Origin of the sequence: Bradyrhizobium tunisiense (assembly GCF_042263385.1) — a bacterium.
GTDB classification, from domain to species: domain Bacteria; phylum Pseudomonadota; class Alphaproteobacteria; order Rhizobiales; family Xanthobacteraceae; genus Bradyrhizobium; species Bradyrhizobium tunisiense.
The window spans coordinates 1-107896 of the sequence record NZ_JBHLEV010000010.1 but is presented as its reverse complement, the minus strand read 5'-3'; the positions used below and the strand labels follow the sequence as shown (position 1 = coordinate 107896).

Genomic DNA, 107896 nt, shown 5'->3' with positions numbered 1-107896 from the left:
CAGCTCACCGCCGCGATCCACAGCCAGAGCCGCGTGTCTCCGTGGGACAGACCGCCAGCAATCCACAGCACTGCGGAGACCGAGAACCAGGCCAGGATACGGACCGCGTTGTGCCGCACTGCAGACCGGTGATGCGGGGTCGCAAACATCCAGAACGCGGTCCGTCCGACCTGCAGGGCCACGTAGGCGATCGCGAACCACAGGCCCCGCCCCTCGAACGCGGTCGGGATCGTGGTCGACAGCACGAGGCCGCCCAGCATCATCGCAAAAAGCAGGATGCGGACCGGCGTCAGTTCGGGGTTGAGCCAGTTCGTCACCCAGGCGGTGAAGACCCACGCCCACCACACCGCCAGAAAGAGCACCACGACGTGCACCGCGCCGAGCGCCGTGAAATGGTGCAGCAGCGTGTGCGAGATCTGCGTGACCGCGAAGACGAAGACGAGATCGAAGAACAGCTCGACATAAGTGACGCGGCTGTGGTGGTTCGGCGTGATGACGCGAAACATCGCGCCGCGAGGATTGTCCGCAGCCATCATCGTCCCCCTGGCGCTGGTCAGGTCAGCTGCAGTCTCGTCAAGTCCCTGGTACGCCGGTTTGCAGCGCCAGCGCATGCAGCACGCCGCCCATCTGGCCGCGCAGGGACTGATAGACGATCTGATGTTGCTGGACGCGGGACTTGCCGCGGAAGGATTCAGAGATCACGGTCGCGGCATAATGGTCGCCATCGCCGGCGAGGTCTCGGATGGTCACCTCGGCATCGGGGATTGCTGCCTTGATCATCGCCTCGATATCGTGGGCGTCCATGGGCATTCGGGTCTCGCTCCTTGTCTCGGCTGCTAATCAGCCTCGTCGTCGAATCGCTGCCGGGCTCCCCGGCCCGGCAGGGCCAAACTTAGCGTGAACGGCCTTCACCGTCACGTCCTCAGGCACTATATCCCTGATCGCATCAGGATAAAGGCACGACAAAGTGCCGCGCGTGACAGGTTGATCGAAAAGGCGTGACATCATGAAGCTTCCAGGGCCGGACCACCCCATCACCATCACCCCGAACCCCCGGCGCGTCCGCGTCACGGCGGGCGGCGTCGTGATCGCCGAGACCGGCAGGGCGCTGACCTTGAAGGAGGCCAAGTATCCGGCGGTGCAGTATGTGCCACGGGAGGACACCAACATGGCCCTCCTCGAGCGCACCGACCGGGTCACCCACTGCCCATACAAGGGGGATGCGAGCTATTTCAGCGTCAAGGCCGACGGCGAGACGCTGAACAACGCGATCTGGACCTACGAGACGCCCTTCCCGGCGATGGCCGAGATTTCCGGCCATCTGGCGTTCTATCCGGACAAGGTGAAGATCGAGGAAGTGGGGTAAGCGCCGCAACCCACCGTCGTCATGGCCGCGTCAAGCCTGGCCAGGACGACGAAGGGGACCCGAATCGGGTCACGTCCTGAAGATCGTGAGCCCCAGGATCAGCAGCACCAGGAAGATCACGACGAAGACGTAGAACAGGAATCGGGCGATGTCGGCCGAGGCGGCCGAGATGCCGGTGAAGCCGAGCACGCCGGCCACGATCGAGACAAGTAGGAAGATCAGCGCCCATTTCAGGATCGTCATCGCCTGCTCCGAACTGCCGCAACTCATGGCCTAGACCGTTTTCGGCAAACGCTAACATTGCTGCGAGAAACTGGTTCCTAGAGGTAGTCGGGGGCGACCTGCGAACAAGCCGCCCTTGCTGAATCAAGTTCCCGGCGGCAGAATCCGGCCGGGATCAAGATCGGGGCGGCCACGATGACGATGTCACATTCAGCGACGATCGGCGCAGAGGTGCATGCCGCGCCGCAGACCAAGGTGCGCAATTTGGCGATCGATCGCGCCCGCACCTTCCTGACCCTGGTGGTGCTGCTGCATCACGCGGTGATCCCCTATACTTATTTCGGTCATACCGATCCGAGTTATTTTTTCGGCTTCGATATGATCGTGCTCGCCACCGACAGTTTCTTCATGGCGATGTTCTTCTTCCTGTCGGGACTGTTCGCCTGGTCCGGCATCGCCCGGAAGGGAGCGCGGAGCTACATGGCAGATCGCCTGCTTCGGCTTGGCCTACCCTTCGTGATCTGCGCCTTTACGGTCATTCCGCTCGCCTATTACGCGATCTCCCTGCGGCATCATCCGGACATCGGCTTTTCGGAATTCTGGTGGAATATGGTCACGAAGGGCCCATGGCCGAGCGGGCCGATCTGGTTCCTATGGGTCTTGTTCGCCTTCGACCTGGTGGCCTGCCTGCTGCACCGGCTGTCACCCAATCTGCTCGATCCGATCAATCGCCTCTCGCTGCATGGTCGCCGCCGGCCCGCCGTGTTCTTCGCAGTCATGCTGGCCGTCACCGCGGCGTTCTACATTCCCGGGCTGGTTCACTACGGACACAGCAGCTGGTTCGAGTTCGGGCCGTTCTCGGTCCAGCACGGGCGCGTGATGCTCTACGCGACCTATTTCTTTTTCGGTGCCGGCATCGGCGTTGCGCAAATGGATCGTGGGCTGCTCTCTGTCGACGGCCGCATGGCCAAGGTCAGCTGGGACTGGATGGTGCTGGCGATCGTGCCGTATTGCCTCTTGTGGACGCTGATCTTCATCAAGCGCGAAATACTGGGCAACCCGGCGCCTTTGCCGGATTGGTATGAAGCGCTCTATGCGATCTGCTTCACTGTCTTCAGCGTGGCCATCATGTTTCTGATCCTGGCCATTTTCCAGAGATTCAAGCAATCAGGCTCAGCCCGGCTGCTCGATCCGATGCAGGGCGACGCGTTCGGCATGTTCCTGGTGCACTATCCGATCGCATTGTGGCTGCAATACTGGCTGTTCGACTACGACCTGCCGGCCATCGTCAAGGCCACGATCGGGTTTGTGCTGACGGTCGCGGCGAGCTGGGCTCTGACGCGAGCATTGCGGCAGATCCCGGGCGCATCGCGCATATTGTGAGGCATGGCCTCTCCACTCGTCATTGCGAGCGCAGCGAAGCAATCCAGAATCCCTCCGCGGAGGTAGTCCGGATTGCTTCGTCGCTTTGCTCCTCGCAACGACGAAGTGTGTGGCAGCGCCTTATGCCGCCTTGCCGCTCATATATTCCGGCAGCCAGCGCTCGAACGATTTGCGCAAGCTGTCGATCGTTACCGGCGCCTCGCCGGCGACCGCGATGGCATCGCCCCCGGTGGTGCCGATGCGCACGCAGGGCACCTCGCAGCCGCGCATCTTGGCGAGCACGCGGCCCGCTTCCGTTTCAGGCACGGTCACGAGATAGCGCGCCTGATCCTCGCCGAACCAATAGGCCTGCGGCACCAGCGCAGTCGGCGCCGCGAGCAGTTTTGCGCCGATGCCGCTCGCCATCGCCATCTCGGCAAGCGCGATCAAGAGGCCGCCGTCGGAGAGATCGTGCACGGCGGTCGCCGTGCCGCCATGGATCATGCCGCGCACGCAATCGCCATTGCGTTTCTCGGCGGCGAGATCGACCGGCGGAGGCGCGCCCTCCTCGCGACCGCAGATGTCGCGCAGGTACACCGACTGGCCGAGCCAGCCGTGCGTCTCGCCGATCAGGAGAATCGCCTCGCCCTCTGCCTTGAAGGCCAGCGAGGCTGATTTGGTGAAGTCGTCGAGCAGGCCGACACCGCCGATCGAGGGCGTCGGCAGGATCGCGCGGCCGTTGGTCTCGTTGTAGAGCGAGACGTTGCCGGAGACGACGGGGAAGTCCAGCGTGCGGCAGGCTTCCGAGATACCCTTCAGGCAGCCCACGAACTGGCCCATGATCTCGGGCCGCTCAGGATTGCCGAAATTGAGATTGTCGGTGATCGCGAGCGGCTTGCCGCCGACCGCCGTGATGTTGCGCCAGGCCTCCGCCACCGCCTGCTTGCCGCCCTCGAACGGATCGGCCTCGCAATAGCGCGGCGTCACGTCGACGGTCAGCGCCAGGCCCTTCGGCCCATCCTCGACACGCACCACGGCGGCATCGCCGCCCGGGCGCTGCATGGTGTTGCCGAGGATGACGTGGTCGTACTGCTCCCAGACCCAGCGCTTGCTGCACATGTCAGGCGTGCCGATCAGCTTCTCCAGCGCAGGCCCAAGGCTCATCGGCGCCGGCACGTCGCGCGCATGCACGACGGGCAACGCGGCGGAGGGAACGTGCGGGCGATCATAGAGCGGCGCCTCGTCCCCGAGTTCCTTGATCGGCAAATCGGCCATGACGTCGCCGCCATGCTTGACCACGAAGCGCTTGCTCGGCGTGGTGTAGCCGACGACGGCGAAATCCAGTCCCCACTTCTTGAAGATCGCCTCGGCTTCCTTCTCCTTCTCGGGCTTGAGCACCATGAGCATGCGCTCCTGGCTTTCCGAGAGCATCATCTCGTAGGCGCTCATGCCGGTTTCACGGGTCGGCACCGCGTCGAGATCGAGATCGACGCCGAGATCGCCCTTGGCACCCATCTCCACCGCCGAGCAGGTCAAGCCCGCCGCGCCCATGTCCTGGATCGCGATGACACAGCCCTTCTCCATGATCTCGAGACAGGCCTCCAGCAGCAGCTTCTCGGCGAAGGGATCGCCGACCTGCACGGTCGGGCGCTTCTCCTCGGACTTGTCGTCGAACTCGGCCGAGGCCATCGAAGCGCCGTGGATGCCGTCGCGCCCCGTCTTGGAGCCCAAATAGACGATCGGCATGTTCACGCCGGAGGCGGCTGCATAGAAGATCTTGTCGGCATCGGCGAGGCCCACCGCCATCGCGTTGACGAGGATGTTGCCGTCGTAGCGGGTGTGAAAGCGCACTTGCCCGCCCACCGTCGGCACGCCGAAGGAATTACCGTAGCCGCCGACGCCGGCGACGACGCCGGCGACGAGATGCCGGGTCTTGGCGTGCTCGGGCGCACCGAAGCTCAGCGCGTTCAGGCAGGCGATCGGGCGCGCGCCCATGGTGAAGACGTCGCGCAAGATGCCGCCGACGCCGGTGGTCGCGCCCTGATAGGGCTCGATATAGCTCGGGTGGTTGTGGCTCTCCATCTTGAAGACCACGGCCTGGCCGTCGCCGATGTCGATCACGCCGGCATTCTCGCCCGGGCCCTGGATCACCCAGGGTGCTTTCGTCGGCAGCCCCTTGAGGTGGATGCGCGAGGATTTGTACGAACAGTGCTCGTTCCACATCGCCGAGAAGATGCCGAGCTCGGTGAAGCTCGGCTCCCGCCCGATCAGCTTCAGGATGCGCTCGTATTCGTCGGGCTTGAGCCCGTGGGCGGCAACCAGTTCGGGGGTGATCTTCGGTTCATTCTTCATGGATTCGGGGCTTTCGGGCGGCGGTTTGGCCGTTCTTAGGAACATCCGGGGCTCGCGAAAAGCCCTTTATGGCGCATTTTCCCGCTGTCCCACATTTTGCGGCAGGCCGCCCTTCGGGAACAGGAATTGCACGGCGCGGACAGATCGGATTTAAGGGCTGAAGACCCGCAATTGAAGGCCCATCTCCTTGCACGAATTGACCAAAGCACCCCCGCCCCGCCGCCCCGACCTCCACGTCGCTACTGAGGGCGAATTTCTGGGCTGGCGGACCTGGATTCGCGACAGTTTTGAGGCCCATGTCGGCCCCTTCTGGCACCGGATCGAGGCAGACGGCAGCGTCCGCAGCGCCTTCCGGGTGGAGAAGAAGCACCTCAACGGCTCGGGCAACGTCCATGGCGGCTGCTACATGGCCTTTGCCGACTACTCCCTGTTTGCGATCGCCACCCATGTCCTGGACAGCCGGGCCGTGACCACCAATTTTTCCTGCGAATTCCTCGACGCGGCACGGGAGGGCGACCTGATCGAATGCACCGGCGAAGTGAGCCGGGCCGGCGGTTCGCTCATCTTCCTGCGCGGCCAGATGATGTCCGGCGAACGGCTGCTGCTCACCTTTTCCGGAACGATCAAGCGGATGAAGCGGAAGGCGCTCCCTCAGCCAAACGCATAGCTCGACGCCTTCCTTTTTCGCGCGCCCTCGCCCAGACTTCGCGGCAAGCGCTACCGCGCCGGGGAGCAAGAACAAGGTGCCGCAGAGCACATCGGAGGCGAGGCGCGCGACAGCCGCCGCACCACTGTCGCCCATCGCCGCAACCGGCGCGCGCAACTGGCGCGACTATGCGTTGCTGCTGGCGCTCGCCTGCTGCTGGAGCTCGACCTATCCGCTGACCAAGCTCGCGCTTCCCACGATCCCGCCCATCACCTTCATTTCGGCGCGCTCACTGATCGCGGCCGCCTTCCTGTTCGCGATCCTGTGGATGCGCGGCATCAGGATTCCCACCGACGCGAGGGCCTGGAAGCTGTTCGCCACCCAGCAATTGATCAACTCGACCTTTCCATTCCTGATCATCACCTGGTCGCAGCAATATGTGCCGGCGTCGAACACGGTTGTGCTGGCCTCGACGACGCCGATCTTCGCCTTCCTGATCACCTCGCTGATCACGCGGCACGAGCCGGCGACGCTGCTCAAGCTCGCCGGTGCGATTTTGGGACTCGCCGGCACCGTCGCCATCGTCGGGCTCGACGCGCTGCGCGGCTTCGGCAGCGAGATCGTCGCGGAGATTGCGATCCTGCTCGCCACGATCTCCTTTGCCTGCGCGACGATCTTCGGTCTTCGCCTGTCGGAATACGACCCGATGGTGGTGGCGGCCGGCTCGCTGCTGTTCGGCGGCATCATCCTGCTGCCGCCCTCGCTGCTCATCGACCAGCCCTGGACGCTGCATCCGACGCCGACGGCGATCGTCGCCACCATCGTCATGGGCATCGTCTCGAGCGCGCTGGGCCTGATGCTGTTCTACGTCTGCCTCGGCCGGCTCGGCACGCTGACCACCAACGCGCAAGGATACTTGCGCATTCCGATCGGCGTGGGTCTATCGGTGCTGCTGCTCGGCGAGAGCGTGCCGTCGAACCTCGCGCTGGGGCTGTTGCTGGTGATGGCCGGCGTTGCCGCGATGACGGTACCGGCGGAGCGGCTGAAGCGGCGCTAGCCCATGGCGATGGTCAGTCCGCCGGAATGAAGCGGAGGGTGCCTGCGCGGCGCGTCGGTTTGCCGGTGTCGTTGGTATGATTGACGCCGTCCGTGACAGGAACCTCAAGAAAATCGAACGGACTTATCCCGTCGAAGCAAGCCACGTTGACCGCATACGAGTTCTGGTCCGATCGACGTTGATGATGCGTGTAGATGCCGCAGCGGGAACAGAAAAAATGCTGTGCTGATCCGGTATGAAAGCGGTAGCTCGTCAGTGCATCCTCGCCCTTCAGGAACTTGATGCCGCCCATCTCCACCATGACGATGACCGCGCCGCGCATTCGGCAGTAAGAGCAGGTGCAGCGGCGGATCGAATTGAAACCGTCTCTGAGCGTCGCCTCGAAACGCACCGCGCCGCAATGGCACTGACCGGCCCGGACGTTTGTGTCGCTCATCATGTTGTCTTGTTTCCCTGTGTTGGTGCGAGGACGAGACCGTCTCGGCGACGTCAACGGACAGAGAAATATCCCTCAAATGCAAGCCGGACAATCATTAAAAGAATTGCAGCGGCATGCCGTAGCGGACCTGAGAGGCGCTTCGGAGTGCTTTGCATCACGCGCAGTCAGATCTTCTTGCGTAGCAATCCACTCGCCAACTCTCGGAACGCGTCGACAGCCTTGTTCAGCACGCTTTTCGGTTCGTCGGCTGCCGCAACCCATAAGGCGGCGCTGAGCGCGGCGCCGTTCAGCAATCGCCCCGCCGCTTCGACATCGACCGGCTTCACCACGCCTTGTTCGATCAGCGAGGCGATCGCTCCCATCGTGATATCGAGACAGGCGTTCTCGCCGGGCCATTTGGAGGGATCACCGAGCACGGCGGGTCCGTCCAGCAGCATGATGCGCTGGATCTCTGGATCGAGCGCCATTTCGATATAGGCGCTGCCCTCTGCGAGAAGACCCTCCCATAAAGTGGGCGCCTGCTCGCGGGCCACGCGGAGCCGCACCGCCATTTCGCCGTCGATCTGCGCGACGACGGCCCAGAGCAGCCCCTTCTTGTCTTCGAAATTGTGATACAGCGCGCCCCGCGTCAGACCGACGGCGGCCGTGAGCTCGTCCATCGAGGCCTCTGCATAACCCTGCGTGGCAAATGCCTCGCGCGCGGCGCGGATGAGCTTGGCCCGATTTTCCGCCATCGCCGCGGCACGCTTTCCCTTTTCCATGCCGCTCAATTTCCTGTTGACATACGCCTCGTATGCGAGCGATATCCCACATACGCGCCGTATATGAAATACCTCAATGCCACGGGCGGCACCGTCACGCAATCTGGTTCGGTGCCCTTCCATCGCCCATCGAAAGGCTCAAACATGCTCCAGCGTCAGGCCATTTTCCCTGCCAACCGCCATGCGTTGTACCAAGCGCATCGCTATTCCGCCGCGATCCGATCCGGCGACCTCCTGTTCGTCTCAGGGCAGGTCGGCAGTCGCGAGGACGGCTCGCCCGAGCCTGTGTTCGAGGACCAGGTGCGACGCGCGTTTGCCAATCTGCGCGCCGTGCTCGCGGCGGCCGGATGCACATTGGACGATGTGGTGGACGTCACCACCTTCCACACCGATCCTGCGAACCAGATCGAGACGGTGATGGCGGTCCGCACAGCCGAGATCGGTGAAGCTCCCTATCCGAACTGGACCGCAGTCGGCGTGAACTGGCTGGCGGGCTTCGACTTCGAGATCAAGGTCATCGCCCGCGTCCCTTCGGCAACTCAATAGATCTCGCCGAGCGCAGGAGATGTGCCGACTACTTGGCGTCGTCCGCCAACATCTTCCGGTACTTCTCGACGTCGCGCGTCACGAGTTGCTGCAGCAGCTCCGGCGCATGCTCGCCTGCATCGGGCGCGACGGTCGAAAGGTCGGCAAAGCGCTTCTTCACCGGGTCGGTCTCGACGGCGGTGCGCGCGGCGGCGTTGAGCTTGGCGATCGCCGCCGGCGGCGTGCCCTTGGGCGCGAACAAGCCGTTCCAGCCCTGTGCCTCGAACTCAGGCAGGCCGGCCTCCGCGGAGGTCGGCAGATCCGGCAGTGTGGCGAGGCGCACGGTCGACCCGACCACGAGCCCCTTCACCAGCTTGTCGTTGATCGACTGCGAGACGGATGCGGCCGCATCGCAGACGCCGTCGATCTGGCCGCCGACCGCATCGGTCAGCGCGGGCGCTGCGCCGCGATAGCCGACCAGCGTCGCGTCGATCCCGGCTGACGTGACGAAGCTCTTGCAGATCAAATAGTTCGAGGAGCCGACGCCAGCATGGCCGAGATTGATCTTGCCGGGATTGGCCTTGGCGTAGGCGATGAACTCTCTCAGGTCCTTCGCCGGAAAATCCTTGCGCACGGCGATGATGCCGAACGTCTTCGCCACCATGGCGATCGGCACGAAGGACTCCGGCGTGAACGGCAGCTTTGGATAGATCGTGTAGGTCGCAGCATTGGTGCCGGCATTGCCGATCGCGATGGTGTAGCCGTCGGGTTCGGCGCGGGAGGCGCGCGCCAGCGCGGTCGATCCGCCGGCCCCCGCAACGTTCTCGATCACGATGGTCTGGCCGAGCGCGATGCCCATCTGCTCGGCCACCGCGCGCGCGATCACGTCCGAGGTGCCGCCGGCCGCGAACGGCACGATCATGGTGATCGGACGCTTGGGGTAATCCTGCGCGAGAGCGCTGGTTGCGAGCAAAAATGACGCAAGCGTCAGCGCCGCGATCGCCGCGAGCGCCCGCTTCGCCACGAACGAGATCACGCCGCCTTTTCCAGATGCGCCGTGAGGCCCGCGAACAGGCCGCGGCCGTCGGTGCAGCCCATGATGTCTTCGACGTGGTTTTCCGGATGCGGCATCATGCCGAGCACGTTGCCCTTGTCGTTGACGATGCCGGCGATCGAATGTGCCGCCCCGTTGATGTTGTGGGCTTCGTCCACCACACCCTCGGCCGAGCAATAGCGATAGAGCACCCGCCCCTCGCCTTCGAGCCGCTTGATGGTCTCTTCATCCGCCTCGTAATTGCCCTCGCCATGAGCGACCGGCACGCGGATCACCTGGCCGGCATTGTAGCCGCGGGTGAACGGCGTGTCGGAACGCTCGACGCGCAGATGCACGTCGTGGCAGATGAATTTCAGCCGCGCGTTGCGCATCAAGACGCCCGGCAGAAGGCCGGACTCGCAGAGGATCTGAAAACCGTTGCAGACGCCGAGCACGAGGCCGCCCTTGGCCGCATAGTCGCGCACCGCATCCATCACCGGCGCGCGGGCCGCGATGGCACCGCAGCGCAAATAGTCCCCATAGGAGAAGCCGCCCGGCACCACCACGAGATCCGTGCCCGCAGGCAGCGCCGTCTCGGCATGCCAGACCATCGCCGGCTCGCTGCCGGAAATCAGCCTCAAGGCACGCGCCATGTCGCGCTCGCGGTTGATTCCGGGAAAGACGAGGATGGCGGCTTTCATGGCTGAGGTTCCGATGGAGCGGGAATCGAGGCTGGCCAAGCGGCCAATTCACGAAGAGACATAACCATTTGACGGGGATTTTACCAGTGCTAGCCTCGGCACAGGGCCTTGTGCACAGGTGATAATTGCACGCCGCGCGGCCGCTCGATTTGCCGGGATTTGAAGCCATGAACGTCCCGTCGCTGCCCACATCCCCGTCCGAACCGGTGCCTACCGATGGTGTCGTCGCCGCCGGTGCCTATGTCGACGGCCGGCGCGTCGCCAACATCGCCATCAGCGAGGCCTCGAGCTGGCGGACCAAGCCCGGCCACGTGGTCTGGATCGGCCTGCACGAGCCGGACATGGCTCTGCTCGGCGCGGTGCAGAAGCAGTTCGACCTGCACGATCTCGCGATCGAGGACGCCAACCACGCCCATCAGCGGCCGAAGATCGAGCAATATGGCGAGGCCCTGTTCATCGTCGCGCGGACCGCGCAACTGATCGAGGGCCGGATCGCCTTCGGCGAGACGCATATTTTCGTCGGCGAAGGTTATCTGGTCTCGGTGCGCCACGGCGCCTCGACGTCCTACACGCCGGTGCGCGAACGCTGCGAAAGCTGCCCGCGGGCGCTCGCGCGCGGCGAGGACTACATCCTCTACGCCATCCTCGATTTCATCGTCGACAATTACTCGCCCGTGCTCGAAAGCATTCACGACGAGATCGAGGGCATCGAGGACGACGTGCTTTCCAAGCCGATCAGCAAGGCGCAGATCGAGCGGCTCTACATGCTGCGCCGCGACCTGTTGCGGCTCAGGACCGCGATCGGTCCGCTGGTGGAGGTCTGCCGCCGGCTGGAGCATGACGAGCTGTCGATGGTGCGGAAGGCCATGCAGCCGCTGTTTCGCGACGTCACCGACCACGTCCGCAACATCCAGGAGCGCATCGATTCCATGCGCGAGGTGCTGGCCTTCGCCTTCGAGGCAAGCCTGCTGGTCGGCCAGGCGCAGGAGACGGCGGTGTCGAAGAAGCTCGCGTCCTGGCTCGCCATCATCGCGGTCCCGACCGCGCTCGCAGGCATCTACGGCATGAACTTCAAGCACATGCCGGAGCTGGAATGGGAGTACGGCTATTTCATGCTGCTCGGCGTGATGCTGACGGCGTGCGGCTCGCTGTATTGGCGTTTTCGGCGGGTGGGATGGCTGTGAACGCCGCGCACGGCACTCAGCCCTTGGCTGGCGCCAGCACCATCATCACCCCGATGGCAAATTGCGCGTAATTGTCGGAGCTGGCCTTCTCGGTGGCCGCCGAACTGATCAGGCTGGCCGTACCTCGATCGCCAAACAGATAGCCGCTGACCTGATATTCCTTCGTGCCATCAGGCTTCACCATCAGTCGCCGCGCTTTGAACAGGCGCGGCACCTTGGTGCCACTGTCGCCATCAATTCCGAGAATCGAGATCTTCTGCCCCGGCGTCCGCTGCTCCAGCATCTTGACGATCTGCGTCTGCTCTTCGCGAAATTGCTCCAGCGTCATCGTGTTGCCCGGAGGATAGGCCCCAGGCGCGTAGAAACGATAGCTCACCCTGGACTGCGCACCGCAGGCGGACCGCTCGCAGAGGAACATGTGGACGTCGTTGGGCCTCAGCTCATAGCGAAATCCGCCGACCGAGAATGGCGGACCGCGCTCCGCTTCGGATTTAGGAGCCTCGGCGAAAGCAGCCCCGCTCGCGAGCATCAGTGCAACGAGCAGCGGCAACAAGCGAACGTAGAACCACATGCCAGCCTTCATTTCACTACCGCGCCGGAGGCGCGAAATCCTCGATTTCCATCACTCCGACAAAATCGCTGCTGTTGCGGCGGGCGACCTCGACGGCGAGCGAGGTAGAAATGACATCGATCATGGTATTGCCAGCGAATACCATGTCGCGGACGAGGTAGACTGGCTTGTCGTTAGGACCGGTCGCCCTGTACTCCCAGTGAACAGCCGGGAATTCCTTCATCTTCGCGACGCGCGAGGACATCAACGCCAGGTCTCTCAGGCGTCCGACCGCTTCGGTCGACGCCTGCTCGGTCTGGGCCATCTGACGCTGCGCATCCGCCTCGGCAAATTTCTGCAGGGCCACGGGATCGGGGCTGCGGGTCGGACTGGCTGCGGTGCGGATGGTGACGACCGAATTCTCCGGACAAGCAAGCGGCTTGCAGCGGAAGATCGAGCGTCTTTCGCCATACAGGCGGGTGCCGGTCCATTTTTCCGGATCGGGCGATTTGAAGGTCACCTTGGTTCCTGGATGCTCCGGGCCGACGGCCCTCGTAACACAGCCCGTTAGTGACAACGCGGCTGCGGCAATGACCGCACGCCGGAAAACGTCCGAAATAGTCCCCATGACCCCCCGCCCCGAACTCACCCGTCCGGAGTGTAGACAACCTGTGGTTTTGGATAAAGGGGTTCGTCGACAGCTTCGATACTACTGCTTAACGCGGGACGGGTGTGTCCGTCACGTCCATCGCCTTGATGAACAGATCGCGGTTGCGTCGCGCAAGCTCTTGCGAGGGCGACAAGGAGGATATGCTGACCAGCGCCGATTTGACGAACATGGTCGCCTTGCTGAGATAGGTTGGGCCTTTCTCGCCAACGACCCGCAATTCCTGCACGATCGCCGGATAGCCGCGCAACGTCGTCGTGCCGCTGGAGACCCGCTCAAGCTTCCGGCCGGCGGCAGCATTATCCTGATTGGCGCGCGCGACCGATTCAGGAATCTGGCTGGCCAGCTTTGCCAGCGCCTGGGGATCGGGACTGCGGGTCGGGCTGCCCGAAATGGTTGCCGTGACCTTGGCCGGGTCTGAGCAGGCCAACGGACGGCAGACGAATTCGCCGGTGCTTTTGCCGAAGAGATTGCTGCGTCCGGCCCATTTGGCCGGATCTGGATTTCGAATCGTGACACTGGTCGTGCCGGGGGCCTGCGCGGCTGCGAATTGAACACCAAAGACCGGCAGCAGAGTCGCCAAACCGACGACCCAAGCGACCGTTCGCATCACCCGAGCAGCTCGACCCGATAATTCTCGATCACGGTGTTCGCCAAGAGCTTGTCGGCGGCGTCCTTCAACGCCGCTTCCGCCTTGGCCTTATCGGCGCCCGCGAGCTCGATGTCGAATACCTTGCCCTGGCGGACGCTGGCGACGCCATCGACGCCGAGCGACTTCAGTGCGCCTTCGATGGCCTTGCCTTGGGGATCGAGGATGCCCGTCTTCAAGGTAACGGTAACACGTGCCTTCACGTCAAATCCCCTCAGCTCTTCACCAGCACCGGGCCTGAGCCCTGCGGACGCTCGTTCTCCATGAGGATGCCGAGGCGTTTTGCAACTTCAGTATAGGCCTCGAGCAGGCCGCCGAGATCCCTGCGGAAGCGGTCCTTGTCGAGCTTCTCGTTGGACTTGATGTCCCACAGACGGCAGCTATCCGGCGAGATCTCGTCGGCGACGATGATGCGCATCATCTCGTTCTCGAACAGGCGACCGCACTCCATCTTGAAGTCGACGAGGCGGATGCCGATGCCGAGGAAGAGGCCGGTGAGGAAGTCGTTGACACGGATGGCGAGCGCCATGATGTCGTCGATCTCCTGGGGCGTCGCCCAGCCGAAGGCGGTGATGTGCTCTTCCGAAACCATGGGGTCGTTGAGCTGGTCGTTCTTGTAGTAGAATTCGATGATTGAACGGGGCAGCTGCGTGCCCTCCTCGATGCCGAGGCGCTGCGACAGCGAGCCGGCGGCGACGTTCCGCACCACCACCTCCAGCGGCACGATCTCGACCTCGCGAATCAGCTGCTCGCGCATGTTGAGGCGGCGAATGAAGTGGGTCGGCACCCCGATGTCGTTGAGGTGCTGAAACAGGTACTCCGAGATCCGGTTGTTGAGGACACCCTTGCCCTCGATCACCTGATGCTTCTTCGCATTGAACGCGGTGGCGTCGTCCTTGAAGTGCTGGATCAGGGTACCGGGCTCCGGGCCTTCATAGAGAACCTTTGCCTTGCCTTCATAAATGCGACGCCGACGGCTCATTGGGATGTACCGTGTTTTGTTGAAATCCATGAATTTGGTGTGCTCCGGTTACGAGGACTGCGACCCACAGCGGAGCTGCCGTGAACGGCTGGGAACCCGTCTCGAATCCTTGGAAACAGAACGGGAACCAAGCCTTCAGGCAACCTATCCGATTGGCTGACCGAGCACAATCGATCCGGCCCTCCGGCACCAACTTATACCGTCTCGCCTGCGGCTTAACGGCCCGTTGTTTTGCCGATATGTGCTATCTATGTAGGCATGCAGCCGGGCGGTCGCAACGGAAGGCCCCCGCTCCATTCAGAGGGATTTGGAACAAGGCATGAGCGAGTTCGACAAGCGCCAGGAAGGTTTCGAGAAGAAGTATGCCCTCGACGAGGAGCAGAAATTCAAGGCGGAAGCCCGCCGCAACCGGCTGCTCGGGCTGTGGGCGGCCGAAAAGCTCGGCATGTCAGGCGATGCCGCCACCGCCTATGCCAAGGAGGTGGTCGCGGCCGATTTCGAGGAGGCCGGCGATGCCGACGTCCTGCGTAAGCTCACGGCCGATTTTGCCGCCAAGAACGTCGCCGTCACCGAACAGGCGATTCGCGCCAAGATGAGCGAGCTGCTCGCGGTGGCAGCCGCCGAGGTGAAGGCGGGAAAATAATCCATTCAGACGAGCCGCCGGCGCGCAACAACCTTGCGCGCCGGCGATCTTTTTCTGGCGTCCTTTGAGACCGAGACATCCCGCCCGGCATAGTTGCGGCGGATGGTGTCGAGCAGGCGCTCGGCGGCAGCGCTCAGAAAGCCGTCGCGACGGGTCACGAGGACGGTGTCCTGATCCGCGGCAAGATCGCCGACGATGATCGTCGCGATCGATGCCGCGCGCAACTCCTCTGCCACATGGCTTCTCGCCAATAGCGCGAGACCGAAGCCGGCCTCCACGAGGCGCTTCTGCGCGGTGAGGCTGTCGACTGCCGTCCATTCGACCTCGCCGAGCCCTTGCGTGAGAAACAGAGCGAACACATGGGCTGCGGCGATCTCGCGGCGGCCGCGCGTTTCCGGGAATGCGATCCAGCGTTCACCGCGAAGCTCGGCGAGCCGCTTCACCCGCTTGCCGGCCAGCGGATGTTCGGGCGCACAAACGACCTGTAACGCCTCGGTCAGCACCAGCTCGCAGGCGAGATCGCCGGCGCGGTCGACGTTGTAGCGCAGGCCGATCGTGGCCTCGCCGCGCCGGATGAGATCGCTGACCTCCGCGCTGGTCGCCGTCCGCAAGGTTAGCGTGACGGCGGGATTTTCCCTGGCAAACCGCTTCATGATGGTCGACAGCCGGCCATCGGCGAGCGTGCCGGTCACCGCCAACGAAACCGGCCCCGCATTCTGCTTGGTCAAAGCGCGTATGGCCTGTTCGGCGTCCTGCGCCGCGGCGACCGCCCGCTCGGCATAGGGGATCAGCACGCGCCCGGCATCGCTGAGCCGGGTGCGGCCCGCCGCCCGCTCGAACAGGGGCACGCCAAGCTCCTGCTCAAGCAGCGCAATGCGGCGCGAAATCGCCGGCTGCGAGCGGTGCAGGAATTTCGCGGCATTCGAGATCCCGCCCCTGCGATGAACCGTCAGGAAGGTGTTGAGGGCATCACTGTCCATCGCGGCCTCATGCAAAAAACTGATCTCCTTTGCAAGAATAACAAATTTGTCGGATGGCGAAAATGCTCCTAAGGCTGCATCGACGGACAACACGGAGACGAGCCATGACGAGCCAATTGGACAAGGCGGCGGCGTTCCGCGCGCTGCACGATCGGCCTGGCGCCTTCGTCATTCCCAATCCATGGGATGCCGGTACGGCCAAGCTGCTCGCAGCAATGGGATTCGAGGCCCTCGCGACGACGAGCCTCGGAGTTGCCAACATGCTCGGCAGCAGCGCCGTCAGTCTCGATGTCATCCTCGCCAACGCGCGCGAGATCGTCGATGCTACCAACCTTCCGGTGAGCGTCGATCTCGAAAATTGCGGGGCCGATGAGCCGAAACGTGCGGCCGAAGCCATCCGGCGTGCCGCGGAAGCTGGCGCCGTCGGCGGCTCGATCGAGGATTTCAGCGGCGACCGCGATCGCCCCATCTACGACTTTTCCCTCGCCGTCGAGCGGGTCCAGGCCGCTGTGGAAGTGGCGCGCGCGCTGCCAATTCCGTTCACGCTGACGGCTCGGGCCGAGAACTTCCTGCACGGCCGCAAGGACATCGACGACACGGTTCGCCGCCTGCAGGCCTTCGAGGCCGCGGGCGCCGACGTCCTGTATGCGCCCGGCCTGTACGATCTCGCCACGATCCGGACCGTCGTCTCCTCGATCAGTAAGCCGTTCAACCACGTGATGGGCTTTGCCGACCCGACGCTGACAACGGCGCAATTGTCCGCCGCCGGCGTCAAGCGCATCAGCGTCGGCGGGGCCATGTCGCGCTACGCGCTCGCGGCGTTCCTGAACTGCGCGCGTGAGATGAAGGACAAGGGCTCCTTCACCTATGTTCGCGAGATGGCTCCGGTCGGCGCGCTGCGCGAGGCCTTCGCCGCGGTCACTCCTCCCTGAAGCCGTATTCCGGCACGTTGCCGCTGGCGCCGTAATATTTGTAGGGCAGGAATTTGCCGCTCATGGTGATCTTGACGCGATCGCCCTTCGGGTTGGCGACGCGCTCGATTCCCATGTCGAAGTCGATCGCCGACATGATGCCGTCGCCGAACTCCTCCTCGATCAGCGCCTTCCAGGCCGGACCGTTCACCATCACCATCTCGTAGAAGCGGTAGATCAGGGGATCGGTCGGCGGCATCGGCGTGCCGGTGCCGCGCATCGGCACCTCGTTGAGCATCGCGACTTCCGCCTTCGACAGGCCGAACAACTCGCCGGCATTGGCGGCCTGCGGCTTCGTCAGCTTCATCTGGCCCATGATCGCACCGACGATCAGCACCTCGGAATAGCCGCCGATCTTCTCGCAGACGTGCTTCCAGCTCCATCCCTTCTCACGCTTGATGTCGAGCAGCTTTTCGGTGAGGTCTTCGCGTTTCATGTCAGGGTCTCCGTTTCAGGCAGTCAGTCCGGGACTGGTCCCGGGAATCCAGGTCTGGCGTTGCTCGTCACCACCCGAGGCAACCGTCAGTCCGGGCTTGCCGATATGCACCAGCGGCACATTGCGCGGATCGTGACCGGGTGTCTCGGCGGTAAACGTCTTGCTGCGCGTCACCAGAAAATCGATGATGTGGTTGCGCAGCGCGTAGTAGAGCGGATGGCGGTGCAGATCGGTGCGGCCGCGATCCCGCGGCAGCGGGTTCTCGACCACCTCTGCGAGCACCGCGCCGGGCCCATTGGTCATCAGAAAGATCTTGTCGGCGAGATAGATCGCCTCGTCGACGTCGTGGGTGATCATGAATGCGGTCTGCCCGGTCTCCAGGCAAATGCGCCGGACCTCGTCCTGCAGCGTGCCGCGCGTCAATGCATCCAGCGCCGAGAACGGCTCGTCCATCAGCATCATCTTCGGCGTGATCGACAGCGCCCGCGCGATGCCGACGCGCTGCTTCATGCCGCCCGACAGCTCCGAAGGGCGCTTGTGCTCGGAGCCGGTCAGCCCGACGAGATCGATGAAGGTTTGGGCATGCGCCCTCACTTTGGCACGGTCCCAGCTCCGCCATTTCGAGCTCACGGCATAGCCGACGTTGCCGAGCACGGTGCGCCAGGGCAGCAGGGCGTGGCTCTGGAAGATCACGGCGCGGTCGAGGCTGGTGCCCGAGATCGCCTGCCCGTCGACGATCACGGCGCCCTCGCTCGGCGCGTCGAGGCCGGCAAGAATGTTGAGCACCGTGGTCTTGCCGCAGCCGGAATGGCCAATCACGCAAGCGAACTCGCCGCGGGCCATCGACAGCCACAGATTCTCGAAGATGGTGGTCGTGGCACCTCCGGCGCCGGGATAGCGCTTCGCGATGGCTTCGATGGAGATGAACTTGTCGGTCATGCCCCTACTCCGGAAACGTGACCATGCGCGTGAATCGCGCCAGGATCTGATCGAGCAGCATGCCGACGACCCCGATCAGCAGGATCGCGATGATGACATTGGTGATCGACAAATTATTCCACTCGTTCCAGACGAAGTAGCCGATGCCGGTGCCGCCGACGAGCATCTCGGCGGCGACAATGACGAGCCAGGCGATGCCGATCGAGATGCGCATACCGGTCAGGATCGTCGGCGCCGCAGCGGGGAGGATCACGGTGAAGGCGCGCCTGACGGTGCTGACCTCGAGCGTCCGCGCGACGTTGATCCATTCCTTGCGCACGCTGGCAACGCCGAACACGGTGTTGAGCAGCATCGGCCAGATCGAGCAGATGAAGATGACGAAGATCGCCGAGATCGAGGAATCCTTGATGGTGTAGAGCGCAAGCGGCATCCAGGCCAGCGGCGAGATGGGCTTGAGCACCTGGATGAAGGGATCGAGCGCCTTGCTGAGCAGCGGCGACATGCCGATCAGGAAACCGAGCGGGATCGCGACCAGCACCGCGAGCAGATAGCCGGTGCCGACGCGTGCGATGGAATAGGCGAGCTGGATGCCGAGCCCCTTGTCGTTCGGCCCGTTGTCGTAGAACGGCCGCTTCAGGTGCTCCCAGAGCTTGGCGCCGACATCGAGCGGCCCGGGCATCGCTGATTTCCCCTGCGTGGCCGTCAGCCCCATCAGCTTGGCGTATTCCGGGCTCATCGTTGTCGTTGCGCCGGTCGAGCGCGTGGCGAGGTGCCAGATGCCGAGAAACGCGGCGAGCAATGCGATCGAGACGAGACCGGCGCGGAGGCGGAGGGAGGAGGTCATCGCGGTCTCCGTGTCCCGGGCGCGGCGCAGCGCAAAGCGGTGCGACGCAGAACCGGGACCCATGCGGCCACACTGGGTCCCGGCTCAGCGATGCACCACTGCGTGCTGCATCGCGTCCGGGACACGAGAGAGCTCACCATCACGACGACTTCCTGATCTTGAAGCTCGCGACATAATCCTCCGGCTTGGCCGGATCGAAAGTCTTGCCCATCACCGCAAACGATTTGTAGCTGCTCGCCGGCGGCGACAGGCCCATGTCGGTCATCAGCTTCTTGGTGTCGGTGGCCAGATACACCTGCTCGGCGACGGCCTTGTAGTCGACGTCGCCCTTGATCTGGCCCCAGCGCTTCATTTGCGTCAGCATCCACACCGCAAATGACTGCCAGGGGAACGGATCGAAATCGACGCGCTTGGCGTCCGTCTTCACTCCGCCGAGGCCATCGGCGTAAGTGCCTGTCAGGACTTGCTCCAGCACCGTGACCGGCGCGTTGATGTAATTGGCCGGCGCGATCGCTTCCGCAATCTGCTTGCGGTTCTCCGCCTTGGAGGCGTAGGCGGTGGCATCGACGATGGCGCGCGTCAGCGCGGCAAAGCTGTTCGGCGCCGTCGTGATGAACTCGCGGCTGGCGGCGAAGCTGCAACAGGGGTGGCCGTCCCAGATCTCCTTCGACAACAGGTGCATGAAGCCGACGCCGTCATAGATCGCGCGCTGGCAGATGTTGTCGGGCGCGAGGAAGCCGTCGATGTTGTCGGCGCGCAAATTCGCGACCATCTCCGGCGGCGGCACCGAGCGCAGCTGCACGTCGGTATCGGGGTCGAGACCGTGCTCGGCGAGATAATAGCGCAGCAGGTAATTGTGCATGGAATAGTCGAAGGGAATCGCGAACTTCATTCCCTTCCAGTCCTTGGGATCGCGCTTGTCCTTGTGCTTGGCCGCCAGCACGATGCCCTGCCCGTTGATGTTCTCGATCGCAGGCACCGCAAACGGAATCGCGTTGGCGCCGAGCCCGAGCGAGATCGCGATCGGCATCGGCGCCAGCATGTGCGCCGCGTCGTATTCCTTGTTGATGGTCTTGTCGCGGATCACGGCCCAGCCGGCGGTCTTGACCACTTCGACGTTGAGACCGTGCTTCGAATAGAAACCCATCGGCGCCGCCATGATGATCGGCGTGGCGCAGGTGATCGGGATGAATCCGACCTTGAGGTCCTTCTTCTCGGGCGCGCCTCCTTGCGCAAAGATTTCGGTCGCCGTCTTCAGCGGGAAGAACTGCGAGAGCGCCGCAAGCGCGGTGGAGGCGCCAACCGATTTCAGGAAGGTGCGCCGCGCCACGTCGTGCGGAAACATCGCGCGCATGACGGCGGATGCAACGACGCCCTCGTAACGTTTTTCCTCGCTCTCGGCCGGCTCGCAGCGAAGCGCCGTGGTCGCCTGCTCGTGCTCGGCTGCCGAGCGATGCTGGCCACAGGCGCAGCCATCACGGAGGTTGCGGTTGGGATCGAACGGATTGTCGAACGTGGACATCGGACCTCCTGCGCGTCGTTGCAGGAGGAATTACGCAAGGAGCATGCCACGGCGGCTCTGCCGTCCACAGCATTGATGACGCAACGCTTTCAGTGAAGCTTGGTCGCTACGAAAAATCGTGATATACGAAAATTCGTAGCTGAATTACGAGATTTCGCAATGGCAACGACGCCAATGCCTGGCCACGACGACGCGGCCCGGACCATCGACCCACGAATTGCAGCCTTCGAGTCCTCGGTCGAGGCAACGCTGCTGGTCGACCCCTACGGCGACCAGATCATCGATGCCAATCCGGCCGCATGCTCCCTGCTCGGCTACGACCGCGCCCTGTTGCGGCAGACCAAGGCCAGCACGCTTCACAACGGCCAGCTTCCCGCACTCACCGTGTTCACCCAGGCCGTGCTGCACAAGGGCGCCTACTGGACCACGGCGCTGGCCCCTCGGCACGCCACTGGCCAGGAGCTCCGGCTCGAAACGTCAGGTTGCCTCGTCAGCCACGGCGACCGTACCCTGGTGCTGCTCGTCCTCACCGATCTCGAGGCGCGCCGCCGCCGCAATGTCGATGCCGCCGCCGAGGACCACATGCGCGGTGGGATCGCGACCTGGCAGCGGGTCGAGCGCGTCTTCCAGGACATCGAACGCGAGAACCAGCTGATCCTGCGCGCCGCCGGTGAAGGCATCTATGGCGTCAATGCCGAAGGCAAGACCACCTTCGTGAATCCCGCGGCCGAACGCATGCTGGGCTGGACCGCCGAGGAGCTGGTCGGCAAGGAAATCCATCCGATCGTGCACCACACTCACCACGACGGCCGGCACTATCACAACCATGATTGCCCGATCTATGCGGCGTTCCGCGACGGCGCCGTGCACCAGGTCGACGGCGAAGTATTCTGGCGAAAGGACGGCTCTCCGGCGTGGGTCGAATACACGTCCACGCCGATCCGCGACCGCGGCGTCGTCGTCGGCGCCGTCGTCGTGTTTCGCGATGTCAGCCAGCGGCGCGAGGCCGACGAGAAGCTGCATGCCGCGCTTGCCGAGGTCGACCGCCTGCGCGAGCGACTCGAGCTCGAGAACGCCTATCTCCAGGAGGAAATCCGCATCGAGACCAATCCGCGCGGCATCATCGGTGGAAGCGAGGCGATCCAGAAGACGCTGCGCCAGGTCAAGCTGGTGGCGCCGACCACGGCGGCGGTGATGATCACCGGCGAATCCGGTACCGGCAAAGAGCTGATCGCCCGCGCCATCCACGAGGATTCCACCCGCAGCGACCGGCCGCTGATCCGCGTCAACTGCGCGGCGATCCCGCGGGAACTGTTCGAGAGCGAGTTCTTCGGCCATGTCCGCGGCGCCTTCACCGGCGCAACGCGCGACCGCATCGGCCGGTTCGAGCTCGCCGACGGCGGCACGCTGTTCCTCGACGAGGTCGGCGAGATTCCGCTCGAATTACAGGGCAAGCTGCTGCGCGTGCTGCAGGAGGGCAATTTCGAACGCGTCGGCCAGGAGCGCACGCGCGCCGTCGACGTCCGCGTCATCGCCGCGACCAACCGCGACCTCAAGCAGGAGGTGCAGCGCGGTCGCTTTCGCGAGGACCTCTATTTCCGCCTCAACGTATTCCCGATCGAGACGGTACCTCTGCGCGAACGGCGCGAGGACATTCCCCTGCTCGCCCAGCATTTTTTGACGCGCGAGAGCAAGGCATTGAAATCCAACCTGCGTCTGTCGGAAGGCGATGCGCGGCGGCTCACCCGCTACGACTGGCCCGGCAATGTCCGCGAACTGCAGAACGTGATCGAGCGCGCCGCGATCCTGTCGCAGAACGGCCGTTTGCGGATCGACCTGCCGGACTCCTCCGGCGCGCAGCCCACGATCGGCACGGCACGCCAGAAGGCCGATGCGCGGCCGACGGTCATGACCTCGTCCGAGATGCGCGACTACGAGCGCGCCAACATCCTCGCCGCACTCGAAGCCTGCACAGGGAAGGTGTTCGGTCCCGGCGGCGCGGCGGAGATGCTGGACATCAAGCCGACCACGCTGGCCTCGCGGATCAAGGCGCTTGGGATCGCGCCTCGTCCGCGGGCCATGTGATCGCGGCGTGTTCAGGCCGCCTTGGTCGTCACATCTGATGCAATCGGCAGCCCCTGCTCGATCGGCAGCGACGGATCGCGCGACCATTCGTTCCAGGAGCCGAAATACATCCGCACGTCCTTCACGCCTGCGTTCTTCAGTGCCAGGAACGTGTTCGAGGCGCGCGCGCCCTTGAAGCAGTAGAGGTAGACCGGCGTCGTCGGCGAGATGCCGACGGTGGCGCATTCCGCCAGAATCTCGTCCTTGGATTTGAAGCGCGGGCCTTCGGCTGTAGGCTTCATCATGCGATACCATTCCAGCCACACGGCGCCCGGAATCCGGCCCTTGCGCGGGCAGAAATCCTTGCCGTACGGGGACGAGCTGTCGCCGATCCACTCGTCGACGTCGCGGACGTCGAGGATCGCGATGCCGGGCTTGCCGACGGCGGCGAGCATGGTCTTGGCGTCGATCAGGATCTCGCCGGCTTCGGGCACGATCGCGAACGACGCCTTCGCCGGCATCGGCACCTCCTTGGTTACCGGGAAGCCCGCACCCGACCAGGCGTCGAAGCCGCCATGCAGCACCTTCACCTTGGGATAGCCGAGCATGGTGAGCAGGTAATAGCCGCGGCAGGACTGGCCGAAGCCGGAGTTCATCGACTGCTCGTAGACCACCGCCGTCTCCTTGCCCGAAAGGCCGGCAGCGCCGAACGCATCGGCGAATTTCGTCTTGAGCTCGGCCATGCCTTCCGGCGTCGAGGTCGCGAGGAACGTAAAGATCTCGTGCACGTTCACGGCGCCCGGCAGGTGCCCGGCGGCGTAAGCATCGGGATTGCGGGTGTCGATGACGACACACGGCTCGGTCTTCAAGAGATCGGCGAGTTCGACGGCAGTGATCAGAACGTCAGTCATGGCAGCCTCTCCGTTGAGGTTGGTGGGTCTTCGGGTGGACTCGTAGAGCTCTAAGGTTTGGAACTCAGAAATCGGCGAGCATCTTGCGCAGCTGCTTGGTGGCCGGCGTGACGATCGCGACGAAATAGGCCTCGCGCAGGCGCCGCTGCGCGCGGTGGCTCTTCAAGTAGCCGCGCGCGCCACAATGCAGCATCGCCGCATGCGCCGCCGCGACGCTGGCCTCGCCCGCGCGAAGCCGCAGCGCGATCACCTTGCGCCAGTAGGTCTCCTCCTCGTTGTAGGGATCGCGTGCCAGCGCCATGGTCTCGGCCTCGAGCTCGGCGGCGAGCTCGCGGAAATGCACCGGCTGCTGCGGCAGATAGCGGTTGATGTGGCCGAGCGAACCGTCGACCTCGTCCATGATGTTGATGCAGTCCTTGATGAGGCCGAGCGCCATGCCGGCCTGCAGCAGGATGAAGCCGGCGCGGATCTTCTTCACGAAGGGGCCGGCGGGATCGGCGAGGATCAGCTCGTCCGGCACGAAGGCGTCGCGGAACTGCACGCCATAGGTGCCGGTGCCGTCCATCGCCATGAATGGCTTGCACGGCGTCAGCGTGATCGCGGGGTCCGAGCAGTCGGCGAGGAACATGACGGTGCCCTCGTCGTCCTCGCGCTCGAAGATGGTGCCGAAATAATGGTCGGGACCGAGGTTGGAGACCCAGGGCAGCGCGCCACGCACGACGTAGCCGCCCTCGACCTTGCGCCCCTTCAGCTTGAGCTTCTCAATGCCGAAAAAGCTCTTCATCGGATTCGAGAGACCGGTGCCACCGAGCACGCGCCCCGTCGAGAATGCATCGCCAAAACGCTTGGCCAGCTTCACGTTGGTGGAATTCGCCGCGTACCAGACCAGCGTGTTCTGGCACCAGGCCATGAAGGCCGTGGCGCCGCAGACCTCCCCGATCGCCGCCATCGCCTGTATCGCGCAGCGCAGATCGGCGGGACCTTCGTGCGGCACGTGACTGCCCCAGGCGCCGACCGCGCCGAACGCACGCAGCACCTCGGCCGGATAGACCGAACCGTCGTCGATGCCGACCGCGAGCGGCGCGAGTTGCTCCCGCGCGATCCGCGCCACCTCGCCTGCAATGGACGGTGCGGGCTGATCCAGAACGTCGACCCGCGATAAAGCCAGTGAACCCATGATCGTCTCCCGCACCGTGTCCTGATTGCTCTCGGCTAGATGCCGACCTCGAGATTGACCGGCCGGGTGAAGGTGTTGGCGACCGGCGACCATTTCTTCACGTGGGCGACCAGCGCGTTGATCTCGTCCTGCGCGATGCCCTCGCATTCCATGTCGACCTTGACGCGCACATCGGTGAAGCCGACCGGCTTGTCCGAAGTATCGCCGGTGCCCCAGACCGCGGTGATGTTGAGATCGCCTTCGAGCTCGAGCTCGAGCTTGTTGACGATCCAGCCGCGGTGCACGGCGTTGGCGTGCAGGCCGACCGCGAGGCATGAGCCGAGCGCGGCGAGCGAGGCTTCGGACGGATTGGGCGCGGTATCGTCGCCCAGCAGCCCCGGCGGTTCGTCGACGATGTAGGGCGGCAGATTGCGGATGTAGTTGGCGTGGCGGAATTTACCCTCCGCAACCGTCTTGCATTTCAAGGTCTTGACGACCTTCGGATTGGCCTTGCCGCTCGCGATCAGTTGCTCGAGGCCGTTCTTGTCGATGGGCGCGAGGCACCCCGTCAGCACTGTCTTTTGAACGACGGCAGTCATCTTCTTCTCCCTGGCAGAAGTGGAAATCGGTAGGATACCGAACGGTCTGTTTCCTTGCATAGGGCGTGCCAAAGCGCGCCGAAAAGGAAATGCGAGGGATTGGAGCCGCTTAAGCGGCACTGCCTGCAGACTGATCAGTCGGGCTCTGCTCAAAGGCGATGCAGATGGGTTCGCCGATGCGAATCTTTTCGGCGCGAAAGAGATGCGGCTTGATGATGCCGCGCGGCTGCGAGTAAGTTGCAGCCTATGGCAAAGACGTCATCGAAGAAGAAATCCAATTCGCCGCACGCCGGTGCCGGCGACGACGAATCCGCGCGCGGGCGCCTGCTCAATGCCGCCACGCACCTCTTCTGCAAGAACGGCATCAACGCCACTGGCATCGATGCCATCATCGAGGAGGCCGGCACCGCCAAGACCACGCTCTATAAATTGTTCGGCTCCAAGACCAATCTCGTCAACGCCGTGCTCGAGAGCGAAGGCAAGCAATGGCGCGAATGGTTCATCGGCGCCATGGAAGAAGGCGGCGGCGACGCGCAGGCGAAACTGACGCGCATCTTCCCGGCGCTGAAGAGCTGGTTCGCGGAAGAGCGCTTCTACGGCTGCCCCTTCATCAATGCGGTGGGCGAGCACGACAAGGACGCAAAACAGTTCCGCAACATCGCGCTGAAGCACAAGAAGATCGTGCTCGGCCACATCGAGAAGCTCGCCAGTGAATTGGGATCGGCCGAGCCCGCAGTGCTCGCGCACCAGCTCGGCCTCATCATCGATGGCGCGATCGTCGCCGCCATGATCTCGCGCGATCCGGCCGTCGCCGATACGGCGGCACTCACGGCAGGCCCGCTGCTCGGGCAGTCCAAGGCGAAGAAGAAGCGGGCGGCGGATCAGCTCGAGGCGGTGTGATCGCGCTTGTCTTGTAGCCCGCATGCAGCGAAGCGGAATGCGGGGACAACGTCCCGGATTACGCTCCGCTCCATCCGGGCTACGAAGATTTTGTAGGGCCCTAGGTGCTCGTCACCTGCCGGACCGGGGGCGGCTTCCAGGTCCCGTTGATGATCGAAGGCGACTTCTCGTTGGGCCAGTACATCCGCAACATCAGCACGAACTTGCCCGCGGGCGCAGGAAGCCAGTTGCTCTCCTTGTCGGAGCCGGGATTGTCCTTCTGGATGTAGAGGTCGACCGAACCGTCCGGATTGACTTTGAGGTTCTGGCGGGCGCTGATCGACTGGCGGTTGATCGGATTGGCGACGAAGAAATAGTGCTCGTCATACATCGTCAGCGACCAGAAGCCGCCGACCGGAGGAAGCTGCCCCTTCGGAAAGCGCATGACGTACTTGTTGCTGCCGACATACTCTTTCCCGTCGGCGTCCTTCTGCGATGTCGGATAGCACGCATCCTGAATTCGGTTGGCGCCAAGGCCGATGGCCGTGACCAGGGCGCGGTTGAAGTAATTGGTGCCGTAGACGCCGGCTTCAGCGTCGAAGGCCCAACCGTTGACATTCCTGATCGCCTTGTTGACCTTGAACTGGAGCATGATGCGGTCGAATGCCACCTGCGGGACCCGCTTGGCGAAGGCAGCATCGAATTTGCTCGCGTCGAAATCCTTGCCGGGGACAAGACCGATCTTCGCGAATTTGGCGACCTCAGGCGCATCCGCGGCGGCCGGCGGATTGCGCTTCATCAATTGCGCCAGAAGAGTGAAATAGGCGGCGGCGTCCATGCGGTTGACCTGATCGCGAACGGCCGTCTTCATGTCGATCGACGCATCGGCCTTGCCTGCCGGCGACGTATAGGACTTGCCGGACGCGCTGAGAGGGAAGAGCTTGAACTCGTCCTGTGCCGCATGCACGGCCGCGTAGTCTTCCGGCGTGCCGGTGCAATAAATTCGGCCCAGAATCCACACCATGCTCGTGGGCGATTTGTATTCCTTGACACCGGCGGGAAGCGTTCCCTTCCAGCCAGGGCCGGTGATCGCGTAGGTCTGCGCCTTGGTGCCGGTGGTGCGCTTGCCCGGGACCTGGAAGACGTTGGTCCAGCCGTCCAGCATCGGAAACAGGAAATAACGGTCCTTCATATCGGGCATGCTCAGGACCCAGGGCTCGTCTCCGACGTCGATCCAGGCGGTCGTGTAGAGGGTATCTGCGTTGGGTGCGGTGACGTCCTTGAAGCTGGCATCAGGGTATTTGCGCAGCTTGACGAATTGCCCCATCGGCGCGCGCGTGCCCTGCGGCGTCGCGACGTTGGTCATCACGCGGCGGGTCATTTCCATCGTGACAAGCGGATAGCCATAGATATAGGCGTCCTGGGCGAGCCAGAAATCTTCGCCGCCCTCCAGTGCCCTGACGACAGGACCGTCAAACTCGGCACGTGCCGCGCGGGACATCACAAGCGATGATGCGGCGGCGCTGAACACGGCCAGCGCTTGGCGACGGTCAATTGACATATCGAACCCTCCCTGCTGCCCCAAAGCGTAGCGAGGGGGGTTCCATGTTCCTTGACATGTATCAATGGGACGGATGGCCTTTGGACCGCGCTCAAGTGCCGTTCGCCAGGCACAACTCAACACGTCTGCATCAACTGGCGGTACAAATAGTGGGTTGCGACGGGCGCGAACTCCTTGCCCTACGGAATGTCTGAGTTTTCCGCCATCATCCTCTGCAGCCGCACCAGCTCCGCCTCAAGATCCCGCTCCACATCCGCAGCGCGAATGTCGAGCACCCGATAATCCCGCGCCTCCAGCCATGCCCGCCGCCCCGAGCGGTCGGCTGCGATCGCCTCCCCCTCGCCCGGGTTGACCAGCTCGATCGCGATTCGGTGCGGGAACGAGACGAAATCCGGAATGTGCCGCCCCACCGGGGTCTGGCGCTTGAACTGGCCTGCAAAGCGGCGGTCGCGGGTTAGCGCCTGCCACAGCAGGCGCTCGGCATCGGTCGGGTTGCGGCGAAGCAGCCGGGCAAGGCCGCGCACGGTCGAGCCACTGTCGGGCACACCGCCGCCCTGGCCGTGCTCGGCCAGCAGCGCGCGCAGGCGCGTGGCCTGCTCGCCGTCGAGCACGCCGCCCTTGGCCGGGCCCTTGCGCCCCTCGGCGATCGCCATGACGACTCCATGGAGGGTGTGCATGTCCTGCTTGGTCGGCTCCATCCGGCTGAAGATGTTGCGCAGGTTCACCAGCATGGTGTCGCGCTTCTCGGCAGGTCGCAGAAACTCCACCTTGTCGAGTTCGCGGATGAGATTGTCGAAGAAGGCCTGCATCTGGTGCTGCGAGGCACGCTCGGAGCGCTCCGGCATGGCGTGCGGCAGCTCGCCTGACGTGGCCCGCTTGAACCATTCATAGCCGACCAGCAGCACCGCCTGGGCGAGGTTGAGCGAGGCGAAGCCTGGATTGACCGGGAACGTGATGATGCGGTTGGAGAGCCCGACCTCCTCGTTGGTCAGCCCCCAGCGCTCGCGGCCGAACAGGATGCCGCACCTGCCGCCGGTCGCGACGTGCCCGGCGATCTCGCTCGCCGCGGCCTCCGGCCCGACCACGGGCTTGGCCTGGTCGTGGGGGCGCGCCGTGGTGGCGAACAGCAGGTCGAGGTCGGCGACGGCCTGCTGAACCGTGTCGAACAGTTCGACCCTTTCCAGGATATGGTCGGCGCCGGCCGCGGCGCGCTGGGCGGCGATGTTGGGCCAGCCATCCCGGGGGTTGACGATGCGCAAGGCGCCTAGCGCAAAATTGCCCATGGCGCGCGCGGCCATGCCGATGTTCTCACCGAGCTGCGGCTCGACCAGGATGACGATGGGACCGTCGAGGGACAAACCCGCCTTGCTCTTGTCAGTCCCCGACATCTGATTTCGCTTTCACTCTACGTCTCAAGGCCTTGGCAAGGCCGCCTTGGGAATTGATTCAAGCCGCCGCTTGCCGACGGCCTCGTCCCGCTCGCCTGTCGTTTGCCTGTCCTGACAAAATTCTCAAGGGAAATAACGGGGTTAGATTCGGTTTTTGAAATCGCAGGGAACGTGTCCCGGCGGCCGGGCGACAGCCGCCGCTCGCCCCCCATCCCGGCAAGCTGGATGAGCTAAAAGTGCATAATCCCTTGGCTTTCGCCCGCCGCCCGGCGGTGCTAAGAGGCGGCGGATATTCCCGTGGCGCGCCGAAAGCGCCGTTCCCAAGAGGCTTCCCCGATCATGGCAAAAATCAAGGTATCCAATCCCGTCGTCGAGCTCGATGGCGACGAGATGACCCGGATCATCTGGCAGTACATCAAGGACAAGCTGATCAACCCGTACCTCGATGTCGAGCTGCTCTACTTCGACCTGGGCATGGAATACCGCGACCACACCAACGATCAGGTCACCATCGACGCCGCCGAAGCCATCAAGAAGGTCGGCGTCGGCGTCAAGTGCGCCACCATCACCCCTGATGAAGCCCGGGTGAAGGAATTCAACCTCAAGCAGATGTGGAAGTCGCCGAACGGCACCATCCGCAACATCCTCGGCGGCGTGATCTTCCGCGAGCCGATCATCTGCAAGAACGTGCCGCGTCTGGTTCCCGGCTGGACCAAGCCGATCATCATCGGCCGCCACGCCTATGGCGACCAGTACCGCGCCACCGACTTCAAGTTCCCCGGCAAGGGCACCCTCACGATGAAGTTCGTCGGCGAGGACGGCACCGTGATCGAGAAGGAAGTGTTCAAGGCTCCGGGCGCCGGCGTCGCCATGGAGATGTACAATCTCGACGACTCCATCATCGACTTCGCCCGCGCCTCGCTGAACTACGGCCTGCTGCGCAATTACCCGGTCTATCTCTCGACCAAGAACACGATCCTGAAGGTCTATGACGGCCGCTTCAAGGACATCTTCCAGGACATCTACGACCGCGAGTTCAAGAAGGAATTCGAGGCCAAGGGCCTGACCTACGAGCACCGCCTGATCGACGACATGGTGGCCTCGGCGCTGAAATGGTCCGGCGGCTATGTCTGGGCTTGCAAGAACTACGACGGCGACGTGCAGTCCGACACGGTCGCGCAGGGCTACGGCTCGCTCGGCCTGATGACCTCGGTCCTGCTCACTCCCGACGGCAAGACCGTGGAAGCCGAAGCCGCCCACGGCACGGTGACCCGCCACTACCGCGAGCACCAGAAGGGCAAGGAGACCTCGACCAACTCGATCGCCTCGATCTTCGCCTGGACCCGTGGCCTCGCCCACCGCGCCAAGCTCGACAACAATGCCGAGCTCGCCAAGTTCGCGAACACGCTGGAGAAGGTCTGCGTCGACACCGTCGAGGCCGGCTACATGACCAAGGATCTCGCGCTGCTGGTCGGCGCCGACCAGCGCTGGCTCTCGACCACCGGCTTCCTCGACAAGGTCGCCGAGAACCTGACCAAGGAGCTGGCGGCTTAAGCCGTCCGCAATTCCGCCCGACTGGGCCGGACATCATCACGGGCCGCGCGACAGCGCGGCCCGTTTGCTTTTTCGGACCGCTTCAGCGGCCTCCCTCGTCCCCCTGCGCCAGTTCCGCCAGCGCGAGATCGCCGGTGTCGGCAAGCCTTGCCTTGGCGGTGGTGTGAACGTGGTCGGCGAGCGTCGGCATGCGTTCGATCAGGGCGTGAAAGTCCTGGGCGTCGAGCACCAGGAGCCGGGTCTTTCGCATCGCCGTCACCGTGCCGCTGCGCTTTGTCTTGTGCAGCAGCGCGATCTCGCCGAAGAAAGTGCCGTCGGTGAGCCGCACATGCTGGCTCGGCAGCGCGATCTCGACCTCGCCGGCGGTGATGAAATACATCGACGAGGCCACATCGCCCCGCCGCACCAGGATCTCGCCTTGCTCGATGGTGCGCGCGCGGAGCAGCCGCATGATGTCGGCGATCTCCGCCGCCGACAGATGCGAGAACAGCGGCACCCGCGCCAGCATGCCCCAGGTGACGACGAAATCACGCCGCTTCACCTCTTCGGCGAACGCGGTCGAGATGATCGCGACCGGCAGCGCGATCATGGCGAAGCCGGCGATGATGGCGAAGGTGGAGACGAGCTTGCCGAGCGGCGTCACCGGCACGACGTCGCCATAGCCGACGGTGCCGAGCGTCACGATGGCCCACCACATCGCCTGCGGGATGGTGCCGAGCTTGTCCGGCTGCACGTCGCGCTCGATGGCGTAGAGCAGCGAGGCGAAGGTCAGGACCGCGCCGATCAGGATGACGATGCAGCCGATCAACGCCCGCCGCTCGGCATGCACGGCGGCAAGCAGCGAGCGCATCGCCGGGGAGTACCGTATCAGCTTGAAGAACGGCAGCACGCCGAGGGCCGCCAGCGTCGCATGCCCGCCGGTGGCGAGCACGATCGCGGCCGGCAGAAACGCCATGAGATCGATGATGCCGAGCGCCGAGAAGGCGTAGCCGAGCCGGTCGGACAGCGCGGACGCCTTGCGCTGGGTGTGGCCCGCCACGGTCCACAGCCGCGCGGCATATTCCAGCGCGAACACGATCACGGACAGGATGGTGATGGCCGCGAACAGCGTGCCGAACTGAGCGTCCAGTTCCGGCACCGAGGCGAGGATCATCGCGACCACATTGAGCACGATGACGCCGATGATGATCTGGATGAAGCGCGACCCGACTGAATAGGCCAGCGGATCGTGCTCCAGCAATTCATAGAGGCGATCCCTCATATTGGGATCGGGAAGCCCATGTCCGCGCGGACTGGGGCGCATGATCCTTAAGCGCCGGCCATGGCTTTTTCGATCGCAGCTAACGCCTCGGTCGCCTTGGCCCCGTCGGGGCCGCCGGCCTGCGCCATGTCGGGCCGGCCGCCGCCGCCCTTGCCCCCGAGCGCTTCGGAGGCGATGCGCACCAGGTTCACGGCGTTGAAGCGCGCGGCGAGATCGGCGGTGACGCCGACCACCACACCGGCCTTGCCGTCCTCGGTGACGCCGACGATGGCGACCACGCCGGATCCGATCTGCTTCTTGGCCTCGTCGGCCAGGCTCTTGAGATCTTTCATCTCGATGCCCTCGACCGCACGCGCCATCAGCTTGACGTCGCCGACCTCGCGCACGCCCGCGGCTGCGCCGTTGCTCGCGGATGCACCTCCGCCCATCGCCAGCTTCTTGCGGGCGTCGGAGAGCTCGCGCTCGAGCTTCTTGCGCTCCTCCATCAGCGCGGTGATGCGCGCCGGCACGTCGTCGAGCGAGGTGCGCAGCTCGTTTGCCGCGGTCTTCGCCAGCGCCATGGTCTCGTTGGCGTGTTTTCGCGCGTAGTTGCCGGTGAGCGCCTCGATGCGGCGCACGCCGGAGGCAACCGCGCTCTCGCCGGTCAGCGTGATCAGGCCGATGTCGCCGGTGCGCCGCACATGGGTGCCGCCGCAGAGCTCGACCGACCAGCCGAGCGCGTTGGCGCCACGCTCGCGCGCGGTCCGGCCCATCGAGACGACGCGGACCTCGTCGCCGTATTTTTCACCGAACAAAGCGCGCGCGCCGGCCTCGCGGGCCTCGTCGACGCCCATCACGCGGGTGGTGACCTCGTCATTTTCCAGCACCACGTCGTTGGCGATGTCCTCGATGCGCGCAAGCTCTTCCGCCGTGATCGGCTTCGGGTGCACGAAGTCGAAGCGCAAACGATCGGGCGCGACCATCGAGCCGCGCTGGGCGATGTGGTCGCCGAGCACTTGGCGCAGCGCCTCGTGGATGAGATGCGTCGCCGAGTGATGCGCGCGGATCGAGGAGCGCCTGGAATGATCGACCTCGAGCTGCAGCGCGGTGCCGAGCTTCAGCTCGCCGCTTTCGACGGTGCCGACATGCACGAAGAAATCGCCGAGCTTCTTCTGGGTGTCGGTGACGCGGAACTTGATGCCGCCCTCGCCCGTGAGGACGCCGGTGTCGCCGACCTGGCCGCCGGACTCCGCGTAGAATGGCGTCTGGTTCAGCACGATCGCGCCCGTGTCACCGGTCTTGAGGCTCGTCACCTCGGCGCCGTCCTTCACCAGCGCGGACACCACGCCCTCGGCGCTCTCGGTCTCGTAGCCCAGGAATTCAGTGGCACCGAGCTTCTCGCGCAGCGGAAACCAGATCGCCTCGGAAGCCGCCTCGCCAGAACCCTTCCAGGACTCGCGCGCCTTGGCCTTCTGGCGCTCCATCGCGTCGGTGAACGCGGCCTGGTCGACGCCGATGCCGCGCGACTTCAGCGCGTCCTGCGTCAGGTCCAGCGGGAAGCCGTAGGTGTCGTAGAGCGTGAAGGCGACGTCGCCGTCGAACATGTCGCCCTTCTTCAGGGACGCGCTCCTCTCGTCGAGGATGGCAAGGCCGCGCACCAGCGTCTTGCGGAAGCGGGTCTCTTCCAGCCGCAGCGTTTCCTCGATCAGATTCTCCGCGCGCATCAAATCGGGATAGGCCTGGCCCATCTCGCGCACCAGCGCCCAGACCAGCCGATGCATCAGCGGCTCTTTCGCACCTAGCAGCTGCGCATGGCGCATCGCGCGGCGCATGATCCGCCGCAGCACGTAACCGCGGCCCTCGTTCGAGGGCAGCACACCGTCCGCGACCAGGAAGGCCGAGGAACGCAGATGGTCCGCGATGACGCGGAACGAGGCCACGGTCTGCTCGTTCGGCCCGCTGCCGAGCGCGGACGACGTCGCATCGACCAAATGGCGGAACAGATCGGTTTCGAACACGCTCTCGACGCCCTGCAGAATGCAGGCCATGCGCTCCAGACCCATGCCGGTGTCGATCGAGGGACGCGGCAGAGGCACGCGCTCCTCCTTCGTCACCTGCTCGTACTGCATGAACACGAGGTTCCAGAATTCGAGGAAGCGGTCGCCGTCCTCTTCCGGCGAGCCCGGAGGCCCGCCCCAGATGTGCTCGCCGCGGTCGATGAAGATCTCCGAGCACGGGCCGCACGGACCGGTGTCGCCCATCGCCCAGAAATTGTCCGAGGTCGGAATGCGGATGATGCGGTCGTCGGAGAAGCCCGCGATCTTCTTCCACAGGCCGGCCGCCTCGTCGTCGGTGTGGTAGACGGTGACCAGCAGCTTGTCCTTCTTGAGCCCGAACTCCCTGGTGATCAGCGTCCAGGCGAGCTCGATCGCCCGCTCCTTGAAATAGTCGCCGAACGAGAAATTGCCGAGCATCTCGAAGAAGGTGAGATGGCGCGCGGTGTAGCCGACATTGTCGAGGTCGTTGTGCTTGCCGCCGGCACGCACGCATTTCTGCGAGGTGGTGGCGCGCTGATAGGGCCGCTTCTCGACGCCGGTGAAGACGTTCTTGAACTGCACCATGCCTGCATTGGTGAACATCAATGTCGGGTCGTTGCGCGGCACCAATGGCGAGGACGACACGATCTCGTGGCCGTTCTCGGCAAAGAAGTTCAGAAAGGTCGACCTGATCTCGTTGACGCCGCTCATGTTCATCCAATCGGGTGTGCTTGGACCCGCTTCTCGCCATCAAAACCGTAACGTTAAGGCTGATATCTGCGGGCCAAAGCGCTTTTAGACAAGGCCAGCTTCGCTGTCCAGAAACTGTGCAAGGAGATCATAGGGTTGCCACATCAGCGCAATCCGGTTGAAAGGCACGGAAGTCGCGTTGACAGGCTTGGCCGCCCTGTGGTCTGTACCCATCTGTATCGTACGGCCACGTCGGGAGAGACCGGCTTTAGGCAGCCGGCGCCGAAGGAGCAACCGCCCCGGAAACTCTCAGGCAAAAGGACCGCGTGGCTTTGACAGCATCTGGAAAGAGGCGCCGACGGGTCTAGACCCGGACTGCGTCCGCCGACGGGATAATACTCTCAGGCACAGCGACAGATGGGGCTTCGACTGGTGTCCGTCGGGGAATCGTCCCCGGGGAACCGCCGAGGGCCCTCCAAGATGCTAGCGCACGACCAAGACTCCCTGAAACGTACGCCCCTTCACGGGCTTCATGTCTCCCTGGGTGGCAAGATGGTGCCGTTCGCGGGCTATGACATGCCCGTGCAATACCCCGCGGGCGTGCTGAAGGAGCACCTCCATACCCGAGCCTCCGCCGGCCTGTTCGACGTCTCCCATATGGGCCAGCTCGCGCTCCGGCCGAAGTCCGGCAAGGTTGAGGACGCCGCCCGCGCCCTGGAACGGCTGGTGCCGCAGGATATCGTGGCGATCGCGCCGGGGCGGCAGCGCTACGCCCAGTTCACGAATGAAGACGGCGGCATTCTCGACGATCTCATGGTCGCCAATTTCGGCGACCACCTGTTCCTGGTCGTCAACGCCGCCTGCAAGGCCGAAGACGAGGCGCATCTGCGCGCGAATCTCTCGGACGATTGCGTCATCGATTCTCTTGGCGACCGCGCGCTGATCGCGCTGCAGGGCCCGAAGGCGGAGACGGCGCTGGCGAAATTATGTGCAGAGGCGCCGTCCATGACATTCATGGATGCCGGTCCGCGCATGGTTGCCGATATTGCCTGCTTCGTCTCGCGCTCCGGCTATACCGGCGAGGACGGTTTCGAGATTTCCGTCCCCGCTGCGGATGCCGAGCGCCTCGCCAAGATGCTGCTGGAAAATCCGGACGTGCTGCCGATCGGCCTCGGCGCGCGCGACAGCCTGCGGCTGGAAGCCGGGCTCTGCCTCTACGGCCACGACATCGACACCACCACGACGCCGGTCGAAGCGGCGCTGGAATGGTCGGTGCAAAAGAGTCGCCGCACCGGCGGCGCGCGCGCCGGCGGCTTTCCGGGTGCGGACAAGATCCTGGCCCATTTCAATCGTGGTGCATCCCGCCGCCGCATCGGCCTGCTCGCCCTCGGCCGCGCCCCGGTGCGCGAGGGCGCGCTGCTGTTTGCCGACGAGACGGCAGGCGAGCCGATCGGACAAGTCACGTCGGGCGGTTTCGGCCCGAGCCTGAATGCGCCGGTCGCGATGGGCTACGTGCCCACGAACCTGAGCGCGCTCGGCACCAAACTGTTCGCCGAGGTGCGCGGCCAGCGACTGCCGCTCGCAGTCGCCGCCATGCCCTTCGTGAAAAACACCTACAAACGCTGAGGACGAGACAATGACCACGACGCTGTACACCTCCGACCATGAATGGCTCGCCATCGACGGCGATGTCGCCACTATCGGCATCACCGACTATGCCCAGCAGCAGCTCGGCGACGTCGTGTTCGTCGAGTTGCCCAAGGTCGGCCGCGCGCTGAAGAAGGCGGAAGCCGCCGCCGTCGTGGAATCGGTGAAGGCCGCCTCCGACGTCTACGCGCCCGTGGCCGGCGAGGTGCTCGAGGCCAATGCCGAGCTCGCCGCCGAGCCGGCGCTGGTGAACTCGGACGCGCAGGGCAAGGCCTGGTTCTTCAAGATCAGGATTGCCGACAAGAGCGAGCTCGGCGGTCTCATGGATGAAGCCGCCTACAAGGCACATACGGCTTAAGGACGATGGAGCAAGCGATGACCGCGCACCGCAAGACCAACGGCGACACCGCCGCAAGTTTCGTTCGCCGCCATATCGGCCCCTCGGCGCGCGACGTCACCGCAATGCTCGAAACCGTCAGCGCAAAGAGCGTCGATGCCTTGATGGCGGAGACGCTGCCGGCCTCGATCCGGCAGGCCGCCCCCCTCGACCTCGGCAAGCCGCTCAGCGAGACCGAGGCGATCGCGCATATGACCGAGCTCGCAAGCCAGAACCAGGTCTTCACCTCGCTGATCGGCCAGGGCTATTCAGGCACCATCCTGCCCGCGGTGATCCAGCGCAACATCCTCGAAAATCCGGCCTGGTACACCGCCTACACGCCCTACCAGCCCGAGATCAGCCAGGGCCGGCTGGAAGCGCTGCTCAACTTCCAGACCATGATCTGCGATCTCACCGGGCTCGACGTCGCCAACGCCTCGCTGCTCGATGAGGCCACCGCTGCCGCCGAAGCCATGGCGCTGGCCGAGCGGCACTCGCAGGTGAAGGCAAAGGCTTTCTTCGTCGACAAGGACGTGCACCCGCAGACGCTCGCCGTGATGCGCACCCGCGCCGAGCCGCTGGGCTGGAGTTTGGTCGTCGGCGATCCCCTCACCGATCTCGACAAGGCCGATGTACTCGGCGCGTTGCTGCAGTATCCGGGTTCGTCAGGCGCAGTGCGCGACCTCAGGCCCGCAATCGCCGCACTGAAGGCCAAGGGCGCGCTCGCGATCGTCGCCGCCGACCTGCTGGCGCTGACGCTGCTCGCCTCGCCCGGCGAGCTGGGTGCCGACATCGCGATCGGTTCCGCGCAGCGTTTTGGCGTGCCGATGGGCTATGGCGGACCGCACGCGGCCTATATGGCGGTGCGCGATGCGCTGAAGCGCTCGCTGCCCGGCCGCATCGTCGGCCTCTCCGTGGACTCCCGTGGAATGCCGGCCTATCGCCTCGCGCTGCAGACCCGCGAGCAGCATATCCGCCGCGAGAAGGCGACCTCCAACATCTGCACCGCGCAGGTGCTGCTCGCCGTGATCGCCTCGATGTATGCGGTCTATCACGGCCCCGAGGGCCTGACGCAGATCGCGCGCAACGTGCATCGCCGCGCGGCCGTGCTCGCGGCCGGCTTGCGCAAGCTCGGCTTTGCGCCTGATAGCGACACCTTCTTCGACACGCTGAGCGTCGATGCCGGCGCCAAGCGCGCCGAGATCGTCGCGCGCGCGGCCGCCGAGAAGATCAATCTCGGCGTCGGCGACCCCGCCTTGCGCATCGCGCTCGACGAGACCACCACGCCTGCGACGGTCGAAGCGGTCTGGCGCGCCTTCGGCGGCAAGCTCGCCTATGCCGAGATCGATGCCGAGACGCGCGAAACGCTGCCGGACGAGTTGAAGCGCACCACCGCTTTCCTCACCCATCCCGTGTTCCACGCGCATCGCTCGGAGACCGAGATGCTGCGCTATATGCGCAAGCTGAGTGACCGCGATCTCGCGCTCGACCGCGCGATGATCCCGCTGGGCTCCTGCACCATGAAGCTGAACGCGACCACCGAGATGATGCCGCTGACCTGGCCGGAGTTCGGGAGCTTGCATCCGTTCGTTCCGCGCGAGCAGGCCAAGGGCTATCACGCGCTGTTCGCCCGGCTGGAAAAATGGCTCTGCGACATCACCGGCTATGACGCGATCTCGCTGCAGCCGAACTCCGGCGCGCAGGGCGAATATGCCGGGCTGCTCGCGATCCGCGGCTATCATGCCTCGCGCGGCGAAAGCCATCGCAAGATCTGCCTGATCCCCTCCTCCGCCCACGGCACCAATCCGGCCTCGGCCGCGATGGTCGGCATGGACGTGGTGGTGGTCGCCTGCGAAAAAAACGGCGACGTCGACGTCAATGATCTCCGCGCCAAGGCCGAGAAGCATTCGAACGATCTCGCCGCGGTCATGATCACCTATCCCTCGACCCATGGCGTGTTCGAGGAGCACATCCGCGAGATCTGCGACATCGTCCACGGCCATGGCGGCCAGGTGTATCTCGACGGCGCCAACCTCAACGCGCAGGTCGGCCTCTCCAGGCCAGGCGATTACGGCGCCGACGTCAGCCATCTCAATCTGCACAAGACCTTCTGCATCCCGCATGGCGGCGGCGGCCCCGGCATGGGCCCGATCGGCGTCAAGGCGCATCTCGCGCCGTTCCTGCCCGGTCATCCAGCGACGCAAGGCGATGCGCCTGTCGGCCCGGTCTCGGCCGCGCCTTTCGGCTCGGCCTCGATCCTGACCATCTCCTACATCTATATCCTGATGATGGGCGGCGAAGGCCTGAAGCGCGCCACCGAGATCGCGATCCTCAACGCCAATTACATCGCGGCGCGCCTCGATCCGCACTTCCCGGTGCTCTACAAGAATGTCAGGGGCCGCGTCGCGCATGAATGCATCGTCGACCCGCGTGCGTTGAAGACGACCAGCGGCGTCACCGTGGACGACATCGCAAAGCGCCTGATCGATTACGGCTTCCACGCGCCGACCATGAGCTTCCCGGTGCCGGGCACGCTGATGATCGAGCCGACCGAATCGGAATCGAAGGCCGAGCTGGATCGTTTTTGCGACGCCATGATCGCGATCCGGAAAGAGATCGGCGAGGTCGAAGCCGGCCGCTTCAAGATCGAAGCCTCGCCGTTGCGCCACGCCCCGCACACCGTGCACGACATCGCGGACGACGATTGGAATCGCCCCTACACCCGCGCCGAGGGCTGCTTCCCCGCGGGCAGCTCGCGCACCGATAAATACTGGAGCCCGGTGGGCCGCGTCGACAACGTCTATGGCGACCGTAACCTCGTGTGCTCCTGCCCGCCGGTGAGCGATTACGCGCAAGCCGCGGAGTAGGACACGACGGAGGTTTCGTAGGGTGGGCAAAGCGCAAGCGTGCCCACCACCTCCATATGCGGTGAAAGATCGTGGGCACGGCGCTTGCTCGCCTTTGCCCACCCTACGATCCTACGGTCCCGACCTAAGGCGCAACCAACACTCGCCTTTGCCCATCCCAACGCCAGAGCCGTTCATTGGTGAGGAGCGTGCCGCCCCACCAGCGCCGAATCGGGTTGTGGCGGCGGAAATCCTCCCGGCCCTCCAGAACCGCTTTGCCGAATTCGGTCAGCGACAGGCGGCTCCGGCGATAGGCGGCGTTGCGACTGCGCGCGTTGTCCGGATCGAGTGTCGCCAGCTTGGCGTCCAGACCCGCGATCGCTGGCGCAGGGCCGAATGCAAGTCCTTCGAGCAGCGCGCCCAACTCCCATCGATCGAACATCCCCGTCCCCAGAGCACCCGGCCGAAATAGTTCATCGGTACGATTGTGCCCTGTTGCGATGAGTTCGATAAGCCGCGTCTCGGTCGCCCCCAGTCCCGTCGTTGAAGGCAACTCTGCGAGCAGGTCTTCCATGGCAGGCTTCAGAAAACGCAAACTGCCGAGCTGTCTGCCGAGCAGCCCGGCGCAAAGCTCTGGCGTCGGCGCACGGTAAGCCTCCCAGGCCATGCTGGCGATCGCAAAATCGCTTTCTGCCAGATCGAACTCCTGCACGTCGCGCAGACGAAGCGCGGCTGGGTCGGCTCCGCGCAGGTCGAAATCGACATGTCGCAACCGCAGCTTCTCAGTGGCGGATGGTGGTTTGGAACGCAGGTAATCGAGGATCCAGACCAGCTGCAATTGACTGTTTGGTTCGGAGTCGAACCACAGTTCGATGACATCGACCCCGTAATTCTCGCAGACCCAGAGCAACGCGCCAGCTCGATCCTGTCGCCTGAGAAGGAGCGAATAGCGGACGGGAACGCAATCCGACCAGTGCATCTCATCGTACCATGTCCTGGACTCGCGCCAGGCGAGATAACCGTTGAGATGGCCAGCTGACGGAAGTGGCCCCGAAACGAAGCGATAGATGAAGGGAATGACCAAGTCAGCACGATCCGCGAGCGCGAGGCTGACGCCGGACGAACTCGTCAGGATCACGCGCTTCATGGTCGGCAGGCCCCTCTCATGCAAAACGAAACGGGCGCTGACGACGTCGGCAACTCAACGTCTTCAGCGCCCGCTCCTCGCGAAAAACCTTCGCGTTAAGACTTACTCGTCCGCCGGCTCCTCGCCGTCGGCGTCGCGCTCCGGCGTGCCGGCCAGGATCTGCTCGGCGATCAGGCCGGAGTTCTGGCGGATCGAGGTCTCGATCTTGGCGGTGATGTCGGGGTTGGCCTTCAGGAACGCTTTCGAGTTCTCGCGGCCCTGGCCGAGGCGCTGGCTGTCATAGGAGAACCAGGCGCCTGACTTCTCGACGATGCCGGCCTTGACGCCGAGATCGAGGATCTCGCCCATCTTGGACACGCCCTCGCCGTACATGATGTCGAACTCGACCTGCTTGAAGGGCGGCGCCAGCTTGTTCTTCACCACCTTGACACGGGTGGTGTTGCCGACCACCTCGTCGCGCTCCTTGATCGCGCCGATGCGGCGGATGTCGAGGCGGACGGAGGCGTAGAATTTCAGCGCGTTGCCGCCGGTGGTGGTCTCGGGCGAGCCGTACATCACACCGATCTTCATGCGGATCTGGTTGATGAAGATCACCATGGTGTTGGACTTGTTGATCGAGGCCGTCAGCTTGCGCAGCGCCTGGCTCATCAACCGCGCTTGCAGGCCCGGCAGCGCATCGCCCATCTCGCCCTCGAGTTCGGCTTTCGGCACCAGGGCCGCGACCGAATCCACCACCAGAACGTCGACCGCACCCGAGCGCACCAGCGTGTCGCAGATTTCCAGCGCCTGCTCACCGGTGTCAGGCTGCGAGATCAGGAGTTCGTCGATGTTGACGCCCAGCTTTCTGGCATAGACCGGGTCGAGCGCGTGCTCGGCGTCGATGAAGGCGCAGATGCCGCCCTTCTTCTGCGCTTCCGCCACCGTGTGCAGCGCCAAGGTCGTCTTGCCTGAGGATTCCGGCCCGTAGATTTCCACGACACGCCCCTTGGGCAGGCCGCCGATGCCGAGCGCGATATCGAGCCCGAGGGACCCGGACGAGACCGCCTCGACATCCATCGAGCGATCGTTCTTGCCGAGCTTCATCACCGAGCCCTTGCCGAACTGGCGCTCGATCTGAGAGAGCGCGGCGGCCAGAGCTTTACTCTTGTCCATGGAAGATCCTTCGACGATACGCAGGGCAGTGGCGGACATTGGGTCGTGCTCCTTATGGCGAGGATTCGCGTGAGGGACAAACGGTTGCGAGGCGGCTCGTCGACAAAAGCAATGTACCCTATTTGTTCTAGGTTCGCAATATGTTCTTTTGGGCTTTCGTTTTGTGCCCGACCCTTGGGTGGATCAAGGAATTTGGACCCAACGGAACACGTTGCGGGCGGGAATATGGATCGTCAGTGTGAGCAATTTTGCTCAGACCACATGATGAGGATGTGCAATTCCTAACACACCGGGGTTTTGCAAACCCACCCGGGGCTGGGAAGCCGCTGCCCGCGACACAGATTAGGCGGGTGGCGTTTTTCCGTGAAGCAAGGCCGCCTCGGTTGGCGGCTTCTTTCATTTTGAATTGCCTTCGCGATCCCGCTGATTTGTGTCCGCAACGTCGTCATCACGGGCCGTGACGATGAAAACGACCACGTGTAGGTCGCCTCATTGTCCCTCCTCATTGCGCCCTAATCCCACTCTGCGGGTGTCGGAATCGAAAGGGGCCACCTGTGCGGTAGCCCCTTGCCGGTTGCAATGAATGTTCGTGCTGAAATGCCAGCCCCGGCGGGACCGAAAGTAGATTCGGCCCTGCCTTAGAATCAAGTGAAATTGCCACTTTTTCCTTAATGGGAGGAGTGTCCCATTTCCCCTCTGCGGGTGTCCTAATCAGGACGGCACCGGGCCTTTCAACCTCGGAGCGTCCTGTGCGCACAATTGAACAGACGCCGTTCCTTTTATGGATCCTAATCCATCATCACCGCACGGACCCCGGCTGCTCCCGGTGACGAGAAGCCGATGGCGCTCCCGCCGTGCTCGCGCGGACAGGGGCGTGCCATGATCAAGCGACGACGTTTCAAGCAGCAACTGACCCTTCAAGACCGGCTCTCCGCATGGGTGAAACAGGTCAAGCAGGACGCCCTCCCGGCTTCCGCCCGGCCCTGAAAGGGACGCCCTGCTCAAGAAGGCGCGCGAAGCCGAGATGGCAAATCATCTGCACGACTGGGTCAAATCCCCCGGACTGCAACCGCCGAAATAGCCGCGCAGCCGCGACGTCCTTTCGGACCGAGGCTGACGCGCATCAAGGGCGAGCTGCCTTGCGCCGTCATAATTCCGCAATCCTCTGGCACCGAACTTTTCGCGGTCTCCGGCCTTCTCCAGGGTGAGACCGCAACTCTGGGGACTTCAGTCATGACCGAAGACAAGCACCGCGAAACGATCAGGCGCAATCCGCTGCTGGAGGCGGCGCATGAGGAGCTGATCAAGTTCGAGCGCAAGGAAAACGAGTTTCGCAAGAGGGATCGCGAAGAGCGCGCCAGCGAGCTCCATCTCCCCCTCAACGACATCAAGATCCACTAAAGTCCGGCCGCAGAAGCGATCGCTCGCTTCCGGCAAGGCGAGAATCGCCCCGTCGCAAGACGCGTCAGGCTCGCGGGGCGAACGCAACGGTATCCAAACACTACCGCTAAGCTACTGAAGGATCAGCGAAACTCCCATGCCCCCGACTGTGCATGGGGTTGTTTTCCCAATTTTCGAGAATGGCCGCAGGCCCCGCCCGATCGTCGCGGGGCCCGGCCGCCGTCCGCGTGCCCTACAGCAGCGCCAGCAGCACGAGGCCGATCACCAGCACCACGAAGCCAGCCGCTGTCGCGGCGGCAAATGACCGCTCTACGTTATCCATGATGCCACCCCGTTGCCGGCGTGCCACGTTTCCCCCATGGCTGCGCCGAACGGTTTGAAATCTTGCCGACCTGTGTGTCTGCAGTTGTGCGAACGGATGTCGAAATTGGGACGGGCGCGGGGCCAGTCTGCGGCCTCGGAATCGGGCCCGGGGAAATTTGGCGCACCGTCAGGCTGCCGTAAGCGGAGCCCTCTAGGATGATGCGGCTCTGGTGTTGCAAGCCCAGCACCTCGGCCTCCAATAACTCTCTGCCCCGCCCGGCACGCCCCAGGCGGGGCTTTTTTTCATGCCTGGCTGCCGGCGCGCGGTTCGCTGTCCTCCCGCGTCAGACGCAGCGCGAAGGCGCGGATCGCGGGCGCCGCCATGAGCACGATCGGCAACATCGCGGCCCAGGCGATCAGCCACGACACCATCCAGTGCCCGATGAAGATCATCGCGCTGCCCGCTGGAAAGCTGGCGATTCCCGCCGCGATCAGCGAGGTCAGTCCGGACTGGATGATTCCGAAGACGAAGTGACTGTAGCGGCGGGGAATGCCGAGCATGACGGGCCCATGTTGCTTGCCGCCATCAGGCCAAGCAAGGCACATGCCGCAGCTCGTAGGGCACGGGACCCGGCGGGAACCGCCGGGCGGGGTCTCGATGTGCACGAACGCAACCGGGACGCAGCCCAGGAACTCTGTTCATGGTCGGAGAACCACGGGGATCCGACAGTTCCCCTGACGGAATTTGCTTGTCCGGGAATATTATGACGACCAGCATGTTTCCAATCGTGGACGTGAATCGTGGAGGGTCACCATGAATCACAGGGGCATCGAGTTCACCGTCGCCAAGACAACGATTCCCGGAATCTGGCAGTGGCAGTTCCGCATCGGCGAGCAGATCAAGACCGGCAGGACCGAGACGAAAATCGACCTGCTCGCGATCCGGCGCGTGCAGCTGCATCGATCGGGAGCTGAAGCGATCGGCCGAAACGTCGCCTGAACCGGCCGGATGAAATCGCTGCGGCGGCCTGATCCGTAGCCGCCCGGAATTGATCTGACGCGGGTTTCGGATTGGACTACCCGCGCCCATGGCCCTGGGGACGAGGCCATCACGCGCGCTATCGGTGCCCGCCATGCCACTCTATTTCTTTCGAATCCGGAATGGCCGTTATTCCGGCTGCGCCGACCAGGCGACGGAATTTGCCGATCGCGATTCGGCCTGGAAAGAAATGACCAATGTCTGCGCCGACATGACCGCCGGCCTTGCCCGCAAGCTCCAGGAAAATTCCGAATGGCACATGGAGCTGCTGGACGAGGCCAAGGAACCCGTGTTCCGGATCCGCATCGTTGCCGAAACCCTCGACTAGCACCGCGTTCGGGTCGAGCCGGCTTTAGTCCGCGCTGGGCAGCCGCCGCATGGTGAATTCGATGTCGCCGCCGGGCAGTTCACGCCAGGTCTCGACCGCGCTCATATAGCCGGCCTTGGGATAGCGGGCGAAGAAGGCCTGCGCCTGTTCCCGCGCCGCCGCGCGCGGCAGCGTGAAGGTCTCGCGCAGATAGCCGTCGCCGACTGTTTGGCCGGGCTTGCCGGCCAGCTTGCGCCGGCGCGCCATCCGCTCGGCGAGGTCCCGCGGACGATCGGCCATGTCGTGCCCTTCCTCTACGCAATACGCTCGGCCAAATGTAGGGAGCGGATGGGATGAAGAGGAGTCCCAATCGGAGGCGCCATTGCGGCCCCAGATCGGGCCATGCAATCAGTTGGCGGCCGTGCCGGACTTCTTCTTCGGCGCGCTGGTCGCAGCCGAGGCCTTCGGCGCCGCCGGCTGTTTCGGCGGATCGGAGCGCATGCCGCCCCAGGGATCGTTGGACGCCTTGGTATCCGGAATCTTCTTCAGCGTTTCCTTGTAGGCCCTGTCACGCTCGGCTTCCGCCGCCTTCTCCTCGGGGGACTTGCTCGGAGCGTCCTGCATCAGATTGATATTGGGCAACTGCGCATAGGCAGGTCCCGCGACCACGGCCAGCACCGCGGCCAAACGGAAAAGCTTCATCGTCCACTCCTTGATCATCCTTGAGGCACGGATCGCCCGCGCCTGGTCATCCTTGCGCGGCCGCCAGGGCCGCCCGGGGTCCGCTAGTGCCGATCCGACCGGCACGATTTGGGCCCATGCAGCCAATCGTCCCAGATCGGACCGCACTTGGTGCACCCGCTCAGCGAGAGGCCGAGCGCGACCATAGAGAAGACCAGGACACACCGGCGCAACATCATCCATCCCCTACCCGAGCGGGGCATCATATCGGCCCAAGTCAGGCATTTTCAAGCCGACGGGACCGGGTGACTTTGCAGCGTCGATGCGCGCACAATGGGCCGAAACATCAGGCAATACAGGAGAGTGCGACAGCAATGCAAATGCAGCCAGACGCCGAATTCGGCCTGTCCGACGCCAAACGCATCCTCGGCGAGGTTTTTGCGCCCTGGGTCCAGGATCTCAACCTCACGGTCGAGCGCATCGAGCATACACAGCCGGCGGATCTGCCGGACTGGCAGCCGGGTGCGGTCCTGCGCATGCCGTTTTCGGAGCGGCTGTGCCGAAACGGCGGCGTGGTCTGCGGCCAGGCCCTGATGGCGCTTGCCGACACCGCGATGGTGATCGCGATCCTCGCTGCCAATCGCGGCTATCGCCCGATGACCACGGTCGACCAGACCACGCATTTCATGCGCGCGGCGTCCTCGATGGACGTGCTGGCGGACGCGCGCGTGGTGCGGCTCGGGCGCACCATGAGCTTTGGCCGCGTCACGCTGCTCTCGGCTGGCGACAACAAGCCTGTGGCCATGGTGTCGAGCGCGTTCGCGATGCTGCCGGGCTGAGCATCAGCATAAAAAAGCGAGCCGCGTGAGCGCAAGGCGCAGCGCGGCTCTCCATCACCATCGTGTCGAAGCAAGAAACAAGAACGCGATTGCGTCCGCAAATTTCAAAGGTTACTTGCCGAGCACTTCGTCGGCCGCGGTGACGATGCTGGCGGTTGGATTCTTTCCGCAATAGGCACCGAATTTCTTCGCGTTCTCGATGAACACGTCGGTGTCGATGATCGCGTTGTCCTCGTCACCCTTGTACCACCCGTCCATCCAGGTCAGCACGACCTGAATGTTGTCTTCGCCGCTTTCGAGGAATTGCTTGCAGCTCATGGTCGACAGGTCCCACTTGACGGCGTGGGCGGACATCGACGACAGCGAGAACGCGGCGGCGAGCAAGATCGAAAGCGTGGTCTTCATCGGAATCTCCATCGGCGCGTAACGCCATAAAAGAAAGACTTGGTCCTAAAGTCGGCGGGAAGTGACTGGCCGCTCCAACGTCGTAAACAAAGTCTGAAGCGACGTGCAAGTAGCGCCGGTATTGAGTTTAGTTCAACGTAATTTCCATGCACTATTTTCACAATCATCGTAATGGATCGACGCCGATGATCGAGAAGCGTGCTGCACAGCGTCACCGTGTTTTCAAGGGTGGAACGATCACCTTTAAAAACAGCGGCATTCGTTGCACCGTGCGAAACATGTCGGCGGGCGGCGCGGCCATCGACCTCGACGCCCCCCTCACGTTGCCGCAATCGTTCACGCTCTCGATCGCGTGCGACGATTTCGTGCGGAATTGTCGCACAGTTTGGCGCAGTGACAAGCGCGTCGGCCTCGCCTTCGTGCAATAACGCGCACGATGTGAACGAACGTTCGTATCGCATCCACAACACGATGATGATCACGCCAACGACAACGGCGACGCCGTGCAAGCACGCCGATCGCGGGCACCTCGTCGCTTCTCGAATAAGCCGTCGCAGGCGCGACGATGGGCGGGAATCGAAACGTCCGAACCAGCTCTACTTCGGCTTCTTGGCAGGTTCGTTCGGACGGGCTCCGCCCCACGGGTCGTACTTGTCCTTGGGTTCGGGAATGCGCTCGAGCGCGGCCTTGTAGGCGTTCTCGTCGACCTTGGGCTTGTTGTCCGCCGGCTTGGCCGGTTCAGGCGGATGCCGCCGGCCCTGCGCCTGCACCGAGGCGGCCGTCAGTGCCAGCATGGCGGTCGCTATGACCAAAATCCTCATCGGTGCAATCCCCTTCGTGTGGGGTACAAACTAGCCGGCAATCGCGGAATAGCAATGCCGCCGGTTCCAAGGCTTCAGCAAATTTTGATCGGCAGGGACTTCGCCGGATCGCATTCGTGTCTATCTGTTGGCCCGCAGGGGATCTTCACGGATGTTGCGGATTATTGCTCATGCGGCGCTGTTCGCCGGATCGCTCGCGCTCGGTGCTTGCGGCGTTGCCGATAGCCGCGCGCCGGTGCCCGAGTTCATGCGTATGAAGGAGGCCGAGCAGCCGCCTCCCGAAGCGCCTCCCGACGTCAAGCGCGTGGTACGCGAGCAGATCGATGTCGTCTTCTTGAGCACCTCCTATCCGCGCGAGGTGCACGTCGCCCCACCTCATCGTGAGGTGCGCGGACCGGGCTGGACCTCCTGCGTCCGCGCGCAACTCACTTCCGCGACTGGCACTTCGCTAGGTGCCCAGACCTACATCGTCACGATCACAGGCGGAAAGGTCGTCGACCGCCGGCGAGCGGAAGCCGACGACATCTGCGGGAGCGAGACTTACGAGCCGATCTAGGAACCGCCGCAAAAACGGCCAGTTCCGGGAAAAACCAGCATCGCGGCGGGGAACGATCGCCGCCTCCCCTTCTTGTTACCGCCGAGGGCAGTTTCGAGGAGGACAGGATGAAGACATTCACGATTGCGCTTTTGGCGGGCGTCGGCGCTCTGGCAGCCACGTCGAGTGCGAAGGCGTCCGATATTTACACGAGCAGCGAGTACGCCAATCCGGATCTGGTCCAGCAGGTACGGCTTGTCTGCGACGACGACGGCCGCTGCTATCGCACACGCGGCGGTTCGCGCGTGATCGTGCGCGATTCCTACAATTACATGCCGCGCGATCGCTATTACGAGCGCCGGACCTATCATCGCCATTATGACGATGGCCCGCGCGCCGGCGTCGGCATTCGCGCGCCTGGCGTCAGCGTCGGCGTGGGTGTCGGCGACCGCTACTGGTAGTGACCAAGAGGTAAGGCAAGGGGACCGGACGATCGTCGTCCGGTCCTCTTCACGTCGGACATCCGCGCGCAGCTCAATCGGAAGCGGCTTGCTGCTGGAACTGCTCGTACGCCCCGATCGCATCGGCTGCATACATCAGCGACGGCCCGCCGCCCATATACACGGCCATGCCGAGCGTCTCCTCGATCTCTTCGCGCGTTGCACCGAGCTTGACGAGCGCCTCGGTATGAAAGCCGATGCAGCCGTCGCAATGCGCGGCGACGCCGAGTGCCAGCGCGATCAGTTCCTTGGTCTTCTTGTCCAGCGCCCCGTCACGCGTGGCGGCCTGGGCGAGTGCGGCAAATCCCTTCATCGTATCGGGAATGTCGCTCCGCAGCTTTTTCAGGTTGGCCGAGATATTCCTGGTGATTTCGACGAAGTTCTTGTCCATCGGAGCCTCGCTAGCTGGATCTGGCAGTGGTCGAAGCGGCCTCGCGTGGCGCGCGCAAGGCGATATAGATCGCGGGGATCACCAGCACTGTGAGCAGCGTCGATGACGCAAGCCCGAACAGGAGCGAGATCGCCAATCCCTGAAAGATCGGATCGAGCAGGATGGTCGCAGCCCCGATCATGGCCGCGAGCGCGGTGAGCAGGATCGGCTTGAAGCGGACTGCTCCGGCCTCCAGCACCACCTCGCGAAGCGACTTCCCATCCCCACCGCTGTGCCTGATGAAATCGACCAGCAGGATCGAGTTGCGCACGATGATGCCGGCCAGCGCGATGAAGCCGATCATCGAGGTCGCGGTGAACGGCGCACCCAGCAGCCAGTGCCCGACCAGGATGCCAATCAACGTGAGCGGAATAGGCGTCAGGATGACGAGCGGCAGACGGAAGCTCCTGAACTGGGCCACGACCAGCACGTAGATGCCGAGAATGGCGGCGCCGAACGCTGCGCCCATGTCGCGGAAGGTGACCCAGGTGATCTCCCATTCGCCGTCCCACAGCAGCGTTGGACGCGACTCGTCCGACGGCTGGCCATGCAGGCTGATCGCCGGCTTCGGCAGCTTGCCCCAGTCATGGGCATCCACACGATCGGCAACCGCGAGCATGCCGTAAAGCGGCGCCTCGAAGCGCCCGGCGAGCTCGGCCATCACCATGTCGGCGAAGCGCCCGTCGCGGCGGAAGATCGTCGGCGAGCCCTCCTCTATGGTCGCCTTCACGACCTGACCGAGTTCGACGACCGTCTTGCTGCCGGGCAAGGTATTGGCCGGCACCGGCGTGGAGGCCAGAGCCTCGTCCCAGACCAGATCGCGCTTTCCAAGATGCACCGCGATCTCGATCGGGTTGCGGTCCTCACCGCGATGCGAGTAGCCGACCGAGATGCCGCCGAACAGTGCCTGGATGGTGTCGTAGACGTCGCGCTGCTCGACGCCGAAGAATTCGAGCCGGTCCTGGTCGATCGAGAGCCGCAGCCGTGGCCGTTTCTCGCCGACGGAATCGTCGATGTCGACGATGAACGGGACTTCTGCGAAGACTTTCTTGAGCTCGGCCGTGACCGCTCGGCGCGTGGTCGCGTCGGGACCGTAGACCTCGGCGAGCAGCGTCGAAAGCACCGGCGGCCCGGGCGGCACCTCGACCACCTTGACGCTGGTGCCCGCGGGCGGATCGAGCGCCTTCAGCTTCTCACGCAGCTCGAGCGCGATCTCATGACTGGCGCGCCTGCGCTCGCCACGCGCGGCCAGGTTGACCTGCACTTCGCCGAGCTCGGGCCTCTGGCGCAAATAGTAATGCCGCACCAGACCGTTGAAATTGAAGGGGGCCGGCGTGCCGGCATAGGATTGCAGCGAGGTGACCTCCGGCAATTGCCGGGCGATCTCGGCCGCGCCGAACAGCGTGCGCTCGGTCGCCTCCAGGCTCGCCCCTTCCGGCAGGTCCACGACGACGGCGATCTCGGACTTGTTGTCGAACGGCAAAAGCTTGACCGTCACCGACTTGGTCGCAAACAGTGTCATCGACAGCAGCGTTGCGATGCCGACGCCGAGCAGGAATATCCAGGCCGACCGCTTGCTCCGCACGATCGGCGAGGCGAAGCGCCGGTAGAGCCGGCCGAGCCGTCCTTCATCGTGCCCCGCATGCGCCGAGGCGACCTCGCCTTTTGGGGCGAGCTTGAGCATCAGCCAGGGCGCGACCACCATCGCGACGAAGAACGAGAACAGCATGGCCGCCGACGCGTTGGCCGGGATCGGCGCCATATAGGGGCCCATCAGGCCCGACACGAACAGCATCGGCAGCAGCGCGGCGACCACGGTCAACGTCGCGACGATGGTGGGGTTTCCGACCTCCGCCACCGCCTCGATGGTCGCCTGCAGGCGCGGCCGGCCGTCGCGCATGGCCCAGTGCCGCGCGATGTTCTCGACGACGACGATGGCGTCGTCGACGAGAATGCCGATCGAGAAGATCAACGCGAACAGGCTGACGCGGTTGATCGTGTAGCCCATCAGATTGGCAGCGAACATCGTGAGCAGGATCGTCGTGGGAATCACGACGAAGGTCACCAGCGCCTCGCGCCAGCCGATCGCGATCGCGATCAGCACCACGATCGAGATCGTCGCGAGCCCGAGGTGGAACAGCAACTCGTTGGCCTTCTCGTTGGCGGTCTCGCCGTAGTCGCGCGTCACCGTCACCTGGATGTCTTCGGGAAGAAGGCGCGACTTCAACGCCGCGAGGCGTTCAGCGATGTTCTCGGACACGACGACTGCGTTGGCGCCCGCCCGCTTGGCCAGCGCCAGGCTGACGCCGGGCGTACGCGCCCACTGTCCGGCCGCATCGCGTGCTTCCGTCCAGACGCGATGCTCGACGGTGCTCGGGCCGACGACGACGGAGGCGACGTCCTTGACATAGACCGGCCGGCCGTCGCGGCTCGTGATCAGCAACAGCCCGATATCGGGAATGCCGGACAACGTCTGTCCCGCCGCGACGCTCCGCACGATGCCGGCATCGCGGACCTGCCCGGCCAGAAACGAGCGGTTGGCGTCCTTTACCTTGGCCACGAGCTGCTGCAGCGTGACGCCGAACAGCGACAGCTTCTCCGGATCGGGCTCGACCCGGATCTGTTGCGCGGTGCCGCCGGAAATGTAGGTTAGGCCGATGTCGTCGACCTTCATCAGCTCCGCGCGCAGCTTGTCGGCGAGCTCATAGAGGTCCTTGTCGGTCCAGCGGCTGGCCGCTTCCGGCTTCGGCGACAGCGTCAGCACCGTCACCGCGACGTCATTGATGCCCCGCCCTACGATCAGCGGCTCGGGAATGCCAACGGGAATGCGGTCAAGATTGGCGCGTATCTTCTCGTGCACCCGCAGGATGGCATCCTCGAACTTGGTGCCGACCAGGAAGCGCGCGGTCACCATGACACGGTCGTCTTCAGTCTGGCTATAGACGTGCTCGACGCCGTCGATGCCCTTGACGATCGATTCCAGCGGTTTGCTCACCAGTTCCACAGCGTCCGGCCCGCGCAGGCCATCGGCATTGACGCGGATATCCACCATGGGGACGCTGATCTGCGGCTCCTCCTCGCGTGGGATTACCACGACCGCGATCAGCCCCACGACGAGCGCCCCGAGCAGGAACAACGGCGTCAGCGGCGATGCAATGGTCGACCGGGTCAACCGTCCTGACAGTCCGAGATTCACGGCCGCACCAATTGGTCGCCGGCCCGGATGCCGGACAGGATTTCGAGGCCGTCGGGAAGCGACGGCGTTCGCATGTCGCGGCCGCGCTGCACCGGTGCGTCGATCGTCCCATCCCCTTTCCGGAGCTGGACGTAGTCGATGCCGAAACGGGTCGTCACATAGCTCGAGGGAATGACGAAGGCAGTTCGCGCGCCGCCGGCGATCCAGACCCGCAGGCGGTCGCCGACGAAATACTCGCCGAGCCCTTCGACGGTCGCGTCCGCGATGACGCGTCCCTCCTCGATTTGCGGATAGACGAGCTCGATCACGCCCCATTTCGAGGCCTCGCCCGCCAGCTCCGCGCCGTCGACACGGACCTTGTCGCCGGCCTTCAAGGAGCGGGCGTGATGCTCCGGCACCCGCAGCCGCAGCTTGAAATTCTGCTCGGCGACCGTCACGATCGGGTCTCCGGCAAGCACCACCGATCCCACGGTGATCAGCCTCTTCAGCACACGCCCGTCAGCCGGCGCGAGCACCTGCCCCTGGTTGAGCTGCTCGTTGATGACGGCGCGCTCGGCGGTCCTGGCGCGCAAGCCGTTGTCGGCGACGTTGAGCGCGGTGCGTTGCTCGTCGAGCTTGACGCGCGGCAGGATGCCCCGCTCGACCAGACCTTCGGTCCGGGTGAAGTCGAGCTGCGCCTGCTTGGCCTGTGCCTGCAGCGCCTCGATCTGCGCATCGAGCGATTTCATCTGGAGGACGAGCTTCTCGTCGCCGATCGCCGCGATGACTTGGCCTGCGGTAACGCGATCCCCTTCCCACACCTTGAGCTGAACCACGGTCCCGCCGATGCGGCTTCGGGCGGGAACCACACTGATGCTCTCGACCGTCGCGAAGACGGCTTTCTCGTCGATGACCTGCTGCTGCGCCACGGTGAGCGTTGCGGCGGCCGCAGCCGACCCCGCCGGAATTCCGATCGTCGCCCAGGCGGCCAGAAGCCACAGGCATGCCGGATATTGCAAGGGACGCATCCGTGTCCTCATCTACTTCACCACACCGCGCCGCGGCGGTCCTCTCATTTCATCGACATCGGGCGACGGCGCGTTGATCTCGCGCAAGGCGCGTCCGTCCGCACTTGAGTAGCCTTCACTTCGTCCTTGCGGACTTCGGCGCGCAGAACACCTGATAAAGCGTCTTCAGGACTTCGCGGGCCGGCTCGCTGGCGATCGAATAGAAGATCGTCTGCGCATCGCGCCTGGATGCGACCAGGCCATCCTTGCGAAGGAGCGCAAGATGCTGGGAGACCGTGGAATCGCGCAGTCCAAGGAACTCGGCCAGTTCGCCGACCGACCGCTCGCCGTCGATCAACTGGCAGATGATGAGAAGGCGATGGCGATTGGAGAGCGCCTTCAGCAACTCGCTCGCCTGATCCGCCGCCCGCTCCATGATGTCGGCATTTATTTTCATAGTTGCGTATATACGCAAATATGAATATATCGTCAAGCGTCGCATGACAGCCGGAACTGAACCGGCGGAGCAACTTGGTCCAACGGAGGTACCCATGGCGGAGATTGTCGTAATCGGAGCCGGTCTGAGCGGAACGCTGATGGCCTATGAATTGCTACCCCAGTTGCGAAAGGAGGACCGCCTCAGCGTCATCTCGCAAGGCGCGGTCTATCATTTCGTGCCTTCGAATCCCTGGGTGGCAGTCGGCTGGCGCAAGCGCGAAGAGATCGAGATCGATCTCGCGGACATCATGAAACGCAAGGGGGTGCGGCTGCTGACGCAGGGCGCAAAGCGCGTCCACCCGACCGAGAACCGTGTCGAACTCGGCGACGGGACGTCGATCGACTACGATTATCTGGTCGTCGCGACCGGTCCCGAACTCGCATTCGACGAAGTCCCCGGCCTCGGCCCGCAAGGCCACACCCAATCGATCTGTCACGTCGATCACGCCACGCATGCGAGAGACGCGTTCGAGAAGCTCGCGGCCAATCCCGGCCCGGTCGTGATCGGCGCCGTCCAGGGCGCTTCCTGCTTCGGGCCGGCTTACGAGTTTCTCTTCATCCTCGAAACGGAGCTGCGCCGACGGAAGCTACGCGACCGGGTGCCGATGACGTTCGTCACCTCGGAGCCGTATATCGGACATCTCGGTCTCGACGGCGTCGGGGACACCAAGGGCCTTCTGGAAAGCGAGATGCGGGAGAAGCACATCAAGTGGATCACCAACGCCCGCATCGACAACGTCGCCCCAGGCTTGATGACGGTGGAGGAGTTCTCCGACAACGGCACGACCCGCAAGGCTCATGAGCTGCCCTTCGTTTATTCGATGATGTTGCCGGCCTTTCGCGGCGTGGAGGCGGTGCGCGGCATCGAGAAGCTGACCAATCCGCGCGGCTTTGTCATCGTCGACAAGCATCAGCAGAATCCGACCTTCCCCAATGTGTTTGCAGTCGGCGTCTGTGTCGCGATCGCCCCGGTCGGCGCGACGCCGGTGCCGGTCGGCGTCCCCAAGACCGGCTTCATGATCGAATCCATGGTGACGGCGACCGCGATCAACATCGGCGACCTGCTGCGCGGCAAGGCGCCCACGGCACAGCCGACCTGGAACGCGATCTGCCTCGCCGATTTCGGCGATTCCGGCGTCGCCTTCCTGGCGCAGCCGCAGATTCCCCCGCGCAACGTCAATTGGTCCTCGAAGGGCGAATGGGTGCACCTCGCCAAGGTCGCCTTCGAGAAATACTTCCTGCGCAAGATGCGACGCGGCGAGAGCGAGCCGTTCTACGAGCGCTTCCTGCTCGACAGGCTGAACATCTCCAAGATCAAGGAGGTCCGAACCGGCACATGAGCACGACACGCCAGATCGTCTGCGGACATTGCCGGCGCATCAATCGCCTGCCCGCCGATCGCACGCCGCAAGGCGCGCGCTGCGGCGCCTGTCATCAGCCGATGTTCACGGGCCGGCCGATCGACGTGGACGAGACCGGTTTCGATCGCCATGTCGCCGGCAGCGACATTCCCGTGCTGATCGACGTCTGGGCGCCATGGTGCGGTCCCTGCCGCGCCATGGCCCCGATGTTCGAGCGCGCGGCGCAACAGCTCGAACCCGGCGTGCGTCTTCTGAAGCTGAATTCGGACGACACACCCGCTCTATCCTCGCGCCTCAACATCAGCGGAATTCCGACGCTGCTGCTGATGCGCGGTGGCCGTGAGATCGCCCGCCAATCCGGCGCGATGGATGCGCGCAGCATCGTCGCCTGGACCGAAGCCAACCTGAACCGTTCGTAAGCAAAAGGAGCCTGCCATGAATGTCGATAAAGCCGTCCTCGCCTTTGCGGGATGCGTCGTCCTGCTCGGTCTCGCACTGGGCACCTACGTGAATGCATATTGGTACCTGCTGACGGCCTTCGCCGGTTTGAACATGTTGCAGGCCTCGATCACCGGCTTCTGCCCGGCGGCGATCGTGTTCAGGAAGCTGGGCCTGAGCAGCGGCTGCGCGTTCTCCTGAACGCGCCGACGCAGTTGTGATGCGGGGGAATTTGCCATGACCGACGACACCTTCATCGAGGGACCTCTCTACGAGAAGCGCAGAAAGGTCTATCCCCAGTCGGTCCACGGGCCGTTCCGCCGCATTAAATGGGCGATCCTCTGTGTCACGCTGGGGGTCTATTATCTCCTGCCGTTCGTACGCTGGAACCGCGGCCCCGGCCTGCCCGACCAGGCCGTGTTGATCGACCTGCCGCATCGCCGCTTCTATTTCTTCTTCATCGAGCTGTGGCCGCAGGAGGTCTATTACTTCACCGGCCTGCTCATTCTCGCGGCGATGGCTCTGTTTCTGATGAACGCGGTCGCGGGACGGCTGTGGTGCGGCTATCTCTGCCCGCAGACGGTGTGGACCGACCTGTTCTATGCCGTGGAGCGTTGGGTCGAGGGCGACCGCCGCGAGCGCATGCAGGGCGACAAGCACTATTGGACGTTCGACCATATCCGGAAGGTTGCGCTGAAGCATTTCCTCTGGATCATGATCGCGTGGTGGACCGGCGGAGCCTGGGTGCTTTATTTCGCCGACGCGCCGACGCTGGTGAAGGAGCTCGCCACCTTCGAGGCCCCGTTCATCGCCTATCTCTGGATCGGCATCCTGACCGCAACGACCTATGTCTTTGCCGGCCACGCGCGCGAGCAGATGTGCATCTACATGTGCCCATGGCCGCGCATCCAGGCGGCTCTGACCGACGAATGGGCGCTCAACGTCACCTATCGACGCGACCGCGGCGAGCCGCGCATGTCGGTGAAGAAGGCGGACGCCGCGCGCGCGCAGGGCGATCTCGCCGGCGATTGCGTCGACTGCCACCAGTGCATCAATGTCTGCCCGACCGGCGTCGACATCCGCCACGGCATCCAGCTCGGCTGCATCCAGTGCGGCCTGTGCATCGACGCCTGCGACAACGTGATGAGCGAGATCGGCCGGCCCAAGGGGCTGATCGGCTACGACACCGACATCAACATGCAGCGCCGGCGCGACGGCAAGCCGCCGATCTATCGCATCGTCCGCCCGCGCACCGTGATCTACGCCGCGGCCATCACCCTCGTGGGCAGCATCATGCTCTATACGCTCGCCACCCGCGCGACGATGGAGGTCAACGTGCTGCACGAGCGCAATCCCCTCTTCGTCCAGCTCTCGGACGGCGGCGTGCGCAACGACTATACCGTGCGCATCCTCAACAAGGGCGCGCAGCGATCGTTTACGCTCGAGATTTCCGGCCTGCCCGGCGCGACCATTCGCGTCGCCGGTATCGAATCCGGCTCGGACGGCAAGCCGATCGTCGAGGTTGGCCAGGACCAGACCCGCGAGGTCAGGCTGTCGGTCCAGGTCGGTCCCAGCGACCTGCCCAAGACCTCGCGCGACGTCGACATCGCCATCACCGACACCGCCAGCGGCGGACGGGCAACCGCCCGCGACCATTTCTTGCCGGGCGATCAATGACGTCCGCAATCCACTGCGCATCCAGCGGCCTGCCGCCACATGCTCAACGAAACGTTAATACTACCGCTCGAATTGAAGCGGCGTCCCAACGGTATTTTCCATTCTTTGCGCTAAGGATGAGCAGCGTAACACGGGCTCAGCCCGCGTGATTGGGGACGACGGGACGTGGCCGACATCGCGCAGCAGGCGGCGATCAAGCCGGCATCGGCAAGGCATGCCGACGCCGCGAGTGCGTGCGTTCCGCTCGCGACGATCGACCCAGGCCAATGGCGCGCACTCGCGCAACGCGCCGTCGAGCCGAACGGATATTACCTGCCTGCCTGGGAACTCGCCGTCAGCGCAACCGCGCGCGGCCGCACCAAAGCCTCGGCACTGCCCGCATTCGACAGTTCTTCGGCGCGGCTGATCGGGCTGATGCCGGTGATCTCGCTGTGGCGGGCCCTAAAGATCCCCCTGCCCGCGCTGGTGAGCGCGCATCCCTACGGCACGCTGTGCAGTCCGCTGATCGACCGCGACGCGCCGATCGAGGCGGCCGCGGCTCTGTTGCAGCAGGCGCGCGCGGTCGGCGCGCATGCGCTCGTGCTGAACGACGTCGCGCTCGACGGTGCTGCGATGAATGCACTCAGGCAGGTCCTGAGCCGCGATGGCCTGAAGCCGCGCGTGCTTTCCTCCTACATTCGCGCCTGCCTCGACGCGGCGCAGGATGCTGAAACGCTACTGCGCGATGCACTCGGCGCCAAGAAGCTCAAGGAGCTGCGGCGCCTGCGCCATCGCCTCGAACAGCGCGGCCCTGTTACGTTCGACGTCGCACGCCGGCCTGACGAGATCGGGTCCGCGCTCGAAACATTCCTGCGGCTCGAAGCCAGCGGCTGGAAGGGCGAGCGCGGCACCGCACTGGTCCGGCATGCGGGCGATGCGACCTTCATTCGCCGCGCCGTCCCGGCGCTGGCAGAGACCGCGCAGTGCGAGATCATCACGCTTCGCGCCGGCACGACGCCGATTGCCGCCGGCATCGTGCTGCGCCATCAGGATCGCGCGTTCTTCTTCAAGCTCGGCATCGACGAGCGCTTTGCCAGATATTCACCGGGCGTGCAGCTCACGCTCGACCTCACCCGCCATCTCTGCGCCGATACCGCCATCGCCAGCGCGGATTCCACCGCGAGCGCCGACCACCCCATGATCAACCCGATCTGGCGCGGGCGTTTTGCGGTCGGCGACGTGCTGATCCCGCTGCGGCGGCACGATCCGGTGGTCGCGCTCGTCCATGGAGCGCTGGTCGGCATCAACGCCGCGCATGAGGCTGCACGACGTATGGTTCGCCGGCTCCGCAAATCAGCGAAAGCTACTCCGCCGCCTGTGCGTTGATCTCTGCCGAGACCTCGCGGATCGCGCGGGCGAGCAGGTTCGGATCCTGCGCGCCGGAGACGGCGTATTTCTGCGCGAAGACGTAAGTGGGCACGCCGGAGATGCCCTTCTCGGCGGCTTCCTGTGCGTCGGCCGAGACGCGCGCGACGTCGTCGTCGGTGGCTAGGCGCTTGCGCACGTCGTCGGCATCGAGGCCGACATCGGCGGCCGCCTGCACCAGCACGTTCACATCGGTGAGATCGCCGCCGTCGCGGAAATACAGCTCCATCAGGCGCTGCTTCATCTCGGGCGCCTTGCCGATCGCCTCGGCCCACAGGATCAGGCGATGGCAATCGGTCGTGTTGGGCTGGCGTGCCACCAGCTCGGGCTTGTAGACGAGCCCCTCCTCGCCCGCGGCCGCGACCACGCGTCCGGCAATGCCCTTGTAGGCCTCGACCGAGCCGAACTTCTGGGTGAGGTAGGCCTCGCGGCTGATGCCCTCGCGCGGCACCCAGGGATTGAGGAAGAACGGGCGGAAATTGAGCTTGACCGGAACGTCCGGAACGAGCGCCAGCGCGCTCTCGATCCGGTGCTTGCCGATATAGCACCAGGGGCACACCACGTCGGAGACGACGTCGATCTGGAGCGGTTTGAGCGTGCTCATGTCAGGCGCCTCCTTCGGGCAATACGGGTTCGCCGGAAGATAAGCCGAACCGGACACGACGCAAGGCACCGGTCCTGCATGGCTCACGACTTCACCTCTGCGGTTATTGCGACAGGTCCCGCCGGCCCGGATACTCGCGGCCACGATGCAGCCGAGGAGACACCGCAATGAGCGCCATTTTCAGGCCGGAAGGCCATCAGTTCCGGGCCACGGAGCACGCCGGCGGTCCGTGGTCGCCGGACATGTTGCAGGGAAGCGCCACCACTGCGCTCATGACCCGCGAGGTCGAGCGTCTCGCCGCCGAATCCGGCTTCGCGGTGCGGCGCCTGACCTTCGATCTGTGGCGGCCGGCAGGCCTGCGCGCCTTCAGGACCATCAGCGAATTGCTGCGCGACGGCCGCAAGGCCAAGACCTTGCAGGTGCGGCTGATGGACGGCGAGACCGAGATCGGCCGCTGCACCGCGCTGCTGACGGCGCCGAGCGCAGGCTCGCCCGTCGATCCCTTTGCGAGGCAAGCGGCGGCCGACAAGGCGCCAGAGGCGGGCGTCCCGCCGCCGGCCTTCGCGCAGAAATGGAGCCGCTATTTCCAAAACGTGTCGGTGCGGCTGATCGAGGGCGCGCTGGAAAAGCCGGGCCCGGCGGCCGCCTGGATGCGGCTCGACTCGCCGCTGGTCGAGGGCGAGCCGAACACGCCGCTGTTGCAGGCGGTGCAGGCCGCGGACTTTTCCAGCGGCGTCGCGCAGATCGTCGACATGCGCGAATGGACCTTCATCAACCCGGAGATCAGCCTCTATTTTTTTCGTCCGCCGGAGAGCGAATGGATCCTGATCCGTGCCGCCACACGCGTCGGTGCCAACGGCGCGGGCCTCACCACGGCAACACTGAGCGACCTCAAGGGGCCGTTCGCGGAGGTGATGCAGGCCATGAGCTTTGAACGACGCGACGCCATGCAAGCTCAGGCGTCCTGAGCCGAGAGCGCGATCAGGGCGGCCTCGGATACGGCATCAACAGGCATGAACATCTCGACACGAAGCTCCTGCAGCGTCACGTCCTGCGGCGTGCCGAGCGTCAGCACCGCGCCAATCAGGCCGATGCCGACCTCGCCCTTGCGCAGGCGCACCTCGCAGAGCGGTCCCGGCACGGCGTTGTCCTCGATCCCAAGCATGGGAAGCTCCGGCAAGCGCATCAATTCGCGCCAGGTCGATTGCAGGGCCTCATCGAGCGGCGCGGCCATCGCTTCATGGCGCGCCCGCGCAAGCAGCGCTGCCGCAACAGTCGGCCAGTTCTCGACGAAAGGCTTGAGCTCGTTCGGCGCGAGAAACATGCGCATGTGATTGAGCGGCCGCTGCATGCGCTCAGAACCGAGCAGCATGGTCATCAGGCGCGAGGCGGCGCGATTGGCCTGCTTTACGTTCCAGCGCCGGTCGGTCACGATCGCGGGGAACGGCTCGTGCCGTCGCAGCAGAAGATCGACGGCGCGCCGCGCATCGGCAAGCTCGGGCGCGGCGAGATCGCGCTCGCCATATTGCCGGGCGAAGCCGCCGGACTCGAGCAGCGCGTTGCGGTCGCGCAGGGATAAATCCAGAGCGGATGCGAGTTGCAACAGGATGTCTCGGCTCGCCGCGGCCTTGCCGGTCTCGACATGGCTCAGATGCTTGACCGAGATGCCGGCCTCGAACGCCAGCTCCGCCTGACTTAGCGCGCGGCGCATGCGCCAGGCGCGCAGGAGATCGCCGACCGGGTTAGCCGGCCGCAAGGACCGGGAGGAGCGTGTGTCCATCGGCAGATTATGCGGGGGGCGCTCCCGCCTGTAAACGCCGCTATGGCAAACCGGCCGCCATCTGCTTCAGCCGTTCGGCGGTGCGCTCGTCCGCCGGAAAGAAGGTCTCCAGTGCCAGCTCCGACAGCGTGATGTCGACGGGCGTGCCGAACACCATGGTGGTGGAGAAGAAGCTGAGGATCTCGCCCTGATGCCGCAGCTTGAACGGGATCGCGACATTGTCGCTCGACAGCGGCGCCGAGCGCGCGGGAATGGGATAGCTCTTCAGGTCGTTGTAGAGCTTGATCAGCTCGGGATCGGCGGTCGCCTCGCATTGCCGGTGCAGCCGCTCCAACAGGTGCCCGCACCATTCCGCGAGATTGACGGTGCGAGATGCCAGCGCCTCCGGATGGAAGGCGAGCCGCAGCACGTTGAGCGGCTGGCCGAGCAGACGCTGCGGGATGCCCTCGAGCAGCGGCGCCACCATGCGATTGGCGGAGATCAGGTTCCAGTGCCTGTCCACGGCCAGCGCGGGATTGGGCTCGTGCGCCCTGAGGACGAGGTCGATCGCCTGGCGGGCTGATTTCAAGGCCGGATCCTCCAGCTGGCGCTGCGGGAATGCCGGCGCGTAGCCGGCGGCGACCAGCAGCACGTTGCGTTCGCGCAGGGGCACGTCGAGACGCTCGGCGAGCCTAAGCACCATGTCGCGCGAGGGCGCGGCGCGGCCGGTCTCGACGAAGCTTAGGTGACGTGCCGAGATCTCGGCCTCACCGGCCAGATCGAGCTGGCTCATGCGGCGGCGCTGCCGCCATTCGCGCAAATGATCGCCGATATGGATCGACTGGCTGCGTTCGGCCTGGGCCCTGGATGCGTGTGCGTTCATGACCCAAAACCTATCATGCGGATTTCAGCCCTTCCATTACCCGCGAGGTAATCGAATTGGCCCGCGGGTCGGCGCATCTTCGGTTGCAACAGGAGATGACCATGATTGCGCTGCTGCTCTACCGGACCGTCGCAGACCACGTCGTGCCCTGGGCCATGGCATTCGCAACCCGGATGCTGGCGCGTAGTCTCAACATGCCCGAGCCGCTCGTGCATTCGACCGGCGATTATGTCGTCGCGCGGGTCATCGCCTTCGAGCACGGCGTCGGCAGGGGCCTCTGTCCGTACCGCCTCGCCCGCCTCGTCCGCGCCTGGTGGCGCGGATTGCGCTGACGTCCCTTCCCCATCCTCAACCAAGGAGAACCACGATGATCGAAGCATCCACCTTCCTGCGCCGCGCCCTGCTCGCCGATGCCGTCTTCAGCGGCGTCGCCGCGCTCGGATTCACTTTTGGCGCAGGCGCCTTCGCGGCGCTGTTCAGCCTACCCGAGGCGCTGTTGCGCGAGACCGGCTTGTTCCTGATCGCCTATACGGCGCTCGTCGGCTGGCTCGCCTCGCGCGCCGCGGTGCCGAAGCCGCTCCTGCTCCTCGTCATCATCGGCAACGCCGCATGGACGGTCGGCAGCATCGGCCTGCTGCTGTCCGGCGCGGTGTCGCCGAACCTTGCAGGCGAGCTGATGGTCGTGGCGCAGGCCATCGCCACCGGCGTGTTCGCCGAGCTGCAATATGTGGGATGGCGCAAGAGCGGGACTGCGGTCGCGGCGTGATGGCTCTCGTGTCCCGGACGCGCTGCAACGCTTTTGGCGTTGCGGCGCAGGGCCGGGACCCAGATTGCACGAATCCCTGCGGGCGATGGGCCCCGGCTCTGCAGCGCACCGCCGAAGGGGCGCTGCGCTGCGTCCGGGGCACGATAGCGTAGGCTATGCGCGCGCGCCGTTCTTCTTGCCAACGGCGTGACCGTTGAGCTTCTTCTTTTTGACAGCCTTTTGCTTGACGCCCTTCGCGCCCGCCTTCTGCGCCTTGCGCTCGGCCCGCGCCTTTACCTTGGCGGCTTCCGCCCGCGCTTCGGCGCGCAGCTTCTTGCGCTTCTTCTCGCAGGAGTCGCACTTGCAGCCGATCGGCTTCAGATAGGCTTTGAAATAGTCGGTGCCGTAATCGTAGTTGATCTCATCGCCCGGCTCGATGTTCTTGATCGCGCGGATGAAAACCTTGCGCTCGCGCGGGCGGACGTCGGATTCCGCATTGGGACGGCAGGAATGGTTGATGTAGCGGGCGAGGTTCTTGCGCACCGAGCCGTCGATGGTCCAGCGCCCGTTGAGCTCGAACAGATATTTGTTCTCGATCTCGTCGTGGGCGGGAATCCGCGAATCCAGGATCGGTCCGTAATAACGGATGATCCGGGTGCCCTTCTTGATCGGCTTGGTGGCGAAGAGGCCGAGTCCGGTCTTGGAGCGGCCGACGCGATAGGGTTTGTTCGACGATGTGGCTGGCATGATCAAATAAAGGAGGACGCGAACGAGGCTGGAAGGCCCAAAGCGAAGCCGCTCTTCTAGAACGATTCCGCGCCGCTGTCAGGTATATCCCGCCCCTGTTTGAACCTTGCCCACAATGAAGACGTCTGATGGTACGAAGTTCCAGTCCCGTCAAAGCCCTCCTGATGAACCACGTCACCCGCACAGGCCTCGCTGCCTTGATGATTTGTATCGGGCTCAACAGCGCCAGCGCCCAATCCATGGGCAGCACCTACACCTCGACGGCGCCAAAGAACTGCCGCCAGGTTGGCAAGCCCAGCGAGCTCGACGGCAGCACGACGCGCATCTGTCCGGGCAAGGACGGTCTCATGGTGCTGATCGCCGAGGACGATCTTCGCGAAATCGTCTCCGTCGGGCGCAACCGCAAGAAAGCGGCGGAGGAACCTGCGGCCCAGGTCTGGTTCGGCCCGTTCAATTCTTCCGAGACGACCATCGAATGGCGCGCCATGGACGCAAAGCCGTTCGCGATCATCCAGCGCTGGCATATCGCCGACAGCAGCGATCCCGACAAGCAGGGGCGGCCGAACACCAGGGCCATGCTGGTCGTGACCCGACTGCCGCCGGGCGCGGTCTGCCATGTCGCCTATGTCGATGCGGCCGCCAATCCCACCGCCAATGAGCTCGCACGCAAGGCCGCCGACGATCTCGCCCGCGGCTTCACCTGCGGCAAGGACGAGGTGAAGATCATCGGCACGCGCGGCCGCGCCGTCGAGCTCGCGACGATGCGCTAGCCTCTCGCCTTGGCGCGCCGATAGCGCGCCAGCAGCCGTTCTCCCTTGGCCGCGATGCGCCGCGCCGCCGCCACCGTTTTCGGAACCGGTTCGCCCCAGGCATGCGCCGACAATGCGTGGCGGGTCGGCTGCCCCTCCGCATCGACCAGCGGCGGCAGTTTCGTGCGGCCATAGAAGCGCACGGCCCAGCTGCCTTTCCGCCGCATCTCCTGCGGAGTCATATCTGATTCCTTCTTGGTGACGCCGGGCCGCAATTGGGCGCCCTGCTTGCGCGCAAACGCCTTGCGGCCCGCCGCGGTCAGGCCGCCGCGTGGATCCCTTTCGCGCGCGGATGCGCTGCGCTTGCGGGTCTTGGCTTTCTTCGTGGTGCGCTTGCGGGTCTTCTTCGCAGACGTCTTCGACTTTGCTTTTGACGTTTTCGACCTTGAAGTTTTCTTGGAGCTCTTGGTCTTGGAGGATTTCGTCTTCGCTGCCATGCGCATGTTGTCCACGAGGTTGGGATAAGAGCGACCAGCGCGGCGGGCGCGCGCTTTTGCCGCCGATTTCTGCGCGGGACTGAGATGCTTTGAGGACTTGCCGGCCCGCTTGCGGGGATTCGAGCGTTTCCAGGGAGCACAAGCTGTTTTTGCCATGCGGCGTCAACGCCTGATCACGGCAAGAGTTGCGCAGGTCCGTCGATCAGCAGCTCGGCAGCTTCGCCGTAACGGGCGCGGTCAGCATCGCCTCCAGGAGCCGCTCGGCCGTGGTTCCTTCCGGCAGCCGCTCCAGAATATCCTTCAGTCGGCCGTCGAGCAGAAGCGTGGTGAAGCCGTGGACCATGGACCAGGCCCGTGCGATCGCGGCGCCCTGGTTCAGCGTCAGCGCGTCGCCGCTGATCTGCTCCTGCCGCATCATGCCGACCGCATTCGCAAGTCCGGCGAAGGAGGCTTCGGCCGCCTCGTGCAGCGAGGGCCTGGAATAATCGAGCCGCTCGGTGCGGAACATGATGCCGTACATGCCGGGATGAGCCTGCGCGTAGGCAACATAGGCTTTCGGGCGCGCCAGCGCATGCTCGAGCGGCGTGGAGGCGGCATTGGACGAGGCAGCCATCGCGTCGTTGAACTGGCGGAAGCCGATCGCCGCAAGCTCGCTCAGCAGCCCGGTGAGGTCGCCGAAGTGATGGGTGGGGGCGGCATGCGAGACGCCCGCCTCGCGCGCCACGGCGCGCAATGTGAGACCGGCGAGCCCATCGCGTTCCAGCACCCGTTCGGCGGCCTCGAGCAGCCCCTCGCGCAGGGCGCCGTGATGGTACGGCGTCTCGGTCTTCGCGCTTCCCGCGCGGCGTGGTGCACGCGGTGCCGCGATCGAGGCCGCTCTTCTGGGGGCGCGCGAGCTTCGCGCGGTGTCGCTCTTGGTGTCGGTCTTGCTCATTTGCAAGCTATATGACGCAATATTGACAGTGTAAAGATTTCGCTTGACTGATGCGGCAATCGGCGCTATCTCATCTTTACGATGTAAAGATAGGGAGGATATGCCGTGCAGCACGACTCCGTCACCGAGCGCCGCAACAATATCGCGCCGATCCCGTTCGAAGCGGACGCGCCCTTTCTGAAGATCATCGGCGAATTGCCGCGCGAGCTGAACGGCGTGCTCTATCGCAACGGCCCCAATCCGCAGTTCGAATCTCCCGGCGCGCATTGGTTCGTCGGCGACGGCATGCTGCACGCCTTCCATCTCGAGAACGGCCGCGCCAGCTATCGCAATCGCTGGGTCCGCACGCCGAAATGGCTCGCCGAGCACGATGCCGGCCGCGCCCTGTTCGGCGGCTTCGGCCGCAAGCTGCCGGATGCTCCCGCCGATCTCACCGATGGCGGCGTTGCCAACACCAGCATCATCTTCCATGCCGGCAAGCTGCTGGCGCTTGAAGAAGCGCATCTGCCGACCGAGATCGAGCCGGGCACGCTGGCAACCCGCGGCTATCACGATTACCAGGGCCGCGTCGCCGGCAGTTTCACGGCGCATCCGAAGATCGACCCCGCGACCGGTGAGCTGGTGTTCTTCGGCTACAACGCGGCGGGTCCGCTGACGCCCGCCCTCTCCTACGGCTCGATCGATGCCTCCGGCAAGGCGACGCGCTTCGAGCGGTTCGAGGCGCCCTATGCCAGCATGGTGCACGACTTCATCGTCACCGCAAACCACGTGCTGTTTCCGATCCTCCCGATTACCGGCAGCATGGAGCGCGCAATGAGCGGACGGCCGCCCTATGCCTGGGAGCCCGACAAGGGCGCCTATGTCGGCGTGATGAAGCGCAACGGCACGGCCAAGGAGATCGTCTGGTTTCGAGCTGAGGCCTGCTACGTCTTCCACGTCATGAATGCGTGGGAGGACGGCAACCGCATCGTCGCCGACGTCATGCAGTTCGAGGAGGCGCCGCTGTTTCCCCATCCCGACGGCCGTCCAACCGATCCGGAGAAGTCGCGCGCCCGGCATTGCCGCTGGACCTTCGACCTCTCAGGCAATACCGACCGCTTCCAGCAGACCTATCTGGACGATCTCACCGGCGAATTCCCGCGCATCGACGACCGCCGCGCCGGGCTGAGAAACCGTCACGGCTGGTACGCCTGCGCCAACCCGCGGCTGGCGATGTTCGGCGCGCTCTCCGGGGTCGTCCATGTCGACGGCTACGGCCGGCGGCTCGGCCATTATCTGCTGCCGGCCGGCGACACCATCTCCGAGCCGGTGTTCGTCGAACGATCGAAGGATGCGACTGAGGGCGATGGCTGGCTGCTGGCGGTGATCTGGCGCGCGCGGGAGAACCGCAGCGACCTCGCCGTGTTCAGCGCCACCGACGTCGAGGCGGGCCCCGTCGCGCTGGTGCAGCTCGGCCACCGCGTGCCCGATGGTTTTCACGGCAATTGGGTGGGAGCGGCATAGGAGCTGTCATTCCGGGGCGCGACGAAGTCGCGAGCCCGGAATCCATTGGCAGCATTACGCGTAGCGAAATGGATTCTCAGGTGCGCAATTGCGCACCGTAGCTCGACGCTTCGCCTCGCCCGGAATGACGGAAGAGTTTCACATGCCCTCGATCACTGCAGATTGCCTCGCCGTCCTCGTCCTGACCTGCGCCGCGCTCACGCCGCAGATGGTGCGGCGGCCACCGGGCGGACAGCCCATCTTCAACGGCGGCATCTTGCTCGTCGCCGGCATCCTGATCGCCGGCACGCTGCCGCTTCTCTCTCGTCTGCCCTGGGCTGCCATCGCCGAGGAGGCATCCGAGCAAGCGCTCGCTGCGATTGAACTCTTGCAGGCTGCCTACATCATTTTGACATTGTAAAGATTGCACTTGACCGGCCGCATCGGTGTTGGCGGGTACCGTCCCGGGCTGGGGTCTCGCGGCCGTTTTCGCCATCCGCAATAGGGCCATCTATTCACAAAGTGATATCCCGAGTATCGCTGGACCAAGTATGGTAGATCCACCCGCGCATTGCCCAACGCCCCGCTGAACAGGATCACGATGAAAGACGTCTTTGCCCGTCTCGGCTCCGATCTTTTCTCCGCCATCCTCTTCCTGGCCGTCTACCTCATCACCGACAATATCGTCCTGGCGACGGCGGTGGCGATCGCCGGCGCGTTCGCGCAAGTGATCTATGCCCGCGTCAAGGGGCAGCAGCTCAACTACATGACCTATGCGAGCCTTGCGCTCGTCGTTGGACTGGGCGCGATCACGTTGCTCACCAACGATGCCCGCTTCATGCTGGCAAAGCCCGCGATCGCGCATTTCGCGATCGGCCTCATCATGCTCAAGCGCGGCTGGATGCTGCGCTACATGCCGCCGATCGTCGTCGAGACGGTTCCGGAATATGTGACCGCCGCGGGCTATGCCTGGGCGGCGCTGATGTTCGTGATCGGCGCCGGCATGATCGTGGTCGCGTCCACGGGCGATCTGAAGCTGTGGGCGTTCTATCTCACGGTCGTCGCGGGCGGTGGCAAGATCCTGGCCTTTGCCCTCCAATACGTCGTTCTGCGCCTCATCGTCAGCAGCCGCCGGCGTGCCGCTGCCCGCGCTTAAATGCCTCCAATGCAGGGTTAGGCAGCCGCGCCGAGTTGGGTTATAGGCTCGCCTCAGGACTGGCCGCGGATCGTCGCGGTCCGCCGGGATTTGTTCGGGAGACGGGAATGGCCGTGGACGGCAACTGGAATCTGACCATGACGACGCCGATGGGCGAGCGCCAGGCGACGTTGAGCCTGAAGGCTGCGGGCGGCACGCTCACGGGCACGCAAGGTGCGGAAGGTAATACCGCCGAGATCTTCGACGGCACCGTCTCCGGCGACAACGTCTCCTGGAAGGTCTCGATCACCAACCCGATGCCGCTCACGCTCGAATTCACCGGTACCGTCTCGGGCGACAACATCAGCGGCGAGATGGACATCGGCCCCATGGGCAGCTTCCCGTTCACGGGCGCGCGGGCGTAACGCCCGCGCGCTGCATGAGCATGCATTGGCTTCGCCTCGTCGCGGCAACGATCCTCTCTGTCGCGACACAAGCGGCGATTGCGGACGACAACGAACCGGCGTGGCGCGCAAGCGCGCTCGCCTTCGTTCCCGCTGGTTATGTTGGAGGCACGGCTTATCGAACAGAAGGCACGACGGGTTACCTCGCCGTCTATCCCGCAACCTCGAACGATCCGAAGACTCCGGCCAGCGTATTCGCTGTGCGTCAGAGTCTCGTCGTCACGCTGACCCCGGATGCAACCCGCGCGGTCTCAGCCGAATTGAAGTCGCGCTCCGAGCCGGCCCCTGACGGCGACGAGACAGATTTCGCTAAACTGCACGCCGAGCTCGCGGCAAAGCGCAAAACCCTGCCCGACGGCACCGAGCCCTGCGCTCTTGGCGCGTGGTCCATCGATAAGGATCCGAACGGCCTCAACGTGCGCGCGGAGCCTTCGGTGAAAGCGCACGTGCTCGGCATTCTGCCCCCGCCGTACCGGCTGAAGCTCGGCGGAGCCGAGAACACGCCCGAGGGCGGCTGGCTGACGGAATTCCGCATCATCGGCTTCCGGGATGGCTGGTTCCTGATCGAAGGCGCCAAGCCGCCGGGCAAGGACTACGAGGACGAGAAAAGATATCCGCGCAACGCGCCAAAGCCCTATGCCGGGCGCGGTTGGGTCGCGGCAAACAAGGTCGGCGCCAGCTATGCCAATGGCTCCGCACGTGCGGGTGGGCTGTTTCAGGCGCCCTTCGTCGACGCCAAATGGACGCCCGCCCAGCGCGAGCTCGGCGGCCCGATCGACAGCGACGGCGGGCCAAAGCGGCTTCTCGCCTGCAGCGGATATTGGGGACTCGTCGAGAGCCATGACGGCGTCCGCGGCTGGTGGCGCGCGTTGTGCTCGAACCAGGTCACGAATTGCAGCTAAGCATCCGATTACCTCGCTCCGCAGCGGCAGAGCGGTCTGCAGGTACGCGTGGCGAGGGCTGAGCAAGCGCCTCGTCCTTCGAGACGACCGCTTCGCGGTCTCCTCAGGATGAGGCTGAGCTGCGTCAGTGTTCTTGGCCGCGACCGCGTACTCCGCCCTCATCCTGAGGGCCCGCCAACGGCGGGCGTCTCGAAGGATGCGCCGCAGGCAAGCTGCGCCCAAGCCGGTCGTCCCGCCCCAAGCATGGGCGAGCGAAGCGCTAACCCAAATTCAACTCCTTGAAGAAGTCGTTGCCCTTGTCGTCGACGATGATGAAGGCCGGGAAGTCGACGACTTCGATGCGCCAGATCGCTTCCATGCCGAGCTCGGGATATTCGAGCACCTCGACCTTCTTGATGCAGTGCTCGGCAAGGTTCGCCGCGGCGCCGCCGATCGAACCGAGATAGAAGCCGCCATATTTCTTGCAAGCCTCGCGCACGGCCGGAGCGCGATTGCCTTTGGCCACCATCACCATCGAGCCGCCGGCAGCCTGGAACTGGTCGACGAAAGAGTCCATGCGGCCGGCCGTGGTCGGGCCGAACGCACCGGAGGCGTAGCCTTCGGGCGTCTTGGCGGGGCCGGCATAGTAGACCGGATGGTTCTTGAAATAATCCGGCAGCGGCTCGCCCCTCTCCAGCCGTTCGCGCAGCTTGGCATGGGCGGAATCGCGCGCCACGATCATGGTGCCCGTCATCGAGACCCGCGTCTTGATCGGATGCTTCGAGAACGTCGCCAGGATGTCCTTCATCGGCTGATTGAGGTCGATCTTGACGACCTCGCCGCCGAGCGCCTGTTCGACCTCAGGCAGGTACTGTGCCGGGTTGTGCTCGAGCTCCTCGAGATAGACGCCGTCTTTGGTGATCTTGCCGAGCACCTGACGGTCGGCCGAGCAGGACACGCCAAGCCCGATCGGCAGCGATGCGCCGTGACGTGGCATGCGGATCACGCGCACGTCGTGGCAGAAATATTTACCGCCGAACTGCGCGCCGACGCCGAGGCTTTGCGTCATCTTGTGGATTTCCTTCTCCATCTCGACGTCGCGGAAGGCGTTGCCGTCGGGCGAGCCGTGTGTCGGCAGCGCGTCGAGATAGCGCGCGGAAGCGAGCTTCACCGTCTTCATGCACAGCTCGGCCGAGGTGCCGCCGATGACGATGGCGAGGTGATAGGGTGGGCATGCAGCGGTGCCCAGTGTCAGGATCTTCTCCTTCAGGAACGCGAGCAGTCGGTCCTTGGTCAGCACCGAGGGCGTCGCCTGGAACAGGAAGCTCTTGTTGGCGGAGCCGCCGCCCTTTGCCATGAACATGAACTTGTAGGCGTCATCGCCTTCTGCGTAGATCTCGCACTGCGCCGGCATGTTGTTGGCGGTGTTTTTCTCCTCGTACATCGAGAGCGGCGCGACCTGCGAATAGCGCAGATTGCGGCGCAGGTAAGCATCGCGCGCGCCTTCCGACAGCGCAGCCTCGTCGTCCCCGTCGGTGATGACGTTGCAGCCCTTCTTGCCCATGATGATCGCAGTGCCGGTGTCCTGGCACATCGGCAGCACGCCGCCGGCGGCGATATTGGCGTTCTTCAAAAAGTCCAGCGCGACGAACTTGTCGTTCGGGCTCGCCTCGCCATCCTCCAGGATGGCGCGGAGCTGCTTCAGATGGCCGGGCCGCAGGTAATGATTGATGTCGCCGAAGGCCGCCTCCGACAGCGCCCGCAGCGCCTCGCGCGACACCACCAGCATGTCCCTGCCCAGGACCTTCTCGACCCGGACGCCCTCGGCCGTGATCTTCTTGTAGGGCGTCTCGTCTTTGCCCAGCGGGAACAGCGGGGTGTGCTTGTAGGGCGGAACCGGCTTGGACTGGTCGGGGAAGGCGGTCGGAGCGTTCATGGGGCGAATCTCGGGGTTTTGGAGCCCTGGCGGGGCCTCGGCGTAGAAGCGTTCTAAGCCCATTTTGAACGGAAAGGGAAGGGAACGGCGCGCATAGGGGAGATCGGCTCGGGCTCAGGAAGGCGTTGGTACAGCACGTGGAAAGGCCCGCGCCCGCCCTTGCACTCCGGACGCGACGACGGTTGAATGCGCGCGCTAAGGGGCTTTTCATCATGACATTGAAACTGAACGTCCGCGGCGCGATCCTGGTCGCCGCCGCAATCACCGGCCTTGTGACCCTCGCCTCGCCCGCGCGCGCCGACCGCTGCGATGACAGCGTCAAGGAGCTGGCGGCCCAGATCGATCGCCTCAAGGTGAACTTTCGCGCCGCCAACGTGGTCTATCTGACGCACCCGGCGGCCAAGGAGCTGTCGGTCGGCTGTCGCGGCGACAAATATTCCATCGAGCTCTATGCCAAGGGCGATCGCAAACCCGCGCCGGAGTTCTATGCGCTGGTCGGGTCGATGGCGGCGATCGTCTTCACCGTGACCAAGGACGACACCACGACGGGCGCGACACGCTGCCTGAAGCGGATGGGGCTGCTGCGCGGCGACAAGGTCAGCATGCGTTATCGGCGGCTCAACATGGAATGCACCCGCACCAAGAAGGACGCGTCGATCGCCATCACGCGCGGCAAGGACGAATAGGCGGGTTCTTTTCCTCCACACTTGCTGCCGACACGGTGCACGTGTGGCGCGACGCTGCCTGCCACATGCACCGTCATTGCGAGCGAAGCGAAGCAATCCAGTTGTCTCCGCGGAGGGACTGGATTGCTTCGTCGCATCCGCGCAATGACGAGGAGCGATGTCGTCGTGTCTCGCGTGAACGGCACGTGCGGGAGATGACCCGTCTTGCCGCGCCAAATCCCTCGCATTTTAGCGATTGCCTTGAAGGAATTTTCGCTCCTCACGGCGCAGGCTGAATTGTTTCCATGTGTGAGGATTTGCGGATGAAGGTTTCTACCGTAGCGCCGCCGCCGATCGCGATCGTGGTTCCGAACTACGACACGACCAGGCAGCAGGACGATCAGACCAAGGTCAAGGACGAGAATCCGACCTTCAAGCCGCAGCCGCCTGCGCCGCTGCCGCCGGGTCAGGGCACGCGGATCGATCAGCTCGCCTGATCAGGCCTGCCGAAGCTGAAGCGCCCGATCCGGTCGATCGGGCCGTTCGCGCGTCCGCACATGGTATGCCGGAACGCTGCACCGACCTTCGGCTAACCATCCAGCTCGCGATAGCGGCGGAAGATGCCCTGCTCGTTGAAGGGAATGCGGCGTCGGCTTTCGAGATAGGCCTTGATGTTCGGCCGCGCGGCGACCCGATCGTGCAGGCTGACGAGGCCCGGAATGTCCGCCTCGAACGCCGTCATGCGCTTGGGGAAGGCATAGCGCAGCCCCGCGACGATCTGGAACAGAGACAGATCGACATAGGTCAGCCTGCGGCCGGTGACATAGGCGCCGCCATTCTCGTCGAGAAGCTGCTCGAAATAGCCGAGATATTTCGGCACGCGCTCGCTCCAGAAATCGGCGGTGCGCTTCTTCGCCGGCGGCTTCTGGTCTTCGTAATAGAGCGAGGGCCCGAGCGGATGATGCGTGTCGTGGATCTCGACCACGAGGTCGCTGATGGTGAGCTGAAGCTGGTGCACCCAGAGCCGGCCGGCTTCCGTCTTGGGCGCAAGCCCGTGGCGAGCGCCGAGATAGAGCAGGACATTGGCGGTCTGGCCTATGACGAGCTTGCCCGCTTTCAGGAACGGCGGCGCAAAGGGGGGCGTACCCTTCGCGTCCATCATCTTCATCATCGCAGCCGTGCCGCGCGGTCCGCGCGCGACGTCGACGTAAGCGGTCCCCGCTTCCTCCAGCGCCAGCCGCACATATTCACCGCGGCCCTGGATCTCGGGCCAATAGTAGAGCTCGTATTTCATGAGAGAGGTCCGTGAACGTGAACGCGTACGGACCAATGTAGCATGCGGCTCGGGGTTCCGTCAGAGTGAGACGGAGCGTTCGCGCAACCCGCTCGTCATTGCGAGCGCAAGCGAAGCAATCCAGACTGCCTCTGGGGAAAGACTCTGGATTGCTTCGTCGCTTCGCACGAGCGGAAAGAGCTTCGCGCCTTTATTCAATTCGCGGCAAAACAATAGAGCAGCCCGTCGCCGCCGGTGCTCTTCAGATCGGCCTGCGAGCAGCCGCCCTCGGGACCGCGCGAGGGATGCGAGCTGTTCCAGGACTTCGACGGTTCGTCGTCGCGCAGACCTCGCCGATCGGCATGGCCGACGACCGCGGCGCCTTGCGTGCTCGACGTCCAGTTCTTGCAGGTCTTGTCGTCACCGGCGGCGAACGCGGTGCCGTCGGGTTGCGTTCCCGTCAGAATGTCGTGCCGGTTCGGCGTATCGCCGGCGCCGTTGATGACCTCTCCCTTCTCGCTGAGCGCCGTCTGCTTGGTGAGGTTGTTGGCCGCGCCGTGCAGTTCGGCAACGTCCTTGGCGATCACCGTGCCCTTGGCGTTCTGCCACGGTCCCTTGCCGATGCGGTCCTTGGCATTGACGGCCGGCTTGCCGTCGGCGGCCTGCGTCGAGAGATAGGCGCGCCAGGTCTTCGATCCGGCGCCGCCGGCCTGGGCAAGCTTCTGGCATTGCGCGTCGGCTCCCTCGAGGCCGCCGAGATCGGCGCCCTTGCCCGGGCCGCTGGAGGTCACGAAGAACGTCATGTCGGCCGACTGCGCCTGCGCGGATGGCGCCGCCAGCAAGGCGGTTACAAATACGGCCTTGGCCAGCGCAAGGCCCGAAATCGTCACGGTTCTGTCGATGCGGATCATGTTGTCCTCCCGTTGTGTTTTGTCGTTGGCCGCTTCATGTCAACCCGAGGCGGGCCTGCTTATTCCCGATGCGGCAATACAAGAGGCCCCAAAGAAAAAGGCGCCGTGCGGAAGCACGGCGCCTTGGTTTCTCATTCCGAGAGCGATCAGTTGGTCTGCTGGATCGCCGACAATTCCCAGCCGCTGCCGGGCCGCCGGGCAAACGTCCAGACCTCGGTGACTTCGCCCGGCTGCTCGCTGCCGGCGACGACCGTGCCGCTGTTGCGGTCCAGCGTCTTGTCGGTGAGCGCAAAGCGCAGCGCCACCGTGGCGTAGTCGGTCTCGCCTTCGCGCCAGGCTTCGGCGAGGTCGCCCTGCAGAAGCTTGACGTCGGTCACCTTGTTGACGACGTTGCGCGTGCGGTTCTGGGCGAGGTCCTGCTCGAAATAGGAGACCATCTCCGGCGTCGCGAGCGTGTGCAACTTGGCCACGTCCTCGTTCGACCAGGCGGCCTGGATCTCGCCGAGCAGACGCTCGAACGACTCGTAATCGTCAGGCTTGATCTCGAGCGGCGCGTTATTGGCATTGGCGCCGAAGCCGAAGCCGCCGAGGCCGCTGCGCTGGTTCGGCTGCGGTCCGGGAGCTGCACCGGCGTCGGCATTGGCGTAAGCCGGCTGCGGCGTGTGACGGCGCTGCCACCAGGACATTGCCAGCCGCACCACCAGCACCACGAGCACGATCTGGATGATCAGGCCCAGGATCGAGGACAGGCCGCCGAGGCCGCCGAACAGGCCGCCGCCGAACAGCATGCCGAGCAGGCCGGCACCCAGGAAGCCGGCCGCAAGGCCGCCCATGAAGCCGCCAGCCTTGCCGAACATGCCGCCACGCGCGGGCGCGGCAGCAGCCGAGTTCATCCCTGCGCCCGGCTGGGTGTAGGTGCGATTGAATTGCGAGGCCGAGCCGGGCGCCGTCGTGGTCGGGGGCGGAGCCGAATAGGTGCGCGAGCCGCGTGAACCCGACGAGCCGCCTCCGCCGACGCGCGCATCGGCGGACGAGATCGCCAGCGCAGTCGGCAGCGCAAGCGCCAGCACGACGGCCATCGTCTTGAAGAGATTGCGGGAGCGTAGCGAGAGCTTCATGTGCGTTTCCCAAATCCCCGGCATGGGGACGTGCTCCTAAGATGGGCAGACTTCCCGAAAAGTGAAGCCGGTTTCGGGACCTATGGCTGCGGCCCTCAGTCGCGGGGATGTGGCAAAAGCCCATATTTGGCGGGGGTTTGGCCGGATGCGCGAGGGAACCGTGGCCACCGGTTACCGGCGGTTTTTCCGCTCTTTCCCCGTCATTGCGAGCATAGCAAAGCAATCCAGACTGCCTCCACGGAGACAGCCTGGATTGCTTCGTCGCAAGCGCTCCTCGCAATGACGGAGAACGGGGCGAGAGCGCTCCCTCACCCCTGCTTCGTCATCGTCTCCTTCACCGCCGCCACGAGCTGGCTGAGCGTGAACGGTTTCGGCAGGAAATCGAACTGCTGGCCTTCGGGCAGGCTCTTCTCGAAGGCATCCTCTGCATAGCCGGAGACGAAGATGAACTTGATGTCGGGATTCTTCTCCCGCATCGCCTTCAAGAGCGTCGGGCCATCCATCTCGGGCATGACGACGTCGGAGACGACGAGATCGATTCCGCCGCTCTGCTCCTCCAGCACTTCCATGGCCTCGACGCCGTTCTCGGCTTCGACCACGGTGTAGCCGCGCGAGCGCAGGCCGCGTGCGTTCAGCGCGCGCAGACCCTCTTCGTCCTCGACCAGCAGGATGGTGCCCTGCCCCGTCAGATCGGTCCGCGGCTTGGCCTCGACGGAAGCGGCTTCCTTCGCAACACCGTTGGTCGCGCCGGCCGCAGCCGCCGGCTGCTCGACCTGCACGTCGGGCTCGGCATGGTGGCGCGGCAGGAAGATCTGGAACGAAGTGCCCTGCCCCGGCTCGGAGTCCACGTAGATGAAACCGCCGGTCTGCTTGACAATGCCGTAGACCGTCGAAAGGCCAAGGCCGGTGCCTTTGCCCACTTCCTTGGTCGAGAAGAACGGCTCGAAGATCTTGTCGCGGATATCGGCGGGAATCCCGGTGCCGGTGTCGGAGACCTCGATGCGCACATAATCCGCGGCCGGCATGCCCTTGTAGGCGAGCTTGGCCGCTTCCTCGGTGGTGACGTTGGCGGTGCGGATGATCAGCTTGCCGCCGTCGGGCATGGCGTCGCGGGCGTTGACCGCGAGATTGACGATCACCTGCTCGAACTGGGAGACGTCGACCTTGACCGGCCAGAGATCGCGGCCGTGGATGGTCTCGTGCTTGACCTTCTCGCCGATCAGGCGGCGCAGCAGCATGGCTAGATCGCTCAAGGCATCGCCGAGATCGAGCACCTGCGGCCGCAACGTCTGGCGCCGCGAGAACGCCAGCAGCTGCCGGACCAGCGTCGCAGCGCGCGTCGCGTTCTGCTTGATCTGCATGATGTCCTGGAACGACGGGTCGGTCGGCTTGTGGGCGTTCAGCAGGAAGTCGTTCGCCATCATGATGGCGGACAGCACGTTGTTGAAGTCGTGGGCGATACCGCCGGCGAGCTGGCCGACGGTCTCCATCTTCTGCGACTGGTTGATCTGGTTCTCCAGCGCGCGCCGCTCGGTGGTCTCAAGCATGTGCACGATGGCGGCTTCGGCCTCGTTCTCGGCCGCGTCGACCGGCGTGACGAAGAACTGGCCCCAGCGCTCCTTGGTCCCCTCCAGCGCCACCTCGACGGGAGCAATGTCGGCCCGGCCTTCGGCGGCCTGGTTGATGGCCGCGATCAGCAGGTGCCGGTCGCGAGAATTGACCGCGCGGAAGATCGACTTGGAAGCGCTGTCGAGTCCGAGGGCCTGTCCGAGCTTGGCATAGCGAGCGTTGGCGCGCACCACGTTGCCGCCGCGATCGACGGTCGCGATCGCCATCGGCGTGTGGTCGAAGAAGCGCATGAAGCGCACTTCGGCGGCGCGGTCGGGATCGCTGCGCTCGTCGCGGGCGCGGCTGATCACGAGCGTGCGCGAGGGGCCGGGCGCGCCGTCGGCGCCGAAGGCGAGCTTGTGATAGAGCCGCACGGGCATGGTCTTGCCGCTGCGGATGCGCAGATCGATGTCGAAGACCTCGGTCTTCACCTCGCCCGGCACCGCCACGATCGAGGTCAGCAGCGAGGCGCCGTCGCCGGAAACGATGTCGGTCAGCTTCAGGCCGCCGGAGCCGATCTCGGCGAGATCGTAGTCGAGCCAGTTCGCCAGCGTCGCGTTGACATAAGCGAGCTCGCCGGCCGGATTGACCGAGAAGAAGCCGCACGGCGCGTGATCGAGATATTCGATCGCATGCTGGAGCTCCTGGAACACATCCTCCTGACGCTCGCGGTCGCGGGTGATGTCGGCGATCGACCACACCGCGTATTTCGACTCGCGCCTGCCCGTCCCGAGCGGGCGCACCCGCATGCGCAGCCAGCGGCCCTGGCTGCCGTCCTGGCCGGAGATGCGCACCTCTTCCTGCTGACGCTTGCCTTCGCGCGCGGCTTTCAGCAGCCGGAACACGGCTTCGGAGACATCGGGGTTGCCGATGAAGACGCGTTCCACCGGGCGCACGTCCTGCGGGCCGGAGGCGCCGGTCAAGGTCAGGTAGGCTGCATTGGAATAGACCACGTGGCCGCGGGCATCGGTGACCGCGAGCCCGTCGAATCCATGATCGGCGATCCGCCCCACGACGGGATCATCGAGACTGCGGTCGGCGAAGCGGATGATGCCGGCGGCGAAGGCGAACAGGTTGAACAGGCCGACCATGGCCAGCACGGCGAGGATGCCGAGAATATAGGGCTGCGCCTGCGCGCGCCCCAGCGTCATCAGCCCGACGGCGACGGCGACGAGGCCGGCGGCCACTAGCAGCACCAGCGCAATGCTGCCCGAGCGCGGCGACGGCTCGTGCGCCGCAACGGGCTCGCGTGGGAGGTCGTGGTCGGTCTCGGCTGTCATCTCAAGCTGGCGCGGCCTGTCGGCAGAGAATCAACGCGCCACGGGGCGCGTGGGGTCCTCCCTGCCTGAATCGGACCCTGAGGTGCAAGGGCAGCAGAGGCGAAACGTACGCTGATTCCCAGATTACGGCCATTTCCGGTATTTTTCTGGTGTTTTATCCCCGCCCCGCGCTGAATCCGCGCTTCAGCCGCATGACGTAGCCGATCACCTCGGCGACCGCATGATAGTGCTCGGTCGGGATTTCCTGGTCGATCTCGACGGTGGCGTAGAGCGCGCGGGCGAGCGGCACGTTCTCCACGATCGGGATGTCGTGCTCGCGCGCGATCTCCCGGATCTTGAAGGCGAGGTTGTCGACGCCCTTGGCGACGCAGATCGGAGCCGTCATGCCCCGCTCGTAGGACAGCGCCACCGAGTAGTGGGTCGGGTTGGTGATGATCACCGAGGCCTTGGGAACCGCCGCCATCATGCGCTTCTTGGCGCGCTGCTGCCGGAGTTGCCTGATCTTGCCCTTGATGTGCGGGTCGCCTTCGGACTGCTTGTACTCTTCCTTGATCTCCTGCAGCGACATCTTCTGGCGCTGGAACCAGCTGCGGTACTGGAAGAAATAGTCGGCGATGGCAACGATCGCGAGCGCCGCGACCACGGCGCCGAGCAGATGGATGGTCATGCTGGTGGTGGCGCCCAGCATGGCGGACGGATCGAGCCTGACCATCGCCTCCATGCGGTGCCGCTCCGGCCACAGGATCATGGTCATGACCACGGCGAGCAGAACCAGCTTGCCGACGCCCTTGAGGAAATTGGCCGCTGCCTGCTTGCCGAAGATGCGCTTGAAGCCGGCGCCGGGCGATATCTTGTTGAATTTCGGTTTCAGGGATTCGGCCGACCACACCAGGCGGTGCTGGAGCATGTTGCCGGCGACGGCCGCCAGCATCAGCATCAAGAGAGGCACGCCGATCGCCGCGAGAATGGCGATTTCGATCTGCTGCATCAGTGCAAGCAGGGCCTTGCCGTCCGTCTTGATCATCCAGGAATTGGCGAGCAAATTGCGCATCGGCGTCAGCAGCCCGCTGCCGACCGAGCCGGCGAAGGTCGAGACGACGAGCGTGCCGCCTGCCATCATGAACCAGGTGTTGATCTCCTGGCTCTTGGCGACGTCGCCGCGTTCGAGAGCGTCATCGAGACGCTTTTGTGTGGGGTCTTCTGTTTGACTTTCGGGATCGTTGTCTTCAGCCACCGATGATCCCCGTCACTTGAGCGGCATCAATTGGTGCATGACACCGATGAAGTAATCCAGATACGTGCCCATCATCGCCGTGAGCACTACGGCGAGCACCAGGAAGCCAGCAAAGATCGAGAGCGGCACGCCGACGAAATACACCTGCATCTGCGGCATCAGCCGCGCCAGGATGCCTAGCCCAATATTGAAGACGAGGCCGAACACCAGGAACGGTCCGGAGAGCTGCAGGCCCAGACTGAATGCGGCGGCGAAGGCCCGCGTCGCCAGCGAGGCGACGTCGCCGCTCGAGACGGTCTCGCCCGGCGAGAAGATCTTGTAGCTGTCGTTCAGTGCGGCGATCACCAGATGGTGGCTGTCGGTGGCGAACAGCAGCGTCACGCCCAGCATGGTCAGGAAGTTGCCGACCAGCACGCCCTGCTGCCCCTGCGTCGGATCGACCGAGGTGACGAAGCCGAGTCCCATCTGCTGCGCGATGACGGAGCCGGCGACCTGCAGGGCCGAGAGCGTCACGCGGGCGGTCGCGCCCAGCACGATGCCGATCGCGATCTCGTGCAGCATTAGGACCAGGAGCGGCGCCAGCGAGCCCATGTCGACCTGGTAGGCGTTGCGATGCAACGGCAGGATGACCAGCGTGAGCAGCAGCGCGATCGACAGCTTGATCCGCGTCGGAATATTGGTCTCGCCGAGGCCGGGCAGCAGCATCACCATCGCGCCGACCCGGGCGAAGACGAGCATGAAGGAAGCGGCGAGCGCCGGCAGCAGCGAGACGTCGATGCGCATAATTGACGCATCTTGCCTCAGCCGCCGATGATTCGCGACGAGATCCGCAGCATGTGGGCGTGGAGGGCGTCGGCCATGAACGGCAGCGCCAATAGCATCGTGGCAAAGATGGCCAGGATCTTGGGCACGTAGATCAGCGTCTGCTCCTGGATCTGCGTCAGCGCCTGGAACAGCGACACGATGACGCCGACCACCAGACCGACGACCATCAGGGGCGAGGACACGATCACGATGGTCCAGATCGCATCGCGCGCGACGTCGAGAGTCTCGGGGCCGGTCATGTGGAAATTCTCACTCTGAATTGTTTGTGGTCATTCCGGGGCTCGCGAAGCGAGAACCCGGAATCCATTGAGCGTCAGCGTTGGTCGAACCATGGATTCCGGGCTCGCGACTTCGTCGCGCCCCGGAATGACAGCGGTGATTAGATCGGCATCTTCATGATGTCTTCATACGCCGCGATCACGCGGTCGCGGACCGAGACCAGCGTGGACACCGCGACGTCGGTGTCGGCGACCGCGGTCACCACGTCCATCACGTTGGCCTTGCCGGAGGCCATCGCGACCGTCTGCGCATCCGACTTGCGGCCGGACTCCATGACGCTGCCGACGGCGTCCTTCAGCATCGAAGCAAAGGATTGCCCGCTGGCCTCGGTGCCCTTACCGGCACCAGCGCCGCTGTTCTCCAGCACGCGGGCGAGGTTGGCATAAGCGTTGGCGGCGACTGTCGGTGATGCCATGGCTCAATTGTCCTGTTCAGCTCTTGAGGATGTCGAGGGTGCGCTGGATCATCCGGCGCGTCGCACTGATGATGTTGAGATTGGCCTCGTAGGACCGCTGCGCGTCGCGCATGTCGGTCATCTCGACCACCGAGTTCACGTTGGGATATTTGACGTTGCCGCTGGCATCCGCGACCGGATTGCTCGGCTCGTATTTGACGCGGAAGTTCGACTGGTCGGGCTTGATCCTGCCGAGCGTGACGACCTGCGCCTCGAGCGTGCGGTCGAGCGCGGAGGAGAAGGTCGGAACCTTGCGGCGGTAGGGATCGCCGCCCGGGGTCTGCGCGGTCGAATCCGCGTTCGCGATGTTTTCCGAGATCACCCGCATGCGGCCGGCTTGCGCCCGCAGGCCGGAGGTCGCGATCGCCATCGATCGGGTGAAGTCGCTGCTGTCATTGGCCATGATGCGCCTCTAGCTGTTCTGTTTCCGGATCATGGCCTAGGCCTTGCCGATCGCGGTCTTGAGCAGATGCAGGCTCTTCGAATAGAGCGAGGTCGCCGCCGCGTAGTCCATCTGGTTGTTGGCGGCCTTCATCATCTCTTCCTCGAGGACGACGGCGTTGCCCGCGGGGCGGGTCTCGAAACCCACATTCTTGTTCTGGTCGAAGGCGGAAGCCGCACCAGATGGCGTCATGTGGGAACCGGTGGTGCGGGCGAGCGCCAGGGGGCCCATCGAGCCGGTGACCGCGCCGGTCTTGTCGAGCTTCGGCTCGACCAGGTCGCGCGGCCGGAATTTGGGCGTGTCGGAATTGGAGACGTTCTCGGACAGGACGCGCTGGCGCTCCTGGTGCCACTGCATCTTGGTGCGAAGCGCCGAGAGCACCGGAAGGTCGTTGATGGACATCGTCGCGGCTCCTTCCGCCTCTTGCGGACCTCCAAGGTCCGCAGCTAGGCAGAATTTGCCGCGTGTATGGTTAACGGCTGGTTAAGGACGTTCCCGAGACATGTCCCCGCGTGGGACATGATCTTGCGACCCGTGATTCTACGCCTCCAAAAGTGGCATTAACCCAACCGTTTGGCGGTGCGTGCACAGGCCAAGAAGTCGTTTTGGATCGAGCGATTCATGGGTTATTAAGAGTTGGGGACGGCAAAACTTGCCGTGGGACGTTAAGAAATCGCAGTTTGGGGCATCGTAGGCCGGTGGTCGGCACATCCGGCCGCGGGCACGAAAAAAGCGCCATTTGTCGGGGACAAGTATGCAAGGCAGCCCTATCACCTTCATCGTCGCGTTCATCGTCGTTCTGGCGTTGATCGGTGTCGCTGCTTGGCTGGTTCGCCGATTCGCCAGCAGCCGGCTCGGCGCCAACACCCAGCGCGGCAGGATGCCCCGGCTCGCCGTGATCGACGCCGCCGCGGTCGACGGCCGGCGCCGCCTGGTGCTGGTCCGGCGTGACAATGTCGAGCACCTTCTGATGATCGGCGGCCCCACCGACATCGTCGTCGAGCCCAACATCGTTCGCGCCGCCCATGGCCGCGACCAGATCCCCCAGCGTCCCAATGCCGCCGAACCGCCGCGCCTTGCCCCCATGCCCGATTCCGGTGGCTGGGCCGACGAAGCGCCGCGGCCCGAACTGCTCGATCATCCCGAGCCGCAAATGCCCGAGCCGCCGCCGCGGCCCGCGCGCCCGTCCTTCGCCGAGGAGATGCGCCGGCCCGCCCCCGCGCTGGCCGAGCGCCGCAGCGAACCGCCGATGGGCGGCTTTCCGCCCGAGCCGATCCCGCCCCGCCCCGAACGCGAACCGCGGCCCGAGCCGCTGCCGCCGCGCGCCCCGCGCAGCGAGCCGCCCCTGATGCCGCGTCCGCCGCGCCAGAGCGAGCCGATGAAGATGCCGCCCGCGCGTGCCGAGCGCGCCCCTGCGCCGCCGCCTCCGCCCGTGCCTCAGGCGCCGCCCGTACCGGCGCCGGCCGCGAGCCCGTCGAACGCCGAGCAGAACCTCGCCGAAATGGCCCAGCGGCTCGAGGCCGCGCTGCGCCGCCCCGCCGGCGAAACGGTCGCGCCTCCCGTCGCGCCGGAGCCGCCGGCCGCTCCCCCGCGGGCGGCACGCAGCGAGCCGGCGGCGCCACCGGCTCCGCCTCCGAAGCCGGTGGCGGAAAAGACCAGCTTTGAAAATCTCGAAGACGAGATGGCCTCGCTGCTCGGCCGTCCGAAGCCATCTTCGTGAGGCTGCCGTCCCTCCCGCGTAGAGTTCTTTTCCTTTCTGTCCTGTTCGGTGCGGCCTCGCTCGCGGGCCTTGCGCATGCGCAGGACATCAGCATCAATCTCGGCGGCGGCGCCGGCGGTGGCGGCGTCACCGAGCGGGCGATCCAGCTCATCGCGCTGCTCACCGTGCTGTCGATCGCGCCGTCGATCCTGATCATGATGACGTCGTTCACGCGCATCGTGGTCGTGCTGTCGCTGCTGCGCACAGCGCTGGGCACGGCGACCGCGCCGCCCAACTCGGTGATCATCGCGCTCGCGATGTTCCTCACCTTCTTCGTGATGGGGCCGGTGCTGCAGAAATCCTACGACGACGGCATCCGCCCGCTCGTCGCCAACCAGATCGGCGTCGAGGACGCGCTTCAGCGCGCCTCGGTGCCCTTGCGCGGCTTCATGCAGAAGAACGTGCGCGAGAAGGACCTCAAGCTGTTCCTGGACCTCTCGGGCGAGCCGCCACCCGCCACGCCCGACGATCTCGCCCTTCGCATCCTCGTCCCCGCCTTCATGATCTCCGAGCTGAAGCGCGCCTTCGAGATCGGCTTCCTGTTGTTCCTGCCCTTCCTGATCATCGATCTCGTCGTCGCCTCGGTGCTGATGTCGATGGGCATGATGATGCTGCCCCCCGCAACGATCTCGCTGCCCTTCAAGCTGATCTTCTTCGTCCTGGTCGACGGCTGGTCGCTGGTGGCGGGGAGCTTGGTGCAGAGCTATGGAGGATGAGGCGGGCGAGGGACAGCGCCGCTGGCCGGCGCATCCTCTCCCCTCTCGCGAGTAGCCGCCCCCTCCCCGTCATTGCGAGGAGCTCTCGCGACGAAGCAATCCAGACTGCCTCAACGGAAAGCTTCTGGATTGCTTCCGCCTTCGCCAAGGCTTCGGCGGACAAGTCGCTGTGCTCGCAAATGACGGAGGATGCGGCGCCGTCCGGAGCACGCGCTTCTCGCGGCAGCAGAACGCCTACCGCGTCATCTTGATCTGCCGTACCACCGGGATCGTCGGTAGCGAACCGGTGTGGTCGCTCTCGTCCTTGGCCTGCGGCGAGCCAGGCGCGCGGGCGGTGGCGTCGGGGAAGCGCTGCTTCATCTCGCGCAGGAAGCCATCGAGCGTATCGACGCTGGCGGCGAGCTTGGCGATCTCGGCGAATTCAGCGCTGGAGGCCGCGGCCGGCTTGCTTGCGATGTCGAAGGCGAGACGGTCGGCGCTTTCGCTCATCAGCGGCGCGTATTTCTCGCGAAAGCGCGACAGGCCGATCGAATCGTCGGCGAGCGCATAGCCGACGGCGGCGCGAATGATGTCACTCTTCTCCACCGTGTTGAGCGGCTTGAAGTCGCGGAAGCGCTCGCCGTAATAGAGCTCGATCTGCTCGGCGGACTCGCGCCAGCGCCGGGCCGCCCAGAAGATGTCGGAGCGCAGGCGGAGCACTTCGCGCCCGGTGACGTTGGAGACGATGTCGAGCGCGAGATCGTGACGGCCGACGTCGCTCTGCGCGCGCGCTTCCAGCAGCAGGCGCTGCTGCCTGAGCTCGCCGGAAAGATCGCTGATGCGGCTCGCGCGCAGCGCGGTGATCGCCATGTCGGGCCTGCGGTTGGCGAGATATATCATGGAAAGGCGCGCCGCGACCTGGGCGCGCGCGGCGCCTTCGAGGCGGTGATCGACCTGGTATTGCAGCAGCTCGGCGGCCTGGTCGAGCAGATCGATCGAGGCGAGACGGTCGGCGAGCCGGCGGATCAATTCGTCGCCGCGGCGGCCGATCGGCGTCAGCTCGCGGAACTCGTAGAACATCCCGAGCGCCTCGACCGGCGGCAGCTCGTCACCCTTCGGTCCCAGGAAAATCTGTGTGAACAGCTCGGAGGCGAGATCCTGCGCCTGGCGCGAGGCTTCGGCGTTCGGCTGGAGCCTCGTCGCGGTACGCGCGGCCGTGAGCGCGTCGCGGTAGCGTCCGTTCTCGGCATACAGCCGCGACAGCATCTGCAGCGTCTTGACCTCGATCGCGTCGCCGCGCCAGGTCATCGAAAGCGTTTCGAGTTCGCGCAGCGCGTCTTCCTTGCCGATCTCGTCGCGCCTCTGCCGCAGCGCGATCTCGAGCTGCTTGGCCTCGGCCGCAGCCGGCCGATCGGCCGATGCGATCGCGAGCTTGTAATCGTCGAGCGCGTCCTTGTCGTGGCCGAGTGCCTCGGCGAGCCGGCCGCGCAGCACGGCGAAGCCGGGCGCCGCATCGGGCGGGACGCCGACCACCTCGAGCTCGCTGCGGCGCTTGGAGGCGCCGGCATAGTCCTTGACCTCGAGCGAGGCGCGCATCGCGTCCATCGTCACGATGCGCTGGATGTCGAGCGGCAACGAGGCGATGGCGAATTCGACGTTCTTGAACTTCTCGCGCGCGTCCGCCCATTTGCCCTGGCGCGCATAGGCGAGCGCCTTCCAGAGCTGGGAGTCGTGGCTGTTGCCGATCACTGGATTGGCGAGGTCCTTCAGGCCCTGCGCCGGCCGGCCGATCAGGATGCTGGCGATCGCATGCATGATCAGCGCGCCGCTCTCCTCCTTGTTGAGCGGATCGCTCAACATCAACTCGGTCACGGCCTTGGCCTCGTGATACATCGCGCGCGACATGTAGAACTGCGCAAGGTCGAGCCGCGGCAGCGAGCGCAGCGCCGGCTCGACGTTGGAGATCGCCGTTATCAGCTCGTTCTGGCGCGCCACGAAGTTTTCCGACTGGCCCTTGCGCCAGCCTTCGGGACTGAAGACCGGGCGCACCGCGGTCGGCGCCCGTTCGGCCGAGATGTCGACCGGCGACAGCGTCAATCCGCCCTTCTTGCCGAGAATCACCTTGTCGGAGCCCACCTCGACGCCGACCTCGTCAGAGTTGGGCCGCACCGCGATGCCGTGCGCGGATTCCAGCAGCGAGAGATCGACGAGATCCTGCCGCTTGATGAAGCCGCGCACCGGCCGCTGCGCGGTAACGACATAGAGCGTGTCGCCGGCGTCGGGATCGGTGAGCTTGTGCAGCACGCCTGGATTGGCGAAGGGGATCGCGATATTGGCGAGCGCAGGATCCGTGATGTTGCGCGACATCATCAGCGGCAGCGGCGTCGTCTGGATCTTGTCGGCCAGCGTCAAGAGCCAGTTAGTCTCCTTGCCGACCTCTTCGCTCGCCAGCGAGTAGACCAGCGGGCGGGTGAGACGGATACGCACCGCCTGCCCCATGTCCAGCGGCACGCGACCAACCTCGCCGATCATCGCGCCGCCCCTGCTGCGGATCGCCTCGACATCGATCGGCTTCGGCGTGTCGAACACCAGCCAGACCGTGTCGCCGCGGCGGAACGCCGCCGCGGGCGTTGCAACGGGAATTGGGAACGTCACGCGCAAGCCGTCGCTGTCGCGGCGCGCATCGACGCTGGCGACAGGGGACTGCGGCGCGGCCTTCGCGGCTTCCTTGACCGGCTCCTTCGCCGCCTCTTTCGGCGCCTCTTTCGGCGCCTCGGCAGCTGCGGGCCTGGCGGGAGCGGCTTCGACAACGGGCGCCGGCTTCGCAGCTTCCTTCGCGGGTTCCTTCGCGAGATCCTTGGGCGCTTCCGGAGCGTGCGCAGCCTCGGTCGCGGGCGCCGGTTTCGGCGCTTCGGCGGGCGGCATCGCGGCGGGAGCTTCCGGCTTCACCTCGGGCTTGACGTCGATCTTGGCTTCGCGCGCGATCGTCTCCGACGTCGGCGGGGTGATCTCGCGATGGGCGTCCTTCGGCTTCTCGGCCGCGGGCTTGTCCGGCGCGGTCGCCGGCGCGTGACCGGCGGGCTTCATCTGCATGATCGCCGCTTCGGGAGTCGCCGCCGTCTTGCCCCTGTCCGGCTGGAAGGCGATGTCAACGACGTAGTTCTTCTCGTCGCGGAAGGAGTGCACGTCGGAATCGCCGACCAGCGCGATCTCGACGCTGGTCTGGTCGATGTCGCCCTTCTGCTTGATCGAGGCGACGTTCGGCGGCGCCGCCACGACCGCGTCGGCAAGATCGAAATTGAGGTTGGCGTTGAAGGCGAGCGTGAGCTTCTGCTCGTTCAGGACGGAGGAGACGCCAACGCCGTCGGGCATCTCGAATACGAAACGCACGAAGGTCGGCTGCACCGAGGCGCGCACGCGGATCTGCGGGCGCTTCTTGGCCTCGGCTGCGGCGCGCTGGGCGCGCAGCGCGCGCTCGGCCGCGCGCGCGCGCTCGGCGAGCTCCTTGACCACGTCCATGGGAAGGCTCGGCGGCGGTCCCTTCCAGCCCTCGGGCAACAGATCGACGAAGGTGCGCTCGCCGGCGTTCATGGTGTTGACGGTGACGCGCCGCGCCAGCGACAGGCGGATGGCGCCGCCATCAGGATCGCGGCGCGCGGAGTTGACGTAATCGGGCGCGCCTTCCGGAACCCGGTCGACGGGGACGTCGACGGGCCGGTCGAAGCGGATGATGAGAATGGAGCCCGCAGTCGTCACCTCGGAGGGAATATCCTCACCGAGCTTGATGACGAGCCGGGCAAAGCCGCCGCCGGCCGAAAAGGTCGCCTCGCCCCTGACAGGATCGGCCGCCCGGGCAGGCGCACCGAGGCCGATCAGCAGGCAGACCGCCAGCACGCCAGCTTTTCGGACATGACGCGACAGCCCCGGCGCCAAAGCGCGGGCTCGCGACCACAATCCATCGGCAGCCTCTCGCGCCATTTGCGGCATGTCTTCCGGTTCGACGGTCCACGCGCCGGCATTGCTGCCGGCCCCTGCCCTCGACTTTAAGGTTTTGCCAATTAAGGACTTCTTAAGTATGCGCCCTCAATTCGGCTTTTGCGTCGGCCTGCCGTCGATCTTGGGCAGATCTCCCGTCGAGGCCGATTGATCTCCGCCGCCATTGGCCCGGCGGGCCATCTCGACCGTCAGCTTCTCGGCCGCCTCCGGCGACATCACGCCCATGATGTCCGACATCTTTCGCGGCGCGATGGCCGAAGCGATCTCGATCAGCACGCCCATCTCCAGCCGGTCGAACACCCGCGCGGCGTCCTTGGGCTTCATGCCCTCGTACATGGTGACGAGGCCCTTCATGCGCTGGGCTTCGGCGGCTTTCTGCTCGGCCTGCGTCGCGGAGATGCGGGTCTCCACCGCCTTCATCTCCTCGACCTTGTTCTCGATGCGCTTCTCGGCCGATTTGAGCAGGCTCTCACGGATGTCGATCTCGCGCTGGCGGGCTTCGATCTCCTGGCGGCGCGCCTGCAACCGCTCGAGGATCGCGCGCTCGGAGGCCGAGACCTGCGGCTGGGCTTCGTCGATCTTGACGACTGTGCCGCCTTCCATCTTGGTCTCGGGCGCGGCGGGCTTGGGCGGTTCCTTCGGCGCGCCATGGGTCGAGCCGGTGATGATCTCCGGGTCCTCGCGGCCGGTCGGGAAGTTCAGATTCTCCTCCGCCCAGGATTTCTTGGCCTGGTTCGGCCTGTAGTCGAACACATAGCCGCCATTCATCGCGAGGCCCGCGACTTTCAGCGTGGCGAGGCCCGCAACGGCAACCAGCACGACCGGGATGACGCGGATGTTACGAAAGGACTTCATACTCTGACTTCATGCGGCAAGGACTTCATGCGGCAAGCCCGTTGGATCGTCGGCGCTCGGAGAAGGCTTCGGCTGCCGCCGCAACCGCCTTCGCCGTCGATGGCTTGGCCGCGGGCGCGGCAACCGTTTCCGGACTGGTCATCGGGCGCGCGGCGATCGCGATCTTGGAGAGCCGCCGCACCACGTTGTCGGCCTCGCCGAGCTGCTTGTAGAGCTGGTCCGACATCTGCGTCGCCGCGGCGAGCTGGCTGCCGAGATTCTCGTTGACGTCGCGCACGGCGAGCTTCAGCCCGCCGATCGCGCGCTCGGCGATCTCGGTCGCAGTGATCAGCTCGCCGATCACCGCCTTCAGCGAATGCTCGTCCGCCTTCAGCCGCGTCAGCCGCTTGTTGAGCATGACGCAGTAGACGATCGTCAGCATCAGCAGGATAGCCACCAGCGTCTCGATCGCCATTCCCAGGGAGTGGTTCATGGGGCCTCCATCATCTTGTTCTGCTCGTCCACCTTCTCGAACATCGCAAGTGTCGTACTTGGCTTGCGCAAGGGTTTCGTCACGCGAATCGCGACGCGGTCGCCGACCCGGCCCATCCGCCCCTCGGTCAACGTGACGTCGCCGCAGCGCACGGTGACGTTGGCGTCGGCGCGCATGTCCAGCGGCAGCGTGTCGCCCACCTTGAGCCGCATCAGCTGCTTGAGCGGGATGTCCGCCTCGTAGAGCACGGCATCGACGGCGATCTCGGCCTGCACGATCTCGGTGGCAAAATGGCCTTCCCAGACCGGGTCGCGGCCGAACTTTTCGCCCATGAACATCTGGAGCAGGACGCCCCGGATCGGCTCGATGGTCGCATAAGGCAGCAGCAGCTCGATGTTGCCGCCACGGTCTTCCATGTCGATGCGCAGGCGCACCAGGATCGCGGCATTGGCGGGACGGCTGATCGCGGCGAAACGCGGATTGGTCTCGAGCCGGTCGATCGAGAAGGTCACCGGCGACAGCGGCCGGAACGCCTGCTCGGCGTCGGCCAGCACCACCTCGACCAGCCGCTTGACCAATTCGGTCTCGATCGTGGTGTAGGGCCGGCCCTCGATGCGCAGCTGGCTGGTGCCGCGGCGGCCGCCGAGCAGCACGTCGATCATCGAATAGATCAGGTTGGAATCGACCGTCGCCATCCCGAAGTTTTCCCACTCCTCGGCCTTGAAGACGGTGAGGACGGCGGGCAGCGGGATCGAGTTCATGTAGTCGCCGAAACGCACCGAGGTGATGCGGTCGAGCGAGACTTCGACGTTGTCGGAGGTGAAATTGCGCAAGCTTGTCGTCATCAGCCGCACCAGGCGGTCGAAGACGATTTCGAGCATCGGCAGACGCTCGTAGGAGACCATCGCCGAATCGATGATGGCGCGAATGCCAGAATGGTCGTCGAGCGTGACGTCGCCGACGGTGAAGCCGAGGAGGTTGTCGATCTCCTCCTGCGACAGCACCCGCTCGCCGGAGTTCTTGCCGCTTCCGAGATCGCGGCTGCCGTCCTCGACCATGGCCGCCCATTGCAGGGCCATGGTCTCCGACAATTCGTTCTCGGCGGCAGCCTTCGCGGCCTCCGCGGGATCCTCCGAATCGAGCGACGCCTCCCATTGGGCGGCAATCGCATCCTGGTCCATTTGCTCGTTGCCGGCCATGACCCTAGCCCATTGCCTTCCGCGGCGTGCTCACTGGATCACGACTTCCTTGAACAGCACCGCGCTGACCTGGACCGGGGCGACCGCCGCGTTGACGCGCTTGGTCAGCTCCTCCTTGAGGCGGAAGACGCCGGCGGACCCGTTGAGGTCGGAGGGGCGAAGCTCGCGCACATAGGTCTGGAAGATGTCGGTGACGCGCGGCATCGTCGGCTTGATCGCCTCGACCTGCTTCTCTTCCTTCAGCTCCAGCACGATCTTCAGCCGCAGATATTGCACGCGCTCGCCCGGCGCGCCGGCGAGGTTGACCATGATGTCGGGGACGTCGACGAAGGACGGCGGCTTCGGCGGAGGCGCGGCCTCGGCATGATGCTCCTTGTCGCCGTGACGGAAGAAGAAGAACCAGGTCGCAGCACCGCCGCCGAGGATGGCGAGCACGCCGACGGCCATGATGATGAGCTTCAGCTTGTTCTTCGGAGCGGCTTCCGCGCCCTCGGTGCCCGCGCCGCCTTCCGCTTCATTCTCTGCCATGGTCGCCGCGCCCGGATCTCTGAAAGGGGTCGAAAGAGCGAAGCCTCAAGACAGTGACGCGATACAAATGCCCCGGCGGAGTGCGCTCCTCTTCACGGCAAACGCTACGGTAATAATGGTTAACGGAATCTTTCGATTGGGCTTCCGCTAGGAAAAATCTGCCGGGCAGACATGGCTAACAGAACCTTTCTGCCGCCCTTCCGCACCCGTCGAAAATCATCAAGATATTGAAATTGCGAGATTTTCCGAGTTGGCACGGCTTTCGCTCAGAAAGGGCCGAGACCGAACGGTTTGGGAGAACCCGACGTCTCGTTCACGGGATCCGCCAAGGCGCTTGGGAGAGCGACGTGGCAGGTCCACTCAGGGGAGATTTCCGATGCAGAACGCGCTTCTGATCGGCTTGTCACGGCAGATGACGTTGGAGCGGCAGATGGATGTCATCGCCAACAACGTCGCCAATGCCAACACCAACGGCTTCAAGGCCGACCATTCGCTGTTCGAGGAGTACCTCAACTCGAACGCCCGCGAGGACAATTTCATCGGCGCCGACCGCCGTGTCTCCTATGTGCATGACCGCGGCACCTTCCGCGACATCGGCCAGGGGCCGATGGAGGCGACCAACAACCCGCTCGACCTGGCGATCGACGGCAACGCCTATTTCGCGGTGCAGGCCGCCGGCGGCGAGCGCTACACCCGCGACGGCAAATTCTCGCTCAACAGCACCGGCCAGCTCGTCACCTCGGACGGCGCTCTCGTGCTCGGCACCGGCGGCCCGATCACCTTCCAGCCGACCGACCACGACATCAATATCGCGCCCGACGGCACCGTCACGGTGCTCGAGGGCACGGCGAGGACCGACTCGATCCGCGGCAAGATCCGCATGGCCTCCTTCGACGATCCGGCCAAGCTGACCAAGCTCGGCGCCAATCTCTATGACGTGGGCTCTGCCGTCCCGCAGGCCGACACCAAATCCGTGGTGCGCCAGGGCTACATCGAGAAGTCGAACGTGAGCGCCGTCGGCGAGATGACCCGCATGATGGAAGTCATGCGCAGCTACAGCTCCGTCGCCAACCTGCTCCAGCAGCAGAGCGACCTCCACAAATCGGCGATCGAGAGACTCGCCGACGTTCCGGCCTGATTGAGGGAGAACTGACATGCAGGCGCTTCACACCGCAGCGACCGGAATGGCGGCACAGGAACTCAACGTTCAGGTGATCTCCAACAACATCGCCAATTTGCGCACCACCGGCTTCAAGAAGCAGACCGCGGCGTTCCAGGACCTGATCTACGAGCACGTGCGCCGCGTCGGCGCGCAGGCCTCGGACCAGGGCACCATCCTGCCCGTCGGCGTCGACATCGGCGGCGGCGTCAAGACCGTCGGCACGCCGCGCAGCATGACGCAGGGCACGCTGTCGCAGACCGGCAACGATCTCGACCTCGCGGTCTCCGGCGACGGCTTCTTCAAGATCCTGATGCCCGACGGCACGTATCAGTACACCCGCGACGGCACCTTCCAGATGGACAATCAGGGCCGCGTCGTCACCGCGCAGGGCAATCCGGTGCAGCCGACCATCACGGTCCCGAACAACGCATCGGGCCTTTCCGTCAACGAGCAGGGCCAGGTCTCGGTGACGCTGCCGGGCTCGTCGACCTCGACCATCCTCGGCCAGATCGGCCTGACCCGCTTCATCAACAAGGCGGGCCTGCAGCCCGTCGGCAGCAATCAGTTCACCGAGACGCCATCCTCCGGTCCGCCGCAGGACGGCACGGCCACCGCCGAAGGCTACGGCAAGATCTCGCAAGGCAGCCTCGAGCAGGCCAATGTCGACGTGGTCTCGGAGATGAGCGACCTGATCGCCGCCCAGCGCGCCTACGAGATGAACGCCAAGGTGATCAGCGCCGCCGACCAGATGATGCAATCGACCACGGCGCTGTTCCGCTGAGGTGATGACGATGATCCGCGCCACTCTCGCCACGATCTCCGCCGTTCTCGCGCTGGCCTTGCCGGCAGCGGCCGCCGACGATTTCATCGCCTCGCCGACGCTGCGCGCGAGCGTCACCGTGACCTCGGACGTGGTGCGGGTCGGCGATCTCATCGACAATGCCGGATCGGCCGCGCTGATCCCGGTCTACCGCTCGCCCGATCTCGGCACCATCGGCACGCTGACCACCGCCCAGGTGCTGTCGGTGCTCCGCGCCAAGCAGGTGATCGGCGTGATGACCGGCGACGTCAGGGAGGTCCAGGTCACCCGCCTCGCCCGCACGCTCGCGAGCAAGGACATCGAAGCCGCGGTCGGCGCGGCGCTCGAACGCCGCTTCGGCCTCGGGGCGGCCGCCAACATCACCGTCACGTTCGACCGCGGCGTCGCCGAGATGCGGCTGGACGCCTCCAACACCGGCGCCCTCCAACCGGTCGCAACCCGCTATGACGCCCGCAGCGGCCGTTTCGACATCGCCTTCGAGATCGCCAACGACAACAATCCGGCCCCGACCAAGCTCCGCTTCGCCGGCACCGCGATCGAGACGGTTGAAGTGGCCGTGCTGACGCGCGACATCGACCGTGCCGATCTCCTGAAGTCGTCCGACATCTCGCTGGAGCGCCGGCCGAAGGCCGAAGTCACCGGCGAGCCCGCCTCGCGCGATCGCAGCATCGGCATGCAGCTGCGCCGGCCGATGCGGGCCGGCATGCCGATCCGCATCGCCGACATCGTCAAGCCCGACTTCGTGGTGCGCGATCAGGCCGTCACCATCATCTACCAGGTGCCCGGCGTCTATCTCACCACGCGCGGCAAGGCGATCGAGAGCGGCGCCGAGGGCGACTCCGTCAGCGTGATCAATCTGCAGTCCAAGCGCACGCTCACCGGTGTCGTCACCGGCCGCGGCCAGGTGACGATCCAGGGTGCGAGCCAGTCCGCGCCGATGGCTCCGGCGGTCGAGCAGACCTCTTCGCTCAAGCGTGACGAGCCGCCCGCCCCGGCGGCTGCGGCCGCCGCCCTCGCCCGCAGCCTGGTCGAGGCGCCGGCGTCGCCGGCCCAGATCGCCCAAGCCCAGATCAGCCAAGCCCAGATTCCGCAAGTCCGCCTCTCGCAGGCTCCAGCCAAGTCAGAGTAAGTCATGTCCCCGTTCAGTTCGGCTTTCCGCCTTCGTCGCATCGCGATCTCTGCCCTGCTGCTGGCCTCGTGCGCGCTGGGCGGCTGCTCCTCGATCGACCGCCTGTCGCAGATCGGCGAGCAGCCGAAGCTGTCGGCGATCGACAATCCGACGACGCAGCCCGGCTACAAGCCGGTGCAGATGCCGATGCCGAAGCCTGAGGTCGCCTCCTACAATCCGAACTCGCTGTGGCGCAACGGCAGCCGCGCCTTCTTCAAGGACCAGCGCGCCCGCCAGGTCGGCGACCTCCTGACCGTGACCGTGAACATCACCGACAAGGCCAACCTCTCCAACGAGACCCAGCGCAGCCGCACCAATTCGGAAGACTCAGGCATCACCGACTTCATCGGCGCCAAGACGCTCGGCGCCCAGGCGCAGAAGGTGCTGCCTGGCCGCATCCTCACCGCCGACTCCACCGCGTCCAGCGACGGCAAGGGCTCGGTCAACCGCCAGGAAGCGTTGCAGACCAACGTCGCCGCCGTGGTCACGCAAGTCCTGCCGAACGGCAACCTCGTGGTCGAAGGCAAGCAGGAGATCCGCGTCAACTTCGAGATCCGCGAGCTCGTGGTCGCCGGCATCGTCCGTCCCGAAGACATCCAGAGCGACAACACCATCGATTCCACCAAGATCGCCCAGGCCCGCATCGCCTATGGCGGCCGCGGTCAGATCATGGACGTGCAGCAGCCGCGCTACGGCCAGCAGGTCATGGACGTGCTGCTGCCCTTCTAGTCCTCTTCAAGAGCTCCCACATCGTGTTCGCGAACTTAAGGCGCGAACGACGATGTACGACGCGGCCTCCGGTAGCTCCCCTGCCGGAGGCCGCATGTATTTGGCGAAGACGCAAGTAGGGCTGCGAGCTGCGGCGCAGGTCCGCGCAAGTGTACCGGCGACGGTCCCCAACTTCCGTCATTGCGAGCGAAAGCGAAGCGATCCAGATCTGTAGCCGCGGAACGATTCTGGATTGCCGCTCCCCGCAATGAGCGCACGCCAGCCGTGGGGAGCCAGCGAGGATGTGCGCGGATGGAGAAGTCGTGTGGTCCGGACGCCGGGGTTCTGGCGTCAAGGCTTGCGGTGATGACGGCGCCGAGAGCTCACGTAAACTCCGCCTCCACCACGCCCAGGCCCTCCAGTTCCATCCGCACCTTGTCGCCGGCCTTCAGCCACAGCGTCTTGACCAGGCTGCCGGTGAGCACGAGCTGTCCCGCGTGAAGACCCTTGCCTTCGGCGGCGAGATGGTTGGCGAGCCAGGCGAGCGCGTTGTGGGGATGGCCGAGCACGTCGGCGCCGGTGCCGTGGCTGACCTCCTCGCCGTTGAGGATGGCGCGGCCCTTGACCGCCTTCAGGTCCGGCACCGACGAGCGCGGAACCCGGGGTCCCAGCACACAGCCGGCGGCGAAGAAATCGTCGGCGATCAGCGTCGGGGCGCCCATCGTCTCCCACTTCACGTAGCGGTCGTCGACGATCTCGATCGCGGGATGATAGGCCTCGACCGCCTCGCCGACCCATTCGGCCGTGAACGGCGCCTCGCCCGCGGCGAGGTCGCGCTTCAGGCGCACCGCGATCTCGCATTCGACACCGACCCGAACATATTTGGAGGCGGCAAGCTTGGCGCCACTGTCGTGCACGCCCTTCTGGAACACGCCGCCGGCGCAGGGATGCGGGATGCCGATATAGTCCTGCATCACCTGGCTGGTGCAGCCGATCTTGTAGCCGACGAGCGGCCCGGCATGCGGCAGCAGCAGATCGTGCAGCGCGCGCTGGACCTGATAGCCCTCCGCTTCATCCGCGGGCGGGCGTTCCAGCACCGCGAGCGGCGCATGGTTGCGGCGCGCCAGCGCGATCGCCTTTGCGGCTTCGAGATTCTTGTCCATCGGCGCCGCCTCCCACGCTACGCAGTCGCGGGCCGTACTTCAGCATCCCCGCTCCGGCCTGACAAGCGCGCCCGGCGGGGTGATTACGGTGCCTCGCCCGCGTTTAAGGAAATATTGAGTTGGAGGAGGCTTTATGGAGGCACGCGCCTCTCAGGACCTGTAAGCGGCGCGAGAGGCCTGATTGCAGCGATACTTGATGCAGCTCGGTCAGCGCTTCAACTCCCGAGTCGATCCCGTTGATGCGACTCGCAAAATCTCCCGCACCTGAAGTGAAGGCTGTTTCTCATCTGAACTCACGTGAGCTCGGAGGAATCGAGTCTAGCCCGTTGATCGCGATTCACTTTTCGCGATTGCGCTCGCGCGCCGAGGCACGCGAGCGCAAGCGACAGGCAAAATGCTGATCACGACGCGAAATGGCGCCTTGCGTCCAAAAACAAAGAGCCGCATCGCTGCGGCTCGGACTCTATTCGTCGCGATAGACCTTCTCGCGTTTCTCGTGGCGCTCCTGCGCCTCCACCGAGAGCGTCGCGATGGGCCGGGCCTCGAGCCGTTTCAACGAGATCGGCTCGCCGGTGTCCTCGCAATAGCCGTAGGTGTTGTCCTCGATGCGCTGGAGCGCGGCGTCGATCTTGGCGATCAACTTGCGCTGGCGGTCGCGGGCGCGGAGTTCGATGGCGCGGTCGGTTTCGGACGATGCCCGATCGGCGAGATCGGGATGGTTCACGTTCTCCTCCTGCAGGGCTTGCAGGGTGAGCTTGGACTCTTTGAGGATCTCATCCTTCCAGGCGAGGAGCTTCAAACGGAAGTACTCCTTCTGCCGATCGTTCATGAAAGGCTCTTTTTCGGTCGGTCGGTAGTTTTTCAACTTTTCCAAGGGCGGCCTATCTGTCTAAGCAACGACTCGCAACGGAAACGGGGTCCGTTGAGCGGGGCGTTATATAGCGGCCTCCTGTGACAGACAATGTTTCCCTCACCGCCCGATCGGCGCCCCCAAGCCCTTGCACAGGAAGGTTTATCCTGGAGGGACCGGGGGCGGCCGAAGGCCTAGTAGCCGACCGTGAAACGCTGCCTCTGATGGGCCGGGCGCTCGATCTCGTTGGCGAGCGCAATGGCGTAGTCAGCGAAGCTGATCCAGCTCTTGCCGTTCGCATCTGCGAGAAGCTGATCGGTGCCGAGCCGGAACTTGCCGGTGCGTTCCCCCACGTCGAACAGGGCCGACGGCGAAATGAAGGTCCAATTCAGCTCCTTTTCCTGCCGCAACAGGTCGAGGAAGGCCGAGCCTGCTTCCGCTTCCGCCTTGTACTGGGCCGGAAAATTGGGCGTCGCGACCAGCTTCACGCCCGGCGCGACTTCGAGGCTGCCGGCGCCGCCGACGACGAGGTAACGACCAACCTTGGCGTCCTTCGCCGCACCGATCAGCTTGAGCGCGTCGCTGGCCAGGAAGTGCACGGAACTCACGGCGACGTCGTGCCCGGCCCACAGCTTGGCAAGGCCCGCTTGGTCGAGCACGTCGCCCTTGGTCGGCGTGACGTTGGGCAGGGCTGCGATCTTCTCGGGGTTCCGGGCGATCGCTGTGACCGCGTAGCCGCGGCGGGACAATTCCTTGGTGATCTCCGATCCGGCCCGGCCCGAGGCGCCGGCAACTGCGATTTTCATGGGAGGCTCCTTTGCTACTATGGTAACTAATAGATACTAGATAGCGAAAAGAATGCTGGTGTTAAGAGAGCACTTTGTGCTTACCTGATTACGCGAGGGTAACCGCGGTGCGCACCGCAATCGACGAAATTGGATCCCGAGGCACGACGATGAAACCCGATGTCTATGCAGCGAACTGCCCAACCCGCCAGATCCTCGATCGCGTCGGCGACAAATGGGCCGTGCTGATCCTCCTGCTGCTGCGCGAGGAGCCGATGCGCTTCAATCAGTTGCGCCGCACGATCGAAGGCATTTCGCAGAAGATGCTGAGCCAGGTTCTCAAATCGCTCGAGCGCGACGGCCTGCTCAGGCGCCATGCCATCGCGACCGTGCCTGTCACCGTGGAGTATTCGATCACGCAGCTCGGACTGACGCTCGCCGGCGCGGTCGACCCCCTGCGCGATTGGGCCGAGCAGAATCTGAAAGACGTTCTCGCCGCCCAGCGCCGCTACGACGCGCAGCAGAAGGAGGAAGCGGCTTAAGCCTGCCCGGCCTTGGCCAGCTCGACCTCGACGCGCAGCTCGATCTCGGACAGCAGGGAATCGAGACCGGGATCGCCCGAGGACGATTTGAGGTTCGCCGCCGCATCCCGCAAGCGCATCACGGTCGAGGCGTCGAGATTGCCTGACAACAGCCCCATCTTGAGATCGTCGAGCACGTCGAGCGCAGTCCTGCCGCGGGCGACCGAGCGCTTGCGACGCTCGACCGGATCCTCCTCGACACCTTGCAGGGCCAACAGCCCGTCGATGTTGGCGGCGGCCTTTGGTGCGGCAGCGCTCCGCGTCTCCTGTGCCGACGAGGCGTCGGGCAGCACGAAGGTGCCGGAGCCGGTCCGCCTGGCCTGGCTGGTCGGCGTTCCAAGCGTGGTGCCGTTCGGTCCGTAGATGCGCATCGGAAGGAATCCGGGTGATCGATGCCTCACCTTCGCCGTCTTATGGTTAACGGGACGTAAACAGCCCGGCAAAATCTGCCGACGGGCGGCAGTTTCGCTCCTCAGGGCGAACGACCGCTGACGCCGGTCTAAACAGATTTATTCAACCTATTCAGCCACCTACCTCCCCGCCGCCGGTTGGCACAGCACTCGCAAGGACAGCGCCGGACCAGCTCGTCATGGGAGTGTCGTGCGGTCTTTCCGATTTGAGGAGCCTTTTCAGAAGAGGCTTGGGGAGCAGAGGATGCCAAGCGTTCGTTGGGTGAGGATTGTCGGGGTGGCCTGCGCGGCGCTGGCGGCGCTGGCGCTGTCGGTCGCGCCGGCGGCTGCGACCTCGCGCATCAAGGACCTCGCCAACATCGAAGGCGTGCGGCAGAACCAGCTCATCGGCTATGGCCTCGTCGTCGGCCTCAACGGCACCGGCGACACCCTCAACAACATCCCCTTCACCAAGCAGTCGCTGCAGGCGATGCTCGAGCGCATGGGCGTCAACATCCGCGGCGCCACCATCCGCACCGGCAACGTCGCCGCCGTGATGGTCACCGGCAATCTGCCGGCCTTCGCCACCCAGGGCACGCGCATGGACGTCACCGTGTCCGCGCTCGGCGATGCCAAGAACCTCCAGGGCGGCACCCTGCTCGTCACCCCCCTGTTGGGCGCCGACGGCAACGTCTATGCGGTGGCGCAGGGCTCGCTCGCGATCTCCGGCTTCCAGGCCGAGGGCGAGGCGGCCAAGATCGTGCGAGGCGTCCCGACCGTGGGACGCATCGCCAACGGCGCCATTATCGAGCGCGAGATCGAGTTTGCGCTCAACCGGCTGCCGAACGTGCGCCTGGCGCTGCGCAATGCCGACTTCACAACGGCCAAGCGGATCGCGGCTGCGGTCAACGACTATCTCGGCGTCAAGACCGCCGAGCCGATCGATCCCTCCACGGTGCAGCTTTCGATCCCGCCGGAGTTCAAGGGCAACGTCGTCGCCTTTCTCACCGAGATCGAGCAGCTCCAGGTCGATCCCGATCTCGCCGCCAAGATCATCATCGACGAGCGCAGCGGCATCATCGTGATGGGCCGCGACGTCCGTGTCGCCACCGTCGCGGTGGCGCAGGGCAACCTCACGGTCACCATCTCCGAGAGCCCGCAGGTCAGCCAGCCCAACCCGCTGTCGCGTGGCCGCACAGTGGTCGCGCCGCGCAGCAGCGTCACAGTCACCGAGGACGGCAAGAAGCTCGCCGTCGTCAAGGACGGCGTCTCGCTGCAGCAGCTCGTCGACGGCCTCAACGGCCTCGGCATCGGTCCGCGCGACATGATCAGCATTCTCCAGGCGATCAAGGCCGCCGGCGCGATCGAAGCCGACATCGAGGTGATGTGATGCAAACGAACGCGATCAACACGCCGCGCCTCGCCACCTCCTCGGCCTTCTCGGTGGAAAGCCGCAACGGACGGCCGGACTTCGAGCTGGCGAGCGCCCTGCAAAAGGTCTCGCCGAAGCAGCAGGCCAGGGCGCAGAAGACCGCTACCGACTTCGAGGCGATGTTCCTCAACAGCATGTTCTCGCAGATGACCTCGGGCCTGAAGGGCGAAGGCCCGTTCGGGGACACGCCCGGCACCGGCGTGTGGCGCTCGATGCTGACCGAGCAATATTCCAAGAACTTCGCCAATGCCGGCGGTGTCGGCGTCGCCACCGAAGTCTACCGCACCCTCATCCTGCAGCAGGCGAAAACGATCCGCACGGCATAAGGTCCAACGAGATGAACCAGTTCAACGCCTCACGTCAGCCGATGCAAGCCCATCGTCCGAACACAGCGCCCGGCGGAGCCGAGGCACGCAAGCTCGCCGAAGACCTCATGGATGCGATGAACGCCCTGCTCGGTCTGATCGAGCGCGAGACCGAGCTCGTTCGCGCCGGCAAGGTCCGCGACGCAATGATGCTCGAGAGCAAGAAGCAAGAGCTGTCGCGAAACTATGTCGGCGCCGTCGGCCAGTTGAAGGCGAACCAGCCGCAGCTCGCGAAGTCCGCGCCGGAGCTGCTCTCGACGCTGCATCGCCACCACGACGCGTTCCGCGCGATGCTCCAGGTCAATCTCACCGTGCTCGCGACCGCGCACGCCGTCTCCGAAAGCGTCGTGCGCGGCGTCAACGCCGAGATCCAGAAGCGCAACGTGCCGAACACCTATACGGCCGCCGGGCGCCGCGCAGCTCCAGGCCCGCGCCACATCACCCCGCTCGCGGTCAGCCGCTCGCTCTGAGCCCACACAAAACAAGGGACGATTTTACGAAAAACCGCGCGACGGGATTGTCGCGCGGTTAGCTGCGTTTCCTTACCGGGTCTTCAGTCCTGGTGTTCCATGGTTGCGTTATTAGAGGGGTTGGGATTTGACTCACGTGAGGCAACCAGGAGGCTGCCATGAGTACAGATTTCAGCATTCGGCCGGTGGGGATCCCGGCTCCCGTGCAGATCGTAGCGACGTCGAACTCGGCGGCGAACGAGGCTGTGCAGACTGATCTTCCGGTGAGGCAGACGGTCGCCGCGAGCGATACGAGCGCGCCGGTGCGCAATGATTTGCCGAACCGCGAGAACGTCTCGCGCCAGGTCGTGTTCGACCAGGCGGCCGCATCCTTCGTCTTCCAGGTCGTCAACGAGAGGACCGACGCGGTGGTCAACCAGTTTCCCGACGAGGCGATGCTGCGCCGGCGGGCCTATTTCCATGCATTGGATATGAAGGCCGAGCCCTCGCGTCCGCTCAGCACGGACGTCAGCGCCTGACGATCACCATCGAGGAATCGGTGACGGAGTTCTTGCTCTGCGCGGACCGGCACCGGTTCGCGCAGAAGTCGTATTGCCGGAACAAAACGACAAGCCGTGATCAGAACATGCCCGTCACGGCCGTCCGGACAGACCAGCAGCGATGTTGCGGTTGATTTCGATCAGCGGACGGAAGTGATCGAACTGCGGGCTCATCTGGAGCGCGGCGGTCTGGCTCAGCACGAACACGCTGATGTTGGCGATCTTCTGCCGCACGTCGATCGGCTGCGGATTGTTATCGCGCATCGCCTCGCTCAAGAAGATGGTCCAGAGCTTGCGATTGAACATCAGGGCCTGCATGGTCTGCTCGCTGAGCGGATCGGCGTTGTTCACGGCGTCCTGGAGCTTGTTCGCGGCCTTCAGCAGAGTCTGCGCCTCGATGTCGCGAGGAGATGCGGTGGTGGTTGCAACACGCGCATAAGCCGAGGCAGCGGAATTCGACATCAATCACACCCTGGAGGTTACCTAGCGCGTTGTAAGCGCTTAAGGATTTCTTTCCCAACCCTAGGCAGCACCGCTTAAGATTTGCTTACGTGTGTGCTTGGAAGCACTCCGGATAAGTACGGGTCGCGGAGCTCTTCGTCGGCACAACGCTAGATCCACGCACACACGATGTAAACTCGCTTCGCGTGATGCGTGCTGATCTCAGCTAACCTTGTCTTAGCGATCTCCTTCAAAAGAACGGCGGAGCGTTAGCCCCGCCGCGAATCTCGAATGGTGAGCTTCGCTCCCGAATTATCGGAGCAGCTGCAGCACGCTCTGCTGCGACTGGTTCGCCAGCGACAGCGCGGACACCGCGATCGACTGGCGGGTCGATAGCGCCTGGCTGTTCGCCGCTTCCTCGTTGGTGTCGGCGAGCGTCAGATTGGACGAGCCGGTCTGCAGCACGTTGATCAGGTTCTTGGAGAAGTCCTGACGCACCTGCACGATCGAGAGGTTCGAACCGAGCGTGGAGCCTTGGGAGCGCAGCGTGCTCGAGGCCGCGTTCAGGCTCGCCAGCACCCTGTTGGTGGCGCCGTTGTCGATGAAGTCGACGCCGTTGACGAGATTGCTGAGACCGAGACCGGCGGCGTTGAACACCACGCCGTTGATGCCGAGCGTCGAGCTTCCGGTCTCGTTGAAGACGAGCTTCAGCGTGTCGCCGTTGAGCAGGTTGACGCCGTTGAAGGAGGAGTCCTGCGACGTCGTGTCGATCTGGGCCAGGATGTTGTTGAACTGGTTGACCAGGTTCGAGCGCGCCGTCTGCGCGACCGGATCCTGCACCGGCGGCTGGGCGGTGGTGAAGGCCAGGACACCCGTGATCGTGCCGCCGACCGCGCCGCCGGCGAGCGTCGAGCCGAGCGTCGAGGAGGCGTATTCGTTGACGGTCGTCACCGTGAGCACGCCGTTGGCATCGATCGTCGCGGTCAGGTGATTGGCCTGAAGCTGTGCGTTGAGCTGGTCCAGCGTCTTGACGGTGCCGTTCGTGCCGTCGCCGAAGGTGACGTTGACCGGGGTGCCCCCGTTGAAGGAGGTGAAGGTCAGCGTCTTGCCGCTGACACCACCGATACCGGAGGTGCGCGCCGCGGTGAAGGCGGTCGCCGTTCCCGTGTTGCCGCTGAGGCCGAACGCGCTCAGTGCGTTGCCGGTGCCGGTGATCGACAGGTCGGCATTGATGCCGGTGGAGAGCGCAAGCTGGCCGCTGCTGTTGACCGACGAGGGGATCTGGCCCGCGGTGGTCGACAACGTCGCCGCGCCGTTGAAGATGCTGGCGGTCTTGACGCCGGTGGCGAGGTCGATCGAGTTGAGCAGGTCGGTCAGCGTCGCGCTCTGGATATAGACCGTCGAGTTGCCGTTGCCGTCGGTGACGACGTTGCCGCTGACGCCAAAGCCGGTGGCCACGCTCGCCGCGGATTGCGGCGTCTGAGCGTTCTTGAAGGTGATGGTCTTGCCGCCGATGTTCAGGGTCGAGCCGTCCTGAACGAGAGTGCCCAGCGAGCCGGCGGTGGTCGATCGCGCCGCGGTCACGCTCGCATTGCCTGCGCCGGTCGCGGCGGTCAGACCGAGCTTGTTGAGGAAATCGGCCTTGCCCGTCACGCTCAGATCCGCGCCGGTCGAGCTCTTCAGCGTGACCTGGCCGCCGCCCGAGATGGACGATGCCACCTGAAGTGTGCCGACGGGTCCTGCCGAGCCGCTGACCGCGATAGTCGCCGCGCTCGCGCTGATCGTGGCGGTTTTGACGCCGCTGGCGAGATCGATCGCGGTGAGGACGTCGTTGATGGTCGCCAACGGCGCAGCCGCCGTTCCCTCATAGACGATCGAATTGCCGTTGCCGTCGGTGGCGATGTGCCCGCTGGCGTCGAGGCCCCAGCCGGTGGGCTGCGTGGCCGGAGCGGCGCCGGTGCGGAAGGTGATGGTCTTGCCGTTCACGGTCAGCGTGTCACCGTCGGCGGGCGCGGCTGCGAACGTGGTGGAGGCGGTGGTGCCAACCAACGTCGCGGTGCCGGACAGCGCGGTGGTGCCGTCGGTGGCAAGCGCTGCCGTGCCGGTAAACGTGCCGGCGCTCGAACCGAGCGATGCGCCCAGCGCCGCAGTCCCGGTGACTGGGGTCGTGCCACCGGCTGCACCGGTATAGAGCACGTTGCTCTTGGCGGTCGCGCTGGCATAGGAGGTCGTGCCGCGAAGGTCGGCGGGCGTTGCGCCGGGAATCGTGGTGGAGACGTTCGACTTGGTGGAATAGCCGACCGTGGTCTGGAGCGCCTGGTTGGCGATCGATTTCGCGCTGTCGATCAGCTTCTGCAGCGAGGTGATGCCGGTGTTGGCGGCCTGGAGCACCTGCACACCGTTGTTGATGCCGTCGAGCAGGTTGCTGATGTCGCTCGCCCGGTTGTCCAATCCCTGCGCGGTGAAGAAGTTGGTGGGATTGTCGAGGGCCGTGTTGACCTTCTTGCCGGTCGACAGCCGTTCCTGCGTCGTGGCCAGCAAGTCGGCCGTCGACTGCAGCGACAACAGGTTCTGGCGAACGGACGCCGAGAGAACGATGTTGGACATTGGCGAGTCTTCCTCTTGAACCGGATACGAATCGGCCGCGCGGTCTCGAAAGCGGGCTTTTGTCCAGTCTTAAGGGGTGTCCTTTAAAGTATGGTTAACGCCGGTTTAAACGATAAGGTTAATGGCTGGTGAAGCCCTCCCCCCGTCTTCGAACGCAAGAAAGAGCGGCGGGACAAAGGGTCCCGCCGCTCTTTTTTATTGTGTGATTTCAGTTACTTGTTAGCGGAGCAGCTGCAGCACGCTCTGCTGCGACTGGTTGGCCAGCGACAGCGCGGAGACCGCGATCGACTGTCGGGTCGACAGCGCCTGGCTGTTGGCCGCCTCGACGTTGGTGTCGGCCAGGGTCAGGTTGGACGAACCGGTCTGCAGCACGTTGATCAGGTTCTTGTTGAAGTCCTGACGGATCTGCACCACCGAGAGGTTCGAGCCGAGGCTCGAGGCCTGCGAGCGCAGCGTGCTCGAGGCGGCGTTGAGGTTGGTCAGCACCCGGTTGGCGGCGGCGTTGTCGATGAAGTCGACGCCGATCGTCAGCGCAGCGAGGCCGAGACCCTTCGAATTATAGGTCACGCCCGTGATGTTCAGGCTCGACTTGGCGGTCTCGTCGAACACCAGCTTGAGCTGATCGCCGTTGAGCAGGTTGACGCCGTTGAACGAGGAGTCCTGCGCGGTGGTGTCGATCTGGTTCAGGATGTTGTTGAACTGAGACACCAGATTGGCACGCGCCGTCTGGGCAACGCCATCCTGGACGGGGGTGGAGGCCGTCGAGAAGGTCAGCGCCGAAGTGAGCGTGCCGCCGATCGCGCCGCCGGCCACCGTCGAGCCGAGCGTCGAGGACGCGTAGTCGTTCGAGGCCGTGATCGTCAGCAGGCCGTTGGCATCGATCGTCGCGGCGAGGTTGTTGGCCTGCAGCTTGGTGTTGAGCTGATCGAGCGTCTTGATCGTACCGTTGGTACCGTCGCCGAAGGTGACGTTGACCGCCGTGCCGCCGTTGAAGGAGGTGAAGGTCAAGGTCTTGCCGCTGATACCGCCGACGCCAGAGGTGCGGGCCGCGGTGAACGCGGTCGCCGTCCCGGTGTTGCCGGCGAGGCCTAACACGTTCAACGCGTTGCCGCTGCCGGTGATTGACAGATCGGCATTGATGCCGGTCGAGAGCTTGAGCTGACCGGACGTATTGATCGTGGAGTTCGATTGACCGGTTGCGGTCGCAAGCGTCGCGGTGCCGTTGGCGCCGATCGTCGCGGTCTGCACGCCGGTGGCAAGGTCGATCGCCTTCAGGACGTCGTTGACCGTGCCGCCCTGCAGATAGACCGTCGAGTTGCCGTTGCCGTCGGTGAGGACGTTGCCGGTGGCGCCAAATCCTGTCGGAACGCTGGGAGCACCGGTCGAACCCGGGATCGGCGCGTTCTTGAAGGTGATGACGTGACCGTTGACGTTCAGTGTCGAACCGTCGGTGATCGTCGCACCGAGCGAGGCCGAGGTCGTGGTCCGGTTGACAGACACTGTGGCGTTGCCGCCGCCGACCGATGCGCTCAGGCCGAGAGACTTGAGCAGGTCGGCTCTGCCGGTGACGCTGAGATCCGCACCCGTCGAGCTTCTCAGCGTGACGGCACCGCCGCCGACGCTCGAAGCGGTCTGGTTGTTGCTCGTGGCAATCGTCGCAGCACCGGCACTGATGGCGACCGTCTTGACGCCGCTGGCGAGATCGACCGCGGTCAACAGGTCGTTGATGGTCGCAGTCGGGGTGCCGGCCGTGCCGAGATAGACCGTGGTGTTACCGTTGCCGTCGGTGACGAGATTGCCGCTGACGCCCGAACCGGCCGGAACGCCCGCCGACGTCGGCGCAGCGCCGCTGCGGAAGGTGATGGTCTTGCCGTTCACGGTCAGCGTGTCGCCGTCGGCGGGCTGAGCGTTGCTGGCGAGGCCGGTGGCGGTCGTGCCGTTGGTGGCGATCAGGGTGATGGTGCCGGTCAGGGCCGTGGTGCCGTCGCCGGCCGTTCCCGCAGTGCCCGTGAAGGCGCCGATGGTGGCGCCGAGCGTCGTGGTGCCGTTCGCCGCCGTGGTGCCGCCGGCCGTGCCGTTATACAGCACGTTGCTGCTCGCCGTCGCGCTGGCGAAGCTCGTCGTGCCGCGCAGGTCGGCCGCCGTCGCACCGGCGATGGTGGTGGAGACGTTGGACTTGGTGGAGTAGCCGACCGTGGTCTGCAGCGCCTGGTTGGCGATCGACTTGGCGCTGTCGATCAGCTTCTGCAGCGAGGTCAGGCCGGTGTTGGCGGCCTGCAGCACCTGCACGCCGTTGGCGATGCCGTCGAGCAAATTGTTGATGTCGCTGGCCCGGTTGTCGAGCGACTGGGCCGTGAAGAAGTTGGTGGGATTGTCCAGGGCCGAATTGACGCTCTTGCCGGTCGACAGACGGTTCTGTGTGGTGGCGAGAAGATCGGCGGTGGACTGGAGAGAGAGCAGGTTCTGGCGAACCGATGCGGAGAGAACAATACCTGACATGACTCTTACCCTTCTGGCTTACGCGTCTTCGTTCGATCGCTTCGGATCGAGTGACGGGGCCAGCGTGCCGCGACATGGCTAACAAAAAATGAAGCGAGCGCTGCGCGCCTAAGCACCGGTTCACCATAAGCGCGTGGAACGCGCCGGCCCGGATGACAATCCAGCTGAAATCATTGGATATTTCTGGCGCTTACGCTCCATTAACCATAACCGCTGGTTACTTTTGGAACGCCGCCTGCTCGCTCGAGCGGTGAGCAAAAGAAAAACGGCGGGGCCGAAGCCCCGCCGCCAGATCTTGCTTGCGATGTCGTCCGCTTGTTAGCGGAGCAGCTGCAGCACGCTCTGCTGCGACTGGTTGGCCAGCGACAGCGCGGAGACCGCGATGGACTGACGGGTCGACAGCGCCTGGCTGTTGGCCGCCTCGACGTTGGTGTCGGCCAGCGTCAGGTTGGCCGAACCGGTCTGCAGCACGTTGATCAGGTTCTTGTTGAAGTCCTGACGAACCTGCACGATCGTCAGGTTCGAACCGAGGGCCGAGGCTTCCGAGCGCAGCGTGCTCGACGCGGCGTTCAGGTTGGTCAGCACCTTGTTGGTGGCAGCGTTGTCGATG

At 64.8% G+C, this 107896-nt stretch carries 114 protein-coding genes and 1 riboswitch (1 of these 115 cut by a window edge); of the genes, 48 read left to right on the top strand and 66 right to left on the bottom strand.

Features of this window, described 5'->3' with window-relative positions:
• A protein-coding gene (locus ACFDR6_RS31220) for a low temperature requirement protein A (protein ID WP_375860711.1) crosses the window boundary here: on the bottom strand, positions 1-533 show its start. 649 nt of this gene lie to the left of the window's left edge; only the first 533 of its 1182 coding nucleotides appear in the window; the start codon lies at positions 531-533; its stop codon lies off the left edge, out of view.
• Positions 534-573: 40 nt separating this feature from the next.
• The gene (locus tag ACFDR6_RS31215) at positions 574-810 is read right to left on the bottom strand and encodes a BolA family protein (protein ID WP_011088461.1); all 237 of its coding nucleotides are present in this window, start codon (positions 808-810) and stop codon (positions 574-576) included.
• Positions 811-1006: 196 nt separating this feature from the next.
• Here ACFDR6_RS31215 and ACFDR6_RS31210 point away from each other — a divergent pair, with 196 nt between their 5' ends.
• Positions 1007-1366 (top strand): DUF427 domain-containing protein, encoded by a 360-nt coding sequence (locus tag ACFDR6_RS31210; RefSeq protein ID WP_317243415.1) that lies wholly within the window; start codon positions 1007-1009, stop codon positions 1364-1366.
• Positions 1367-1435: 69 nt separating this feature from the next.
• On the opposite strand, the gene ACFDR6_RS31205 is transcribed toward ACFDR6_RS31210, so the two are convergent.
• The gene (locus ACFDR6_RS31205) at positions 1436-1609 is read right to left on the bottom strand and encodes a DUF1328 domain-containing protein (RefSeq protein ID WP_197951474.1); all 174 of its coding nucleotides are present in this window, start codon (positions 1607-1609) and stop codon (positions 1436-1438) included.
• Between the two features lie 174 nt (positions 1610-1783).
• Here ACFDR6_RS31205 and ACFDR6_RS31200 point away from each other — a divergent pair, with 174 nt between their 5' ends.
• Positions 1784-2971, top strand: a complete 1188-nt coding sequence (locus tag ACFDR6_RS31200; RefSeq protein ID WP_317243414.1) for an acyltransferase family protein — start codon at positions 1784-1786, stop codon at positions 2969-2971.
• Between the two features lie 120 nt (positions 2972-3091).
• On the opposite strand, the gene purL is transcribed toward ACFDR6_RS31200, so the two are convergent.
• Complete coding sequence (gene purL, locus ACFDR6_RS31195; RefSeq protein WP_375860710.1) at positions 3092-5302, bottom strand: phosphoribosylformylglycinamidine synthase subunit PurL; 2211 nt, start codon at positions 5300-5302, stop codon at positions 3092-3094.
• Positions 5303-5489: 187 nt separating this feature from the next.
• On the opposite strand from purL, the gene ACFDR6_RS31190 reads away from it, so the two are divergent.
• Together ACFDR6_RS31190 and ACFDR6_RS31185 are read left to right on the top strand one after the other, a co-directional pair.
• On the top strand, positions 5490-5969 hold the full coding sequence (locus ACFDR6_RS31190) for a PaaI family thioesterase (RefSeq protein ID WP_375860709.1): 480 nt from the start codon (positions 5490-5492) through the stop codon (positions 5967-5969).
• 76 nt (positions 5970-6045) lie between these two features.
• Positions 6046-7005 (top strand): DMT family transporter, encoded by a 960-nt coding sequence (locus ACFDR6_RS31185; RefSeq protein ID WP_375860708.1) that lies wholly within the window; start codon positions 6046-6048, stop codon positions 7003-7005.
• 13 nt (positions 7006-7018) lie between these two features.
• Here ACFDR6_RS31185 and ACFDR6_RS31180 read toward each other — a convergent pair whose 3' ends face one another.
• Positions 7019-7444 (bottom strand): GFA family protein, encoded by a 426-nt coding sequence (locus ACFDR6_RS31180; protein ID WP_212081581.1) that lies wholly within the window; start codon positions 7442-7444, stop codon positions 7019-7021.
• 164 nt (positions 7445-7608) lie between these two features.
• Positions 7609-8205: a TetR/AcrR family transcriptional regulator gene (locus ACFDR6_RS31175; protein WP_375860789.1), complete on the bottom strand. Its 597-nt coding sequence runs from the start codon at positions 8203-8205 to the stop codon at positions 7609-7611.
• A gap of 144 nt (positions 8206-8349) precedes the next feature.
• Here ACFDR6_RS31175 and ACFDR6_RS31170 point away from each other — a divergent pair, with 144 nt between their 5' ends.
• Positions 8350-8751: a RidA family protein gene (locus ACFDR6_RS31170; protein WP_212081583.1), complete on the top strand. Its 402-nt coding sequence runs from the start codon at positions 8350-8352 to the stop codon at positions 8749-8751.
• A 28-nt stretch (positions 8752-8779) separates the two neighbouring features.
• On the opposite strand, the gene ACFDR6_RS31165 is transcribed toward ACFDR6_RS31170, so the two are convergent.
• Positions 8780-9766, bottom strand: a complete 987-nt coding sequence (locus ACFDR6_RS31165; protein WP_375860707.1) for a tripartite tricarboxylate transporter substrate-binding protein — start codon at positions 9764-9766, stop codon at positions 8780-8782.
• Positions 9763-10464 (bottom strand): phosphoribosylformylglycinamidine synthase subunit PurQ, encoded by a 702-nt coding sequence (purQ, locus tag ACFDR6_RS31160; protein WP_212081587.1) that lies wholly within the window; start codon positions 10462-10464, stop codon positions 9763-9765. The genes ACFDR6_RS31165 and purQ overlap by 4 nt, the downstream gene beginning before the upstream one ends.
• Before the next feature lie 167 nt (positions 10465-10631).
• Between purQ and ACFDR6_RS31155 the strand changes: the two genes are divergently transcribed.
• Positions 10632-11648 carry a magnesium and cobalt transport protein CorA gene (locus ACFDR6_RS31155; RefSeq protein ID WP_375860706.1) on the top strand — a complete coding sequence of 339 codons (1017 nt, stop codon included), beginning with the start codon at positions 10632-10634 and terminating at the stop codon, positions 11646-11648.
• Between the two features lie 16 nt (positions 11649-11664).
• Here ACFDR6_RS31155 and ACFDR6_RS31150 read toward each other — a convergent pair whose 3' ends face one another.
• The 5 genes from ACFDR6_RS31150 to purC all read right to left on the bottom strand — a co-directional run bounded on the left by ACFDR6_RS31150 (position 11665) and on the right by purC (position 14496).
• The gene (locus ACFDR6_RS31150; protein WP_375860705.1) at positions 11665-12219 is read right to left on the bottom strand and encodes a hypothetical protein; all 555 of its coding nucleotides are present in this window, start codon (positions 12217-12219) and stop codon (positions 11665-11667) included.
• Positions 12220-12235: 16 nt separating this feature from the next.
• Positions 12236-12718 (bottom strand): hypothetical protein, encoded by a 483-nt coding sequence (locus ACFDR6_RS31145; protein WP_375860704.1) that lies wholly within the window; start codon positions 12716-12718, stop codon positions 12236-12238.
• Positions 12719-12914: 196 nt separating this feature from the next.
• Positions 12915-13448 carry a hypothetical protein gene (locus ACFDR6_RS31140; RefSeq protein ID WP_375860703.1) on the bottom strand — a complete coding sequence of 178 codons (534 nt, stop codon included), beginning with the start codon at positions 13446-13448 and terminating at the stop codon, positions 12915-12917.
• 26 nt (positions 13449-13474) lie between these two features.
• Positions 13475-13717 carry a phosphoribosylformylglycinamidine synthase subunit PurS gene (gene purS, locus ACFDR6_RS31135; RefSeq protein ID WP_008135030.1) on the bottom strand — a complete coding sequence of 81 codons (243 nt, stop codon included), beginning with the start codon at positions 13715-13717 and terminating at the stop codon, positions 13475-13477.
• A gap of 11 nt (positions 13718-13728) precedes the next feature.
• A complete protein-coding gene (gene purC / locus ACFDR6_RS31130) occupies positions 13729-14496 on the bottom strand; it encodes a phosphoribosylaminoimidazolesuccinocarboxamide synthase (protein ID WP_173015815.1) in 768 nt (255 codons plus the stop codon).
• 319 nt (positions 14497-14815) lie between these two features.
• On the opposite strand from purC, the gene ACFDR6_RS31125 reads away from it, so the two are divergent.
• Complete coding sequence (locus ACFDR6_RS31125) at positions 14816-15139, top strand: DUF1476 domain-containing protein (RefSeq protein ID WP_212081591.1); 324 nt, start codon at positions 14816-14818, stop codon at positions 15137-15139.
• 5 nt (positions 15140-15144) lie between these two features.
• On the opposite strand, the gene ACFDR6_RS31120 is transcribed toward ACFDR6_RS31125, so the two are convergent.
• Positions 15145-16119 carry a LysR family transcriptional regulator gene (locus ACFDR6_RS31120; RefSeq protein WP_375860702.1) on the bottom strand — a complete coding sequence of 325 codons (975 nt, stop codon included), beginning with the start codon at positions 16117-16119 and terminating at the stop codon, positions 15145-15147.
• A 104-nt stretch (positions 16120-16223) separates the two neighbouring features.
• Here ACFDR6_RS31120 and ACFDR6_RS31115 point away from each other — a divergent pair, with 104 nt between their 5' ends.
• Positions 16224-17051 carry an isocitrate lyase/PEP mutase family protein gene (locus ACFDR6_RS31115; protein ID WP_375860701.1) on the top strand — a complete coding sequence of 276 codons (828 nt, stop codon included), beginning with the start codon at positions 16224-16226 and terminating at the stop codon, positions 17049-17051.
• On the opposite strand, the gene cynS is transcribed toward ACFDR6_RS31115, so the two are convergent.
• The 4 genes from cynS to ACFDR6_RS31095 all read right to left on the bottom strand — a co-directional run bounded on the left by cynS (position 17038) and on the right by ACFDR6_RS31095 (position 20831).
• On the bottom strand, positions 17038-17526 hold the full coding sequence (gene cynS / locus ACFDR6_RS31110) for a cyanase (protein ID WP_212081598.1): 489 nt from the start codon (positions 17524-17526) through the stop codon (positions 17038-17040). The two genes, ACFDR6_RS31115 and cynS, sit on opposite strands and share 14 nt — an antisense overlap.
• Positions 17527-17541: 15 nt before the next feature.
• Entirely contained in the window at positions 17542-18465 is a 924-nt protein-coding gene (locus ACFDR6_RS31105) for an ABC transporter ATP-binding protein (RefSeq protein WP_317243406.1), read from the bottom strand.
• Between the two features lie 4 nt (positions 18466-18469).
• Positions 18470-19309 carry a nitrate ABC transporter permease gene (gene ntrB, locus ACFDR6_RS31100; RefSeq protein WP_212081602.1) on the bottom strand — a complete coding sequence of 280 codons (840 nt, stop codon included), beginning with the start codon at positions 19307-19309 and terminating at the stop codon, positions 18470-18472.
• 139 nt (positions 19310-19448) lie between these two features.
• Positions 19449-20831 (bottom strand): CmpA/NrtA family ABC transporter substrate-binding protein, encoded by a 1383-nt coding sequence (locus ACFDR6_RS31095; RefSeq protein WP_375860700.1) that lies wholly within the window; start codon positions 20829-20831, stop codon positions 19449-19451.
• Positions 20832-20990: 159 nt separating this feature from the next.
• Between ACFDR6_RS31095 and ACFDR6_RS31090 the strand changes: the two genes are divergently transcribed.
• A complete protein-coding gene (locus ACFDR6_RS31090) occupies positions 20991-22916 on the top strand; it encodes a sigma 54-interacting transcriptional regulator (RefSeq protein ID WP_375860699.1) in 1926 nt (641 codons plus the stop codon).
• An 11-nt stretch (positions 22917-22927) separates the two neighbouring features.
• Here ACFDR6_RS31090 and ACFDR6_RS31085 read toward each other — a convergent pair whose 3' ends face one another.
• The 3 genes from ACFDR6_RS31085 to ACFDR6_RS31075 form a co-directional block, all read right to left on the bottom strand.
• Positions 22928-23806 carry a sulfurtransferase gene (locus ACFDR6_RS31085; protein ID WP_375860698.1) on the bottom strand — a complete coding sequence of 293 codons (879 nt, stop codon included), beginning with the start codon at positions 23804-23806 and terminating at the stop codon, positions 22928-22930.
• Between the two features lie 64 nt (positions 23807-23870).
• Entirely contained in the window at positions 23871-24983 is a 1113-nt protein-coding gene (locus ACFDR6_RS31080; RefSeq protein WP_317243402.1) for an acyl-CoA dehydrogenase family protein, read from the bottom strand.
• A 35-nt stretch (positions 24984-25018) separates the two neighbouring features.
• On the bottom strand, positions 25019-25561 hold the full coding sequence (locus ACFDR6_RS31075) for an OsmC family protein (protein WP_126260848.1): 543 nt from the start codon (positions 25559-25561) through the stop codon (positions 25019-25021).
• Positions 25562-25807: 246 nt separating this feature from the next.
• Here ACFDR6_RS31075 and ACFDR6_RS31070 point away from each other — a divergent pair, with 246 nt between their 5' ends.
• Positions 25808-26461: a TetR/AcrR family transcriptional regulator gene (locus ACFDR6_RS31070; RefSeq protein ID WP_375860697.1), complete on the top strand. Its 654-nt coding sequence runs from the start codon at positions 25808-25810 to the stop codon at positions 26459-26461.
• 100 nt (positions 26462-26561) lie between these two features.
• On the opposite strand, the gene ACFDR6_RS31065 is transcribed toward ACFDR6_RS31070, so the two are convergent.
• Together ACFDR6_RS31065 and ACFDR6_RS31060 are read right to left on the bottom strand one after the other, a co-directional pair.
• Entirely contained in the window at positions 26562-28001 is a 1440-nt protein-coding gene (locus ACFDR6_RS31065; RefSeq protein WP_375860696.1) for a DUF1254 domain-containing protein, read from the bottom strand.
• A gap of 179 nt (positions 28002-28180) precedes the next feature.
• Positions 28181-29389 carry a TrmJ/YjtD family RNA methyltransferase gene (locus ACFDR6_RS31060; RefSeq protein ID WP_375860695.1) on the bottom strand — a complete coding sequence of 403 codons (1209 nt, stop codon included), beginning with the start codon at positions 29387-29389 and terminating at the stop codon, positions 28181-28183.
• Positions 29390-29728: 339 nt separating this feature from the next.
• Between ACFDR6_RS31060 and ACFDR6_RS31055 the strand changes: the two genes are divergently transcribed.
• Positions 29729-30943, top strand: coding sequence for an NADP-dependent isocitrate dehydrogenase (locus tag ACFDR6_RS31055; protein ID WP_212081618.1), 1215 nt, complete (start codon positions 29729-29731; stop codon positions 30941-30943).
• Between the two features lie 82 nt (positions 30944-31025).
• Here the strand turns inward: ACFDR6_RS31055 and ACFDR6_RS31050 are convergent, their stop codons facing one another.
• Together ACFDR6_RS31050 and alaS are read right to left on the bottom strand one after the other, a co-directional pair.
• Positions 31026-32246, bottom strand: a complete 1221-nt coding sequence (locus ACFDR6_RS31050) for a cyclic nucleotide-gated ion channel (RefSeq protein ID WP_375860694.1) — start codon at positions 32244-32246, stop codon at positions 31026-31028.
• A gap of 5 nt (positions 32247-32251) precedes the next feature.
• On the bottom strand, positions 32252-34930 hold the full coding sequence (alaS, locus tag ACFDR6_RS31045; protein ID WP_375860693.1) for an alanine--tRNA ligase: 2679 nt from the start codon (positions 34928-34930) through the stop codon (positions 32252-32254).
• Between the two features lie 222 nt (positions 34931-35152).
• A riboswitch (glycine riboswitch) is annotated at positions 35153-35243 on the top strand.
• Positions 35244-35389: 146 nt separating this feature from the next.
• Between alaS and gcvT the strand changes: the two genes are divergently transcribed.
• Genes gcvT through gcvP form a run of 3 tightly spaced genes read left to right on the top strand, consistent with a single transcriptional unit; the run spans position 35390 to position 39799 of the window.
• On the top strand, positions 35390-36535 hold the full coding sequence (gene gcvT / locus ACFDR6_RS31040) for a glycine cleavage system aminomethyltransferase GcvT (RefSeq protein ID WP_375860692.1): 1146 nt from the start codon (positions 35390-35392) through the stop codon (positions 36533-36535).
• A gap of 10 nt (positions 36536-36545) precedes the next feature.
• Positions 36546-36914, top strand: a complete 369-nt coding sequence (gene gcvH / locus ACFDR6_RS31035) for a glycine cleavage system protein GcvH (protein ID WP_317243395.1) — start codon at positions 36546-36548, stop codon at positions 36912-36914.
• A 17-nt stretch (positions 36915-36931) separates the two neighbouring features.
• Complete coding sequence (gcvP, locus tag ACFDR6_RS31030; RefSeq protein WP_375860691.1) at positions 36932-39799, top strand: aminomethyl-transferring glycine dehydrogenase; 2868 nt, start codon at positions 36932-36934, stop codon at positions 39797-39799.
• Positions 39800-39923: 124 nt separating this feature from the next.
• Here the strand turns inward: gcvP and ACFDR6_RS31025 are convergent, their stop codons facing one another.
• Together ACFDR6_RS31025 and recA are read right to left on the bottom strand one after the other, a co-directional pair.
• Positions 39924-40925, bottom strand: a complete 1002-nt coding sequence (locus tag ACFDR6_RS31025) for a hypothetical protein (protein WP_317243393.1) — start codon at positions 40923-40925, stop codon at positions 39924-39926.
• A 102-nt stretch (positions 40926-41027) separates the two neighbouring features.
• A complete protein-coding gene (recA, locus tag ACFDR6_RS31020; protein ID WP_212081633.1) occupies positions 41028-42116 on the bottom strand; it encodes a recombinase RecA in 1089 nt (362 codons plus the stop codon).
• Between the two features lie 1194 nt (positions 42117-43310).
• Here recA and ACFDR6_RS31015 point away from each other — a divergent pair.
• A complete protein-coding gene (locus tag ACFDR6_RS31015) occupies positions 43311-43478 on the top strand; it encodes a hypothetical protein (protein ID WP_375860690.1) in 168 nt (55 codons plus the stop codon).
• 606 nt (positions 43479-44084) lie between these two features.
• On the opposite strand, the gene ACFDR6_RS31010 is transcribed toward ACFDR6_RS31015, so the two are convergent.
• Positions 44085-44342 carry a DUF2798 domain-containing protein gene (locus ACFDR6_RS31010; protein WP_212081639.1) on the bottom strand — a complete coding sequence of 86 codons (258 nt, stop codon included), beginning with the start codon at positions 44340-44342 and terminating at the stop codon, positions 44085-44087.
• Between the two features lie 253 nt (positions 44343-44595).
• Between ACFDR6_RS31010 and ACFDR6_RS31005 the strand changes: the two genes are divergently transcribed.
• Both ACFDR6_RS31005 and ACFDR6_RS31000 read left to right on the top strand, forming a co-directional pair.
• Positions 44596-44781: a hypothetical protein gene (locus ACFDR6_RS31005; RefSeq protein WP_375860689.1), complete on the top strand. Its 186-nt coding sequence runs from the start codon at positions 44596-44598 to the stop codon at positions 44779-44781.
• A gap of 133 nt (positions 44782-44914) precedes the next feature.
• Positions 44915-45148 carry a DUF6894 family protein gene (locus tag ACFDR6_RS31000; protein WP_212081643.1) on the top strand — a complete coding sequence of 78 codons (234 nt, stop codon included), beginning with the start codon at positions 44915-44917 and terminating at the stop codon, positions 45146-45148.
• Between the two features lie 24 nt (positions 45149-45172).
• Here ACFDR6_RS31000 and ACFDR6_RS30995 read toward each other — a convergent pair whose 3' ends face one another.
• Complete coding sequence (locus tag ACFDR6_RS30995; protein WP_212081650.1) at positions 45173-45427, bottom strand: hypothetical protein; 255 nt, start codon at positions 45425-45427, stop codon at positions 45173-45175.
• Between the two features lie 108 nt (positions 45428-45535).
• A complete protein-coding gene (locus ACFDR6_RS30990) occupies positions 45536-45829 on the bottom strand; it encodes a hypothetical protein (RefSeq protein ID WP_212081652.1) in 294 nt (97 codons plus the stop codon).
• A 353-nt stretch (positions 45830-46182) separates the two neighbouring features.
• On the opposite strand from ACFDR6_RS30990, the gene ACFDR6_RS30985 reads away from it, so the two are divergent.
• Positions 46183-46647: a PaaI family thioesterase gene (locus ACFDR6_RS30985; RefSeq protein WP_212081654.1), complete on the top strand. Its 465-nt coding sequence runs from the start codon at positions 46183-46185 to the stop codon at positions 46645-46647.
• A 111-nt stretch (positions 46648-46758) separates the two neighbouring features.
• On the opposite strand, the gene ACFDR6_RS30980 is transcribed toward ACFDR6_RS30985, so the two are convergent.
• Positions 46759-47052, bottom strand: coding sequence for an HdeA family protein (locus ACFDR6_RS30980; protein ID WP_375860688.1), 294 nt, complete (start codon positions 47050-47052; stop codon positions 46759-46761).
• 185 nt (positions 47053-47237) lie between these two features.
• Here ACFDR6_RS30980 and ACFDR6_RS30975 point away from each other — a divergent pair, with 185 nt between their 5' ends.
• Positions 47238-47480, top strand: a complete 243-nt coding sequence (locus ACFDR6_RS30975) for a PilZ domain-containing protein (protein ID WP_212081656.1) — start codon at positions 47238-47240, stop codon at positions 47478-47480.
• Positions 47481-47648: 168 nt separating this feature from the next.
• On the opposite strand, the gene ACFDR6_RS30970 is transcribed toward ACFDR6_RS30975, so the two are convergent.
• Positions 47649-47873, bottom strand: coding sequence for a hypothetical protein (locus ACFDR6_RS30970; RefSeq protein ID WP_212081658.1), 225 nt, complete (start codon positions 47871-47873; stop codon positions 47649-47651).
• A gap of 151 nt (positions 47874-48024) precedes the next feature.
• Between ACFDR6_RS30970 and ACFDR6_RS30965 the strand changes: the two genes are divergently transcribed.
• Both ACFDR6_RS30965 and ACFDR6_RS30960 read left to right on the top strand, forming a co-directional pair.
• Positions 48025-48429 (top strand): hypothetical protein, encoded by a 405-nt coding sequence (locus ACFDR6_RS30965; protein WP_212081660.1) that lies wholly within the window; start codon positions 48025-48027, stop codon positions 48427-48429.
• A 107-nt stretch (positions 48430-48536) separates the two neighbouring features.
• Positions 48537-48869, top strand: coding sequence for a hypothetical protein (locus ACFDR6_RS30960; RefSeq protein ID WP_212081662.1), 333 nt, complete (start codon positions 48537-48539; stop codon positions 48867-48869).
• 73 nt (positions 48870-48942) lie between these two features.
• Here ACFDR6_RS30960 and ACFDR6_RS30955 read toward each other — a convergent pair whose 3' ends face one another.
• The 4 genes from ACFDR6_RS30955 to ACFDR6_RS30940 all read right to left on the bottom strand — a co-directional run bounded on the left by ACFDR6_RS30955 (position 48943) and on the right by ACFDR6_RS30940 (position 53977).
• The gene (locus ACFDR6_RS30955; RefSeq protein ID WP_212081664.1) at positions 48943-49299 is read right to left on the bottom strand and encodes a carboxymuconolactone decarboxylase family protein; all 357 of its coding nucleotides are present in this window, start codon (positions 49297-49299) and stop codon (positions 48943-48945) included.
• Between the two features lie 10 nt (positions 49300-49309).
• Positions 49310-52534, bottom strand: coding sequence for an efflux RND transporter permease subunit (locus tag ACFDR6_RS30950; RefSeq protein ID WP_375860687.1), 3225 nt, complete (start codon positions 52532-52534; stop codon positions 49310-49312).
• Complete coding sequence (locus tag ACFDR6_RS30945; protein WP_375860788.1) at positions 52531-53541, bottom strand: efflux RND transporter periplasmic adaptor subunit; 1011 nt, start codon at positions 53539-53541, stop codon at positions 52531-52533. Before ACFDR6_RS30945 ends, ACFDR6_RS30950 begins: the two co-directional genes overlap by 4 nt.
• A 115-nt stretch (positions 53542-53656) precedes the next feature.
• On the bottom strand, positions 53657-53977 hold the full coding sequence (locus ACFDR6_RS30940; protein ID WP_212081670.1) for an ArsR/SmtB family transcription factor: 321 nt from the start codon (positions 53975-53977) through the stop codon (positions 53657-53659).
• 94 nt (positions 53978-54071) lie between these two features.
• Between ACFDR6_RS30940 and ACFDR6_RS30935 the strand changes: the two genes are divergently transcribed.
• From ACFDR6_RS30935 to ACFDR6_RS30915, 5 genes are all read left to right on the top strand, one after another.
• On the top strand, positions 54072-55358 hold the full coding sequence (locus ACFDR6_RS30935; protein WP_212081672.1) for an NAD(P)/FAD-dependent oxidoreductase: 1287 nt from the start codon (positions 54072-54074) through the stop codon (positions 55356-55358).
• Positions 55355-55798, top strand: a complete 444-nt coding sequence (gene trxC, locus ACFDR6_RS30930; protein ID WP_212081680.1) for a thioredoxin TrxC — start codon at positions 55355-55357, stop codon at positions 55796-55798. Before ACFDR6_RS30935 ends, trxC begins: the two co-directional genes overlap by 4 nt.
• Positions 55799-55814: 16 nt before the next feature.
• Entirely contained in the window at positions 55815-56018 is a 204-nt protein-coding gene (locus ACFDR6_RS30925; RefSeq protein ID WP_183234801.1) for a YgaP family membrane protein, read from the top strand.
• A gap of 36 nt (positions 56019-56054) precedes the next feature.
• Positions 56055-57494, top strand: a complete 1440-nt coding sequence (gene ccoG / locus ACFDR6_RS30920; protein WP_317243384.1) for a cytochrome c oxidase accessory protein CcoG — start codon at positions 56055-56057, stop codon at positions 57492-57494.
• Between the two features lie 165 nt (positions 57495-57659).
• On the top strand, positions 57660-58859 hold the full coding sequence (locus ACFDR6_RS30915) for a GNAT family N-acetyltransferase (RefSeq protein ID WP_375860686.1): 1200 nt from the start codon (positions 57660-57662) through the stop codon (positions 58857-58859).
• On the opposite strand, the gene ACFDR6_RS30910 is transcribed toward ACFDR6_RS30915, so the two are convergent.
• Entirely contained in the window at positions 58837-59502 is a 666-nt protein-coding gene (locus ACFDR6_RS30910) for a DsbA family oxidoreductase (RefSeq protein WP_317243382.1), read from the bottom strand. The genes ACFDR6_RS30915 and ACFDR6_RS30910 overlap by 23 nt on opposite strands.
• A 167-nt stretch (positions 59503-59669) precedes the next feature.
• On the opposite strand from ACFDR6_RS30910, the gene ACFDR6_RS30905 reads away from it, so the two are divergent.
• Positions 59670-60470, top strand: a complete 801-nt coding sequence (locus ACFDR6_RS30905; protein WP_375860685.1) for a thioesterase family protein — start codon at positions 59670-59672, stop codon at positions 60468-60470.
• Here ACFDR6_RS30905 and ACFDR6_RS30900 read toward each other — a convergent pair.
• Together ACFDR6_RS30900 and ACFDR6_RS30895 are read right to left on the bottom strand one after the other, a co-directional pair.
• On the bottom strand, positions 60458-61282 hold the full coding sequence (locus tag ACFDR6_RS30900; protein WP_375860684.1) for a helix-turn-helix domain-containing protein: 825 nt from the start codon (positions 61280-61282) through the stop codon (positions 60458-60460). The genes ACFDR6_RS30905 and ACFDR6_RS30900 overlap by 13 nt on opposite strands.
• A 40-nt stretch (positions 61283-61322) precedes the next feature.
• Positions 61323-62144 (bottom strand): helix-turn-helix domain-containing protein, encoded by an 822-nt coding sequence (locus ACFDR6_RS30895; RefSeq protein WP_375860683.1) that lies wholly within the window; start codon positions 62142-62144, stop codon positions 61323-61325.
• A 101-nt stretch (positions 62145-62245) separates the two neighbouring features.
• Between ACFDR6_RS30895 and ACFDR6_RS30890 the strand changes: the two genes are divergently transcribed.
• Both ACFDR6_RS30890 and ACFDR6_RS30885 read left to right on the top strand, forming a co-directional pair.
• Positions 62246-62476, top strand: a complete 231-nt coding sequence (locus ACFDR6_RS30890; protein ID WP_375860682.1) for a hypothetical protein — start codon at positions 62246-62248, stop codon at positions 62474-62476.
• A 35-nt stretch (positions 62477-62511) separates the two neighbouring features.
• Positions 62512-62910 (top strand): hypothetical protein, encoded by a 399-nt coding sequence (locus ACFDR6_RS30885; RefSeq protein ID WP_212081698.1) that lies wholly within the window; start codon positions 62512-62514, stop codon positions 62908-62910.
• A 153-nt stretch (positions 62911-63063) separates the two neighbouring features.
• Here the strand turns inward: ACFDR6_RS30885 and ACFDR6_RS30880 are convergent, their stop codons facing one another.
• Positions 63064-63636 (bottom strand): SET domain-containing protein, encoded by a 573-nt coding sequence (locus ACFDR6_RS30880; protein ID WP_375860681.1) that lies wholly within the window; start codon positions 63634-63636, stop codon positions 63064-63066.
• 164 nt (positions 63637-63800) lie between these two features.
• Here ACFDR6_RS30880 and ACFDR6_RS30875 point away from each other — a divergent pair, with 164 nt between their 5' ends.
• Positions 63801-64406 carry a hypothetical protein gene (locus ACFDR6_RS30875; RefSeq protein WP_212081914.1) on the top strand — a complete coding sequence of 202 codons (606 nt, stop codon included), beginning with the start codon at positions 63801-63803 and terminating at the stop codon, positions 64404-64406.
• Here the strand turns inward: ACFDR6_RS30875 and ACFDR6_RS30870 are convergent.
• Both ACFDR6_RS30870 and ACFDR6_RS30865 read right to left on the bottom strand, forming a co-directional pair.
• Positions 64403-64882: a DUF6321 domain-containing protein gene (locus ACFDR6_RS30870; RefSeq protein ID WP_375860680.1), complete on the bottom strand. Its 480-nt coding sequence runs from the start codon at positions 64880-64882 to the stop codon at positions 64403-64405. The genes ACFDR6_RS30875 and ACFDR6_RS30870 overlap by 4 nt on opposite strands.
• Before the next feature lie 202 nt (positions 64883-65084).
• The gene (locus tag ACFDR6_RS30865; protein ID WP_375860679.1) at positions 65085-65816 is read right to left on the bottom strand and encodes a TetR/AcrR family transcriptional regulator; all 732 of its coding nucleotides are present in this window, start codon (positions 65814-65816) and stop codon (positions 65085-65087) included.
• Between the two features lie 105 nt (positions 65817-65921).
• Between ACFDR6_RS30865 and ACFDR6_RS30860 the strand changes: the two genes are divergently transcribed.
• The 5 genes from ACFDR6_RS30860 (at position 65922) to ACFDR6_RS30840 (ending at position 69799) form a co-directional block, all read left to right on the top strand.
• Positions 65922-67319: a carotenoid oxygenase family protein gene (locus ACFDR6_RS30860; protein ID WP_375860678.1), complete on the top strand. Its 1398-nt coding sequence runs from the start codon at positions 65922-65924 to the stop codon at positions 67317-67319.
• A 142-nt stretch (positions 67320-67461) separates the two neighbouring features.
• The gene (locus ACFDR6_RS30855) at positions 67462-67719 is read left to right on the top strand and encodes a hypothetical protein (protein WP_375860676.1); all 258 of its coding nucleotides are present in this window, start codon (positions 67462-67464) and stop codon (positions 67717-67719) included.
• 180 nt (positions 67720-67899) lie between these two features.
• Positions 67900-68454: an inner membrane-spanning protein YciB gene (locus ACFDR6_RS30850; RefSeq protein ID WP_212081707.1), complete on the top strand. Its 555-nt coding sequence runs from the start codon at positions 67900-67902 to the stop codon at positions 68452-68454.
• Between the two features lie 107 nt (positions 68455-68561).
• Positions 68562-68858, top strand: a complete 297-nt coding sequence (locus tag ACFDR6_RS30845; RefSeq protein WP_375860674.1) for a hypothetical protein — start codon at positions 68562-68564, stop codon at positions 68856-68858.
• Between the two features lie 20 nt (positions 68859-68878).
• Entirely contained in the window at positions 68879-69799 is a 921-nt protein-coding gene (locus ACFDR6_RS30840) for an SH3 domain-containing protein (protein ID WP_212081723.1), read from the top strand.
• Positions 69800-70058: 259 nt separating this feature from the next.
• On the opposite strand, the gene ACFDR6_RS30835 is transcribed toward ACFDR6_RS30840, so the two are convergent.
• Positions 70059-71714, bottom strand: a complete 1656-nt coding sequence (locus tag ACFDR6_RS30835; protein ID WP_375860672.1) for a fumarate hydratase — start codon at positions 71712-71714, stop codon at positions 70059-70061.
• 212 nt (positions 71715-71926) lie between these two features.
• Between ACFDR6_RS30835 and ACFDR6_RS30830 the strand changes: the two genes are divergently transcribed.
• Both ACFDR6_RS30830 and ACFDR6_RS30825 read left to right on the top strand, forming a co-directional pair.
• The gene (locus ACFDR6_RS30830) at positions 71927-72400 is read left to right on the top strand and encodes a hypothetical protein (RefSeq protein ID WP_212081727.1); all 474 of its coding nucleotides are present in this window, start codon (positions 71927-71929) and stop codon (positions 72398-72400) included.
• Positions 72401-72702: 302 nt separating this feature from the next.
• The gene (locus tag ACFDR6_RS30825) at positions 72703-72876 is read left to right on the top strand and encodes a hypothetical protein (RefSeq protein WP_212081729.1); all 174 of its coding nucleotides are present in this window, start codon (positions 72703-72705) and stop codon (positions 72874-72876) included.
• Between the two features lie 92 nt (positions 72877-72968).
• Here ACFDR6_RS30825 and ACFDR6_RS30820 read toward each other — a convergent pair whose 3' ends face one another.
• From ACFDR6_RS30820 to flgB, 10 genes are all read right to left on the bottom strand, one after another.
• Positions 72969-73673 carry a glutathione S-transferase gene (locus tag ACFDR6_RS30820; protein WP_212081731.1) on the bottom strand — a complete coding sequence of 235 codons (705 nt, stop codon included), beginning with the start codon at positions 73671-73673 and terminating at the stop codon, positions 72969-72971.
• Positions 73674-73867: 194 nt separating this feature from the next.
• On the bottom strand, positions 73868-74563 hold the full coding sequence (locus ACFDR6_RS30815; protein WP_212081733.1) for a lectin: 696 nt from the start codon (positions 74561-74563) through the stop codon (positions 73868-73870).
• 146 nt (positions 74564-74709) lie between these two features.
• Complete coding sequence (locus tag ACFDR6_RS30810; RefSeq protein ID WP_212081735.1) at positions 74710-75705, bottom strand: Tim44 domain-containing protein; 996 nt, start codon at positions 75703-75705, stop codon at positions 74710-74712.
• Positions 75706-75989: 284 nt separating this feature from the next.
• Complete coding sequence (cckA, locus tag ACFDR6_RS30805; protein ID WP_375860671.1) at positions 75990-78569, bottom strand: cell cycle histidine kinase CckA; 2580 nt, start codon at positions 78567-78569, stop codon at positions 75990-75992.
• A 154-nt stretch (positions 78570-78723) separates the two neighbouring features.
• Entirely contained in the window at positions 78724-79803 is a 1080-nt protein-coding gene (flhB, locus tag ACFDR6_RS30800; RefSeq protein ID WP_212081739.1) for a flagellar biosynthesis protein FlhB, read from the bottom strand.
• Between the two features lie 12 nt (positions 79804-79815).
• Positions 79816-80586 carry a flagellar biosynthetic protein FliR gene (fliR, locus tag ACFDR6_RS30795; protein WP_212081741.1) on the bottom strand — a complete coding sequence of 257 codons (771 nt, stop codon included), beginning with the start codon at positions 80584-80586 and terminating at the stop codon, positions 79816-79818.
• A gap of 17 nt (positions 80587-80603) precedes the next feature.
• Positions 80604-80867: a flagellar biosynthesis protein FliQ gene (gene fliQ, locus ACFDR6_RS30790; protein ID WP_018321865.1), complete on the bottom strand. Its 264-nt coding sequence runs from the start codon at positions 80865-80867 to the stop codon at positions 80604-80606.
• 140 nt (positions 80868-81007) lie between these two features.
• Positions 81008-81322, bottom strand: coding sequence for a flagellar hook-basal body complex protein FliE (gene fliE, locus ACFDR6_RS30785; RefSeq protein ID WP_212081743.1), 315 nt, complete (start codon positions 81320-81322; stop codon positions 81008-81010).
• Between the two features lie 16 nt (positions 81323-81338).
• Complete coding sequence (gene flgC, locus ACFDR6_RS30780) at positions 81339-81764, bottom strand: flagellar basal body rod protein FlgC (protein WP_212081745.1); 426 nt, start codon at positions 81762-81764, stop codon at positions 81339-81341.
• Between the two features lie 36 nt (positions 81765-81800).
• A complete protein-coding gene (gene flgB / locus ACFDR6_RS30775; RefSeq protein WP_212081747.1) occupies positions 81801-82205 on the bottom strand; it encodes a flagellar basal body rod protein FlgB in 405 nt (134 codons plus the stop codon).
• 352 nt (positions 82206-82557) lie between these two features.
• Here flgB and ACFDR6_RS30770 point away from each other — a divergent pair, with 352 nt between their 5' ends.
• Positions 82558-83523: a flagellar biosynthetic protein FliO gene (locus ACFDR6_RS30770; protein ID WP_317243361.1), complete on the top strand. Its 966-nt coding sequence runs from the start codon at positions 82558-82560 to the stop codon at positions 83521-83523.
• On the top strand, positions 83520-84278 hold the full coding sequence (fliP, locus tag ACFDR6_RS30765; protein WP_317243360.1) for a flagellar type III secretion system pore protein FliP: 759 nt from the start codon (positions 83520-83522) through the stop codon (positions 84276-84278). Before ACFDR6_RS30770 ends, fliP begins: the two co-directional genes overlap by 4 nt.
• 234 nt (positions 84279-84512) lie before the next feature.
• Here the strand turns inward: fliP and ACFDR6_RS30760 are convergent, their stop codons facing one another.
• From ACFDR6_RS30760 to fliL, 5 genes are all read right to left on the bottom strand, one after another.
• Entirely contained in the window at positions 84513-88235 is a 3723-nt protein-coding gene (locus tag ACFDR6_RS30760; protein WP_212081753.1) for a tetratricopeptide repeat protein, read from the bottom strand.
• 105 nt (positions 88236-88340) lie between these two features.
• Positions 88341-89108 carry a MotE family protein gene (locus tag ACFDR6_RS30755; protein ID WP_375860669.1) on the bottom strand — a complete coding sequence of 256 codons (768 nt, stop codon included), beginning with the start codon at positions 89106-89108 and terminating at the stop codon, positions 88341-88343.
• A 25-nt stretch (positions 89109-89133) separates the two neighbouring features.
• Positions 89134-89580: a DUF6468 domain-containing protein gene (locus ACFDR6_RS30750; protein ID WP_212081757.1), complete on the bottom strand. Its 447-nt coding sequence runs from the start codon at positions 89578-89580 to the stop codon at positions 89134-89136.
• Entirely contained in the window at positions 89577-90779 is a 1203-nt protein-coding gene (fliM, locus tag ACFDR6_RS30745) for a flagellar motor switch protein FliM (RefSeq protein WP_212081759.1), read from the bottom strand. The genes ACFDR6_RS30750 and fliM overlap by 4 nt, the downstream gene beginning before the upstream one ends.
• A gap of 30 nt (positions 90780-90809) precedes the next feature.
• Complete coding sequence (fliL, locus tag ACFDR6_RS30740; RefSeq protein WP_375860667.1) at positions 90810-91307, bottom strand: flagellar basal body-associated protein FliL; 498 nt, start codon at positions 91305-91307, stop codon at positions 90810-90812.
• Positions 91308-91683: 376 nt separating this feature from the next.
• Between fliL and flgF the strand changes: the two genes are divergently transcribed.
• From flgF to flgH, 4 genes are read left to right on the top strand one after another with little or no spacing between them, the layout of a single operon-like run.
• A complete protein-coding gene (gene flgF, locus ACFDR6_RS30735; RefSeq protein ID WP_212081764.1) occupies positions 91684-92445 on the top strand; it encodes a flagellar basal-body rod protein FlgF in 762 nt (253 codons plus the stop codon).
• Between the two features lie 16 nt (positions 92446-92461).
• Positions 92462-93250, top strand: coding sequence for a flagellar basal-body rod protein FlgG (gene flgG, locus ACFDR6_RS30730; RefSeq protein ID WP_212081766.1), 789 nt, complete (start codon positions 92462-92464; stop codon positions 93248-93250).
• Between the two features lie 10 nt (positions 93251-93260).
• Entirely contained in the window at positions 93261-94418 is a 1158-nt protein-coding gene (flgA, locus tag ACFDR6_RS30725; RefSeq protein ID WP_375860666.1) for a flagellar basal body P-ring formation chaperone FlgA, read from the top strand.
• Between the two features lie 3 nt (positions 94419-94421).
• Positions 94422-95186, top strand: coding sequence for a flagellar basal body L-ring protein FlgH (flgH, locus tag ACFDR6_RS30720; protein ID WP_212081771.1), 765 nt, complete (start codon positions 94422-94424; stop codon positions 95184-95186).
• 362 nt (positions 95187-95548) lie between these two features.
• On the opposite strand, the gene ACFDR6_RS30715 is transcribed toward flgH, so the two are convergent.
• The 3 genes from ACFDR6_RS30715 to ACFDR6_RS30705 form a co-directional block, all read right to left on the bottom strand.
• Positions 95549-96328: a 2-keto-4-pentenoate hydratase gene (locus ACFDR6_RS30715; protein WP_212081778.1), complete on the bottom strand. Its 780-nt coding sequence runs from the start codon at positions 96326-96328 to the stop codon at positions 95549-95551.
• Between the two features lie 463 nt (positions 96329-96791).
• Positions 96792-97157, bottom strand: a complete 366-nt coding sequence (dksA, locus tag ACFDR6_RS30710) for an RNA polymerase-binding protein DksA (protein ID WP_008554760.1) — start codon at positions 97155-97157, stop codon at positions 96792-96794.
• A 215-nt stretch (positions 97158-97372) separates the two neighbouring features.
• On the bottom strand, positions 97373-97984 hold the full coding sequence (locus tag ACFDR6_RS30705; RefSeq protein WP_375860665.1) for an NAD(P)-dependent oxidoreductase: 612 nt from the start codon (positions 97982-97984) through the stop codon (positions 97373-97375).
• Between the two features lie 149 nt (positions 97985-98133).
• On the opposite strand from ACFDR6_RS30705, the gene ACFDR6_RS30700 reads away from it, so the two are divergent.
• Positions 98134-98505 carry a winged helix-turn-helix transcriptional regulator gene (locus ACFDR6_RS30700; protein WP_212081783.1) on the top strand — a complete coding sequence of 124 codons (372 nt, stop codon included), beginning with the start codon at positions 98134-98136 and terminating at the stop codon, positions 98503-98505.
• On the opposite strand, the gene ACFDR6_RS30695 is transcribed toward ACFDR6_RS30700, so the two are convergent.
• Positions 98502-98915, bottom strand: a complete 414-nt coding sequence (locus ACFDR6_RS30695) for a flagellar assembly protein FliX (RefSeq protein ID WP_375860664.1) — start codon at positions 98913-98915, stop codon at positions 98502-98504. The genes ACFDR6_RS30700 and ACFDR6_RS30695 overlap by 4 nt on opposite strands.
• Before the next feature lie 283 nt (positions 98916-99198).
• Here ACFDR6_RS30695 and ACFDR6_RS30690 point away from each other — a divergent pair, with 283 nt between their 5' ends.
• The 4 genes from ACFDR6_RS30690 (at position 99199) to ACFDR6_RS30675 (ending at position 101718) form a co-directional block, all read left to right on the top strand.
• A complete protein-coding gene (locus ACFDR6_RS30690) occupies positions 99199-100323 on the top strand; it encodes a flagellar basal body P-ring protein FlgI (RefSeq protein ID WP_375860663.1) in 1125 nt (374 codons plus the stop codon).
• Positions 100323-100691: a flagellar assembly peptidoglycan hydrolase FlgJ gene (flgJ, locus tag ACFDR6_RS30685; protein WP_375860662.1), complete on the top strand. Its 369-nt coding sequence runs from the start codon at positions 100323-100325 to the stop codon at positions 100689-100691. The genes ACFDR6_RS30690 and flgJ overlap by 1 nt, the downstream gene beginning before the upstream one ends.
• A gap of 11 nt (positions 100692-100702) precedes the next feature.
• Entirely contained in the window at positions 100703-101200 is a 498-nt protein-coding gene (locus ACFDR6_RS30680; protein WP_212081797.1) for a hypothetical protein, read from the top strand.
• A 158-nt stretch (positions 101201-101358) separates the two neighbouring features.
• Complete coding sequence (locus ACFDR6_RS30675; RefSeq protein WP_212081799.1) at positions 101359-101718, top strand: hypothetical protein; 360 nt, start codon at positions 101359-101361, stop codon at positions 101716-101718.
• A 114-nt stretch (positions 101719-101832) separates the two neighbouring features.
• Here the strand turns inward: ACFDR6_RS30675 and flaF are convergent, their stop codons facing one another.
• The 4 genes from flaF to ACFDR6_RS30655 all read right to left on the bottom strand — a co-directional run.
• Entirely contained in the window at positions 101833-102201 is a 369-nt protein-coding gene (flaF, locus tag ACFDR6_RS30670; protein WP_008554779.1) for a flagellar biosynthesis regulator FlaF, read from the bottom strand.
• 291 nt (positions 102202-102492) lie between these two features.
• Positions 102493-104787, bottom strand: a complete 2295-nt coding sequence (locus ACFDR6_RS30665) for a DUF1522 domain-containing protein (protein ID WP_375860660.1) — start codon at positions 104785-104787, stop codon at positions 102493-102495.
• Positions 104788-105006: 219 nt separating this feature from the next.
• On the bottom strand, positions 105007-107286 hold the full coding sequence (locus ACFDR6_RS30660; protein ID WP_375860659.1) for a DUF1522 domain-containing protein: 2280 nt from the start codon (positions 107284-107286) through the stop codon (positions 105007-105009).
• 318 nt (positions 107287-107604) lie between these two features.
• Positions 107605-107896, bottom strand: a 292-nt coding sequence (locus ACFDR6_RS30655; protein ID WP_375860658.1) for a flagellin, incomplete at its 5' end; no start/stop codon positions are given.

What these genes read in the sequence shown, in the direction of transcription:
- purC (WP_173015815.1), bottom strand. Translation starts at nt 14,496, where the DNA reads ATGAGCCGTCGGCGTCGCATTTATGAAGGCAAGGCAAAGGTTCTCTAT.
- fliL (WP_375860667.1), bottom strand. Translation starts at nt 91,307, where the DNA reads ATGGCAGAGAATGAAGCGGAAGGCGGCGCGGGCACCGAGGGCGCGGAA.
- alaS (WP_375860693.1), bottom strand. Translation starts at nt 34,930, where the DNA reads ATGAGCGGCGTCAACGAGATCAGGTCGACCTTTCTGAACTTCTTTGCC.
- ACFDR6_RS31210 (WP_317243415.1), top strand. Translation starts at nt 1,007, where the DNA reads ATGAAGCTTCCAGGGCCGGACCACCCCATCACCATCACCCCGAACCCC.
- cynS (WP_212081598.1), bottom strand. Translation starts at nt 17,526, where the DNA reads ATGAAACGCGAAGACCTCACCGAAAAGCTGCTCGACATCAAGCGTGAG.
- ACFDR6_RS30665 (WP_375860660.1), bottom strand. Translation starts at nt 104,787, where the DNA reads ATGTCCAACATCGTTCTCTCGGCGTCCGTTCGCCAGAACCTGTTGTCG.
- ACFDR6_RS30770 (WP_317243361.1), top strand. Translation starts at nt 82,558, where the DNA reads ATGCAAGGCAGCCCTATCACCTTCATCGTCGCGTTCATCGTCGTTCTG.
- fliM (WP_212081759.1), bottom strand. Translation starts at nt 90,779, where the DNA reads ATGGCCGGCAACGAGCAAATGGACCAGGATGCGATTGCCGCCCAATGG.
- flgB (WP_212081747.1), bottom strand. Translation starts at nt 82,205, where the DNA reads ATGTCCATCAACGACCTTCCGGTGCTCTCGGCGCTTCGCACCAAGATG.
- ACFDR6_RS31180 (WP_212081581.1), bottom strand. Translation starts at nt 7,444, where the DNA reads ATGATGAGCGACACAAACGTCCGGGCCGGTCAGTGCCATTGCGGCGCG.
- ACFDR6_RS30885 (WP_212081698.1), top strand. Translation starts at nt 62,512, where the DNA reads ATGATCGAAGCATCCACCTTCCTGCGCCGCGCCCTGCTCGCCGATGCC.
- ACFDR6_RS31075 (WP_126260848.1), bottom strand. Translation starts at nt 25,561, where the DNA reads ATGACTGCCGTCGTTCAAAAGACAGTGCTGACGGGGTGCCTCGCGCCC.
- ACFDR6_RS30890 (WP_375860682.1), top strand. Translation starts at nt 62,246, where the DNA reads ATGATTGCGCTGCTGCTCTACCGGACCGTCGCAGACCACGTCGTGCCC.
- ACFDR6_RS30970 (WP_212081658.1), bottom strand. Translation starts at nt 47,873, where the DNA reads ATGAGGATTTTGGTCATAGCGACCGCCATGCTGGCACTGACGGCCGCC.
- trxC (WP_212081680.1), top strand. Translation starts at nt 55,355, where the DNA reads ATGAGCACGACACGCCAGATCGTCTGCGGACATTGCCGGCGCATCAAT.
- flgJ (WP_375860662.1), top strand. Translation starts at nt 100,323, where the DNA reads ATGCAAACGAACGCGATCAACACGCCGCGCCTCGCCACCTCCTCGGCC.
- fliR (WP_212081741.1), bottom strand. Translation starts at nt 80,586, where the DNA reads ATGCGCATCGACGTCTCGCTGCTGCCGGCGCTCGCCGCTTCCTTCATG.
- ACFDR6_RS30750 (WP_212081757.1), bottom strand. Translation starts at nt 89,580, where the DNA reads ATGAACCACTCCCTGGGAATGGCGATCGAGACGCTGGTGGCTATCCTG.
- ACFDR6_RS30825 (WP_212081729.1), top strand. Translation starts at nt 72,703, where the DNA reads ATGAAGGTTTCTACCGTAGCGCCGCCGCCGATCGCGATCGTGGTTCCG.
- ACFDR6_RS30900 (WP_375860684.1), bottom strand. Translation starts at nt 61,282, where the DNA reads ATGGACACACGCTCCTCCCGGTCCTTGCGGCCGGCTAACCCGGTCGGC.
- ccoG (WP_317243384.1), top strand. Translation starts at nt 56,055, where the DNA reads ATGACCGACGACACCTTCATCGAGGGACCTCTCTACGAGAAGCGCAGA.
- ACFDR6_RS30955 (WP_212081664.1), bottom strand. Translation starts at nt 49,299, where the DNA reads ATGGACAAGAACTTCGTCGAAATCACCAGGAATATCTCGGCCAACCTG.
- ACFDR6_RS30990 (WP_212081652.1), bottom strand. Translation starts at nt 45,829, where the DNA reads ATGAAGCTTTTCCGTTTGGCCGCGGTGCTGGCCGTGGTCGCGGGACCT.
- gcvT (WP_375860692.1), top strand. Translation starts at nt 35,390, where the DNA reads ATGCTAGCGCACGACCAAGACTCCCTGAAACGTACGCCCCTTCACGGG.
- ACFDR6_RS30690 (WP_375860663.1), top strand. Translation starts at nt 99,199, where the DNA reads ATGCCAAGCGTTCGTTGGGTGAGGATTGTCGGGGTGGCCTGCGCGGCG.
- ACFDR6_RS31000 (WP_212081643.1), top strand. Translation starts at nt 44,915, where the DNA reads ATGCCACTCTATTTCTTTCGAATCCGGAATGGCCGTTATTCCGGCTGC.
- ACFDR6_RS31105 (WP_317243406.1), bottom strand. Translation starts at nt 18,465, where the DNA reads ATGACCGACAAGTTCATCTCCATCGAAGCCATCGCGAAGCGCTATCCC.
- ACFDR6_RS30680 (WP_212081797.1), top strand. Translation starts at nt 100,703, where the DNA reads ATGAACCAGTTCAACGCCTCACGTCAGCCGATGCAAGCCCATCGTCCG.
- ACFDR6_RS31025 (WP_317243393.1), bottom strand. Translation starts at nt 40,925, where the DNA reads ATGAAGCGCGTGATCCTGACGAGTTCGTCCGGCGTCAGCCTCGCGCTC.
- ACFDR6_RS30965 (WP_212081660.1), top strand. Translation starts at nt 48,025, where the DNA reads ATGTTGCGGATTATTGCTCATGCGGCGCTGTTCGCCGGATCGCTCGCG.
- recA (WP_212081633.1), bottom strand. Translation starts at nt 42,116, where the DNA reads ATGTCCGCCACTGCCCTGCGTATCGTCGAAGGATCTTCCATGGACAAG.
- ACFDR6_RS31115 (WP_375860701.1), top strand. Translation starts at nt 16,224, where the DNA reads ATGACGAGCCAATTGGACAAGGCGGCGGCGTTCCGCGCGCTGCACGAT.
- flaF (WP_008554779.1), bottom strand. Translation starts at nt 102,201, where the DNA reads ATGTCGAATTCCGCTGCCTCGGCTTATGCGCGTGTTGCAACCACCACC.
- ACFDR6_RS30840 (WP_212081723.1), top strand. Translation starts at nt 68,879, where the DNA reads ATGCATTGGCTTCGCCTCGTCGCGGCAACGATCCTCTCTGTCGCGACA.
- ACFDR6_RS31175 (WP_375860789.1), bottom strand. Translation starts at nt 8,205, where the DNA reads ATGGAAAAGGGAAAGCGTGCCGCGGCGATGGCGGAAAATCGGGCCAAG.
- ACFDR6_RS31065 (WP_375860696.1), bottom strand. Translation starts at nt 28,001, where the DNA reads ATGTCAATTGACCGTCGCCAAGCGCTGGCCGTGTTCAGCGCCGCCGCA.
- ACFDR6_RS30960 (WP_212081662.1), top strand. Translation starts at nt 48,537, where the DNA reads ATGAAGACATTCACGATTGCGCTTTTGGCGGGCGTCGGCGCTCTGGCA.
- ACFDR6_RS31120 (WP_375860702.1), bottom strand. Translation starts at nt 16,119, where the DNA reads ATGGACAGTGATGCCCTCAACACCTTCCTGACGGTTCATCGCAGGGGC.
- ACFDR6_RS30810 (WP_212081735.1), bottom strand. Translation starts at nt 75,705, where the DNA reads ATGCCGGGGATTTGGGAAACGCACATGAAGCTCTCGCTACGCTCCCGC.
- ACFDR6_RS31215 (WP_011088461.1), bottom strand. Translation starts at nt 810, where the DNA reads ATGCCCATGGACGCCCACGATATCGAGGCGATGATCAAGGCAGCAATC.
- ACFDR6_RS30910 (WP_317243382.1), bottom strand. Translation starts at nt 59,502, where the DNA reads ATGAGCACGCTCAAACCGCTCCAGATCGACGTCGTCTCCGACGTGGTG.
- ACFDR6_RS30995 (WP_212081650.1), bottom strand. Translation starts at nt 45,427, where the DNA reads ATGGCCGATCGTCCGCGGGACCTCGCCGAGCGGATGGCGCGCCGGCGC.
- ntrB (WP_212081602.1), bottom strand. Translation starts at nt 19,309, where the DNA reads ATGACCTCCTCCCTCCGCCTCCGCGCCGGTCTCGTCTCGATCGCATTG.
- ACFDR6_RS31080 (WP_317243402.1), bottom strand. Translation starts at nt 24,983, where the DNA reads ATGGGTTCACTGGCTTTATCGCGGGTCGACGTTCTGGATCAGCCCGCA.
- ACFDR6_RS30935 (WP_212081672.1), top strand. Translation starts at nt 54,072, where the DNA reads ATGGCGGAGATTGTCGTAATCGGAGCCGGTCTGAGCGGAACGCTGATG.
- ACFDR6_RS30875 (WP_212081914.1), top strand. Translation starts at nt 63,801, where the DNA reads ATGAACCACGTCACCCGCACAGGCCTCGCTGCCTTGATGATTTGTATC.
- ACFDR6_RS31060 (WP_375860695.1), bottom strand. Translation starts at nt 29,389, where the DNA reads ATGTCGGGGACTGACAAGAGCAAGGCGGGTTTGTCCCTCGACGGTCCC.
- ACFDR6_RS30830 (WP_212081727.1), top strand. Translation starts at nt 71,927, where the DNA reads ATGACATTGAAACTGAACGTCCGCGGCGCGATCCTGGTCGCCGCCGCA.
- ACFDR6_RS30815 (WP_212081733.1), bottom strand. Translation starts at nt 74,563, where the DNA reads ATGATCCGCATCGACAGAACCGTGACGATTTCGGGCCTTGCGCTGGCC.
- ACFDR6_RS30905 (WP_375860685.1), top strand. Translation starts at nt 59,670, where the DNA reads ATGAGCGCCATTTTCAGGCCGGAAGGCCATCAGTTCCGGGCCACGGAG.
- ACFDR6_RS30695 (WP_375860664.1), bottom strand. Translation starts at nt 98,915, where the DNA reads ATGCGCATCTACGGACCGAACGGCACCACGCTTGGAACGCCGACCAGC.
- ACFDR6_RS30985 (WP_212081654.1), top strand. Translation starts at nt 46,183, where the DNA reads ATGCAAATGCAGCCAGACGCCGAATTCGGCCTGTCCGACGCCAAACGC.
- flgC (WP_212081745.1), bottom strand. Translation starts at nt 81,764, where the DNA reads ATGGCCAATGACAGCAGCGACTTCACCCGATCGATGGCGATCGCGACC.
- ACFDR6_RS31125 (WP_212081591.1), top strand. Translation starts at nt 14,816, where the DNA reads ATGAGCGAGTTCGACAAGCGCCAGGAAGGTTTCGAGAAGAAGTATGCC.
- flgG (WP_212081766.1), top strand. Translation starts at nt 92,462, where the DNA reads ATGCAGGCGCTTCACACCGCAGCGACCGGAATGGCGGCACAGGAACTC.
- ACFDR6_RS31205 (WP_197951474.1), bottom strand. Translation starts at nt 1,609, where the DNA reads ATGACGATCCTGAAATGGGCGCTGATCTTCCTACTTGTCTCGATCGTG.
- purL (WP_375860710.1), bottom strand. Translation starts at nt 5,302, where the DNA reads ATGAAGAATGAACCGAAGATCACCCCCGAACTGGTTGCCGCCCACGGG.
- ACFDR6_RS30945 (WP_375860788.1), bottom strand. Translation starts at nt 53,541, where the DNA reads ATGCGTCCCTTGCAATATCCGGCATGCCTGTGGCTTCTGGCCGCCTGG.
- ACFDR6_RS30705 (WP_375860665.1), bottom strand. Translation starts at nt 97,984, where the DNA reads ATGAAAATCGCAGTTGCCGGCGCCTCGGGCCGGGCCGGATCGGAGATC.
- ACFDR6_RS30940 (WP_212081670.1), bottom strand. Translation starts at nt 53,977, where the DNA reads ATGAAAATAAATGCCGACATCATGGAGCGGGCGGCGGATCAGGCGAGC.
- cckA (WP_375860671.1), bottom strand. Translation starts at nt 78,569, where the DNA reads ATGACAGCCGAGACCGACCACGACCTCCCACGCGAGCCCGTTGCGGCG.
- dksA (WP_008554760.1), bottom strand. Translation starts at nt 97,157, where the DNA reads ATGAACGATCGGCAGAAGGAGTACTTCCGTTTGAAGCTCCTCGCCTGG.
- ACFDR6_RS31070 (WP_375860697.1), top strand. Translation starts at nt 25,808, where the DNA reads ATGGCAAAGACGTCATCGAAGAAGAAATCCAATTCGCCGCACGCCGGT.
- ACFDR6_RS31170 (WP_212081583.1), top strand. Translation starts at nt 8,350, where the DNA reads ATGCTCCAGCGTCAGGCCATTTTCCCTGCCAACCGCCATGCGTTGTAC.
- ACFDR6_RS30835 (WP_375860672.1), bottom strand. Translation starts at nt 71,714, where the DNA reads ATGAACGCTCCGACCGCCTTCCCCGACCAGTCCAAGCCGGTTCCGCCC.
- ACFDR6_RS31095 (WP_375860700.1), bottom strand. Translation starts at nt 20,831, where the DNA reads ATGTCCACGTTCGACAATCCGTTCGATCCCAACCGCAACCTCCGTGAT.
- ACFDR6_RS31150 (WP_375860705.1), bottom strand. Translation starts at nt 12,219, where the DNA reads ATGTGGTTCTACGTTCGCTTGTTGCCGCTGCTCGTTGCACTGATGCTC.
- ACFDR6_RS30845 (WP_375860674.1), top strand. Translation starts at nt 68,562, where the DNA reads ATGGCCGTGGACGGCAACTGGAATCTGACCATGACGACGCCGATGGGC.
- gcvH (WP_317243395.1), top strand. Translation starts at nt 36,546, where the DNA reads ATGACCACGACGCTGTACACCTCCGACCATGAATGGCTCGCCATCGAC.
- ACFDR6_RS31200 (WP_317243414.1), top strand. Translation starts at nt 1,784, where the DNA reads ATGACGATGTCACATTCAGCGACGATCGGCGCAGAGGTGCATGCCGCG.
- ACFDR6_RS30820 (WP_212081731.1), bottom strand. Translation starts at nt 73,673, where the DNA reads ATGAAATACGAGCTCTACTATTGGCCCGAGATCCAGGGCCGCGGTGAA.
- ACFDR6_RS31005 (WP_375860689.1), top strand. Translation starts at nt 44,596, where the DNA reads ATGAATCACAGGGGCATCGAGTTCACCGTCGCCAAGACAACGATTCCC.
- ACFDR6_RS30870 (WP_375860680.1), bottom strand. Translation starts at nt 64,882, where the DNA reads ATGGCAGCGAAGACGAAATCCTCCAAGACCAAGAGCTCCAAGAAAACT.
- ACFDR6_RS30700 (WP_212081783.1), top strand. Translation starts at nt 98,134, where the DNA reads ATGAAACCCGATGTCTATGCAGCGAACTGCCCAACCCGCCAGATCCTC.
- ACFDR6_RS31015 (WP_375860690.1), top strand. Translation starts at nt 43,311, where the DNA reads ATGACCGAAGACAAGCACCGCGAAACGATCAGGCGCAATCCGCTGCTG.
- ACFDR6_RS30760 (WP_212081753.1), bottom strand. Translation starts at nt 88,235, where the DNA reads ATGGCGCGAGAGGCTGCCGATGGATTGTGGTCGCGAGCCCGCGCTTTG.
- ACFDR6_RS30755 (WP_375860669.1), bottom strand. Translation starts at nt 89,108, where the DNA reads ATGAAGTCCTTTCGTAACATCCGCGTCATCCCGGTCGTGCTGGTTGCC.
- flgF (WP_212081764.1), top strand. Translation starts at nt 91,684, where the DNA reads ATGCAGAACGCGCTTCTGATCGGCTTGTCACGGCAGATGACGTTGGAG.
- ACFDR6_RS30855 (WP_375860676.1), top strand. Translation starts at nt 67,462, where the DNA reads ATGCCCTCGATCACTGCAGATTGCCTCGCCGTCCTCGTCCTGACCTGC.
- ACFDR6_RS30675 (WP_212081799.1), top strand. Translation starts at nt 101,359, where the DNA reads ATGAGTACAGATTTCAGCATTCGGCCGGTGGGGATCCCGGCTCCCGTG.
- ACFDR6_RS31055 (WP_212081618.1), top strand. Translation starts at nt 29,729, where the DNA reads ATGGCAAAAATCAAGGTATCCAATCCCGTCGTCGAGCTCGATGGCGAC.
- ACFDR6_RS31010 (WP_212081639.1), bottom strand. Translation starts at nt 44,342, where the DNA reads ATGCTCGGCATTCCCCGCCGCTACAGTCACTTCGTCTTCGGAATCATC.
- ACFDR6_RS31155 (WP_375860706.1), top strand. Translation starts at nt 10,632, where the DNA reads ATGAACGTCCCGTCGCTGCCCACATCCCCGTCCGAACCGGTGCCTACC.
- ACFDR6_RS30880 (WP_375860681.1), bottom strand. Translation starts at nt 63,636, where the DNA reads ATGCCAGCCACATCGTCGAACAAACCCTATCGCGTCGGCCGCTCCAAG.
- fliQ (WP_018321865.1), bottom strand. Translation starts at nt 80,867, where the DNA reads ATGACCGGCCCCGAGACTCTCGACGTCGCGCGCGATGCGATCTGGACC.
- ACFDR6_RS30925 (WP_183234801.1), top strand. Translation starts at nt 55,815, where the DNA reads ATGAATGTCGATAAAGCCGTCCTCGCCTTTGCGGGATGCGTCGTCCTG.
- ACFDR6_RS31050 (WP_375860694.1), bottom strand. Translation starts at nt 32,246, where the DNA reads ATGCGCCCCAGTCCGCGCGGACATGGGCTTCCCGATCCCAATATGAGG.
- ACFDR6_RS30660 (WP_375860659.1), bottom strand. Translation starts at nt 107,286, where the DNA reads ATGTCAGGTATTGTTCTCTCCGCATCGGTTCGCCAGAACCTGCTCTCT.
- gcvP (WP_375860691.1), top strand. Translation starts at nt 36,932, where the DNA reads ATGACCGCGCACCGCAAGACCAACGGCGACACCGCCGCAAGTTTCGTT.
- ACFDR6_RS31090 (WP_375860699.1), top strand. Translation starts at nt 20,991, where the DNA reads ATGGCAACGACGCCAATGCCTGGCCACGACGACGCGGCCCGGACCATC.
- purQ (WP_212081587.1), bottom strand. Translation starts at nt 10,464, where the DNA reads ATGAAAGCCGCCATCCTCGTCTTTCCCGGAATCAACCGCGAGCGCGAC.
- ACFDR6_RS30715 (WP_212081778.1), bottom strand. Translation starts at nt 96,328, where the DNA reads ATGGACAAGAATCTCGAAGCCGCAAAGGCGATCGCGCTGGCGCGCCGC.
- ACFDR6_RS30865 (WP_375860679.1), bottom strand. Translation starts at nt 65,816, where the DNA reads ATGAGCAAGACCGACACCAAGAGCGACACCGCGCGAAGCTCGCGCGCC.
- ACFDR6_RS30895 (WP_375860683.1), bottom strand. Translation starts at nt 62,144, where the DNA reads ATGAACGCACACGCATCCAGGGCCCAGGCCGAACGCAGCCAGTCGATC.
- ACFDR6_RS30850 (WP_212081707.1), top strand. Translation starts at nt 67,900, where the DNA reads ATGAAAGACGTCTTTGCCCGTCTCGGCTCCGATCTTTTCTCCGCCATC.
- ACFDR6_RS30975 (WP_212081656.1), top strand. Translation starts at nt 47,238, where the DNA reads ATGATCGAGAAGCGTGCTGCACAGCGTCACCGTGTTTTCAAGGGTGGA.
- flgH (WP_212081771.1), top strand. Translation starts at nt 94,422, where the DNA reads ATGTCCCCGTTCAGTTCGGCTTTCCGCCTTCGTCGCATCGCGATCTCT.
- ACFDR6_RS30980 (WP_375860688.1), bottom strand. Translation starts at nt 47,052, where the DNA reads ATGAAGACCACGCTTTCGATCTTGCTCGCCGCCGCGTTCTCGCTGTCG.
- flgA (WP_375860666.1), top strand. Translation starts at nt 93,261, where the DNA reads ATGATCCGCGCCACTCTCGCCACGATCTCCGCCGTTCTCGCGCTGGCC.
- ACFDR6_RS31085 (WP_375860698.1), bottom strand. Translation starts at nt 23,806, where the DNA reads ATGACTGACGTTCTGATCACTGCCGTCGAACTCGCCGATCTCTTGAAG.
- fliE (WP_212081743.1), bottom strand. Translation starts at nt 81,322, where the DNA reads ATGGCATCACCGACAGTCGCCGCCAACGCTTATGCCAACCTCGCCCGC.